This window comes from Cupriavidus sp. SHE (genome assembly GCF_000812445.1).
Classification (GTDB): Bacteria; Pseudomonadota; Gammaproteobacteria; order Burkholderiales; family Burkholderiaceae; genus Cupriavidus; species Cupriavidus metallidurans.
In genome coordinates this window covers 1-87,722 of sequence record NZ_JWMB01000031.1, presented here as the reverse complement: position 1 = coordinate 87,722, position 87,722 = coordinate 1, and the positions used below count along the sequence as shown (strand labels likewise).

General features: G+C 63.3%; 83 protein-coding genes and 1 tRNA gene. 37 read left to right on the top strand and 47 right to left on the bottom strand.

Going from position 1 to position 87,722, the window contains the following annotated elements; all coding sequences use genetic code 11:
* From RN01_RS34325 to tssJ, 9 genes are all read left to right on the top strand, one after another.
* Positions 1-1,026: glycoside hydrolase family 19 protein (locus RN01_RS34325; protein WP_369799866.1), on the top strand; the 1,026-nt coding region annotated here is incomplete at its 5' end.
* Between the two features lie 5 nt (positions 1,027-1,031).
* Complete coding sequence (locus tag RN01_RS33955; RefSeq protein WP_326998553.1) at positions 1,032-1,922, top strand: tetratricopeptide repeat protein; 891 nt, start codon at positions 1,032-1,034, stop codon at positions 1,920-1,922.
* A 524-nt stretch (positions 1,923-2,446) separates the two neighbouring features.
* The gene (locus RN01_RS17085) at positions 2,447-2,704 is read left to right on the top strand and encodes a PAAR domain-containing protein (protein ID WP_008644479.1); all 258 of its coding nucleotides are present in this window, start codon (positions 2,447-2,449) and stop codon (positions 2,702-2,704) included.
* A complete protein-coding gene (locus RN01_RS17080) occupies positions 2,705-3,946 on the top strand; it encodes a hypothetical protein (protein WP_024570743.1) in 1,242 nt (413 codons plus the stop codon).
* On the top strand, positions 3,943-7,413 hold the full coding sequence (locus RN01_RS17075) for an ImcF-related family protein (protein ID WP_024570742.1): 3,471 nt from the start codon (positions 3,943-3,945) through the stop codon (positions 7,411-7,413). Before RN01_RS17080 ends, RN01_RS17075 begins: the two co-directional genes overlap by 4 nt.
* Before the next feature lie 147 nt (positions 7,414-7,560).
* Complete coding sequence (gene tssA, locus RN01_RS17070) at positions 7,561-9,132, top strand: type VI secretion system protein TssA (RefSeq protein ID WP_017514289.1); 1,572 nt, start codon at positions 7,561-7,563, stop codon at positions 9,130-9,132.
* Positions 9,133-9,153: 21 nt separating this feature from the next.
* Positions 9,154-10,974: a type VI secretion system baseplate subunit TssF gene (gene tssF / locus RN01_RS17065; RefSeq protein WP_039016697.1), complete on the top strand. Its 1,821-nt coding sequence runs from the start codon at positions 9,154-9,156 to the stop codon at positions 10,972-10,974.
* A 17-nt stretch (positions 10,975-10,991) separates the two neighbouring features.
* Entirely contained in the window at positions 10,992-12,074 is a 1,083-nt protein-coding gene (gene tssG, locus RN01_RS17060) for a type VI secretion system baseplate subunit TssG (protein ID WP_029700502.1), read from the top strand.
* Positions 12,075-12,110: 36 nt separating this feature from the next.
* The gene (tssJ, locus tag RN01_RS17055; protein ID WP_024570740.1) at positions 12,111-12,680 is read left to right on the top strand and encodes a type VI secretion system lipoprotein TssJ; all 570 of its coding nucleotides are present in this window, start codon (positions 12,111-12,113) and stop codon (positions 12,678-12,680) included.
* A gap of 133 nt (positions 12,681-12,813) precedes the next feature.
* Here tssJ and RN01_RS17050 read toward each other — a convergent pair whose 3' ends face one another.
* The 16 genes from RN01_RS17050 to RN01_RS16975 all read right to left on the bottom strand — a co-directional run bounded on the left by RN01_RS17050 (position 12,814) and on the right by RN01_RS16975 (position 26,746).
* Positions 12,814-13,602, bottom strand: coding sequence for a metallophosphoesterase (locus RN01_RS17050; RefSeq protein WP_039016696.1), 789 nt, complete (start codon positions 13,600-13,602; stop codon positions 12,814-12,816).
* Positions 13,603-13,828: 226 nt separating this feature from the next.
* On the bottom strand, positions 13,829-14,800 hold the full coding sequence (locus RN01_RS17045; RefSeq protein WP_017513817.1) for a type II secretion system F family protein: 972 nt from the start codon (positions 14,798-14,800) through the stop codon (positions 13,829-13,831).
* 51 nt (positions 14,801-14,851) lie between these two features.
* Positions 14,852-15,829: a type II secretion system F family protein gene (locus RN01_RS17040; protein ID WP_017513816.1), complete on the bottom strand. Its 978-nt coding sequence runs from the start codon at positions 15,827-15,829 to the stop codon at positions 14,852-14,854.
* A gap of 42 nt (positions 15,830-15,871) precedes the next feature.
* Positions 15,872-17,242, bottom strand: coding sequence for a CpaF family protein (locus RN01_RS17035; protein ID WP_017513815.1), 1,371 nt, complete (start codon positions 17,240-17,242; stop codon positions 15,872-15,874).
* Between the two features lie 89 nt (positions 17,243-17,331).
* On the bottom strand, positions 17,332-18,525 hold the full coding sequence (locus RN01_RS17030; RefSeq protein ID WP_017513814.1) for an AAA family ATPase: 1,194 nt from the start codon (positions 18,523-18,525) through the stop codon (positions 17,332-17,334).
* Positions 18,526-18,585: 60 nt separating this feature from the next.
* Positions 18,586-19,044: a TadE/TadG family type IV pilus assembly protein gene (locus RN01_RS17025; RefSeq protein ID WP_017513813.1), complete on the bottom strand. Its 459-nt coding sequence runs from the start codon at positions 19,042-19,044 to the stop codon at positions 18,586-18,588.
* Positions 19,041-19,571 carry a TadE/TadG family type IV pilus assembly protein gene (locus RN01_RS17020; protein WP_024570739.1) on the bottom strand — a complete coding sequence of 177 codons (531 nt, stop codon included), beginning with the start codon at positions 19,569-19,571 and terminating at the stop codon, positions 19,041-19,043. The genes RN01_RS17025 and RN01_RS17020 overlap by 4 nt, the downstream gene beginning before the upstream one ends.
* A gap of 9 nt (positions 19,572-19,580) precedes the next feature.
* Complete coding sequence (locus tag RN01_RS17015) at positions 19,581-20,885, bottom strand: pilus assembly protein TadG-related protein (RefSeq protein WP_223277308.1); 1,305 nt, start codon at positions 20,883-20,885, stop codon at positions 19,581-19,583.
* Between the two features lie 22 nt (positions 20,886-20,907).
* The gene (locus RN01_RS17010; protein WP_017511535.1) at positions 20,908-21,255 is read right to left on the bottom strand and encodes a hypothetical protein; all 348 of its coding nucleotides are present in this window, start codon (positions 21,253-21,255) and stop codon (positions 20,908-20,910) included.
* A 35-nt stretch (positions 21,256-21,290) separates the two neighbouring features.
* Positions 21,291-23,114, bottom strand: a complete 1,824-nt coding sequence (locus tag RN01_RS17005) for a type II and III secretion system protein family protein (RefSeq protein ID WP_017511534.1) — start codon at positions 23,112-23,114, stop codon at positions 21,291-21,293.
* Positions 23,115-23,201: 87 nt separating this feature from the next.
* Positions 23,202-24,047, bottom strand: a complete 846-nt coding sequence (gene cpaB, locus RN01_RS17000; RefSeq protein WP_017511533.1) for a Flp pilus assembly protein CpaB — start codon at positions 24,045-24,047, stop codon at positions 23,202-23,204.
* 49 nt (positions 24,048-24,096) lie between these two features.
* Positions 24,097-25,509: an ATP-binding protein gene (locus RN01_RS16995; protein WP_024570738.1), complete on the bottom strand. Its 1,413-nt coding sequence runs from the start codon at positions 25,507-25,509 to the stop codon at positions 24,097-24,099.
* A 43-nt stretch (positions 25,510-25,552) separates the two neighbouring features.
* Positions 25,553-26,056 (bottom strand): prepilin peptidase, encoded by a 504-nt coding sequence (locus tag RN01_RS16990; protein ID WP_017511531.1) that lies wholly within the window; start codon positions 26,054-26,056, stop codon positions 25,553-25,555.
* 37 nt (positions 26,057-26,093) lie between these two features.
* Positions 26,094-26,267, bottom strand: a complete 174-nt coding sequence (locus RN01_RS16985) for a Flp family type IVb pilin (protein ID WP_017511530.1) — start codon at positions 26,265-26,267, stop codon at positions 26,094-26,096.
* Between the two features lie 40 nt (positions 26,268-26,307).
* Positions 26,308-26,481: a Flp family type IVb pilin gene (locus RN01_RS16980; RefSeq protein ID WP_017511529.1), complete on the bottom strand. Its 174-nt coding sequence runs from the start codon at positions 26,479-26,481 to the stop codon at positions 26,308-26,310.
* Positions 26,482-26,572: 91 nt separating this feature from the next.
* Entirely contained in the window at positions 26,573-26,746 is a 174-nt protein-coding gene (locus tag RN01_RS16975; RefSeq protein ID WP_017511528.1) for a Flp family type IVb pilin, read from the bottom strand.
* A 1,107-nt stretch (positions 26,747-27,853) separates the two neighbouring features.
* Here RN01_RS16975 and RN01_RS16970 point away from each other — a divergent pair.
* The 3 genes from RN01_RS16970 to RN01_RS16960 are packed head-to-tail and all read left to right on the top strand — an operon-like array spanning position 27,854 to position 31,408.
* A complete protein-coding gene (locus tag RN01_RS16970; protein WP_017511527.1) occupies positions 27,854-29,110 on the top strand; it encodes a glycosyltransferase family 87 protein in 1,257 nt (418 codons plus the stop codon).
* 1 nt (position 29,111) lies between these two features.
* Positions 29,112-30,350, top strand: coding sequence for a glycosyltransferase family 87 protein (locus RN01_RS16965; protein ID WP_017511526.1), 1,239 nt, complete (start codon positions 29,112-29,114; stop codon positions 30,348-30,350).
* Positions 30,351-30,391: 41 nt separating this feature from the next.
* Positions 30,392-31,408 (top strand): glycosyltransferase family 2 protein, encoded by a 1,017-nt coding sequence (locus RN01_RS16960; RefSeq protein ID WP_024570737.1) that lies wholly within the window; start codon positions 30,392-30,394, stop codon positions 31,406-31,408.
* A 24-nt stretch (positions 31,409-31,432) separates the two neighbouring features.
* On the opposite strand, the gene RN01_RS16955 is transcribed toward RN01_RS16960, so the two are convergent.
* From RN01_RS16955 to RN01_RS16940, 4 genes are all read right to left on the bottom strand, one after another.
* Entirely contained in the window at positions 31,433-32,659 is a 1,227-nt protein-coding gene (locus RN01_RS16955; RefSeq protein ID WP_024570736.1) for a glycosyltransferase family 87 protein, read from the bottom strand.
* Positions 32,660-32,734: 75 nt separating this feature from the next.
* Positions 32,735-33,181 carry a GtrA family protein gene (locus RN01_RS16950; protein WP_017511524.1) on the bottom strand — a complete coding sequence of 149 codons (447 nt, stop codon included), beginning with the start codon at positions 33,179-33,181 and terminating at the stop codon, positions 32,735-32,737.
* Positions 33,182-33,215: 34 nt separating this feature from the next.
* A complete protein-coding gene (locus tag RN01_RS16945) occupies positions 33,216-34,592 on the bottom strand; it encodes a sigma-54 dependent transcriptional regulator (RefSeq protein WP_024570735.1) in 1,377 nt (458 codons plus the stop codon).
* 1,031 nt (positions 34,593-35,623) lie between these two features.
* Complete coding sequence (locus tag RN01_RS16940) at positions 35,624-36,565, bottom strand: LysR substrate-binding domain-containing protein (protein WP_017511523.1); 942 nt, start codon at positions 36,563-36,565, stop codon at positions 35,624-35,626.
* A gap of 77 nt (positions 36,566-36,642) precedes the next feature.
* On the opposite strand from RN01_RS16940, the gene RN01_RS16935 reads away from it, so the two are divergent.
* Both RN01_RS16935 and RN01_RS16930 read left to right on the top strand, forming a co-directional pair.
* Positions 36,643-37,899: a nitrate/nitrite transporter gene (locus tag RN01_RS16935; RefSeq protein ID WP_024570734.1), complete on the top strand. Its 1,257-nt coding sequence runs from the start codon at positions 36,643-36,645 to the stop codon at positions 37,897-37,899.
* A gap of 323 nt (positions 37,900-38,222) precedes the next feature.
* Positions 38,223-39,011, top strand: a complete 789-nt coding sequence (locus RN01_RS16930; RefSeq protein WP_017513535.1) for an MHYT domain-containing protein — start codon at positions 38,223-38,225, stop codon at positions 39,009-39,011.
* Between the two features lie 45 nt (positions 39,012-39,056).
* On the opposite strand, the gene RN01_RS16925 is transcribed toward RN01_RS16930, so the two are convergent.
* From RN01_RS16925 to RN01_RS16915, 3 genes are read right to left on the bottom strand one after another with little or no spacing between them, the layout of a single operon-like run.
* The gene (locus RN01_RS16925) at positions 39,057-39,593 is read right to left on the bottom strand and encodes a TPM domain-containing protein (RefSeq protein WP_017513534.1); all 537 of its coding nucleotides are present in this window, start codon (positions 39,591-39,593) and stop codon (positions 39,057-39,059) included.
* Between the two features lie 13 nt (positions 39,594-39,606).
* A complete protein-coding gene (locus RN01_RS16920; RefSeq protein ID WP_017513533.1) occupies positions 39,607-40,431 on the bottom strand; it encodes a YgcG family protein in 825 nt (274 codons plus the stop codon).
* 13 nt (positions 40,432-40,444) lie between these two features.
* Positions 40,445-41,047: a LemA family protein gene (locus RN01_RS16915; RefSeq protein WP_017513532.1), complete on the bottom strand. Its 603-nt coding sequence runs from the start codon at positions 41,045-41,047 to the stop codon at positions 40,445-40,447.
* Between the two features lie 399 nt (positions 41,048-41,446).
* On the opposite strand from RN01_RS16915, the gene dapA reads away from it, so the two are divergent.
* Complete coding sequence (gene dapA / locus RN01_RS16910) at positions 41,447-42,355, top strand: 4-hydroxy-tetrahydrodipicolinate synthase (RefSeq protein ID WP_017513531.1); 909 nt, start codon at positions 41,447-41,449, stop codon at positions 42,353-42,355.
* Here dapA and hemL read toward each other — a convergent pair.
* Positions 42,342-43,634 carry a glutamate-1-semialdehyde 2,1-aminomutase gene (gene hemL, locus RN01_RS16905; RefSeq protein ID WP_017513530.1) on the bottom strand — a complete coding sequence of 431 codons (1,293 nt, stop codon included), beginning with the start codon at positions 43,632-43,634 and terminating at the stop codon, positions 42,342-42,344. The two genes, dapA and hemL, sit on opposite strands and share 14 nt — an antisense overlap.
* 245 nt (positions 43,635-43,879) lie before the next feature.
* Between hemL and RN01_RS16900 the strand changes: the two genes are divergently transcribed.
* The 6 genes from RN01_RS16900 to RN01_RS16875 all read left to right on the top strand — a co-directional run bounded on the left by RN01_RS16900 (position 43,880) and on the right by RN01_RS16875 (position 54,324).
* Positions 43,880-44,050 (top strand): rubredoxin, encoded by a 171-nt coding sequence (locus RN01_RS16900; RefSeq protein ID WP_008644874.1) that lies wholly within the window; start codon positions 43,880-43,882, stop codon positions 44,048-44,050.
* Positions 44,051-44,427: 377 nt separating this feature from the next.
* Complete coding sequence (locus RN01_RS16895) at positions 44,428-44,937, top strand: response regulator (protein ID WP_017513529.1); 510 nt, start codon at positions 44,428-44,430, stop codon at positions 44,935-44,937.
* Positions 44,938-44,971: 34 nt separating this feature from the next.
* A complete protein-coding gene (locus RN01_RS16890) occupies positions 44,972-45,340 on the top strand; it encodes a PleD family two-component system response regulator (protein ID WP_008644878.1) in 369 nt (122 codons plus the stop codon).
* A 77-nt stretch (positions 45,341-45,417) separates the two neighbouring features.
* A complete protein-coding gene (locus RN01_RS16885; protein WP_024570733.1) occupies positions 45,418-45,960 on the top strand; it encodes a chemotaxis protein CheW in 543 nt (180 codons plus the stop codon).
* 157 nt (positions 45,961-46,117) lie between these two features.
* Complete coding sequence (locus RN01_RS16880; RefSeq protein ID WP_011515528.1) at positions 46,118-48,319, top strand: methyl-accepting chemotaxis protein; 2,202 nt, start codon at positions 46,118-46,120, stop codon at positions 48,317-48,319.
* Positions 48,320-48,351: 32 nt separating this feature from the next.
* Positions 48,352-54,324 (top strand): Hpt domain-containing protein, encoded by a 5,973-nt coding sequence (locus RN01_RS16875; protein WP_017512159.1) that lies wholly within the window; start codon positions 48,352-48,354, stop codon positions 54,322-54,324.
* A 72-nt stretch (positions 54,325-54,396) separates the two neighbouring features.
* On the opposite strand, the gene RN01_RS16870 is transcribed toward RN01_RS16875, so the two are convergent.
* The 4 genes from RN01_RS16870 to RN01_RS16855 form a co-directional block, all read right to left on the bottom strand.
* Entirely contained in the window at positions 54,397-55,710 is a 1,314-nt protein-coding gene (locus tag RN01_RS16870; RefSeq protein ID WP_017512160.1) for an MFS transporter, read from the bottom strand.
* Positions 55,711-55,819: 109 nt separating this feature from the next.
* Positions 55,820-56,581 (bottom strand): SDR family oxidoreductase, encoded by a 762-nt coding sequence (locus tag RN01_RS16865; RefSeq protein ID WP_017512161.1) that lies wholly within the window; start codon positions 56,579-56,581, stop codon positions 55,820-55,822.
* Between the two features lie 70 nt (positions 56,582-56,651).
* Positions 56,652-56,891 carry a hypothetical protein gene (locus RN01_RS16860; RefSeq protein WP_008643588.1) on the bottom strand — a complete coding sequence of 80 codons (240 nt, stop codon included), beginning with the start codon at positions 56,889-56,891 and terminating at the stop codon, positions 56,652-56,654.
* On the bottom strand, positions 56,884-58,320 hold the full coding sequence (locus RN01_RS16855; protein ID WP_017512162.1) for an aldehyde dehydrogenase family protein: 1,437 nt from the start codon (positions 58,318-58,320) through the stop codon (positions 56,884-56,886). The genes RN01_RS16860 and RN01_RS16855 overlap by 8 nt, the downstream gene beginning before the upstream one ends.
* 164 nt (positions 58,321-58,484) lie before the next feature.
* Between RN01_RS16855 and ppa the strand changes: the two genes are divergently transcribed.
* Positions 58,485-59,012, top strand: a complete 528-nt coding sequence (gene ppa, locus RN01_RS16850) for an inorganic diphosphatase (RefSeq protein WP_024570732.1) — start codon at positions 58,485-58,487, stop codon at positions 59,010-59,012.
* A gap of 78 nt (positions 59,013-59,090) precedes the next feature.
* Here the strand turns inward: ppa and RN01_RS16845 are convergent, their stop codons facing one another.
* Positions 59,091-60,287 (bottom strand): GNAT family N-acetyltransferase, encoded by a 1,197-nt coding sequence (locus tag RN01_RS16845; protein WP_017513220.1) that lies wholly within the window; start codon positions 60,285-60,287, stop codon positions 59,091-59,093.
* Positions 60,288-60,442: 155 nt separating this feature from the next.
* On the opposite strand from RN01_RS16845, the gene RN01_RS16840 reads away from it, so the two are divergent.
* Both RN01_RS16840 and glnK read left to right on the top strand, forming a co-directional pair.
* The gene (locus tag RN01_RS16840; RefSeq protein ID WP_017513219.1) at positions 60,443-62,506 is read left to right on the top strand and encodes an NAD(+) synthase; all 2,064 of its coding nucleotides are present in this window, start codon (positions 60,443-60,445) and stop codon (positions 62,504-62,506) included.
* Between the two features lie 113 nt (positions 62,507-62,619).
* Entirely contained in the window at positions 62,620-62,958 is a 339-nt protein-coding gene (gene glnK, locus RN01_RS16835; RefSeq protein WP_008643594.1) for a P-II family nitrogen regulator, read from the top strand.
* Between the two features lie 69 nt (positions 62,959-63,027).
* Here the strand turns inward: glnK and RN01_RS16830 are convergent, their stop codons facing one another.
* The 3 genes from RN01_RS16830 to trxB form a co-directional block, all read right to left on the bottom strand.
* Positions 63,028-63,675: a trimeric intracellular cation channel family protein gene (locus RN01_RS16830; RefSeq protein WP_008643595.1), complete on the bottom strand. Its 648-nt coding sequence runs from the start codon at positions 63,673-63,675 to the stop codon at positions 63,028-63,030.
* Positions 63,676-63,682: 7 nt separating this feature from the next.
* The gene (locus tag RN01_RS16825) at positions 63,683-64,357 is read right to left on the bottom strand and encodes a Smr/MutS family protein (protein ID WP_024570730.1); all 675 of its coding nucleotides are present in this window, start codon (positions 64,355-64,357) and stop codon (positions 63,683-63,685) included.
* 118 nt (positions 64,358-64,475) lie between these two features.
* Positions 64,476-65,429: a thioredoxin-disulfide reductase gene (gene trxB / locus RN01_RS16820; protein WP_008643597.1), complete on the bottom strand. Its 954-nt coding sequence runs from the start codon at positions 65,427-65,429 to the stop codon at positions 64,476-64,478.
* 181 nt (positions 65,430-65,610) lie between these two features.
* Here trxB and RN01_RS16815 point away from each other — a divergent pair, with 181 nt between their 5' ends.
* The 3 genes from RN01_RS16815 to RN01_RS16805 all read left to right on the top strand — a co-directional run bounded on the left by RN01_RS16815 (position 65,611) and on the right by RN01_RS16805 (position 69,306).
* Entirely contained in the window at positions 65,611-67,938 is a 2,328-nt protein-coding gene (locus tag RN01_RS16815; RefSeq protein ID WP_024570729.1) for a DNA translocase FtsK, read from the top strand.
* A 298-nt stretch (positions 67,939-68,236) separates the two neighbouring features.
* On the top strand, positions 68,237-68,881 hold the full coding sequence (gene lolA, locus RN01_RS16810; RefSeq protein ID WP_017515473.1) for an outer membrane lipoprotein chaperone LolA: 645 nt from the start codon (positions 68,237-68,239) through the stop codon (positions 68,879-68,881).
* A gap of 8 nt (positions 68,882-68,889) precedes the next feature.
* Positions 68,890-69,306 (top strand): hypothetical protein, encoded by a 417-nt coding sequence (locus tag RN01_RS16805; RefSeq protein WP_017515474.1) that lies wholly within the window; start codon positions 68,890-68,892, stop codon positions 69,304-69,306.
* A 28-nt stretch (positions 69,307-69,334) separates the two neighbouring features.
* Here RN01_RS16805 and RN01_RS34320 read toward each other — a convergent pair whose 3' ends face one another.
* On the bottom strand, positions 69,335-69,502 hold the full coding sequence (locus tag RN01_RS34320) for a hypothetical protein (protein WP_008643601.1): 168 nt from the start codon (positions 69,500-69,502) through the stop codon (positions 69,335-69,337).
* A gap of 162 nt (positions 69,503-69,664) precedes the next feature.
* The gene (locus tag RN01_RS16800) at positions 69,665-70,327 is read right to left on the bottom strand and encodes a hypothetical protein (RefSeq protein ID WP_223277309.1); all 663 of its coding nucleotides are present in this window, start codon (positions 70,325-70,327) and stop codon (positions 69,665-69,667) included.
* A gap of 287 nt (positions 70,328-70,614) precedes the next feature.
* Between RN01_RS16800 and RN01_RS16795 the strand changes: the two genes are divergently transcribed.
* From RN01_RS16795 to RN01_RS16755, 9 genes are all read left to right on the top strand, one after another.
* On the top strand, positions 70,615-71,463 hold the full coding sequence (locus tag RN01_RS16795; protein ID WP_017515515.1) for an ABC transporter substrate-binding protein: 849 nt from the start codon (positions 70,615-70,617) through the stop codon (positions 71,461-71,463).
* A 105-nt stretch (positions 71,464-71,568) separates the two neighbouring features.
* Positions 71,569-72,264 carry an amino acid ABC transporter permease gene (locus RN01_RS16790; protein ID WP_008643604.1) on the top strand — a complete coding sequence of 232 codons (696 nt, stop codon included), beginning with the start codon at positions 71,569-71,571 and terminating at the stop codon, positions 72,262-72,264.
* A 2-nt stretch (positions 72,265-72,266) separates the two neighbouring features.
* Positions 72,267-72,959: an amino acid ABC transporter permease gene (locus RN01_RS16785; RefSeq protein WP_008643607.1), complete on the top strand. Its 693-nt coding sequence runs from the start codon at positions 72,267-72,269 to the stop codon at positions 72,957-72,959.
* 2 nt (positions 72,960-72,961) lie between these two features.
* Positions 72,962-73,711, top strand: a complete 750-nt coding sequence (locus RN01_RS16780) for an amino acid ABC transporter ATP-binding protein (RefSeq protein WP_011515544.1) — start codon at positions 72,962-72,964, stop codon at positions 73,709-73,711.
* 156 nt (positions 73,712-73,867) lie between these two features.
* Complete coding sequence (locus RN01_RS16775) at positions 73,868-75,163, top strand: replication-associated recombination protein A (RefSeq protein WP_035832998.1); 1,296 nt, start codon at positions 73,868-73,870, stop codon at positions 75,161-75,163.
* 165 nt (positions 75,164-75,328) lie between these two features.
* A complete protein-coding gene (serS, locus tag RN01_RS16770; protein ID WP_024570726.1) occupies positions 75,329-76,636 on the top strand; it encodes a serine--tRNA ligase in 1,308 nt (435 codons plus the stop codon).
* Positions 76,637-76,723: 87 nt separating this feature from the next.
* Positions 76,724-76,813, top strand: a tRNA-Ser gene (locus RN01_RS16765).
* 187 nt (positions 76,814-77,000) lie between these two features.
* Positions 77,001-77,591: a recombinase family protein gene (locus RN01_RS16760; protein WP_039016695.1), complete on the top strand. Its 591-nt coding sequence runs from the start codon at positions 77,001-77,003 to the stop codon at positions 77,589-77,591.
* A 51-nt stretch (positions 77,592-77,642) separates the two neighbouring features.
* Positions 77,643-78,071, top strand: a complete 429-nt coding sequence (locus RN01_RS16755; RefSeq protein WP_039016694.1) for a hypothetical protein — start codon at positions 77,643-77,645, stop codon at positions 78,069-78,071.
* On the opposite strand, the gene RN01_RS16750 is transcribed toward RN01_RS16755, so the two are convergent.
* From RN01_RS16750 to RN01_RS16705, 9 genes are all read right to left on the bottom strand, one after another.
* On the bottom strand, positions 78,068-78,988 hold the full coding sequence (locus tag RN01_RS16750; RefSeq protein ID WP_052261183.1) for a hypothetical protein: 921 nt from the start codon (positions 78,986-78,988) through the stop codon (positions 78,068-78,070). The two genes, RN01_RS16755 and RN01_RS16750, sit on opposite strands and share 4 nt — an antisense overlap.
* Positions 78,989-80,055: 1,067 nt before the next feature.
* Positions 80,056-81,099 (bottom strand): zonular occludens toxin domain-containing protein, encoded by a 1,044-nt coding sequence (locus tag RN01_RS16740; RefSeq protein WP_017512479.1) that lies wholly within the window; start codon positions 81,097-81,099, stop codon positions 80,056-80,058.
* A 9-nt stretch (positions 81,100-81,108) separates the two neighbouring features.
* On the bottom strand, positions 81,109-81,426 hold the full coding sequence (locus tag RN01_RS16735) for a DUF2523 domain-containing protein (protein ID WP_017512480.1): 318 nt from the start codon (positions 81,424-81,426) through the stop codon (positions 81,109-81,111).
* A 2-nt stretch (positions 81,427-81,428) separates the two neighbouring features.
* Positions 81,429-82,208, bottom strand: a complete 780-nt coding sequence (locus RN01_RS33950) for a virulence factor TspB C-terminal domain-related protein (protein WP_128646559.1) — start codon at positions 82,206-82,208, stop codon at positions 81,429-81,431.
* Positions 82,209-82,948: 740 nt separating this feature from the next.
* Entirely contained in the window at positions 82,949-83,221 is a 273-nt protein-coding gene (locus RN01_RS16725) for a hypothetical protein (RefSeq protein ID WP_017512482.1), read from the bottom strand.
* Positions 83,222-83,253: 32 nt separating this feature from the next.
* Positions 83,254-83,553 (bottom strand): hypothetical protein, encoded by a 300-nt coding sequence (locus RN01_RS16720; protein ID WP_017512483.1) that lies wholly within the window; start codon positions 83,551-83,553, stop codon positions 83,254-83,256.
* Position 83,554: 1 nt separating this feature from the next.
* On the bottom strand, positions 83,555-83,788 hold the full coding sequence (locus tag RN01_RS16715) for a hypothetical protein (protein ID WP_017512484.1): 234 nt from the start codon (positions 83,786-83,788) through the stop codon (positions 83,555-83,557).
* Complete coding sequence (locus tag RN01_RS16710) at positions 83,782-83,973, bottom strand: hypothetical protein (RefSeq protein WP_017512485.1); 192 nt, start codon at positions 83,971-83,973, stop codon at positions 83,782-83,784. Before RN01_RS16710 ends, RN01_RS16715 begins: the two co-directional genes overlap by 7 nt.
* 205 nt (positions 83,974-84,178) lie before the next feature.
* Positions 84,179-84,499 (bottom strand): hypothetical protein, encoded by a 321-nt coding sequence (locus RN01_RS16705; RefSeq protein ID WP_017512486.1) that lies wholly within the window; start codon positions 84,497-84,499, stop codon positions 84,179-84,181.
* Positions 84,500-84,677: 178 nt separating this feature from the next.
* On the opposite strand from RN01_RS16705, the gene RN01_RS16700 reads away from it, so the two are divergent.
* Positions 84,678-84,962, top strand: coding sequence for a hypothetical protein (locus tag RN01_RS16700; protein WP_052261181.1), 285 nt, complete (start codon positions 84,678-84,680; stop codon positions 84,960-84,962).
* 348 nt (positions 84,963-85,310) lie between these two features.
* Here RN01_RS16700 and RN01_RS16695 read toward each other — a convergent pair whose 3' ends face one another.
* From RN01_RS16695 to RN01_RS16685, 4 genes are all read right to left on the bottom strand, one after another.
* On the bottom strand, positions 85,311-85,781 hold the full coding sequence (locus tag RN01_RS16695; protein WP_024570725.1) for a prepilin-type N-terminal cleavage/methylation domain-containing protein: 471 nt from the start codon (positions 85,779-85,781) through the stop codon (positions 85,311-85,313).
* A 145-nt stretch (positions 85,782-85,926) separates the two neighbouring features.
* Positions 85,927-86,136 (bottom strand): hypothetical protein, encoded by a 210-nt coding sequence (locus tag RN01_RS33945; RefSeq protein ID WP_128646626.1) that lies wholly within the window; start codon positions 86,134-86,136, stop codon positions 85,927-85,929.
* Positions 86,137-86,230: 94 nt separating this feature from the next.
* Positions 86,231-86,701 carry a prepilin-type N-terminal cleavage/methylation domain-containing protein gene (locus RN01_RS16690; RefSeq protein ID WP_017513863.1) on the bottom strand — a complete coding sequence of 157 codons (471 nt, stop codon included), beginning with the start codon at positions 86,699-86,701 and terminating at the stop codon, positions 86,231-86,233.
* Positions 86,702-87,134: 433 nt separating this feature from the next.
* Positions 87,135-87,722: prepilin-type N-terminal cleavage/methylation domain-containing protein (locus RN01_RS16685; protein WP_369799863.1), on the bottom strand; the 588-nt coding region annotated here is incomplete at its 5' end.

Genomic DNA, 87,722 nt, shown 5'->3' with positions numbered 1-87,722 from the left:
CACGAAAGCGAATGGGCTAACCCGGTCAAGTGGAGGCACCTTATCCAGGAAATTGAGACACGAACCGGGCCGCAAGTCCAGCATGAGGCCGAGCAGAAGCGTATCGAGAAGCTGGTCTGGTGGGATGAGGTGAAGGCCGGTGTGAGTGATCTGCCGGGATCGGATGTGTTTCATATTCATCCGATTGGGATGGTGGGGAATTTTGCAAGGGAAAACTGCAAGGCTCTGGAAATTACCACCGATATGCTGAAACAGGTAGCTCGAGCAACATCGGATGAGCTGCTTGATGAGTACGTTAGCCCTCTAAATCGTGCTTTTGTCGATCACAGATTCGATTCTTGTATATCTCAGGGGCATTTTCTTGCGCAAATTCTTCACGAAAGTGGTGAGTTCAAATTCACCAAAGAACTCGGTGGAGCGAAAACATATGACCCTTGGCGTGGCCGCGGGTTAATGCAGATAACTTTTGAAAAGAACTACAAAGAATATCAGGCCTATTCCGGAGTGGATTGCACATCCAATCAGATGGCCATGGCTGAACTTGAGAAATCAAATCATGCATTGTTGTCTGCAGCCTGGTTTTATATTGTTAAGGCAGGATTGCGTGATCCAAGTAATGCCGACGATTTTATTTGGATTACTAGAGTTATTAATGGTGGATTTAATGGATACGATGACCGCCTTAAATATTTCAACCGGGCAGTACAGTCCCTAAATCTTCAGGGTTGCCTCAAACTCAACAGAGATGGCAAGTATCGATTCGAGGAAAGTCGTGCCTACAACGAGAAGAGGGCATCTTGCGCATGGGGCATATGGAACGACTCTGGGCTTGGCAAAGGCGGAATAGCGAGGAAAAGTAACGATGAGGCGAAGAAGGGGTACAAACGCTATCTGGAACTCGACTTGGCAGCGGGAAGCCCAGTAGATGTAGCCGGCCAGCCAAAAGACAAGAATTGGTATGGAATATCTGGCTCGGTTAAAACATACGTGCAGAACAGACTTGCAGCATTGGAGGCTTCATCGTGAAATCAATGTTGAGCTTCCGTCAGATATATTATCTTTTCCCTTTTTTCTTGTTCCTGCTAGCTGACGGTGGAGGTTATGCATTGGCTCTGGCCAATCCAGCTGACTTCGATCTGGTAGGTGATTTTGAAAACAACGGAATGCCAGGAAGAATAATATATCGCGATAGTGGGGGCGGAATTTATGTTGAATATAAATCACAGTTCCTAAATAAGACGTTCAAATATTCTATTGATAAATTTGATGAGTGTAGTTCCATGTCAATTTACAAAATTCAAAATACTCGTCGAATCGCGATTGACGGTAGTTGTTCAAGTAATGGTGGACAAATATACAGGGATGTATATGAATGGAACTCAAATTACTCGAATTGGTGCCTTGTTAGGCGGGTTACGGGTGAGCGTGCCGATGTTGTTAATGAAAAATATTATTCGTCAGAGAGAGTGGCTAGAGTTTCTGGTTGCGCGACCATTGGGTCAACCGGCTCATATGGATATGAATCAGTCGTAGATGTCCGCAAGAAGATTCAAGCTAATCTAAGTGCCTTTCGGCAGGCAAGTAGAGGCAAGGATACCCTAAGAGCCTATTTGTCCTCGATGGCGCCTTATGACGTATCTGAGCTTGCTGAGTATGTTGATTCAGATAATGTGGCAGATTTCAATAATATTGCGTATTTCTTGATAGAAAATGGAAGATCTGGTGATGCTATAGCTCTCCTGGAGGAAATAGTAAAAGAATTTCCAGATCGAATCGTCGCAAAATTGAATCTGGCGGACGCCTACTGGAATGTCGATATTGGTCGGAAGGCAAGGAAATTATATGGCCAATATTATGACGGTATGATTTCGAAAAATATGGGCGGTAGAATTCCATCTCGAGTTATTGAGAGAATTAAATAGAGGTGATTGCTTTGTGTTGGGGGCTTATTATAGCTATATATAATATATTAATACTCGGAAAAATATGAGTGGAAGTGGTACGCCTTGCATTTTTCGCATCTGCCGTGATGCCGAGCAAAAGGACTCTTCCGGTAAATGATAAATCTCAAATGGAATTCTCCGGTCCTCTTCATGGTCAGGATCAGAAAGTATCTGGGAAAGGCTGGAGGCGGGCGACGTTAATAAAGTCGCGAGGGGAGGTGGTGGAACTCCTGTCCTCCGAGAGAATGACCTCCACGGGAGGTGCCTTCTTTTCTGGTGCAGATTATTCTCGTGTATCGCCCAACGGAAGATATGTCGTCCTGCCAACTATCAAGGCTCGTGGTCGGTGATAGTCCCGCGCGGGTAACAAGTTACGTAGCCAGTCGACAGTGTTGCCCGGTAGTTGATACGAAAACCTATTGCATTTTTGCTAATAATTTTGTGCCGCAAAGATGTCATCCTTGATCGCAAAGGTTGAAAAATAACCAAGTAGGAATGAATACGTGAAAAACCTTGCATGCGAAAACGACGACACGACCCACGGCGGCAAGATCCTGACGGGCTCCGACCGCATTAAGGTGAAGGGGCGGCGGGCCGCCCGTGTTGGCGACATCGTGTCGTGCCCGATTCATGGGGACAATCCGATTACCTCAGGAAGCGCCCGCATGACCGACGCTGGTGTTCCTTTGGCACGGGATGGAGACCAAACCGAATGCGGCAGCGTCCTGATTGCTACCTCGGAAGGCGCGACGGTTCGATAGATGCCTGTCGATTTTGCGAGAGTTCCGCCGCGCGTCGCGGTGCCGGAGTCGCCTCAACCGTCGGTGGTGGTGTGGGCGCTGCTGTTCGTGGTCATCATGGGGGCCGGGGCCGCGCTCACCATTACGTCGTGGCCTGCTGGGAAGCCGCTTGATGCGTTTTTCTGGCTTTGCTGTGTCGCCTATGCGCCGTTTCTGTGGGCATTCCTACTCTGTCTATACCTTGGGCACGGTCATCTGCGATGCCGTCAGACCATTGCCGACAATGCCGCCAGTGACAAGATTGACGTCGAATGTCACGCGGAGGCCAGCGTGCCCCTCGCGGTGCTTGGGCATGGCTGGTGTTTTGCTGGTGACGAGAAAGAGGACGATGTCGATGGCATCGTCAGCGGCGCGACACAATTGGGCTTGAGATCCAGTGGCGCGGAGCCCGGTACTGATGTGCAGGCGCGCTGGCTGGAGATACCCGGTAAACCGCTTCCCCCTGGCAACGCGCAGACCGAGTTCGTTCGCCAACAGGTAATCACTGACTGGCTGCTTGGCAGACTGGTCGAGCGGATCAGCGCAGGTTTGCTGGTGTTGCCGGCGGGTTGCTCCCTTCACGTGCATCTGAGCCTGCAAGCCTTGTGCGAAGTGGAAGAGGTGCGTCTTGGCCTAGCGAAGCTCATTTCGGCTACCACCCCCGCATTGCGAGTGACCACTACTGTGAGCGCAAACGAGATGCCACTGTCTGAGGCAGATGTGTGGCACGACGGATTGGCGGCGCACGATGCGCATTTGCTGTTAGCGGTGCGGCTTCGTCCCGCCATTAGCCAGCGGTTGGAGGACGGAGTGGCGGAGGCTGGTGTGGCCTTGCTGGTGACTCGACCCGAACTCGCTCGCAGTGCGTCGCCTTTGATGGCGCCGCTGTTCTTGCATCGGCCAGCCATCGACTCGCTTGAGAACGCGGGCCAGGCTGCGCATCTTGCCGTGCGCTGGGGAAAAGCTGCGGCCCCACAAGCCCAAGCAATTTGGGCTCATGCGCTGACAGAGGGTGCGGTGCGGCAGATCAAGGGCGTGTCTGCGTTCGATCCGCATGCGCCATGGTTCGATATCGATGCTGCGGTTGGCGACTGCGCTAGCGCCGGAGCCTGGCTTGCCACGGTGCTTGCTATCGAATACGCCTCTCGCACCGAATCCCCGCAGATTGTTGTTTCCCAAAACGATGACCACATCGTCGCCTTAGTGTGCAGAAAGCAGGTATGAGCGATAACAATCCCAAACTATCCGCAGAGTTCTATCTTGGCGTAGCCCTGTTTCTTGTCTATGTCGCATTGGCACTGACGGCGCCGCTTCTGGTGTCTGAACGGCGCTGGACGACTGAGTGGTTGGTGATCACGGAACTGTGCCTGCTGGTACTGTTGCTACTCGGGCTGGTATTCCTGAAGGTGTTGCACGCTGTTCTCTTGTGGATTGCCAGCACGAAAGCTATTCGATATTTGCGGGCGCATTTGCAGCAGAAGCACAGTCTCGGTGCTGCTGCAAATGCCGGACAATTAAGTCTGGACGCTAAGGAGCAGTGCCGAGCATTGCGCGAGGCGCTGCGTGCGCATTGGGGTTGGCGTTGGCGCTTTCGCCAGCCGTGGCTGCTGCTCACATGCAACGATACGGCTATTGCTCGCCTCCTGCCAGGCCTCGTTACCTCCGGATGGTTATTGACCGACGATGGCGTACTGCTGTGGTCCGGGGCCAGCCAGAGCGGTCAGCCGGACGTCGCGTGGCTCAAGCAGCTCTACAAGTTGCGACGCCACCGTCCAGTGGATGCGGTGATCGCTGTAACCGACGGCGAGGCGTATCTTCCGAGCCAGCGCCACGGCACTCATCCCTATGGCATGAGTCTCGCGCGTGTCGTAAAGGCCCTGCGGTGGTCGGCGCCGGTCTACATGCTGGATGTGGCGGCAACGAACGCTGCAGGCAGCAGCAACTCGCCGGTCGTCGCCTGTGAATTGTCGAATCACGCTGATGCGACCGCCATCGAGGTAGCACTGCGGTCACTAGGCGGCCAGTTGGCGCAGCGTGGCATGGCGCAGCTAGCTCACGGGGATCGCAATTCCTACCTTGCCAAACTATCCCAGCAACTCGATACCCGCAGCAAGGCGCTGATTGACTGGAGCGCCGGTCTGACTGCTCGCCAGCGTTGGGCCATTCCCATTCGTGGCATCGCCTTTGCCCCATACCCCTCGGGGACGAGCACTCAGCCCGAGATGCTAGACAGTGCCAATCTGCCGCACTGGCGCTACCTCAGTGAGGCGGCTCGCCGCCAGCCCGGCAAGCGAATCGGCTGGCACCCGATGACGGTGTGTGCTGGATTCGCGCTGGCGGCAGTCGGCTTGTGGTTCGCAGGCATGCTGGCATCAAGCTGGTTCAACAGCCGGGATGTTCATGCTGCGCAGCAAGCCGTCACGGAAATCCGTTCGGCACCGGACGCAGCCGCCCGCCTGCATGCACTGCTGGCCCTGCAGCAGCAGATCGAGCGCTACGAATACCGCACGCAGCAGCACGCGCCGCTGCTGACCCGCTTCGGCCTGAACCGTGACGCCGATGTGCTGGCTGCACTGTGGCAGCCCTACGCGAAGGCCAGCCGTGAGATGCTTGTCACGCCGGTGCAGCAGAATCTGGAGGCGACGCTGGTGGACCTCGGCCAGTTGCAGACTTCGACGCTGGACGACAAGACCAGCCGGTGGGCGCTCGGCGGTCGTGACGACCTCAAAGCCTACCTGATGCTGGCCCATCCGGAGCGCACCGAGCCTGATTTCCTTGCCAGGCGTCTCACGCAGGACTGGTCCACCGAAGCCCGCATCACTCAGGGAGAGAAACAGGATCTGGCCGAGCGTCTGTTCAAGTTCTACGCCGAGCACCTGAAGGCCAATCCGGACTGGAAGATCGAGCCCCGCCCCGAACTGGTGGCCGGTGCGCGCCAGACGCTGCTGGCGGTCATCGGCGCGCGCAGTGCCCAGGAGACGCTGTACCGGGGCATCCTGAACGGCGCCGGCAACAAGTATCCGGACCTGACGCTGCCGTCGCTGACCGCTGGTACGGATACGCGCGGCCTGCTGCGATCCACCGCCGCTGTACCGGGCGTTTATACGCGCCAGGCGTACGAAGGTTATGTGGCGGATGCGATTGACGCCGCCGCCACGCGTCGCGATGTCGCCGCAGACTGGGTACTGACCGGCAGCCAGGTGGCTGCCGTCACGGCTACCAAATCCGCCGACGAACTGCGCGCGGCCCTGACCGAGCAGTACTTCGCCGAGTATGCCGCGCACTGGCAGGACTTCATGAACAGCCTGCAGTGGGAGTCAGCGGCCACCTTGCCCGCCGCCATCGACCAGCTCAAGCTGCTGGCCGATGCGCGCCAATCCCCGGCGATTGCGTTGATGAAGTCGCTTGCCTACCAGGGCGGCGCGGGTGTGCAGAAGACTTCCCTGTCGGACGCGCTGGTGAGCAAGGCCAAGGACATCCTTGGCAAGAAGGACGACGCGCCCGACAGCGCGAAGGCGGCCCCGACCGGCCCGCTGGACGCCGCGTTTGGCCCGGTGCTGCGCCTGGCGGGACACCCCGGCCAAGCAGTGCAAGGTGGCAACAACGACCTCAGTCTGCAGCGGTATCTGGACCGGATCACGGCCTTGCGCCTGCACCTGCAACAAGTCAGTACCGGCGCCGACGCGGATGACCGGGCCCGCCAGATGGCGCAGGCGATGTTCCGGGGCACGAGTTCGGATCTGGCCGATACGCAGGCCTACGCGCAACTGGTCGCGGCGAGCCTCGGCGCGGAATGGGCGGGCATGGGCGAAGCGCTGTTTGTGCGTCCGGTTGCGCAGGCGACGCAGACCATCGTGCTGCCAGCACAGGCCAGTCTGAACGACGTTTGGCAGCGGTTCATTGTCGCGGAGTGGAATCGGATCTTCGCCGGGCGCTATCCATTCGCCAACACGACCAACGACGCCTCACTGCCAGAACTCGCGCAGTTCCTGCGTCCGCAGGGTGGCACGATCCAGACGTTCCTGGCCACCCAGCTCGCAGGGGTGCTGGAGTTGCAAGGCGATCAATGGATGCCTGCAGCCGGCGCGCGTGGCATCACGTTTGACCCGGAATTCCTCAAGACCATCAACATCCTGCAGCGCATCGGCGCCCACATGCTGGTTCAAGGCGACCCGCAGTATCGCTTCGAACTCAAGCCGATCGCGACGCCGGGACTCACCGATACGAAGCTCACCATCGACGGGCAGAAGCTGCATTACTACAACCAGCGTGAAACCTGGATACGGATGACCTGGCCTGCGAGCAACCTCCAAGACCCGGGCACGCTTCTGCAATGGCAAACCGAGAAGGCAGGCACCAACAAGAACTATGAATATGGCGGACGCTTTGCGCTGCTGCGCATGATCGGACACGGCCACATTGTCCCGATCGATAGCGCCACAGTGCAGATCACGTGGCCTGCTGTGCCGGATACACGTGGCCCCTTGGAAGAATCCACCGACGTGCAGTCTGGCAAGGCGCCTTACGAGATTCGCTTCCTGATGCGTAGCGAAGCTGGCCAAGGGGTATTGGAGTTGCTGCCCCTGAGGGGTCTCAAGCTGCCGCAGCGCGTGTTCTTGGTTGGCAAAGGCGGCGCAGCAGTGGATTTGCCTTCGCCCGCAGCACGGAATGCTAAACGCGGAGGCGTGTGATGAACACGAGGATGATCGGGGTCACAGCACTTCGCCCATGTCCGTTCTCCGCAGGGGCGCCTGACGCCGGCGATGGAAGCGTCTGGCTATGCGTCGACCTTTTGGCCGTGCGAGTCAACGCGCACGTAAAGCACGTGAAGGAAGCGCATGTTCAATAATCTGTTCAACGCGCTGTTCGGCGCCCGTGCCCCCGCCGATCTGGCCCGCTCCACGCTGGCCCGGTGGGAGCCATGGCTGCAGCCGGTCCGTCAGGAGGCACCGGTCGGAGACGACCCGGGTTACGAGGATGACTTCCTCGCCATCAAGGAGGAAGTGGCCAAGCGCTCGGATATCAATGATGCCCTGATCGTGGCGTCGGCCGAGCGCCTGCTCAAGACCAGCGCCAAGGATGTCCGCCTGGCGGTCTACTACATCTATGGCCGTATGAGGCGCGACGGTGCGGAAGGGATCGCCGACGGCTTTGAACTACTGGCGGCACTGATCGATCGCTTCGGCCCCAAGTTGTTACCCGCCCGCGCGGAAAGTCAAAAGGCCGCACTCGAATGGCTGGCCGGTGCCACCTTCACCGACCGGCTTGACCGGGTGCAGGGATTGGCCGGTGCCCCACTGGAGCGCACGCTGTCGGCGATGGCGCTGATTCTGGAGGGCATCGGAAAGTGGCCCGAGCCGGCCCGTCCGGCGCTCGATGCGCTGTTTCGCCGGTTCGAGGAGCGGGTCGAAACGCCGTCGTCAGCGGAAGGTAAAGGGAACATCGCTGCTCCGAAAGCCCTTGCCACGGCGTCGCTCTTGGGCGGAGAGGTGGCCTCCACGCGCGACCTGCTGGATCGGGCGCGACAGATGGCACTGTTCCTGCGCCAGCAGCCTGACGGCTATCTCGCCGCCTATCGGCTGATGCGCTGCGTGCGTTGGGACACCCTTACCGAGGCGCCGCCGCATGAAGCCAGCGGCAGGACCCGCCTGGTAGCCCCGCGCGCCGAACTACGCGCGCAAATCAAGCGGCTGATGCTGCAAAAGCAGTGGCCGGAATTGCTCGACCGGATCGAACCGGCCTTCGCCGAGGGCGCCAATCATTTCTGGCTGGACCTGCAGTACTACGCGTTCCTGGCGCAGGACCAGGCAGGTGGCGCCTACGCGCGCGTGCGCGACCTGCTTGCTACCGACTGCGCCTTGATGCTGGAACGCCTACCGGGCCTGGACCACCTTGCCTTCTCGGACGGCACGCCGTTTGCGGACGACGCCACGCTCGAATGGATTGCGCGCTATGCCACCGTGCGGGATATCGAGCGCGGCGAACCCGTGACGCCGGTTGCGGTGGCCTCCGTGAGTGCCGACTTGGCGGAAACGGAAGCGCAGGCGGTCGACCTCGCCGCACAGCAGAGCCTGGAGGCCGCCTTTGCCTGGCTGCAGGGGCTGCCGGCACCGGCTGGCGAGCGCGATCGCTTCGTGCGGCAACTGGTGATGGCGCGTGTGGCCGAGCGCGCCGACCGGGCCGATACCGCCTTGCACTTGTTGTCGGCGCTTGAAACCAGCACCCAGCGCTATCAACTGGCCAACTGGGAGCCATCCCTCGTGTTCGAGGTCAAGCAGCAACTGCTGCGCCTGCTGAGGGTGCGCCTCACCCGCAAGGACGCGGACAAGGCAACCCTGAGCGCGCGCATCGAGGCGCTGGCGGGCGACCTGACCGTCATCGATCCTGCCCGCGCCGTGGCCGTCGCCTGAAGCGTACCCATCCTGTATTGCATGAACCATCCCACCCAAGACAACGAGATCCTGCGCTACTACGAAGCGGAGATGCGCTACCTGCGCGAAGCCGGCAAGGAGTTCGCACAGGCGTTCCCAGACCGTGCCCGTATGCTCAACATCGACCGTATCGGCGAGCGGGACCCTCACGTCGAACGGCTGTTCGAGGGCTTCGCATTCCTGATGGGGCGGCTGCGCCATAAGCTGGACGACGAGTTGCCGGAACTGACCGAAGGCCTGGTCAGCATGCTGTGGCCGCATTACCTGCGCATGATCCCGTCTTTGTCGATCCTGGAACTGACCCCGAACGATGGGGCGCTGCAGCGCCACGAAACGCTGCCGGCAGGACTGGAGGTGGTCTCCGACTCCATCGCGCTCGCCACACAAGGCGGGAGTGAGGGCCATGTCGAATGCACTTATCGGACCACGCAACCGGTCGATCTATACCCGTTGCGCCTCACTGAAGCCAATGCCTATGCGCGCGAGAATGGCCGCTCGGTCATCCGGCTGCGGCTGGCACTACAAACTCAGGGGCGCCGCGAGCAGTTGGCGGTGCCGCGCCTGCGGCTCTACCTGCACGCCGATCGCCCGCTGGCGTTGGCGCTTTACTCGGCGCTCACCGCTGAGCCATTGGCCATGCAAGTGCGGGTACCGGGCTATCCGGTCGACCGGCCCGGCGCACCCCAGCCGATGGCAGGAGTACGGCTGGAGCCAGCCGGATTCGCTGCCGAGGAACGCCTGTGGCCGAAGGCTGACAACGCCTTCGGCGGCTACCAACTGTTGCTGGAGTACTTCACCTTCCCCGAGAAGTTCATGTTCGTGGATCTCGTGGGGCTCGATCTGGACGCCATCCCGGAAGGCGTCGAGCACTTTGATGTGGAGGTGGTACTCAATCGGCCTTTCCCGGATGACATGCGCTTCTCGGCCGATAACGTGCGTCTTTTTTGCACGCCGATCATCAACCTGTTCGAGCTGGAAGCCGACCCGATCACCATCACCCACTTCGAGACCGAGTACCGGGTGCGGGCCATGGAGCAGCACGGACAGCATGTGGAACCCTATTCGGTGGAAACCGTACGGGGATTCGAGACGGGCAGTGGCAAGCGCTTCGAGTACGCGCCGTTCGCTGCGTTCCGCCATCGGGGCGGCATGCTGCGTCATGAGATGCCGGAGCGCTATTTCCACACCCGCGTGCGCCGCGGTCCTTCGGGGAGGTTCGACACCTGGGTTGTGCTGGGAGGGCACGCCTGGGATCATCAACAGTTCCTGCCCGAGGAGACGCTGTCGCTGTCGGTCACCGGCACCAACGGCATGCTGCCGCGCAAGGGCCTGCGCGAGGCAGGCATCACCCGCACGAGCGGGGGATTCACACACATTGGCACCGTGCGCAACCTGACCGCGCCGACGCTGCCGGTGTATCCGCCCTCCGGCGATCGGTTCCATTGGCGCGTGCTGTCGCACCTGGCGCCCAACTACCTGTCGCTGCTCGACGCCGAAGTTCTGCGCGGCAGCCTGGCGCTGTACGACTGGACCGATGGGGAACTGAACCGCCGGCGTATCGAGGCCATCACAGACGTGCGGCACCGCCCGCTCCAGAAGCTCGTCAAAGGTGGCCTGTTGCGCGGCGTAGAGATCGAAGTGCTGCTGGATAGCACGCGCTTTGCCGGCGAAGGCGATGTGGAATTGTTTGGCGAGATGCTTAACCGCTTCCTGTCGCTATACGCAACCGTCAATCTCTACACGCGCTTGGTGATCGTGTCGCAGCCTAGCGGCAAGCGCCAGGTGTGGCCCGACAGCAAAGGGGAGGGGGCTCCGTTTTGAGCGCACCGAGTCAGACCATGTCACCCCAGAAGGAGGGCCCCTTGTTGCGAGCGTTGCTCGCCAACGCACCACGGATGAATTTCTTCCGGCTGTGTGAACTGATCGAGCTATCCGCGCCGCAGCGCCCGCCGCTGGGCACCACGGATTCCCTGGCCGACGAACCGGTGCGCTTCCGTTCCAGTGGGGGGCTTGGGTTCCCGGGGCGGGAGATCGATTCGGTCGACTACGACGATGACTACCCAGACCGGCCACCAGTCATTCGCACAGCCTTCCTTGGCCTGTATGGCGTCGACGCGCGTATGCCGTCCTACTTCGTGGACGAGATTGCTCAGCGTCGTGATGGCGCAGAGCCGCTGGCGGCCTTCCTGGACCTGTTTCACCACCGCGTTGTCACGCAGTTCTACCGGGTCGCGCGCAAGTATCGCTATCCGATGGGTTTTCTGTCGGGCGGACAGGACGAGGTTTCACGCTACCTGCTCAGTCTGCTCGGGCTGGGGCTGCGCGAGCCGGGAGCCGGGCAGCCCGGTGTCGAACACGCCGAACATGTCGAAGGCACCGTCAGCCCGCGCAAGCTGTTGTCGATGCTGGGACTTGCCAGCCAGCGCACACGGACTGCAGAGGGCCTTGCCGGCGTGTTGCAGCATGCCGTGCCAGATGCGCGGATCCTGGTGGAGGAGTTCTACCCCGTGTGGGTGCGCCTCGATGCCACCGAGCGCATGCCACTCGGCGAGAACTGTGTGCTGGGGCGAGGTTTCTACGACTGTGCCAATGCGGTACGCGTGGTGATCACGCCCCAGACGCCCGAATCGGTGCTTGGGTTGATGCCGGGTCGGGCCATATACCGGGAGGTGATGGCGCTGTTGCGCTTCTACCTTGGCCATGCCGCGCACGCGCATCTGGAGATGCGGGTACGGCCAGCGCTGATGCCGGCTCCGGTCCTGAACTCGAATGCGGTGAGCCTTGGGTACAGCACGCAACTCCGGTGCTCCGTGGCCTCCGCCAACGCGCCCCAGGAAGACGCGATCACACGCGTGAGATTGGGAACATGGAATGGATTTAGTGCCGGAGCATCCGCGCCCCTAAGCCATCGCAGTCAATGAGATCAAGCAGCACACTAGAACGAAGGGATGAACACGATGAAGCAAGCGCTGCGAAACGGGGGCATAGCCTTAGTCGCCACCCTTACCGTTGCCGGCTGCGGGGTCGGACAAGCCGTGAAGAACAGCACAGTGGAAGCAGCGAAGTGGGCTTTCACGACGCAGGTCAAGACCATGAACCTCGATCTCATCAGCAGGTCGTCGTTAAATACAAACAGCGCAGGCGAATCGTTGTCGACAGTGGTGCGGATCTATCAGCTGAAAACGCCGCAGGCCTTCGAACAACTGAGCTACGCGCAGTTGCAGACGCATGACCTGGCGTCGCTGAAGGCGGATCTGCTCGCAAGCAAGGATGTGGTGCTACGCCCGGCGGCGAGCGTGAGTCTCGCAGAACCGATGCAGGAAGACTGCGAGTACGTCGGCGTCGCGGCGTTGTTCCGCGACGCGGGCAACAACGCGGTGTGGAAGCTGGTCATTCCGAAGAAGCAGTGGAAGAAGACCGATCCCGTGAAGATCGAGGCGCGTGGGAATGTGCTCGAACGCGTCGGCGCGGCGCCAGAGCCACTCAGGCCGCAGGCGTCACAGCTTGGCGCATCGAGCGATACGTGACGACCATCGGCGCTTGGCGCTTTGCCACGGCCAGATGCCGGGCGGCGACGAGATCGGCCCGCGCTTGTCGGCGTACGGTGCAGGCAGTAAGTCTCTTACGAACACAAATCGAAATTTGTATTCGTAAGCCGTCTCAAAGCGTCACAGCCTTGCTCCAGTCGAACGCCGGGTTCTCCGGCTCGCCACTGCGCCGGGAGATGTAGCCGCGCGGGTTGCACACCACGCGTGAACTGTCGATCCAGTAGTCGAAGCTCGTATGGGTATGGCCATGGATCCAGAGGTCGGCCTGGGCCACCAGATCCGGTCGGCGGGAGATGAAGCCGGCCGAGACGATGTCGTGCGCATAGCGTGCGTCGAGGCTGCCGAGGTCGGGGCCGTGATGGGTGACCACCACGGTCTTGCCGTCGAACGGTTGCGCCAGCGCATCGGCCAGCCAGGCCGTGGCCGCGCGATGGCGAGCCAGTGCATCGGCAGGCGTGAAAGGGCGGTGCTGGCCGTCGGCATCTGCGGTAGCGATCAGGCGATGATCAAGCATCACGCGCGAGCACGCCTGCATGGCTTCTTCGACACGATCGACGCCATAGAGGCAGTAGTCGGTCCACCACGTGGTGCCGATCACGCGCACGCGCTGGCCGTCGGCGTCCTCGAACTCGGCGATGCCCTCGCTAAGAAGCGTGACGTTGCCGGATTCTCCGGCCGCGTCCGTCATCTGCCGGCTCACCGCATCGAAGGTGCTCTCGTAGTACTCGTGATTGCCCGGCACGTAGAGCACGGGCCCGTCGAACACGCGCGCCGCCCAGTCGATGCCGTCGCGGCCGTTGGCGATGTCTCCGGCCAGGATCGTGAGGTCCGCGCCACAGGCGGGGACCTCCTCGGGCATGTTGTGTTCGATGTGCAGATCGCTCAGGATGCGGATCTTCATGCGGCGGCTCCCGGATGTCCGTACGGACAGGGGTGGGGGATGGGTTTGCCCCGTATTTTTCAGAAGACTGGCGCGCGGGTCAAGCCGCCCGCCGGGACACTGACGCGTCGCCGCCGCAGAATGCAGAAAAGCCCGGACACTGTCCGGGCAAGACTGTCCACCTGGTGTTGCACCAGGGCAAGACAGCCGGGGGAACCGCTATGGCAAGGCGCCGCTAGAGCGAACGTCAGTTGGTGCCGGTCATGGTTGGCAGCAACACGCGGTAGATCTGGATGAATGCGGGTCCTAGCAACACCAGCAGGAGCGTGGGGAAGATCGTGAAAATCAGCGGGAACAGCAGCTTCAGCGCGATCTTCGCCGCCTGCTCTTCCGCGCGCATCCGGCGCTTGGTGCGAAGCATGTCGGACAGCACCCGTAAGGATTCGCCAAGGCTGGTGCCGAAGCGGTCCGCCTGGATCAGCATGGATGCGAACTTGTCGACGTCCTCGACGCCGGTGCGCAGCGACAGATTGCTCAACGCTTTCTCCTTCGAGAAGCCGGAGCGGAGCTCCAGCAGCATCAGTTGCAGTTCATCGGCCAGCACCGGGCAGCGCAGCGCAAGTTCGTCGGCCACGCGCATCAGCGCGGCATCGAGGCCGAGGCCGGCTTCCACGCAGACCGTCAGCAGGTCGATGACGTCGGGGAACTCCTCGAACACCGTTCTCTGGCGTGCCGTCACTTTCCGGGACAGCACGATGTTCGGAATGTAGTAACCGATCGCGGCCAGCACCGCCAGCACCGCGAACGTCGTGCTCTGTTCCTGGAATGCCGGGACGCTGCTTGTCGCGATCAGTCCGATCATCGGGAGCGCCACCGCCAGCAGTGTCTTGGCGGCGAAGTACAGCGGGGCGGCGCTCGCATCGCGCCATCCGGCGTTCATGAAGCGCACGCGCAGCTGCGAACTCTCCCAACCCTCCTTGGGCAACGAGAGCCGCGAGACAGGCTGCGCCCATTTCACGAGCTTCTCGACCCAGGCCTGCTGCTGCCCGGCGTTGCCCGGGACAGTGCCAGTCTCGCTGGCGATCTGCTCCATCCTGCCGCGCATGCGGTCTGGCGAGAACACATAGAGCACGCCAAGTACCGTGCCGAACGCCGCAACGAAGACCAGCGCCAGCACAATCAACTGGTCTGCCCGAAACCCCTGCATGATGTCTTGCATGATCGACTCCCCCTCAGGATGCGCGCTCAAGCCTGCCTGTTGTTATCTGACTCATACCCGGATGCGGATGATCTTGCGCATCCACAGCACGCCGAAGATCATCGACGTCATGGCGGCACCTACCATTCGCCAGCCAATCGGGTCTTCCCACAGCACCCGCATGAAGCCCGGATTGACCACCATGATCAGGCCCGCCGTGCCGAATGGCAGCAGGCCGAGAATCCACGCGGAGAGTCGCCCTTCGGCCGAGAGCACGCGGATCTTGTCGAAGAGCTTCAACCGCTCGCGCACCATCGTGGCGATCGTGTCGAGGATCTCCGCGAGGTTGCCGCCACTCTCGCGCTGGATCAGCACGGCGATGACGAAGTAGCGGAGGTCGCCCACAGGCACACGCATGGCGAGGTTCGTCATGGCCTCGTCGAGCGCCACGCCGTAGTTGATCTCTTCGAACGTGGTGCGGAACTCGGGACCCAGCGGCGCCTTGATTTCCTGGCCGACCATGCCGAGCGCCCCGGCGAACGAGTGGCCAGCACGCAGCGCGCGGCTGATCATGTCGACGGCGTCTGGCAGCTGCACTTCCATTTGCTTGAGCCGCTTTGTGCGCAGCCGCATGACATGCAGGAACGGCAGCAACCAGACGAACGCCACGCAGCCCAGTATGATCGGCAGCGGCACCGGCACCAGCGGAATCAGCGCCACCGCGCACAGCACCACCAGGCCGCAGTAGCCGAACAGCTGTGCCACGGACCATGTGCTGCCGGACTGCTCGAGCCAGCGGTCCAGCGCGCCGATACGCGGCACGCTCATGAGCCAGCGCTGCATCCGCGGCGAATCGCTGAGCAGGCGCTTCTTGAGAATGGACAGTCGTTCTGCGCTGACGTGTCCGCCGGCAGAAAGCGCTCTCAGCCGCGCTTCGATGCGTTTGGCCGCGGGGCCGTGGGCATTGTTCCACCACAGATAGATGGCTTCGACACTGAGCACCACGGCGACGAACAGCAGGATGCCGAAGGCATAGAAGATCGTGCTCATGTGTTACCCCCCGGATATGTTGTCGTTGATCAGTGCGTGGGCTCAGACTTCGTAGCGCCGCGCGGGATCGTAGGTCTCGTCCGGCAGCCCGACGCCAAAGACGCGCAGCCGCTCCGCAAACTTCGGATACACGCCCGTGGCCTTGAAGTGGCCGCGGACCGTGCCATCCTCGGCCACACCCGTGCGCTGGAACGTGAAGATCTCCTGCGTGTTGATGATGTCGCCTTCCATGCCAGTGATTTCCTGGATGCTGATGATCTTGCGCCGCCCGTCGGTCAGACGCGCCGCCTGCACGATCACCGTGATCGCCGAGGCGATCTGCTGGCGCATGGCCTTGGCCGGCATGGTCAGGCCTGCCATGCTGACCATGTTCTCGAGCCGCGTCAGCGCATCGCGCGGGGTGTTGGCGTGGATCGTCGTGAGTGAGCCCTCGTGGCCGGTGTTCATGGCGTTGAGCATGTCCAGCGCCTCGCCGCCACGGATTTCGCCGAGGATGATGCGGTCCGGACGCATCCGCAGCGCGTTGCGCACCAGTGCGCGCTGGTTGATTTCTCCCTTGCCCTCGATATTGGGCGGCCGGGTTTCCAGGCGCAGGACATGAGGCTGGCGCAGTTGCAGTTCGGCGGCATCCTCGATGGTCACCACGCGCTCGTCTTCCGGGATGAAACCGGACAGGATGTTAAGCAGCGTGGTCTTCCCGCTGCCCGTGCCGCCCGAGACCAGCACGTTGATCTTGGCATGCGCCAGCGCCTGCAGCATTTGCGCCATCGGCTGCGTGAGGCTCTTCAGCTCGACCAGATCGGACACCTGCAGCGGGTTCACGGAGAAGCGACGAATCGACAGCAGCGGACCATCGATGGCAGACGGCGGGATGATGGCGTTAACGCGGGAGCCGTCCGGCAGGCGCGCATCCACCATCGGGCTGGTTTCGTCGATGCGGCGGCCGACGCGCGACACGATTTTCTCGATGACTTTCATCAGATGGGCGTCGTCATAGAACACCACATTCGTCAGTTCGAGCTTGCCGCGCCGCTCCACGTAGGTTTGTCGTGCCGTGTTGACCAGGATGTCCGAGACCGTGGGGTCCTTCAACAGTGGTTCCAGCGGCCCGAAGCCGAACATCTCGTCATAGATCTCGACGGTGAGTTGTCGCCGCTCGTTGTCATTGAGCAGCACCTTATGTTCCTCGATGATCAGGCTCACCAGCGAGGCGATCTCCTGGCGCACCTGCTCCTGCGGGAAGTGCGCCAGGCGCTCCAGCTCCACGCGGTCCAGCACGGTCTCGTGCACGTCGCGCTTCAGCGCGTGGTACCCGGGCGATGTCGTGTTGGTGGCCATCGAGAAATGGATCGCGGCGTGACCATTTGCCGTGTGGGGTGTCCCGGCGCTGGCGAGCTGTTCGCGGATTGACATGATGGACTCCTTGCTAAGCGTATTCGGTTCGGGTGGCACGGATGGCACTGACGACTCTGATGGTTCTGACGGATCGGTGGCCTGCGGATTCAGGTGCTACGGGCGCGCAGCATCAGCTTGCGCAACGGCGACACGCCCTCCTGCCGGCCGCGGCGCTCGGCTTCATGCGTGGGCGCCAGTTGCATGGCCATCGCCTGCAGCGCCCGGGCGATGCTGCTGCGCTTGCTCAGCTTCGCAACCGGCTCCCCGTGGCTGACGGCTTCGTCCACGGCCGCCGGATCGTCTGGCAGGGTGAAGGCCACCTTCATGCCGAAGATCTCTTCCATGGTGGTTCGGGGCACTTCGTTCTTGCGACCTACGCGGTTCAGCACCACGCGAATCTTGTCGTCGGGGTAGTGCAGCGCGCGCAGGATGTCGAGCAACCGGCGGCTGGGGCGGCCGAATGCGATGCTCGGCTCGGTCACCACGCAAATGCGGTCGCTGTGGTCGAGCATGCTGATCGACAGCGGGTCGATGCTCTGCCCGACGTCGAAAATCACGTAGTCGTAGTTCGGCTGCATGACCGACAGGATCCACTCGAGCTTTTCCTTCTGGATCTGGCTGGCACGCACTGGGTCGGCCGCGCCCGCCAGCATGTCGAATCCGTTGTCCACGTGAACGAGACAGGCTTCCAGGAACGCCGCGTCCATGCGATCGATCTGGCTGCAGATTTCCGACAATGTGCTGGGCGGCGCCTTGTCGGTCACGATGTACGTCAGATCCCCGAAGTACCGGTTCAGGTCGACGACGAGCACACGCTTGCCGAAGTGGCGGGCGAGGGCGTCGCCAAGGTTTGCGGCCACGAAGCTGGTGCCAGCGCCACCCTTGCAGGAGATCATCGATATGACCTGCGCTACCTCCTGCATGCGCGGCACGTGCGTGGCTTCCACGCGCTTCAGCGCCTCGACAAGCTGGCCTTTGTCCAGCGGCCATGGCAGCACATCGCGCACGCCGGCACGCATCGCCTGGATCAGCACGCTGGAATCCTGGGATTGCGTGATCAGGATGCAGGGCAGTTCGGGGTGCTGCTGGCGCAGGGTTTCCACCCCGAACATCTGCGCGGGTCCGATTTCGGACAGATCGAGCACCAGCAGATCGGCCATGCGCAGCCGGCTCGCCTGGAACGGCAGCCGCGCCAGACCTTCCTGCAGCGACGTGGTCTGGAAGTTTCCGGCGATGGTAGCGAGCCGATTGATCTCCGCCAGCCGTGCGGTGTCATCGGATGCAATCAGGATCTTCAGCATGGTGTCCTCGCGATGTTCGGGTCGGATGGGTGGAATGGGTGGAAATGCGTGAATTGGGTGTCAGCTACACACCGACCCGCCGGTCGATGTCTGCATGCTCTCGCGTGTCATGGTGGTCGTGAACGGCGGCATGCCGATGCGCAACCGCATCACGGGGATCATGGTGGCGATGGTCACGTTGGACACGCTCACGGTTACTGTCTGACATGTGGAGCGCGCCGTGGCGGGATCGCTGTCGCAGCCCGTCGGCGAGTAGGCCACGCTGATGTTCGAGTCCTGCAGTATCGGCAACATGTTTTCCATCCTGGTCTTGATGATGCTGGCGCCGGAATCGCAGACCACGGCCGACCGCGCGGCCAGGCGCGTGACTTCAGCGGCGGTGTTCCAGTAGAACAGCACGCGCGAGAACTCCATGATGCCGATCAGCAGCGTGAAGAACATACCGGCGATAAGGGCGAACTCCACGGCGGCCAGGCCGCGCTGGCGTGCGAAGCGGAGCGGATGGGCGCGATGTTTCATAGCACTTGCCTCATGACGGTGGTGATGTCGCCGAACGTCAGGCCGGACACGTTGATGAACGACTGCAGCGGCGTGTAGGTGTAGCCGCTGATCCTGACGGCGATCAGGTTCACGGTGCCGGCCTGCGTGCCGCTGCCGCCACCAGTGCTGTCGTAGGTCGCGACGTTGCTGAACGTTTGGGTGACGCCGGGGCAGCCGGACGAATCGACGCGATCGCAGATGATCACCATGGCGGTGGTCAACCCGGGTGCCAGAGGCTGGCCCGAGCAGCCGGTGTTACCGTAGGCCGCCAGGCACTTGGTGGCCGCCGTCGGATAGGCGACGTCATCGGGCGAATACTGCGACAGGTAACGTGCTGCCGAGCGGGTGGCCTTGGTCAGCGTGTCGTACTGGTAGATCGCGCGGCCGAACTCGGCCACGCCGCACGCCATCAGCAGCATCGGCACGAGCATGATGCCGAACTCGACTGCGGCAACGCCGCGCTGGCGCCTGCGGGATTGCCTGTGTGCGTTGGTCAGTCGTTTCATGATCGACTCCTATTGCACCAGCACCGGGACGAGCGGGCCGACGCCGGTACTCGCGCCCGGCATGCCCTGCGTGGCGCAGGGGCTGCCCGGCAGGCTCGAGTCGCCGCGATATTCGAGATGCACCGTGTCGATGTTGCCGCCCTGCTGCATGGGATCGACCATCAACACGCAGGCCCAGCCCGTGACGTTGGCCTGATGGGTGCCCGGCGTGCTGAACGTCGAGCAGTCGACGATCGGCGCCAGCACCAGGCGCCGGTCAGCGCCAGCCTGATAGGTGGCCTGCGACGCGGCTGTGCCTTTCGTGCTCAGGCCGGTAACGGAGTCACCCTGATAGGGCTGATAAGCCTTGCGGGCAGCCAGGAAGTTCGGCTGGGAGGCCCCCTTGCTGTCGGTCGATGTGCCGTTGTAAGCATTGCTCTGCGCCGTCCACGTTGTGCTCGTGTAGGCGAAACCCGTAAAGTCGGTCACGCCGGTGGTCTTGTTCGTGGCGATGCCGAAGCGGCTGTTCCACGCGTCCGAGAGCGAGGCCTTGTTGCCGGTTGTACCGATCTGGGTGTTCAAGGCGGGCAGATTGCATTGCCCCGCTCCCTGAAGCTGGGTGTCCAGAGCAGGTGTGTTGCCCTTGCCACCGCTCAGGTCGGCCCAGCCGAAGTTCCCACCTCCGTAGACGCCCCCGCCCGAGGTCCCTATCTTGGCTGTCAGCCATTGACCGATCGTGTATCCGCCAGGCACCGCCGGCGTGGCGGTGTCGGGTCTGCAGATATACACAGGAATCGCGCAGGTGGTCTGCGCCGAAGTCGTCGTTGCGACAGCGAAGGCCCCAACCGTGTTCGCTCCGATGTGGATGCCAGGAATTGCATTCAGTACCTGCGCGAACCAGTTCGCGATGTTGCCGCGCGAGACGTCGCATTTGACGTACTTGATCGTGTTCAGCGCATAGGTGACAGAGTTCTTGTCCAGAAAGGGATCCGCCAGCGAATCGCTGTAGGTCACGGATTCGGCCGATGTGATGTTCGGCTGCTTTTCCAGGTTGCCCTGGAAAAGCACCAGGTTGCGGGCCGCCGCGGTCAGGCCGGCGGCTTCGGAAACCGTTAGCGGGGTAGCACCGGTCAGGTCGCGCGCTGCGGCCAGCGCGCACGAATCCGCGCGATTCTGCAACTCGCTCTTGCTCACATACAGTTTGCCGAGATCGAGTGCCAGGCCGATGAAGCCGACCAGCACCACGATCATGATCCCGACAATGATGGCAACGGCGCCGCGCTGCCTCTCGTGAATGCGAGGCAGTGACATGCCGCGAGACCTGGTTGTGGACATGATGGTGCTCCCCGCGGTTTGCTTAGCGTTGGCTGCCGCCGCCCATACCCACGCCGCCATACCCGCCCGCGCCGAAGTCGATGCCGAAACCACCGACGGGGCTGCCCGCTCCGGTCTGGACGCGGATCAGCGAGCGGTCGAAGTTACGCATGGCGGCCACGGCGGTCTTGCCATCGGTGCCGTCCATGGTCGGCAATCCGGTAGGCGCATCCGGGTTGATGATCTGCTGCTGCTTGACCGCGGCGAGGGCCTCGCCGCGATGCTGGTCCCAAGACGGCGTCGAGGTCATGCAGCCCGACAGTCCGATGCAGGCCAGGGTGCCAAACGCCAGCACTGTGGCGCCACGCGAAAGCTTGAGTGTCTTGTTCATGATCGTTCTCCTTGGTGTCCCTTGCGCGCGGCGGATCAGTTGCTGCCAGTGGTGCCGGGGGTGGTCGCGGCACCGGCCTTTGCCTGGGCCAGGCGGAGCGCGGTGGCCTCGATGCGCGCGACACGCGCGCTGTTGTCCTCGGGCGGCCGTGGCCCCACGGTTGCGACTGGCGCTGGCGAAGCCGCAGGGGCCGACGGCGCCGGCTCGTCCAGGAGCTTGCCGATCGGAGTGGGGCTGGTGGGAACCGACGTGGTCGGGCCGGTTTCGCTGCGCGGGGTCGAAGGCACGGGGGCAGGTGCCGTGGCGGGCGCGGCGGGTTGCGAAGGCACCGGTGCCGGCTGCGGAGCAGGCCTGCCCTTGCCTTCCATGTTGCCCATGAAGTAGAGCGACAGCGGGTCAGGCGTGGTGAAGCCGTCGGTCGGCAGCGGGTAGTTCTGCGTCTGCATCGGCTTGACCAGGTGCGGCGTGATGATGAACACCAGCTCGGTCAGGTCTTGCTGGAACTGCGTGCTGCGGAACAGCGTGCCAAGCACCGGAACCTCACCGGCGCCAGGCAGTGCCTTCAGCGAGCCACGTGCGCTGTCCTGCAGCAGGCCACCGATCGCGAAGCTCTCGCCATCGCGCATCTGCACGGTGGTGGAGGCGCGGCGTGTCGTGATGAGCGGCAGGATCGTCTGTCCGGTCAGCGTGCTGCCGCTGACCGTTGCGCCAGTGGGCGACAGTTCCGAGACTTCCGGCGACACCTTCAGGTGGATCCGTCCGTTGGCCAGCACGGTCGGGGTGAACTTCAGCCCCACGCCGAACTCTTCTTCCTGCAGCGTGATGGTGGAGGCGCCACCGAGCGCGTTGCTCTGCGCGACCGGGATGTAGATCTTGCCGCCAGCGAGGAAGCTGGCTTCCTGGCCGCTGATGGTGACCAGATTCGGTTCGGCCAGAACCTTTACCAGGCTGTCGTTCTTCTGCGCATCGATCGCGAGATTGAACGGCTTGTTGTTGGCCTTGCTACCGAAGATGCCGGCCGCCGCACCCGTGAGCAGATTCGAGATCACGCCGCCGGTCCACGATCCGAAGCCGCCCTGGATATTGACTGCCGAACCGAGCTGGTTGAGCAGCGTCTTGGAGACTTCGGCAACCTTCACCTCCAGCATCACCTGCTGCGGGGTGTCGACGGACATCATGTTGAGCACGCCGCCCTTCTTGCCGTTGGCGCCGTCGCCCTGTGCCGCGTTGGCGTACGCCTGGGCGATATCCATGGCCTGCAGTGCCGCCTGTGAACTGGAGACGCTGCCGGTCAGCACCAGATTGTCCGCGGCGGTCATCACGCGGATGCCCGATTCACCCGGCAGCAACTGGGCCAGCGAGGTCTGCAATCCGTTAGCGTCCGCGTTGACCACCACGTTGATGATGCTGCAACCGCCACTGCGGCCCTGCACGATCATGTTGGTGGTGCCCACGGTGCGCCCGAGGACATAGAGCGTCTGCGGCGACACCATCGTGGCCTGCACGATGTTCGGGTTGCCCAGGGTACGGTTGCGCACTGGCTCGGGCAGCGGAATCAGCTGCGACTTGCCGATCGGCACGATCACGCTCGATTCGTTGCGGATCGCGCCGGAGCAGTTCGGGCCACGGGCGTCAGCGGCAATCGAGGGGGCGGCGGGCACGGGCGCCATGCTGATGGTCATCTGCACAGGCCCTCCCGGGACCTTGACCGCTGGCGAGGCCGCCGCCGGCGTGGTCGACCTGGCGACGTTGCCGGCTTCTACCGCGACCTGTGCCGCCGCGGCGAGTGGTGTGCAGAGGATGGCGGCCAGGACGAAGTGGCGTGTGCCGCGTGCTGCTTCAGTTGTCTTCTGGTTCATTTTTGATCTCCCCCCGGAGAGTGAAGCGGATCTGGATGCGCTAAGCGTCTAGGTGTCTCGGTGCTTCGTCTGTTTCACCCTTTGCGGTCAGAAGCACTCCAGGCTGCCCTGGATGCCTGCGAGCACGCCGACACAGTTGCCAGCGCGCGGTGCGGCGGCGACCGTGCGGGTCTTGACCACCGTGCGCGTAACGGGAGCCGGCGCAGCGAGCGGAGCCGGCGCGGGCAGTTCGGCCTTGCCGAGCAGCGTGTGCTTGGTGGCGCCGCCGGTGTTGATGTCGGCCACGTCCATCTGATTGCGCAGCACCAGCGACAGCGTTCCCACGCTGCGCGCCACGTCGAGCTTCTCGGCCTGATCCGGCGAGACTTCCAGCGTCACGGCGTTGACCACCTTCGGCTGCGTGTCATCGCGGCTGACCTGTTGCGCCACGGCCAGCACCAGAATCTTCTCGAGCACGATCTTCGAGATGCTGCCGTTCTGCGCGCTCTTGGTGTCCTCGTTGGTGTTGACGATCACATCGACGTAATTGCCTGGCAGCGCGAAGCCAGCCACGCCCACCACATCGTTGACGCGAACCGTGATGGCGCGCTTGCCGTCGTTGATGACGGCGGAGAGGCCGCCCTTGGTGCCCACCGGCGCCAGCTTCGCGTCGATAATGGGCTCGCCGCGTTGCAGGCTGGTGCGGACCACGCGCCCGTCCAGTGTCTTGGGGTCTTCGAACGCACCGGGCGGCACACTGCCGGCGGGCCAGCTGACGAGCTTGAGCTGGCTGCCGTTGAGCGGCTGGCCGAGATCGAGATCGTTCGCGGCCACTACCACCTGCTTGACCGAGCTGGACGACTGCTGCAGCAGCCAGCGGGATGCGGAAACCACCGCCGCCGCGCCGGCCACCAGCGCAACCAGCAGCATCAGGATTGCTCGCGTGTTCTTCATGATGACTCTCCCCTACGTATGTACTTGCTTCCTTCCTGGTTGGGCTGACTTAGCCCGCTGCACGATGGCCGGCGGGCCAGCGGTGTTCGTTGTCCGGCGGTGGTGCTTCCGGTTTGCCCTGCAATCCGTAGTAGCCCTGCCAGGCGCGGCACAGGCTCTCTTCCGTGACTTGCGGTGCGTGGCCGTGGTAGCGCACGTGCGATGCCACAAGCCGCAACAGGTCGCGCGGGATGCACGCGAGCAGGGGGGTGTCGCTGGAGAAATGCAGGCTCTCCAGCAGGAAATCGAAGGCGGACTCCGGCCACGTCAGACCGAGTTCGGTGGCCGTGCGCAGGCAGACTTCGCGGTAGTCGTCGATCGACAGCGGGCCCACGTAGAGCTTGCTGCCAAGCCGGCGCAGGAAGGCATCGTCGCTGAGGTCCGTGGGCTCAAGGTTGGTCGAGAACACCGGCCATACGTCGAAGGGCACCGAGAACCGCACGCCGCTATGAAGCGTGAACATGTCGATGCCACGGTCCAGCGGTACGATCCAGCGATTCAGTAACTGTTCGACACCGACCATCTGCCGGCCAAGGTCATCCACGATGTAGATGCCGTTGTTGGCCTTCATGTGCGGGGGTGCCTGATAGAAGCCCGAGTTGCTGTCGTAGCGCAGGTCGAGCATCGACAGCGTCAGTTCGCCCCCGGTCAGCACGACGGGACGATGGCAGACGACCCAGCGGCGGTCTATTGACCGGCGGGCGGACGAAGCCTCGCTGTCGTCGATGGGCGTGTGCACGAGCGGGTCCATGATCTGGATGATCTCGCCCGCCACGGTGATCGCATGGGGCACGGGCACCGCGCCGGGCAACAGCGCGCCAAGTCGCTGCGCCAGGTAGGTCTTGCCGCTGCCCGGCGGGCCGTAGATCATCAGCGCGCGGGCGGTGTTCAGCGCCATGCCGATGCTGTCGAGCAGATGGACCGGCGCCACCAGGTTGTGGAATGCCGCGGTGACATCCGCCTTCGTGACCGATGTGTGATGGATCGAGTGATGCTGGATCGCATCGAGGTAAGCCTGAAGCGTGACCGGCGCGGCACCGGAGTAGCTGCAGCGGGCCGAGGTCTCCGCGGCGCGGGCGTAGCCTGCGTCGGTCAGGCGGAATCGCACGTCGATGTCGCTGGCGCCGCGATGGGCCACTTCCAGCAGCCGCTCGCGAACGGCGACGGCCGCGATCTCGTTCACGACCGAAGCGGGCAGCTTGAGCGTGTCCGTCAGAATCGTCAGGGAGACGCTGCGGTGCAGGTAGGCGGCTTTCAGCAACAAGCCCAGCAGCAACGAGATATCCAGACCGGTATCCGCGATGGATCGCGGCGGAACGTGCCAGGCCGGCAGCGCGTCGTGATCGGCCTGGGCATGCCGCACCATCGAGGCGACTGCCTCGGGGAGTCTTGTTGCCTGGCCTGCTTCATGGTGCTCTAACATTGCCGTTCCCCTTGTGTTTGTCCCTTGCGGTCCTGTTGGTCCATCACGTGCTGGCGAACAGCATGGTCAGCGTGCCGGCCGCGATCGCTACCCCATAGGGCAGGGAACCGACTGATGTGCCACCTTGTCCAGTGAGCGCGATCCCGCCGATGTTGCGCACGACCTGGCGGCCCTTGCCGGATGCCAGCACAAGCGTCAGGGCCCACACGCCTCCGATGACGAACGACGCCAGCGCGATCGATGCGGCAAGACTTGCGCCGAGCCACGCACCCACGGCGGCCATCAACTTGACGTCGCCAGCGGCCATGCCGCGCAGCAGGTAAATGGGCAGGAAGATGCCAAGGCCCGTCAGCCAGCCCAGCGCCCAGGCGGACGCGCCGGCGGCCAGGCCGTGGATCGTCATCTGGACGGGCAACGCCACCAGCCACGCGCCAAACGTCAGCCAGTTCGGAATGCGGCGCCGCTGCAGGTCCGTGGCGGCGGCGGTCAGCACCACCGCGATGACGATGGGGCCGATATAGGGTGAGAGCGTCGGGATGGTGGTCATGGCGTGCTCGGCTCGTTCTGGTTGGGTGCGGCCCGTTTCAGGGCACCTCCGCGGCGACCATGTCGTAGAGCGCCTTGAGATTGGTGCCGAGGAGACTCACCGCGCCGATGATGACCATGGCAATCAGCGCCCCCAGCAACGCGTACTCGATGGACGTCACGCCGCGCGCGTCACGTCGGAAGGTGTCGCACATGGTCTTGAGACTGGACATGGTGGTCTCCTCGATGGCGTGTCGTGTCGGGTGGCTTGGCTCAGGACAGTTCCGAGGCGATCATGCTGAAGATGCTGCTCAGGTTCGTGCCGACGATCTGCACCGAGGCGATGATCACGACCGCGATCAAGGCGGCGATCAGGCCGTACTCGATGGCGGTGACGCCGTCGTCGTCGCGGAGGAACGCCTTCAGGCTGACAAAGTGGTTTGACATGTGGCTCTCCTTGGGAGGTGGTCCGTGATGGCCGGTATCAACGGTTCGCGGCGTGGCACATGAACCGGCCACGCTGCGAACCGTCGAGCCGTCAGGCCAGTTCGGCGCCGATGAAGCTGAAGACCTTGCTCAGGTTCTGGCCGACGATTTGTACCGAGGCGATGATCACGACGGCGATGAGCGCGGCGATCAGGCCGTATTCGATGGCGGTGACGCCGTCTTCGTCACGGACGAAACGCTTCAGGTTTTGGGTCAGACGTTGCATGGTGGACTCCTTGGGTTGAAAAGCACGCTTGCGACTACGGACAGAAACTTCGAACAGACATCTGTGATTTCAGAGCGGGAGGAAGCGGCAGGACGGCGGCGCGCAGATCGCGCAGCAATGAAATGGCCAACGGCCAGCGCCGACGCTTGCGCCGTGAGGGCAACGCGCCTGCAGCCGTCGTTCGGCGGAGGCATGGATGCACCGTGCCGCGTGTTGGGCGTGGCTTGCGCGAACCATGCAACGGTAGGGCACGCTGCCGCCGCTGCGAGCGGCGGCGATGCGACCCATGGTCCGATGCATTCTCACGAGCTGACCGATAGCTGGCATGGTGTTGCTCCCCGAATCTTTGTTCTTCTGCCTGCGGCGAACAGCTCGCTGGCAGTTGCGGCTTACCGTGAGTGACGGTGCCGCAGGCTGACATAGGCAATCCGTGGGCCAGCCCTGATGAATTCGTTGTGCCACAAGGCTTTGCGGGGAGGCCCGCCTGGTGGGGGCTGCGGCGATGCGGGCGGAATGCCGCGTTTCGGGCCCGCGTCGTTGCCAGCCGGAAACGCTGGGCGCTGATTTATTTTGGATGAGCCCACCGGCGGGTCAGCCCCGGTATGAATGGATCGCCAACATCACTAGGTCGGGCGGATGTGTCGCTCATCCAAAAGAAGTAGTCAGGTGCACCGCATTACGCAGACGGTTCGCCCTGGAGGATGACAACCGTGGGTACATGGCCGTGCGATGCCTGCACCGGCCCGACTGATGGATGAAGCAGACCCTGCGGAGGGCAACGTTTCCGAATGGAAACGCGCGTGGTTGCCTGCGTTGCGGGACGGCCCGCGCGCTGGCTTTGCGCGTCGCCCGCAATCGCTTGTGCGACGCCATTCTCCACCTCCAATCCGCGCGTGATTCAGGAAGGAAACGTTGCGCGCACGGATCGCGTTTTCCGGGGCGCCGGCCCGTTCTCGACCCCGTGTGGCGCCTTGCGCTAATGCGTTCGCGTGACAAGACTTAGGCAACACCAGGCGTTGCCGACGTTCGGACAAGACCGCGGCATGGCACCTGCAAAAAACATAAGGCAAGAACATAAGGCAAGAACACAAGGGAACGGGGTGAGTCATGAGTCAGGAAGCAGTGCGGGCGGACACGGGGGGGCAAGGCGGGGCGTGGCTGGATCTGGATCGCGCCCGCGTCTACAGCGCGGCCGTGCTGTTCCTGTTCGTGGTGTTGATGGTGACGTGGGCCTGGTACACCGAGGGATTCACCAATAGTCACGTCAGTCGTCCGGGTACGGATTTCGCCGTGTTCTGGAGCGCATCGTATCTGGCGCTGAGCGAGGGAGCAGTGCGGGCCTACGACGTGGCCAGGCACCTGGAGGTGATGGCGACCTACGGGCCGCTCGACATCGGTAACACTGCCGTCCTGCCGTGGCTGTATCCGCCAACGTTCCTGCTGGTGGTCCTGCCGCTGGCCGCATTGCCGTTCGCGTTCAGTTACGTGCTGTTCATCGCCGCAAGTGTCTATGCCTACCTGTGCGCGATTGGCGGGCTGGTGGGAGCCGGCTCCATGTTGCGGCGCGGCCTGTGGCTGCCGGTGCTGGCATCGCCGGCTGTCCTGGTCTCGGTCATCCTCGGACAGAACTCGCTGCTGACGGCGTCGCTGGTCGGTGGCGCGATCTGCCTGCTGGGCAAGCGGCCGGTTCTGGCCGGTGTCCTGATCGGGCTGCTGGCCATCAAGCCGCAGCTGGCATTGCTGATTCCGGTGGCGCTGATTGCGGGTCGCCATTTCCGTACATTGGCGAGCGCCGCCATCACGGCGGCGATCTTCGCGGCGGTCAGCATCGTGATCTGTGGCTGGGAGACGATTCCGGCATTCCTGAACAGTGTCGCGTGGGCCCGCGCAAATCTTGTGGAAGGCACGCCGGAAGGGTGGTACGGCATGCCATCGGTGCTGGCCGCCGCGCAACTGTCAGGGTTGAGCCGCGGTTCGGCCTACGCCGTGCAAGGACTGGCAGCGCTCGCCGCCGCGGCGGCCGTCGTCTATGTATGGTCCCGCACGCGCGAGGCGCCACTGTGCGCCGCGGTGCTCGCCGCCGCCGCGTTGCTGGCCACGCCGTATGTCCGTCACTACGAACTGACGTGGATGGGAATCGCGGTCGCGGGTCTCGTCGGCGATGGCATTCGTCATGGCCTGTCCAACCGCGAGCGCCTGTTGTTCCTGGTGGCGTGGTGGTTGCCGATCTTCGAACAGATGAACCCCAAGTTCGGAATGCCGCAGATCGGCCCCGTTATCTCGGCATTGCTCGTGATCGTGGCCGTTCGTCGGACCATGGCCCGCACTGCGTCCGCGTCGGTACCGGCGCCGGTGGGAACCTGACATGGCCACGCTGCAGGCTGCCGCGCGCCGGGCACGGGACGATGCGTCACGCTCGCATTGGCTCGATGCCAGCCGGTTGCGGCTCTATTCGTGCGTGGCGATTGCCTGCTACGCGCTGTACTTCGGGATCTGGCTGTTCCGCGCCTGCGTGCTGAAGGTACCGGGCGTATTCGCACCGGGTGGCGATTTCGTCGTGTTCTGGAGCACGGCGAAGCTGGCGTTATCCAGTGGAGCGGCCGCGCCCTACGATCAGGGCGCGCTGCGGCATGTGGAACTCTCCGCGGTGCCCGGGCTTGCCATCGGCGATGGTGTGCTGCCCTGGCTGTATCCGCCCATGTCGTTGTGGTTCGTACTGCCGTTCGGGCTGTTGCCCTATGGACTGGCCACTTTTGTGTTTCTGGTGGGTGGCGTTGCCTGGTTTGCGTGGGCGCTATGTCGCACGTTGCCATGGCGCGATGCCCGGCTGGCGGCGGTTGCGTTTCCCGGCATCGTGGTGGTGCTGGCCACCGGACAGAACTCGCTGTGGCTTGCGGGCTGCGCCGGACTGGCACTGACGTGCCTGCGCTCGCGTCCGTTGCTCGCGGGGGTGCTGCTGGGCGTGGTGGCGATGAAGCCACAGCTCGCGCTGATGATCCCGGTGGCGCTGCTTTGCGCGCGCGCGTGGCGTGCGCTGGGCGCCATGGCTTTCACGACGCTGGTGCTGACGGTGGCGTCGCTGCTGGTGTTCGGCTCGGAGCCTTTCGCCGCATTCCTGCGCAACGCCGCCATGGCGCGCGAGTCGGTGGAGCAGGGCTCCGCACTGATGGCGCGGATGCCAACGGTGTTTGCCTCAATGAAGCTGATCAGTGGCGGCTTGCTGTTGCCTTACGCGATACACGGTCTGGTGGCAGCAGCAGCGCTGGCGTCGGTGGTGTATGCGTGGTCCCGGCCCTGCAGCTTCGCGCTACGTGCCGCCGTGCTTGTGGTGGCCGGGTTGCTGGTGCCGGCCTACCTGTATGACTACGACCTCGTGTTCCTCGGGCTGGCAATTGCCTGGCTCGGCGCGCACGGCCATCGCGCCGGCTGGTTGCGGGGCGAGCGGGAGTTGCTGGTGCTGCTGTGGCTGATGCCGCTGTGGAGCCGTGTGACAGGTCCGGAGATCGGATTCCAGCCGTTGCCGCTCGGGCTGATGCTCGCGTTGGCGCTGGGCGTCTGGCGAATCCGGCTGGAAAGGATGGACAAGGCATCGTTCAATGCCTGATGACGGAGCGCGCGGCAACGCGTGCCGGGAGGAAAGAGATCATGGCCGACTATGACAACATCCAGCTCCTGTCGCTGGTGGTGCCGTTCTACAACGAGGGCACCGCGCTGCAGACGTTTTTCGACCGCGTGGTGCCGATCCTCGAATCGGTGCCAGCCACGCGTTTCGAGATCGTCTGCGTCAATGATGGCAGCGCCGACGACACGCTCGCGCGGCTCGTCGACATCTCGCGGCGCGATGGCCGCATCCGTGTGATCGACCTTACGCGCAACTTCGGCAAGGAGGCGGCATTGACCGCAGGCATCGACGAAGCCTTCGGTGACGCGGTAATCCCGATCGACGCCGATTTGCAGGACCCGCCGGAGCTGATTCCCACCCTCGTCGAGAAATGGCGGCAGGGCGCCGAAGTGGTGCTGGCGCAGCGTGCCAGCCGCGCCAGCGATTCGTTCCTGAAGCGTGTGACCGCGACGGCCTACTATCGCGTGCATAACTGGCTGTCGGACCTGAAGATTCCGGAGAACGTCGGGGATTTCCGTCTGATGGATCGCGCCGTGGTCAACGCGCTGAAGCAGTTGCCTGAGCGGCACCGCTTCATGAAAGGGCTGTTTGCCTGGGTTGGCTTCAATACGGTAGTGGTCCAGTACGAGCGCGCGCCGCGCTGCGCCGGGGAATCGAAGTTCTCAGGCTGGCGGCTCTGGAACCTGGCGCTCGAAGGTATCACCAGCTTCAGCACGCTGCCGCTGCGAAGCTGGACGTACGTCGGGTCGTTCATCGCCATGATCGCCTTCTGCTACGGCACGTTCATCGTGGCGCGCACGCTGATCCTCGGGGTCGACGTGCCGGGTTATGCGTCTGTACTGTCGCTGCTGCTGTTCTTCGGTGGCATCCAGCTTATCGGGCTGGGCGTGCTGGGCGAATATATCGGCCGCATCTACGACGAATCGAAGGGCCGCCCGATCTATCTGGTCAAGCGCCGCTACCAGGAGCGCCGTCCGCAAGGCCGCGCCGTGGGTAATGGCCGCGTCATTCCGATCGCGGCCGCCGCCAAGCGGCACTGAGACTTCTCGAAGCCGCCCTTCCGTTCAGGATTGGGCGGCGCTTCTCGCGGCTTGATGACGCAGCACGATCAGGCCAAGGAGGCACACCAGCACGAGGGGCGTGAGTTGCGGGACATGGTCGATGAAGAACGGGCTGAGGCCCTGCATCGGCGCGAACCAGGTGACGATCAGCAGCAGGCGCTCCCATCCACGGCTGCCAAACCGGATCATGTCGACGCAGAGCAAGGCCACGGGAATGGCCAGCCACGCAAGGTCGTAGTAGATCAGGTAGGGCTGCGTGAGCAGGGTACCAACCACTAGCGCGGACGCGCTCAGCGCGAGCCGAGGCTTGGTGCACCATACCCATACGCACGTCGCGATCGTGCAGAGCGCCACGGCGGCATGCACGCCGTTAGCCAGCGGAATGCTGGCACCGGCCACGTACAGCACACCGAAGACCGTCGGCGCGCCGCGCAACGTGTCGATGTTCACGGCCACCGTTTCGCGGAACATCGCCAGGCTGTGCAGGAATGCCGGGTAGATGTCGACGCCGAAGGCCATGACAGTCAGGCCGACGAACAACGCAGAGCATCCCGCTGCCGCAGCCATTGTGGTCCAGCGCCGCTCGCAGAGGAGCATCAGGGGAAACAGCACGCCGAGCTGCGGCTTGACACAAAGCAGCGCGATGCAGGCCCCCGCAGCCACCGGGTGACGGCGCATGAGCCAAAGCGCGCCACCTGCGGCTGCCAGGGTGTACAGCGAGTTCTGACCCGAAATTAGCGTGGTCCAGACTCCCGGGAATGCGAGCGCGGGAACGAACCAGTAACGGTGCAGATGGCCGACCACGGCGCGCAGATAGCCCAGATACAGCGCGATGCCCGTCAGCGCGAACAGGACAAGCGCCATGCTGAAAGGCAGCGCGGCAAGCGGGTAGATCATCAGCAGGAACGTGGGGGGATAGGCGAACGGACCGAATGTGTTCGGCAGTAGCGGTGTCTTCGCCACGCGCAGCAGTTCCCAGTCGTAGGCAGCGACCGCGCCATGCATCTGCGCGAGTCCCGAGGCGCACCAGTAGACGACGAAATCCCAACCCAGACGCGGCACAGTCGGATTGGCAATGACCGAGTGGCCGTACCACCACGCCGCGACCACGACGCATTCGAGCACCAGCAAGGTGGCGGCATAGAGGCAGATGCGTCCCGGCGTGAGCCAGCGGACAGGGGTGGCGCTGTCGAGCGAAGCCGTCTTGGGCGTGTCGGTGGCGGCTGGCATGGGGGCTCCTCGAGGTGAAGTGGATGGCCGGCCGGGCCAGGCACGTCCGCCCGGTGGGATGGTGTGGCTGCGCGGTCAGCGATACGTCCAGGTCCGGTGCAGCACGAACGTGACCGCCGGCACCACCGACAGGATCGCGGCGAGACCGGCCCAATAGCCAAGGCCAAGCGCCTGCGCGGCGGCAGAGATGCCAAGCGTCAGGCCCAGACCCAGCAGCGATACGATCAGAAAGCGCACGTAGCTGTCACGCGTGGGGATAGCGCCGAAGCTCCACAGCGTATTGAGCAGATACGACGCGATATTGGCGACGATGAACGCCACGCCGTTGGCGCCCACCTGCGAGGCATGGAGCAGGTAGATCAACGGGGTGGCCACCGCCACGTGGATGCCGGTGGCGATGACGCCGGATACACCGAATCGGAAGAGCCGGACCAGTGTGTCCCGCGCGGGCAGGCGATGCCAGATGGTATGGCCGGCCGGCTCGCCTGGCACGTCTCGGGAGCGGGACTGGATTTGCAGCATGTTCGAACTCCGCGTCGTGGATCGACACCAGCCTTCAGTTCTGCACGCAGACCAGTCCCACGTTGCCTTTCCGCACCTGCAGCTTGTAGTCGCGCATGAGTCGGAACAACGTGACTCGCGAGATGCCAAGCTCGGCCGCCACGTCGATCAAACGTTCGTGATGGCGTTGCAGGGCTTCGAGGATCGCGGCCTGCTCGGCCGCTTCGCGAATCGCGGCCAGCGTCGGCGGCTTGCTTTCCACGGGTGTGTCGAGTTCGAGGTCTGAGGGCTGGATGACCCCGTTCTCGCACATCGCCGCGGCAAGGCGGATCCGGTTGAGCAGTTCGCGCACATTGCCTGGCCAGGCATGGGTGGTGATGGCACGCAGGGCCATGGGCGAAAAGCCGCGGATATGCTCGGGCGAGTCCTTGCGGACGGAATCCAGGATGTGTTCGGCCAGCAGCAGCACATCGGAGCCGCGTTCGCGCAGGGGGGGCTGCTTGACGCGCAGCACGCACAGGCGGTGAAAGAGGTCGCCACGGAACCGCTCGGTCGCCACGGCGGCTTCGAGGTCGACGTGCGTGGCAGAGATGACCCGGACATCGACGGCGACGGATTCGGTACCACCCAGCCGTTCGATCCGGCCTGTTTCCAGGAAGCGCAGCAGACTGGTCTGACTCTCGAGCGGCATGTCGCCGATTTCATCCAGGAACAGCGTGCCGCCTTGCGCGATCTCGATCCGGCCCGGCTTGCGCTTGGTCGCGCCCGTGAAGGCGCCACGCTCGTAGCCGAACAGTTCGGACATCAGCAGGGTGGGCGGGATGGCCGCACAGTTGACTGCGACGAACGGCTGGTTGGCCCGGCGCGAGGCGCGATGGATGGCCTGCGCGGCGAGTTCCTTGCCGGTGCCGGATTCACCGGAGATCAGTACCGGCGTGTCCCACCGCGACACCTTTTCGATGCTGCGGAACAGCGCCTGCATGGCATTGCATTCGCCGATGATCCCGTGCGGGCGCGTCAGCGGCACGGCCGGTTGCTCGCGGCCCGGCCGCAGGGCTGCCATGCCAACCGCGTGTCCGAGCGTCCGGCTTAGCTCGGCCATGTCGAATGGCGCCGTGTAGTAGTCAATGAAGTACAGGCCGAGCAGCTTGCGCGCGGTGTCTGTCAGCTCGTCGGCGCAGCTGATCGCACCGATCCAGCCGATCTGGCGCGTCGCCAGCCAAGGCTCCATCAGTTCGAGATCGGCATCGCTGAAGCCGCTCTGGAAATCGAGCAGGCCCGCCGAGAATGGTCCATCGAGTGGCAGCGCGGCCAGGTCCTCAAGGCTGTTCGCGAACACCAGCTTCCAGCCGTGCTGCGACAGATAACGGCACAACGACGCGTCGTGATGCCTGGAGACATACAGCAACGGGCGGTTGACATAGTGACTCATTTTTTCCCCCAGCCTTTTTTTGTTTTTCCCGCTGCGCGGCGAGGCGCCATGGACGCCTTTGGCCACGTTGCTCGAGGGAGAAGGGGGGTGCTGGAACGCTGGAGGCACGCCTGCCCGGCGCGGCTGCGCCCGGCCGAACGTCACGCCACCAAAGCGCAACCCATGCCGCTTGGTAGTGATCGTGACTAACCCCCGGATTCCGGCTGTTGGATTCGCCGATTCCCGTTTTCCCGCAAGCTTGTTCCCGGCCGGCCTTCCGGACCAACTGCTTACCCCAATAGGCCGCAAACTACGAAAAGAAACCCCGGGACTATGACGTCGTGGTGGCACCCGGCTGTTGCGCCAGATGCCACCACGCGGATTGGATCCGCGCATCACTGCGTCGGTCCATCGCTTATTTGCGGATCGAATTGCCTGGGAGCACTCCGGCACCGCACGACTGACCCGTCCCTGGAATCAGCCCTTTGACGGGAATATAGTCGTGGATCTCTCAATCTCGCTAAACACCTGATTTTTAAGGATTTTCATTTTTGGGCGTGGAAATTGCGGGATGGAGTCGCAAAAAGTGTTTCGTTGATGAAACCTTGGCGTGATTGATGATCGGCAGGCGCACGGCGTTCGCCCAGGGGCTAGTCCCCATAATTGATTAGCCCATATGCTCGCCATTGCATGTTTTTACCCCCCGACGGGGGTGTTTAATACGATCGTGCCGTTTCCTTAGGAATTATCCGGTATATAGATTTCACGAGACTGATGTCTCTCTTTTGATACTTTACCGAACGGCTTGCCTTGGGATAAGTCCTGGCCTGTAACCTGCATCAGGGAGAATATGGCAGTTGCTGAAACTCATTCTCGATGCCGAACCCATTCCATCGGGAAAATATCGGCCTCAGTCCATCATTTGGTCTATTTTTCTCACTTGCCCTCGCCTTTACGGATGAGTTCGGGGGGGTAAGGGACGCATTTGCCAGTTTCGGAGTCAAATGGTTGCAATTCTGAAACTGGCTATGCAACCAAATGCGCAACCTGTTTCACAATTGAGAGTCATTTTCCGGCGCAATGCCGGCAATCTGGTCCTTGAGCCAGGTATGAAAACGCAGGATCGCCTTTTCGCGCGGATTGCCTTCGCGCCAGGTCACCCAGTAATGCAGGCTCGATGGAATCCGCGTGGTGCCAATCTGCACGAGCTGTCCGCTGGCGATGTAGTCGTGCGCGAGCTGCGCGCGAGCGGTGGCCACGCCCAGGCCGGCCACGGCCGATTGCAGCATCAGGCCAGCATCCTGGAAGATCGGCCCCCGCACGGGTTCGTCGGGCGGCAGGCCGGCCAGCAGCAGCCAGTCGCGCCACGGCCGGAGCGCGAAACGCAGCATCGGCAGCCTGGGCAGGTCCGCCACGGTGAAGCCCGGATACCGCGCCAGCAGCGCAGGGCTGGCCACGGCGATCACGTAGTCCTCGATGAGGTTGTGGCATTCGAAGCCGGGCAAATCCACGCGCTGGTGCCAGATGCCGACGTCCACCGCGTAGGGGTCGGGCGGCGAAATCTCCGCATGCAGCCGCAGATGCAGATCGAGCTCGGGTGCCTGTGCGTGCAGGCTCGGCAGCCGGCGGATCAGCCAGGCGTTGGCAAGGTCTGCCATCACGCTGACCTGCAGTTGCACCACGGGTGGGCCTGACACACTGCCGGCTTCCCGCAGGGCCGATTCAAGCTGGTCAAGCGCGCCGCGCACCTGTTCGGCCAGGCGCGTGCCGGCGCTGGTCGGCGTCATGCTGAGGCCGGTGCGCTGGAACAGCTTGGTGCCAAGGTTGTTTTCGAGCGCGCGGATGTGGTGGCTGATCGCGCTATGCGTCAGGGCCAACTCTTCGGCTGCGCGTGTGAAGCTGCGGTGGCGCGTGGCTGCCTCCAGTGCGCGAAGCGCCTGAAGCGGGGGCAGATGGGGGGAGCGCGAGTGACGCGGGGGGCGCGAATCGGTCATGGTCGTCAAATTCTACTCACAATTGCCGCAGGTATCTTTCGCTGGTCTTGCACCATGCCGGTGACGACAATGCATGCATGACTGCATCCACCACCAATCCGGCCACTGACATGGCCTCCCAGCCCAACCATGCGTCTGGCGCGCGCTGGCGCGTGCTGGCGTTCTTCTCGCTCGGCTTCCTGGTCTCCTATGTGTTCCGGGGTGTCAATCTCGGCTTCGCGCCTTACCTGACGCGTGAGTTGGGACTTACCGCGGGCGATCTCGGCCTGCTCACGAGCTTCTATTTCCTCGGGTTTGCCTGCGCCCAGTTGCCGGCTGGCATCCTGCTCGACCGCTTCGGCCCGCGCCGCACCGAGGCCGTCATGCTGATGCTGGCCGTGGCGGGCTCGCTCGTGTTCGCCTGGGCGCCGGGGATGGTGGGGCTTGCTGCCGGGCGGGCGATGATCGGCGTGGGCGTATCGGTCTGCCTGGGCGCCGCGATCCAGGCGCTGTCGATGTGGTTTCCGCTGTCGCGCATGCCATTGCTGAACGGGCTGGTCATGGCCATCGGCGGACTGGGCGCGGTGGTCGTGGGGGCGCCGCTGTCGTGGCTGCTGTCATGGACCGACTGGCGCACCATCAGCGCTGGCATGGCCGTCATATCGTTCGGCATGGCCGCGCTACTCTGGTTTGGCGTGCCCGACGTGAAGCGCCAGGGCAAGGAGAGCTTTGCCGAACAGTTGCGCGGCACGCGGCAGATCCTGAGCAGCGAGCGCTTCTGGCGCGTGGTGCCGCTGACGCTGCTGAACCAGGGCATTTTCCTGGCGGTGCAGACGCTTTGGGTCACCGCGTTCATGCGCGATGTGCAGGATCTGGGGCCCGGCGAGAGCGCGCGTCTGGTGTCGGTGATCGGGTTTGCGATGATGGCTGGTTGCATCGGCGCGGGCTGGGCCGCGCGTCACCTGGAGCGCCGTGGCATCAGCTTGTATGCGCTGGCCGGCACCGGCATGATCGGCTTCATCGTGATCCAGTTGCTGCTGATGGCCCGGCTGCCGTTCATGCCGCTGGGGCTGCTGTGGGCGCTGTACGGCGTGTTCGGGTCCACCGGCATCCTGACGTACGCGCTGCTGGCGCGACGCTTTCCCGACGCGCTGATTGGCCGGGCCACCACCGCCATGACGCTGACCGTGTTCCTGGCCACGTTCGTGTTCCAGGTGGGCATCGGCTTCGTGCTCGATTTCTTCCCATTGAGTGGCGACCATTACCCGGTGTCGGCGCACCTGATGGTGTGGGCCGGACTGGTGGTGATCCAGGTGCTCGCTGCCATCTGGTACTTGATGGAAAAACGCTCCTGAGCGTTCTCCGGGAGGCGCCGATCTTGACGCCCCGTTGGCGCCTCGAAACTCCCGGGCCGCAGCGGCTTTTCCGGCGTCCGGAATTACTCGAAATGGGTTATTGGCGTGCTCTTGCACGCCCGCCATACTCCCCCGGACGGAGCGTCCGCGCGGGGGCATCCGCAGCAAGAAATCATTAAGAAAGGGCCACTGCAGTCCTCATCCTCGCGCGCATCCGCCGCATCACCTGCTGTCGACGCATTGCATTCCCAAGATGTCATTGCCGTAACAACGACGCCTTCGCCCGAAGGCGGAAAACAGTCGGTGTCCTACGAGGGGTCTACATGTTTAACGGATTTGCAGCCGTCCCCGGCGCAGTCGTGCCGTATTCGTACAACTGGCTCATGGTGGGCTTGTCCTTCCTGATCTCCGCGTGCGGGGCCTACGTGGCGCTGCGATGGTGCCGGGGTATCCGAAAACCGAACGGCCGCCTGGATGTGGATCGCCTGATGTGCGCGAGCGTCGCGCTCGGCGGTGGCGCGGTCTGGGCGATGCACTTTATCGGCATGGTCGCGTATCAGACGCCGACCCATATGGAATTCAGCCTGCTGGTCACGCTGGCTTCGCTGTTGGCCGTGATGGTGTTTGCCGCTGCCGGTCTGGCGAAGGCATCGAGTCCCACGGGTAATCCCCTGACCAATACGATCAAGGGCGGCGTGCTGACGGGCACTGGCGTGGTAGTGATGCACTACACCGGCATGGCAGCGATTCACACCAACAGCGTGTTCGAGTGGGATCTGTTCATCGTGGCGCTGTCCGCCTTGATCGCCATTGTCGTGTCCGCGGTCGGCCTGTGGCTGGCCACCAACGTGAAGACCGTGGCGCAGCAGATCGGCGCCGCGCTGGTGATGGCCGTGGCGGTCTGCGGGATGCACTACACGGGCATGACGGCGGGCACCATGATCTGCACCGGCCGCACCTACTCGCCGACGCTGCTCGCGCTGGAAGGCGACAACATGGGTTATGCGGTCTTCGCGCTGACAGCCGTGGTGCTGATCTTCATTCTGGTGATCGAGGCGACGCGCAGTGGGTCGCAATCGGTTTCGGTGGCGTCGGCCAGCGGCCGCCGTTGATGCGCAACGCGGGCGGGGCATGGCTCCGCCCGGTTGCGTGACAGGTCAGAGCACGATCGGTCGATCGTCGAGTTCGTTGGGGTTGTTGCCGCCACTGGCCGGGAAATGGCGCGTTAGTAGCGTGTGAATCTGCGCGATGGCTTCGAGCACCGGTTCCACCGATACGTTTCGCGCCAGGCCTTGCGCCAGATGGGCGCAGATGTCGTGCCAGGCCTCGGGCTTCACGCGTGCGTCGATGCCGCGATCGGCCAGCAGTTCCACCGCATGGTCGGCCAGGTTGATGTACAGCAGCACGCCGGTATGGTCCTCGGTGTTCCACACTTCGAGTGCGCCGAACAGCGTGCGGGCGCGGGCGCGCGGCGTCACGCCGCGCCAGGCCAGCGAGAGGGGCAGGTTTGCCTCGATGACGACGCGCACCTCGCCGCGATGATGCTGCTCGCCCGTGTGCACGGCCACCTGGAGCTGGTGCCGTGCCTCGTCGGGAAACGCCCTGCGCGCGACGTTGTGGCCCGTGCCGATATGCCGCAGCGCGCGCTTGAGCGACTGACGAAACGGAGGACGTGGATGGCTGGCCTTTTTCATGATGGTCTCTCCGTTACCAGTTGCCGGATGAGCCGCCGCCGTCGAAGCCGCCGCCACCACCGCCACTGAAGCCACCGCCGGAGTCGCCGCCGCCGAAGCCACCGCCACCTCCACCGCCCCAACGGCGGCCGATTTCGTAGCCGGTCATGCCGCCTAGCCCCCCGGCGGTGACGTCGGGCCAGCCGCGCCGGCCGGTGACGACATGCGGGCCGCGGCTGCTGCGCAGGATGGCGGACAGGAAGAAGAACACGATGATCGCCAGCGGGAAGAGCACCGGCAGCCAGTCGGCCACGTTCTCGGTGGGCGTCTGGCGCGCGCGGTTGGGCGCGGCCAATCCTTCCTTGTCGATCAATGCCTGGATGGCGGAAATGCCGGCGGAGAGTCCGCCGTAGAAATCGTTTTGCCGGAAGTGGGGAGCCATCACGTCCTGAAGGACGCGATTCGACATGGCATCGGTCAGCGACCCCTGCACGCCACGGCCTACCTCAATGCGCATCCGCCGCAGTCCGGGCGGATTGTCCTTGGCGATCAGCACGATCACGCCATCGTCGACGCCCTTGCGGCCCGCGCGCCAGGCGTCCGCCACGCGGATGCTGTAGGCGTCGATCGTCTCCGGCGCGGTGGTCGGCACCATCAGCACGAAGATCTGGCTGCCGCGCTGCTGCTCGTATTCGGCCAGCACGTTTTCGAGCGAGCTGCGCTGGTCGGCGCTCAGCGTCCCGGTCAGATCGGTCACGCGCTGCGTGAGCGCGGGGACGGCGACGAAGCCGTCCGCCGCCCATGCCGGCAGCGCCAGCATCAGCGCCAGGAACCAGAGAACGACGGCCTTGCGCATCATGATGGTCGCGGTATCAGAATTTCACGGCGGGAGGCGTGGAGATGGACTTCTCGTTCTCCACGGTGAACGACGGCTTGACCGGGTACTTGAAGACCATCGCCGTGAGGTTGGTCGGGAAGCTGCGTGCCAGCACGTTGTAATCCTGCACGGCTGCGATGTAGCGCTGGCGTGCCACCGTGATACGGTTCTCGGTGCCTTCGAGTTGCGATTGCAGGTCGCGGAACGAGGCGTCGGCCTTCAGTTGCGGGTAGTTCTCGGAAACGGCCAGCAAGCGCGACAGCGCGCTGGTCAGTTGCCCCTGGGCCTGCTGGAACCGCGCGAAAGCCTCGGGATCGTTGAGGGTCTCGGGCGTGACCTTGATGCTGGTGGCATCGGCACGTGCCTTGGTGACGGCCTCGAGCGTCTCGCGTTCGTGTGTGGCGTAGCCCTTGACCGTGGCGACCAGGTTCGGAATCAGGTCGGCGCGGCGCTGGTACTGGTTGATGACCTCGCCCCATGCCGCCTTGACGGCTTCGTCCTTGGCCTGGAAGTCGTTGTAGCCGCAGGCGGAGAGCAGGCTTGCCAGCATGGCGATCGCCAGCCAGCGGAACAGGGCGGTGGAAGTGGCAGCGCGCATCTAGGGCTCCGGCAGATGTCAGGGGTCGATAACGTTGAAGTGTAGCGCAGGGTGGTTGCCGTACATTGTCAAAAGCTGTCAAGGCGCCACCCTACGGCGAGCGGGCTGGGTGCTGGATCGGTATCCGGGCACTTGACCACGCCCGCGGTGCCAGCTAGATTCTCCCCCATGCCGCGCGTATCCAATGCCTCCACGACTCGCATCGCCCTCCAGGGCGCGGGTCAGGCCGCGCGCGCCAAAGCCAAAAAACAGTCGCTCGTCTGACCGGAGCGCACTGTTCCGTCAGATGGGCGACGGAACAGCACCGGTCGAAGGGGCGATCTGCCCGCGTTTGCATTCCCCGTGTCCTGCCGCGTCGCGCTCTGACGGTTTCCGAATCGGTCGATCCGGAGTCCTTTCATGCAGAACACGCAGTCCCATCCTGGTTTTCGCGGCATCTGGCTGCCGCTCGTGACCCCTTTTCACCGTGGCGAAGTCGATTTCGATGCCTTGCAGCGTCTGGTTGGCCACTTCAGCGTCACCGGCATCGCCGGTTTCGTCGTATGTGGCAGCACCGGCGAAGCGGCCGCGCTGGAGGAGCCTGAACAACTGGCCGTGCTCGATACGGTGCTCGAATGCGCCAACGGGCTACCGGTGATCATGGGTCTGGCCGGCAATCATCTGGGTCATGTGCTGGCACGCCTGGGCCGCTGCAACGAACGGCCGCTGGCGGGCGTGCTGGCCCCGGCGCCGTACTACATCCGTCCGTCGCAGGACGGATTGCGCGACTACTTCCGCCGCCTGGCAGATGCCTCGCGGGCCCCGCTGGTGCTCTATGACATTCCGTACCGAACCGGCACGACGCTGACGCTGGAAACGCTGCTAACGCTGGCTGATCACGGCAATATCGGCGCGATCAAGGATTGCGGCGGCAATGCCCTTAACACGCAGGCGCTGATCGCCGATGGCAGGCTGGCGGTGTTGGCGGGAGAGGATCACCAGCTTCTCGGCACGCTGGCGTTGGGCGGGCAGGGCGCGATCATCGCTTGCGCGCACTTCCATCCGGAGCGGTTCGTGGCGATCTGGCGCGCTGTGTCCGAGGGGCGGCTGGACGAGGCGCGCCGCTTGTTCTACGCATTGATGCCGCTGATCCAGACACTGTTCGCGGAGCCGAACCCGGGGCCGATCAAGGCGCTGCTGGCGCGTCAGGGCTGGTTGCGCGACGAACTGCGCGCGCCGATGACCCGCGCATCGCCGGAACTGGCAAACCAGCTCGCGGCGATGTTCGATGCGATGGATATCGTGGGCGGGGCGGTCAGCCAGCCTTGAAGGCCTTGGCGGCGGCAGCCACCGTCGCCTCGATGATCGCATCGTCATGCTTGGCCGAGACGAAGCCGGCCTCGAAGGCCGACGGCGCCAGGTAGACGCCTTCGGCCAGCATTGCATGGAAGAAGCGGTTGAAGCGGCCCACGTCGGCCTTGGTCACCTCGGCGAAGCTGCCGGGCACCTCGTTGGTGAAGTAGATGCCGAACATGCCGCCGATCGCGTCCGCGCAGAACGGCACGCCAGCCTCACGGGCGGCCTTGGTCAGGCCGTCGGCCAGCTTGCGCGTCTGCGTGGCCAGTCGGTCGTAGAAGCCCGGGGCCTGGATCAGGCGCAGCGTGGTCAGGCCGGCGGCCACGGCCAGCGGGTTGCCGGACAGCGTGCCGGCCTGATAGACGCCACCGAGCGGCGCCAGCTTGGCCATGATGTCGCGTCGGCCGCCGAACGCTGCCGCCGGCATTCCGCCGCCGATCACCTTGCCCAGGCAGGTCATGTCCGGCTTGATGCCGTAGTGCGCCTGCGCGCCGCCAAGCGCCACGCGGAAGCCCGTCATCACCTCGTCGAAGATCAGCACACTGCCGTGCTCGCTGCACAGGTTGCGCATGGCGGTCAGGAATGCCTCGCTGGCGCGCACCAGGTTCATGTTGCCGGCCACCGGCTCCACGATCACGGCGGCGATCTCGCCCTTGTGGCAAGCGAACGCTTCCTCGAGCTGGGTGACGTTGTTGTACTCCAGCACCATCGTGTGCCGCGTGACATCAGCCGGCACGCCCGCCGACGACGGCGCGTTCTGCGTGGTGTCGGCAAACGTCAGCAGGCCCGAGCCGGCCTTGACCAGCAGGCTGTCGGCATGGCCGTGGTAGCAGCCCTCGAACTTGATGATCAGGTCGCGGCCGGTGAAGCCGCGTGCCAGGCGCAGCGCGCTCATGGTGGCTTCGGTGCCCGACGACACCAGGCGCACCTGCTCGATCGATGGCACGAGCTTGCAGATTTCCTCGGCCATGTCGATTTCGGCTTCGGTCGGCGCGCCGAACGAGAAGCTCTGGGTGGCGGTCTCCTGCACGGCGCGCACCACGTCCGGATGCGCGTGGCCGACGATCATCGGGCCCCAGGAGCCGATGTAGTCGATATAGCGCTGGCCGTCGGCGTCCCACATATAGGCACCCTCGGCGCGGGTGATAAAGCGCGGCGTGCCGCCCACCGAACGGAAGGCGCGGACGGGCGAGTTGACGCCGCCGGGAATGGTCTGCTGGGCGCGATCGAAAAGCTGCTGGTTACGGGACATGGGAATCTGGCTGAAAAGGATTCAGGAGGAAAAACATGCGTCCGGCCGGGGGCCGCGTCGGCTTCGAAATGCTCAAAATATGAGCAAATCGGGTGAATTGCGTGCCGTTCGGGCGGCATCTGCACGCTAACATGCGCGAACGCAAACGAAACTGGTGTGAACGCGCCGGGGCATGGGTGGCGTCATCGGCGCTGATTCGGTACCATCTGCGCTTGATTTTAATGGAGACTGGCAAGAGCCTGCATATGGAATACAAGACTTGGATGTGCCTGATCTGCGGCTGGATTTACGACGAAGCCGCTGGCGCGCCGGAAGACGGCATCGCCCCGGGTACCAAATGGGAAGACGTGCCCATTAACTGGACCTGTCCGGAATGCGGTGCGCGCAAGGAAGATTTCGAGATGGTGGCGATCTGAAGCCATTCGCCGTAACTGTTTCCCGTCGCGGGAAAGAGACAGTTCGACAGGCCGGGCCGGAAGCCCCGGATTGACGGCCTAACTATGAATTGTCACACTTTGCGGCAAAACTGCACCCCGGTCCGGCCTGCGCACGCAGGCTGAGCGCGGCGGTATGCAGCTACAAGAATAAAAGGAGCCGCCAGGTCAAGGCGGCTTCCAGCAAGGCAGGTGCGAGCAGTCAGAACGCACCGCCGGACCGGCCGGGTAGCCGGGTTTGTTGATTGGGAAAGTTGAAATCGGGGGCCGCCGGCACGCCATGGGTGATGCCGTGCGGGAGTTCTCAAGTGAATGCCGGCGTCCGTGCTTCTCTGCGGGCAGTCGGTCGCGGGAACAACATGCGGGTCACGCAAACAGAAATAGACAGCAAGTCTGTCGACGGGGTCAGAATCGGTGCCGATGCCGATGCCGGCGCCGACGAGGCATCTGCGGTGTCGGGCCGCGGGGTGTCGGGCAAGATCCTTGTCATCGACGACTCCAGCACCATCCGCCGCACGGCGGAAATCTTCCTGACGAACGCTGGCTATCAGGTCATGCTGGCCGAGGACGGATTCGAGGCGCTCGCCAAGGTTGGCGACCTGCGCCCGGACGTCATCTTCTGCGACATCCTGATGCCCCGTCTGGACGGCTACCAGACCTGCTCTCTCATCAAGAAGAGCCCACGCTTCCACGCCATTCCCGTGATCATGCTGTCGTCTCGCGACGGCGTGTTCGACCGTTCGCGCGGCAAGCTCGTCGGCGCGCATAACCATCTCGCCAAGCCCTTTTCCCGCGAAGCCCTGCTGCAGGCCGTCCAGTCCTGCCTGACGGGTTGCGTGGCCGATGAGGGTGCGGCCGTGGCGGCCTGACAACCGGCCGCCCGAAGCATCCAGGAACAAGACAATGACCATCAGCAAAATCCTTATCGTCGACGATTCGCCCACCGAAGCCCTGTTCATGTCCGACCTGCTCGGCAAGAAGGGCTTCAAGGTTTCCGTGGCCGGCAACAGCGACCAGGCCATGGCCCGGCTCGAGGCGGACGCTTTCGACCTGATCCTGATGGACGTGGTGATGCCGGGCCAGAACGGCTACCAAGCCACGCGCGCGATCAAGCGCGACGACCGCTTCAAGGACATCCCCGTGATCATGTGCACCAGCAAGGGCCTGGAAACCGATCGGATCTGGGGCATGCGCCAGGGCGCGTCGGACTATGTCGTCAAGCCGGTGGACAGCGAGGAACTGCTGTCGAAGATCGCCGCGCTGGCGAACTGAGCCAGCCAGCCCATCAGCAAGCGGGCAGCGCGCTCCGGCACCACTGCCCCAAGGTTTCACCTACCGGTATCCCCATCATGAACGCGCCGCGCCAAGACCTTCGTGCCCGCCAGACCCGCCTGCAGGATTACCAGGCCATGCTGGCCCGGCGTCTGCGCGACGCGCGCAACCTGCCGGCCGTCGATAGCTACCTGGGTGTGGTGGTGGGCCAGCGCAACTGGCTGCTGCCGTTGCTGGAAACCGGCGAGGTGATCGAAATGCGCCAGCCCGCCGGCGTGCCGCTGACGCAGCCCTGGTATCGCGGCCTGGTCAACGCGCGCGGCAACCTGCTGGGCGTGATCGATTTCGCCATGTTCTGTGGCGACGGCCCCACGCCGGTACAGCCGGGCAGCAAGATCGTCGTCCTGTCGCGTCACGTCGAACGTGCGTGCGGCATCATCGCCACGCGCGTGCTGGGCCTGCGCCATGCGGCGGATCTGACGCCGGCTCAGGGTGAGGAACCCGAAGGCTGGCAGGGCTTGCGCTTCGCGGACAGGGAGGGGCGTGGCTGGCAGGTGCTCGATATCGGGCAGTTGCTGGCATCGCCTGCGTTTCTGCAGGCCGGCCGTACCGTGGCTTGATCAGCGGAATCTGGAAATGAAGCCGTTTCGGAATGAAGCGCAGCGGTTCTGGCCAGGCGCGGGGCCGCAGACCGTACAAGTGGTATGGCAAGGCCCCGCAACGACGCCGGAATCATTCTGAAGCGGTTTCATAATAACGAACGAACAGAGGGTTGCTATGGGTATCAAGAAGATCGGCCTGGGTCGCCGCACCGCAGCCGCGGGCGCTGCCGCAGAAGTGGCGGCGCCGGGTGGCGCCGCGTTTGCGGCGGCCGGCGCGGCCAGACAGCAGGGCGGCCTTGGCCAGACCCCTGTCGAGATGATGTCGGGCTGGCTGACGCGGATGCCGTTCTCGGCGCAGCAGCGCGCGCTGACCGTGGGCGTGGTGGTGTCGCTGTCGGCGTTGCTCGCCTCCGTGTACCTTGATAACCGGCAGGCCAGCAACGGCGCGGCGCAGATCGAGGTGACCGGCGACATGCTGATGCACTCGCAGCGTCTCGGTAAGGCGGTGCCCGTGGCGCTGCTCGGCAACGCCCAGGCGTTCAAGCAGCTGCGCGAGTCGAAAGAGCAGTTGACCACCGACATGCTGGCGCTGCAGAACGGCAGCGACGAGAAGCATGTGCGGGCCACGAGCGGGCCGGGCGAGCCGCTGCTGGAAAAGGCGATGGGTTCTTGGAAGCGTTCCGAGAAGAGCGCCGCCGACGTGCTCGCCCAGCAGGCCATTCTGACGACGATCGGCCAGACGCTGCAGATCTTCAACGCGTCGAACCCCGAACTGCTCGAAGCCGCTGAACAGGTGGCGGCCATCAAGCTCCAGTCGGGCGCCAACACCCGTGAGGTGGCGGCTTCCGCTCAGCTGGTGATGCTGACGCAGCGTCTGGGCAAGAACCTCAACGAGTTCCTCTCGGGCGAAGGCGTCAACCCTGAAACCGCGTTCCTGCTTGGCAAGGACACCAACACGTTCCGCGAAACACTCGACGGCCTGATCAACGGCTCCGAAGCGCTGCGCCTGACCGCCGCGCACGATGCCGAGACGCGCAGCTACCTGCAGCAACTTTCGCAGCGCTTCGACGCGGTGCAGAAGACCACGCAGACGATTCTGCAGAACCTGCCTGGCCTGATCGCCGCCAAGCGCGCCCAGCAGCAGATCTTCAACGACAACGAAGCCCTGCGCGGCGAGTTGTCGGCGTTGCAGTCGGCCTATGCGCAAGATGCGCGCTTCCGCCCCTGGACACTGGGCGCGATGGTTATCTCCGCGCTGGCCACGCTGCTGTGCCTGGCCGGTCTCGCGGCCCTCTACCTGCGCGATTCGCGCGTCCGGGCGCTCGAAGCCGAGGCGCGCGAGCACGAAGCCGAAGCGCGCCGACTCGATGAAAAGCGCAATAACGATGCCACCCAGAAGGCTATTCTGCAGCTGATGAACGAGCTGCAGGACATCGCTGACGGTGACTTGACGCGCCAGGCCACCGTGACCGAGGACATTACCGGCGCCATTGCCGACTCGGTGAACTACACGGTGGAAGAACTGAAGGAACTGGTGGGCCGCGTGCAGCAGACCGCCGGGGACGTGCAGCACGCCTCGACGCAGGTGCAGGAAACCTCGGTGCAACTGGCCACCACGACCGAGCAGCAGTCGCGCCAGATTCGTCAGACCGGCGAATCCGTGGTGGAGATGGCGGACCGCATCACGCAGGTTTCACGCGGTGCGGCCGAGTCGGCCAACGTGGCACGCGCATCGCTGGCCGCAGCCGAGCAGGGGCAGCACGCCGTGCAGAACGCGATCGCGGGCATGAACGGCATTCGCGAGCAGATCCAGGAAACGTCCAAGCGGATCAAGCGTCTGGGCGAATCGTCGCAGGAGATCGGTGAAATCGTCGAGCTGATCTCGGACATTACCGAACAGACCAACGTGCTGGCACTGAACGCCGCCATCCAGGCGGCTTCCGCAGGCGAAGCCGGCCGCGGCTTCTCGGTGGTGGCGGAAGAAGTGCAGCGTCTGGCCGAGCGTTCTGGCGAGGCAACCAAGCAGATCGGCGCGCTGATCCGCACGATTCAGACCGACACCCAGGACGCCGTGCACGCCATGGAGCAGAGCACGCAGGGCGTGGTCGAGGGCGCGCGCCTGTCCGATAACGCGGGTGCCGCACTGGTCGAGATCGGTCGCGTGTCGCGCCAGCTCGCCGAGCTGATCGAACAGATCTCGCAGACCACATCGCACGAAGCAGGCCTGGCCACCAACGTGGCCCGCCACATCGACGGCATCCTGCAGGTGACCGCGCAGACCACCGCCGGCACGCGCCAGACCGCCGCGTCGGTGCGCCAGCTGACCGCACTGACCGAAGAGCTGCGTAACTCGGTATCGCGGTTCAAGATCGCCTGACGGCCGCCCGCAAGGGCGCAACGGAACTGGTCATGTCTTTCAATACCATCCTGTCGAGCGAAGTGGCCGAGACGGCCGCGGCGCAACTGTCATCCACGCCGGAGCCTGCTCCCATTCCGGCGGCGGAGGCACCCGCCGCGCCGCAGCGCGACCTGTCGGTGCTGGCCTGGCTCGCGCCAAGCCTGCGTACCGCGCTCGACGATGCCGCCATCGAACTCGGCCACTACGTGGACGAGATCCAGCAGACGCCGGAGGCGCTGGGCGCGCGCGATACCACTTCGCTGCGGCTGGCCGGCCAGCAACTGCATCAGGCCGCAGGCGCGGTGCATATCGTCGGGCTGCGCGGCGTGGATGCCTATTGCCAGGCATTGCGCCGCCTGCTCGAGGCCATCGACGCCGGCACGGTGCCCGCCAGCCAGGAAACGCTCGCGGTGTTCCGCACCGGCGTGCAGGCGCTGGCCGAGTACGTCGACGACCTGATGGCTGGCGACGCCGAAGACCCGCTGCGCCTGTACCAGCCCTATGCCACCGCGCTGAACCTGATGAAGGAAGAGCGCGTGCATCCGGCAGACCTGTGGCTCGACGAGCTGCAGATGCTGCCGGGTATCGTGCTGCCTACGCTTTCGGCATCGGCTGTCACCCGGGCGCGCCAGCGCTTCGAGGCTGCCTTGCTGCGCGCGCTGCGCCTGCCCGCGCCGTGCCCGGACACGTCCATGCTGCGCGAGGCCTGGCTGCCGCTGCAACTGGCGCTCGACGATGTGCGCAACCAGGAGCAGGAGGCGCGCCGCGCCACCGACACGCCTGACCGCGGTATCTGGCATACGCTGGCCATGGTGTTCCGCGGCCTCGCTCATGGTCTGCTGCCGTCCGACCTGCTGGCCAAACGTTTCGCCGCGCGCACGCATCTGCTGGTGCGCCAGTACCTGCAAGGACAGGTGCGCGTGCCGCAGGCGCTGTTGAACGATGCGATTTTCTTCCTGGTCAGCACCGGGCTGGCCGCCGATGAGTCCGTCGACATCGCGACGCCCGCCGTGCAAGTTGCCGTGCAGGTGCTGCGCGCCGATATCGCCCGCAGCCTGCAGGCATATCGTGTCGACCCGGCGCATGTGGTGGCGCGTGCCGACTTCCGCCAGCGCTACTACGGCTGGCTCGATGCCATCGACACCCGCAATCTGCAGCAGGCCGCGCGGTCGATCGAGCGTGCGGCAGGCGAGGATCAGGCCGGCTGGGAACTGGCGCTGGCCTCGCTCGCCGAAGCGGCGCTGCCGCTTGCTCAACCGGCTCTGGAGCAATGCCTGACAGCGGTGGCCGCTCATGCAGGCCGCCGTCCGCCGAACGACGCGCTGGGCCGTGCTGGCGTGGCGCTGTTTCTGTCGCAGGCGCTGGCGATGCCGTGGCGTGTGCATGGCAAGTCAGGTCACGCATCGGCACAGGAATTCGCGCAGCGCTGCGACGCGCTGGCTGTCTGCCTGGCCGATCCCGATGCCCAGGCACCCGCCTGGCTCGCCGGGATGGTCGAGGCCGCCAGTGCCCAGGCGCTGCGTGCGGAAGCGGTGGCTCAGTTGCGCGCGCAGCTCGATAGCGGCGAATCATGGCTCGATACGTACGATCGCAACGCGGCGCGTCCTGACGCCAGCGAAGCGCTGGCCGATGCCAGACAGGCATTCGAATCCCTGCTTGCCACGCTCGAACGCGTGTACGTCAGCGCGGCGATGCGGGATGGCATCGACGAAGCGGCGGAGACGGCGCTGGCAGCGGTGCGGACTGTGCTGCGCTGGCTGGAAGTCCTGCCCGGAACCGTCGAGGAAGCGTCGCGCATCGCGATGCTGTCCGATATCGCCGCCGAGCTTGGTGCGGTACATGCCTTTGCCGATCTGCTGGAGTTCGGACGGGCCAAGGCCGAAGTCACTGAAGACGACATCTACGCGGACCTGCAGCATCGCGATCCGGCGCCGCAGGGCGTGCTCGCGGTGGCGCGTGGCGCGGCCATGGACGCGATCCGCGTGGCGGCAGGCTCCGACTCGCCAGAGATCCAGCGCCTGCGCGGCGCGTTGCAGGCGGTCTCCGATCAGGCCGCCATCGACGACGATGCGGCGCTGCGGCGTCAGGCCAGCGAAGCCACCACGCAACTCCATGCATGGCTGGCCGGCAGCGATTCGGCGGCCGAACGTATGATCGTGGCGCTGGCCGATCCGTTGCCGGCGACGGCAGCCGCATCGGCAGCAACCGCGGCACCGGCCGTCGCGCCAATGCCGGTGGATGCCGAAGCGATCGACGCCGAGCTGCTTGAGATTTTCCTCTCCGAGGCCGAAGAGGTGCTCGGGAGTATCGCCGCCGACGTGCAGGGCGGGCTCGATGGACTGCGCGATGCCGATGTGCTGAGCCGCGTGCGTCGCGGCTTCCATACGCTCAAGGGTTCCAGCCGCATGGTTGGCCTGAGCCGCTACGGCGAAGCCGCATGGGCCATCGAACAGGTCATGAATCTGTGGATCGCCGAAGCACGCGAGCCGCAGCCCGAACTGCTCGCGCTGCTGCATCAGGCGCACGATCTGCTGCGCGAATGGGCGCAGGCGTTGCAGCAGGACCCGTCGACGGTACGTGACATCGCCGGACTCGTTGCCGCCGCGCAGCGCGTGCGCGATCCAGACTCGGCGCCGGCCCACGCTCCCGCTGCCGTTGAGGCAACCGCGCTGCTGGACCCGCTCGATGCGCTGCTCGCGCTGTCGGCGGCGCAGCCCGACGCGGCTGCGGAGGAAGCCCCGGCCGAGGACAACGTGCTGCAGTTCCGCCTGTCCGGCGGACTCGCCAGCGACGACGACAACTACAAGGTGATTGGCCCGGTTCGGATCGGACTGCCGCTCTACAACGTCTACCTGCAGGAAGCCGACGATCTGCTGCGCCAGTTCGCGACCGATCTGTCTGAGTGGAAGCACGAGGAACATCCTTGTCCGAGCGAGCTTGCGCTGCGTGTGGCTCACACGCTGCAGGGCAGCGCGTCGACGGTGGGCCTGGAGCCGGTGCGCGAGATTGCCGAGGCGCTGGAGCAGCTTCTGCTGTTGCTGGGCCGGCATCCGGTTGCGATGCATCCGGGCGATTTCCGCTTGCTGGAGCAGGCCGTCGAACGGTTGCGCGGCATGCTGCACCAGTTCGCTGCGGGCATCTGGCCTGATGCCGATGCCGCGGTCGTCCGCGACCTGAACGACTTTGGCGAGCGAGCGCTGATGCGCCCGCGCGCAGCGGTGCCGGAGGCCGATGTGTCGGGACAGGAGGGCTCGGTCGCCCGATTGTTCGGTCAGTCGCAGCCTGCTGAAGATACCGATGATGCCGATCTGCGGGAATTGCCCGAGCCGCACGCGGTGACGAACCTTCCGCCGGTCAAGCTGACGCCGATCACATCGCTCCCGCCGGTCTCGGCGCCAACGCTGACGTCAGTCGGTCCGGCCGACGCCGAGACGCCGGTGCATGATGCGGTGGTGATTTCGTTGCCGACGCCGCGCCATGAGTCGGCAGCCGTCGCGCACGTATCGCTGGACGTTCCTGACGTACTTGACGCACCGCAGGTCGACTTGTCGACCGACGCCTCGTCACTCGATCCCGCGCTGGTGGAAATCTTCCTCGAGGAAGCACAAGGCAGCCTGCCCGACCTCGGCAAGATGTTGCGCACCTGGGAATCCGCACCTGCCGATACCCAGCACGGCGGGCTGATCCTGCGCGGGCTGCACACGCTGAAGGGCAGCGCGCGCATGGCTGGCGCGATGGCACTGGGTCAGGCCGCGCACGAAATGGAAACGCTGCTCGAAGCGAGCGTGCGTGGCCAGCGCATGGCGCCGGAGTTATTCGGCCGCCTCTATGCCTGGTACGACCGCATCCTCGCGCACGTGGACGCGTTGCAGAGCGGCCGCCTGCTGCCGGTGGACGATGCCGATGTAGTCAACGGTCTGATTGCGGCGGAGCCCGAATCCGCCGTGCCGGCTGTGCCCGTTACATCGGTGGTGTCGGTGGACGTGACACAGCAGCCCGCACAAGATCTGCTACCGGCCGCGCCGCAGGCGATGCCGGTGCCGGCGAACCTGCCGACCGATGCCGATCGCCAGCGCGCGCTGGTGCGGGTGCAGGCCCGCGCGCTCGATACGCTGATCAACGATGCGGGTGAAGTGGGTGCAACGCGCGCCCGTCTGGATAGCGAACTGCTGGCGCTGCGCAGCTACCTCGGCGAACTGAACGATAACGTCGCGCGTCTGCGGATGCAGCTTCGCGAGATCGAAATCCAGGCCGAGACGCAGATGGCGTCGCGCATCGCCGACGCGCAGCACAACCAGGAATTCGACCCACTCGAATTCGACCGCTTCACGCGCTTCCAGGAACTGACGCGGATGATGGCCGAGTCGGTGAACGACGTGGCGACCGTGGAGCAGAACTTGCAGCGCGGCTTCGACCGCGCCTCGGGCGACCTGGCCGCGCAGGCGCGACTCACGCGTGGCTTGCAGCGCGGGCTGATGCAGGCTCGCATGGTGCAGTTCGATGCGCTGGCCGAGCGTCTCTACCGCGTGGCGCGGCAGTCCGCGACCGAGACTGGCAAGGAAGTGCGCCTGCTGATCAAGGGCGGCACGGTGGAAATCGACCGCTCGGTGCTGGACCGCATGGCTGGCCCGATCGAACACCTGATCCGCAATGCCGTGGTGCATGGCATCGAGCCGGCCGACGCGCGCCGTGCCGCCGGCAAGTCGGCCACGGGCGCGCTGACGCTGGAAGTGCAGCAGGAAGGCAACGAGGTTGTGCTGACGTTCTTCGACGACGGTGGCGGCCTTGACCTTGCTCGCATTCGTCAACGGGCGGTAGCGCGGCACCTGCTGGCGCATGACGAGGATGCCAACGACGCACGCCTGACCGAGATGATCTTCGCGCCGGGCTTCTCGACGGCCGATGCGGTGTCCGAACTCGCGGGCCGGGGCGTTGGCATGGACGTGGTGCGATCGGAGACGGTGGCGCTGGGTGGCCGTATCACGCTCTCGACGGAAGTCGGACGGGGTACCAGTTTCACGGTGCATCTGCCGCTGACCACGGCTATCACGCAGGTGCTGTTGGTCTCGCTGGGTGGACGTCTGTACGCGATCCCGAGCGGCATGATCGACCAGGTGCACCAGCTGCGCGAAAAGCCGCTGCTGGACGCCTACAACGCCCGTCGCTTTGGTCCTGCGGGCGCGGATGCGCCGTTCTACTACTTCGGTGCGCTGCTGGAGGAAACCGCGCCGATGGCGTCGGGCCGCAAGTACTCGCCGGTGGTAGTGGTACGGTCGGGCGCCGAGCGCGTGGCCGTGCACGTGGACGAAGTGATCGGTAACCGCGAAGTGGTGGTGAAGCACATCGGCCCGCATCTGGCTCGCCTGGAAGGCATTGCCGGTGCAACCACGCTGGGCGATGGCGAGATCGTGCTGATCTACAACCCCGTGGTGCTGGCACAGCGGTGGATGCGCGAGCGTGGCGGCGTGGCGCCGTCCGCGCCGGTACACCTGCGGGCGCCGGAGACGATGGGCGCGGTGGCCGAATTTGCAGGAAATGGCGAAGCGGTGCCGGTGGCGGGTCTGATCACGCAGCCGACCGTCATGGTGGTGGACGACTCGCTGACCGTGCGCAAGGCCAGCCAGCGGCTGCTGACGCGTGCCGGCTACCAGGTGGTGCTGGCCCGCGACGGCGTCGACGCGCTGCGTCAGCTGCAGGAGGTGATGCCCGATGCGATGCTCGTCGACATCGAGATGCCGAACATGGACGGTTTCGACCTGACGCGCAATGTTCGCGCCGACAGCCGCACGAGCCAGATGCCGCTGGTGATGATCACGTCGCGCACTGCGGAGAAGCACCGTCGCTATGCTGCGGAGATTGGCGTGAACGTGTACCTGGGCAAGCCGTTCAACGAGGATGAATTGCTGCGCACGCTGCGGCAGCTGATCGGCGAGAAGGCCGCTGGAGCGGCCGGGTCGGTGGCGCAGATGCTGGGCGAGTCCTAAGCCGTTCGCTTCGGCCGGCGCCGCTCTCCCGTTCTACGGGAGAGCGGCGCTTCAACCCAAACCTTCGATCCCTCAATCCTTCTTCTGATTCACCATCCGCGCCGGCACCGACAGCGTCAGCGCAGCGCCTACCACCATGCAGACCGCCAGCAGGTACATGCCTGAGTCGGTACTTTGCGTCATGTCCTTGAGCCAGCCCACCGCGTAGGGACTCAGGAAGCCAGCCAGATTTCCAAGGGAGTTGATCAGCGCGATGCCCGCGGCGGCGCCGGTTCCGGCCAGGAAGGACGTCGGCAGGCTCCAGAACAGTGGCAGCGTGGTCAGGATGCCGATCGTGGCGATTGTCAGGGCCACCATCGCCATGGTCGTATCGCTGTGCCATTGCACCGACAGCACCAGACCCACCGCGCCGGCCAGCGCCGGAATCGCGATATGCCAGCGCCGCTCGCCGCGACGGTCGGCGCTGCGCGCGAACAGGATCATCCCGATCACCGCGCACCCGTAGGGGATTGCGGTAAGCAGTCCCACGTCGAGCGCGCCCTTCACGCCGGTCTGCTTGATGATCGTCGGCAGCCAGAAGCTCACGCCATACAGGCCCATCACGAAGCTGAAGTAGATCGCGCTCATCAGCCACACGCGCGGGCTCGACAGCACCTGGGCCACGGGCGGGTCTTCCTTGTGCTGGTCCTCGTTGGCGATATTCCGCTGGAGCAGCGCCTTCTCGTCATCGGTCAGCCACTTGGCGTGGGTGATGCGGTCGTCGAGATACGCCAGCACCCACAGGCCCACCAGGATCGACGGGATGCCTTCGACCAGGAACATCCATTGCCATCCCGACCAGCCGTTGTGGCCGTCGAACGATTGCATCAGCCACCCGGACAGCGGGCCACCGATCACGCCGGACAGCGCGATGGCCGTCATGAAGTACGTGGTCGTGCGTCCGCGCCGGCTGGCCGGGTACCAGTAGGTCAGGTACAGGATGATGCCGGGGAAGAAGCCCGCTTCCGCCACGCCAAGCAGAAAGCGCAGCACGTAGAACATCATTGGCGTGGTGACGAACATCATCGCCGCCGAGATCAGGCCCCAGGTGATCATGATCCGCGCGATCCAGATGCGCGCACCCACCTTGTGCAGGATCACATTGCTCGGCACTTCGAAGATGAAGTAGCCGATGAAGAAGATGCCCGCGCCGAGGCCGTAGATCGTCTCGCTGAACTGGAGGTCGTTGAGCATCTGCAGCTTCGCGAAGCCCACGTTGACGCGGTCCAGATAGGCCACCACGTAACAGAGCAACAGGAAGGGCACCAGGCGCCAGCTCACCTTGCGGTAGGTGGCGTCCTCGAAGCCGGCGTCTTGCGCGCCGGAACTGACTGCGGTCGTTGTCATTGCTGTCTCCTCTTTCGGGTTTTGCTTTGGGATACGACGTTACCGCTGGGTTGGAAAAACGAATCTGGGGCGACTCGGATTCACATCGGATGTGAATCGGGGGTGTGGATCAGACGCAGCGTCCTCCATCGACTTCGATGCAGGTGCCGGTGATGAACGCGGCTTCGTCTGATGCCAGGTACAGGCAGGCGTTGGCCACATCCTGCGGTGTGGACATGCGACCCATCGGGATCGTGGCCAGGAACTTCGCGCGGTTCTCGGGGGTGTCAGGCAGGCCCATGAACTGTTCGAGCAGGCCGGTGGCGCCAATGACGGGGTTGACGCAGTTGACGCGGATATTGTCGGGGCCAAGTTCGGCGGCCATGGCCTTGCTGGCGACGATGACGGCGCCCTTGCTGCCGTTGTACCAGACCAGCCCGGGGCGGGGGCGAATGCCGGCGGTGGAGGCCACGTTGACGAAATTGCCGCCGCCGCGCTTGCGGAAATGCGGGATGAAGTGATGCGCGGACCAGTAGATGCTCTTGACGTTGACCGCGTAGACGCGATCGAACTCGGCTTCGGCGACTTCCAGGATCGGCTTGTTGCGATGGGTTGTGCCGGCGTTGTTGACCACGCAGTGGACGTCGCCGAACGCGGCCAGCGTCGCATCGCGCATCGCGGCCACGTCATCGCCCTGCGACACGTCGGCACGCACCGCGCGCGCCTGGCCTCCTGCCTCGCGGATGGCCGCCGCTACACGCTCGGCGGCTTCCAGGTTCAGGTCGGCCACCATCACGCTGGCGCCTTCGCGCGCGAACGTGTGCGCGATGCCCTCGCCAAAGCCCGAACCACCACCCGTGACTACCGCTACCTTTCCAGACAGTCTGGCCATCGTTTGTCTCCTGTGATTGTGGTCCGGACGCGGTGCATGCCGCGCCTGGTAACCGTCCAGCTATGGATGCTCAGTGGAAGGGGCCTTTACCCCGCAATGCATTGCCGACCATCATGATGGCCAGCAGGAAGGGCAGGGCGACGTAAAGGCACCAGTGGATGCGATCCCCCAGCGACTCGCCCCATTTGCGTTTGAAGACTTGCAGGCGCGGCATGCCGGACGGGTTCGTGGCGCGCTTGTTTCTCACGTGCCAGGCCATCCAGAAAAAGAAGATGGCGAACGCGACCGACAGGAAATTGATGTTACCCATGTTGAATGGCAATGGTTTTCAGAGTGGTGAATCCGTACAGGGCCTCGAAGCCCTTCTCGCGGCCGTAGCCTGACTGGCCGGTGCCGCCGAACGGCAGCTCGACGCCGCCGCCGGCGCCATAGTTGTTGATGAATACCTGGCCCGCGCGCAGCTTGCGCGCCAGGCGCAACTGCCGCCCGCCGTCGCGCGTCCAGACCCCGGCCACGAGGCCGTACGCGGTGCCGTTGGCCAGTTGCAGGGCCTCGTCCTCGGTATCGAACGGCATGGCCGCCAGCAGCGGGCCGAAGACTTCCTCCTGCGCCAGCCGGTGCGTGGCCGGCACGTCGCGGAACAGCATCGGCACCTGGTAGTAGCCGGACTCAGGCGCCTCCGCCACGATCTGGCCCTGCGCCATCACGGAGATGCCGGCGTGCTGCGCGTCGGAGACGAAGTCCCAGACACGCTGCTGCTGCTTGCGGCTGATCAGCGGGCCGCATTCGAGATCGAGTTCCGAGGGGCCCACGCGCAGCGATTCGAAGACGCTGGCGACGCGGTCGAGCAACTCTTCGTAGACCGGCCGTTCCACCAGCAGGCGGCTGCCCGCCGAGCAGGTCTGGCCCGCATTCTGCACGATGCCGTTGACCACCACGGGCAGCAGCGCGTCGAGGTCGGCATCGGCAAAGACGATTTGCGGCGACTTGCCGCCGAGTTCCAGCGTCACCGGCACGTGGTTTTCGGCCGCGAGCTGGGATACGAGCTTGCCGGTTTCGGGCGATCCCGTAAACGAAATATGGTTGATGTCGGGGTGGCGGGCCAGTGCCGCGCCCGCCTCGTGGCCGTAACCGGTGACGATGTTCAGGGCGCCTTCGGGCAGGCCGGCCTCGGCGGCCAGTTCGGCCACGCGCAGCAGCGACAGGCAGGCATCCTCGGCCGGCTTGACCACGCACGCGTTGCCGGCGGCCAGCGCCGCGCCTACGCTGCGGCCGAAGATCTGCAGCGGGTAGTTCCACGGGATGATGTGGCCGGTTACGCCATGCGGCTCGCGCACGGTCAGGACGGTATAGCCGGCCTGATAGGGGATCGTCTGACCATGCAGCTTGTCTGCCGCGCCCGCGTAGAACTCGAAGTAGCGTGCCACCGCCCGTGCGTCGGCACGGGCCTGGCGCAGCGGCTTGCCGGTGTCGCGTGCTTCCAGCGCGGCCAGTTCATCCTCATGCTCGATCAAGGTGAGCGCCACGCGGTTCAGCAGACGCACGCGGTCGGCAGGGGACATCGCGCCCCAGGCGCCGTCGAACGCCCGGCGGGCCGCGTGGACGGCCACGTTGACGTCCGTGGCGTTACCGCGGGCAATCTCGGCGAAGGGTTGGCCGCTGGACGGGTCGAACACCTTGATGCGCAGGCCGGAGTCCGGGGCGATCAGGCGGTTGGCGACAAAATGCTGGGCGTGCATGCGGGGTCTCCAGGGGCTCCTTTATGGAGCCATTGCTGAATTCGGGAATGCCGCATTATCGCGCACCGCGCGGGGCGTGCAAGGCACCCGGATGTCAGCCAGAGGTAAGAAGCAAACCGCTATAATGCCGGCCATCCCAACACACAGGCATTCGGAGAACTCTCATGAGCTTCAACCTCGTCTCCCCGGGCAAGGACCTTCCCAACGATTTCAACGTCATCATCGAGATCTCGGCCCAGAGCGATCCCGTGAAGTACGAGGCCGACAAGGAGACCGGCCTGCTGTTCGTGGACCGCTTCATCGGCACCGGCATGCGCTACCCGGCCAACTACGGCTTCATCCCGCAAACGCTGTCGGGCGACGGCGACCCGGTGGATGTGCTGGTCATCACCCCGTTCCCGATCCTGGCCGGCGCCGTTGTGCGCTGCCGTGCACTGGGCATGCTGAAGATGACCGACGAGTCGGGCGTGGACGCCAAGCTCGTGGCCATCCCCATGGACAAGCTGTGCCCGGCTACCGCCCACATGAAGGGCCTGTCGGATGTGCCGCAAAATACGCTCGACCAGATCAAGCACTTCTTCGAGAACTACAAGGCACTCGAAGCCGGCAAGTGGGTCAAGGTGGAAGGCTGGGCTGGCATCGAAGAAGCCCACAAGGAAATCAGCGACGGCGTGGCGAACTTCAAGAAGTAATTCGCTGTCTGCCGCGTTATCGAAAAACCCGCCATCTGGCGGGTTTTTTTGTTGCCGGGGGATGACTCGCTACGCGCGCTACTCGCGCGCGCCCGCGAACGGATTCCGCTCGTTCAACTCGTCCATATAGGCATCGATCCCCTGACGCTCCCGCTCCAGGAAGCGCTCGACTGCGTCGGCGAACGACGGGTGCGCCAGCCAGTGCGCGGAGCGCGTGGCCACTGGCAGGAAGCCGCGCGCCATCTTGTGTTCGCCCTGCGCGCCGCCTTCGAACGTGCCGATGCCTTCGCGGATGCAGAACTCCAGTGGCTGGTAGTAGGCAGTCTCGAAATGCAGGCAGGGATGGTGTTCCAGCGCGCCCCAGTAGCGGCCGTACAGCGTGCTGACCGCCGGATCGGCATCGTAGACCAGCAGTGAACTGGCGATGTCGCGGCCTTCGCGCTCGGCGATCACCAGCAGCAGGTGCTCGGGCATCGCCGCGCCGATGCGGCGGAAGAAATCGAGGTTCAGGTAGGGCGTGGAGTGGTGATCGCGGTAGGTCTGGCGATAGCAGCGGTTGAACAGCTTCCACGCATCGTCGTCGATGTCGGCCCCGCGCAGATGGCGGAACGTGATGCCGGCCTCCGTCACGCGACGGCGCTCGGCGCGGATGTTCTTGCGCTTCTTCTGCGATAGCGTGGCCAGGAACGCGTCAAAGTTCTCGTAGCCCGGATTGGTCCAGTGGAACTGCACGCCGTGGCGCATCATCATCCCGGCCTCGTCCATCAGGTCGGCTTCATGGTCCGACGGAAACAGCACGTGGAGCGACGAGAGCTCGCTCTCCTGGGCCAGCGCCAGCGCGAAGCGCAGCAGCACCCGGCGCGACAGTTCATCCTCGGCCAGCAGCCGCGCGCCACGCACCGGTGTGAACGGAATCGCGGCCAGCCATTTCGGGTAGTAGGGGATGCCGTGCTGGCGGTAGGCATCGGCCCAGGCCCAGTCGAATACGTACTCGCCGTAGGAATGGGATTTGGCGTAGAGCGGCATTGCTGCGGCCAGCCGGTCCCGGCCCGGCTCCTTGCCGTCGGGCACCCACAGCGCCAGGAAGCGCGGCGACCACCCGGTATCGTCCGTGGCGCTGCCGCTGGCATGCAGCGCTTGCAGGAACGCGTGGCGCAGGAACGGCGTGGGCTCGGCCTGCGCGGCGAGCAGCGCATCCCAGTCGTTGGCGTCGATGTCGGCAAGGTCCTGCACGATTTCCGTGCGGTAGTTGGGGCTGAGGCGCGATTCGCTCATGAATACTGGGGAGGGCGGGGGAGGGCAGGTTGTCCACGGCCAGATGCTGGTCGAGTCTACCGGAAACGATGCTGCGGCGCAGGATGCGGGGCAGCACGCGCCGCGTGTGCGTCGTAGAATGCAGGCATCCTCAGCCCCCCAATCCTGGGCCATCCATGACTCACCCGTTCTTCAACCTCTATTCCCACGGCTTCGCGCGCGTGGCCGTGGGCGTGCCCGAGTGCCGCGTGGCCGATCCGGCCTTCAATGCCGAGCAGACGATCCTGCTGGCGCGCCAGGCGGCTGACGGCGGCGCCGTGTTGGTGGCGTTTCCGGAACTGGGCCTGTCGGCTTACACGTGCGATGACCTGTTTCACCAGCGGGCGCTGCTGCGCGAATGCGAACTGGCGCTGCAACGGATCGTGGAGGCGTCGGCCGGGATCAACGCGGCGCTGATCGTCGGCCTGCCGGTACTGGTGGAGCACCAGCTGTTCAACTGCGCGGTGGTTGTGGCGGGCGGCAAGATTCAGGGCGTGGTGCCCAAGACCTATCTGCCCAACTACTGGGAATTCTATGAGGCACGCCAGTTCAGCTCCGCTGACTGCGCGGCCACGCCGCTGGTCTCGCTGCTTGGCACGGAGGTGCCGTTCGGCGCCGATCTGCTGTTCGAGATCGAGAGCATTCCTTTCTTCCGCTTCCATGCGGAGATCTGCGAGGACGTCTGGGTGCCGATTCCCCCGTCGTCGTTTGCCGCGCTGGCCGGCGCCACCGTGCTCGTGAACCTGTCGGCATCGAATATCGTGATTGGCAAGTCGGGGTATCGCCATCAGCTCGTGTCGCAGCAGTCGGCACGCTGCCTGGCCGCGTACCTGTACACGTCCGCCGGCAAGGGCGAATCGACGACCGATCTGGCCTGGGATGGCCAGGCGCTGATCTATGAAAACGGTGAACTGCTGGGCGAATCGGAGCGGTTTGCCGACAGCTCTCACCTGCTGTTCGCCGATGTCGACCTCGAGCGGTTGTCGCGCGAGCGGATGCACCAGACGTCGTTTGGCCAGTCCGTGCGCCGCCACCGCGAAGAAGTGGAACGCTTCGACACTGTGTCGTTCCACATCGACGTGCCGTCCACGCAGGCCATGCCGCTGCAGCGCAAGGTGGCGCGCTTCCCGTATGTGCCGTCGGACCCGCGCCAGCGCGACGAGCGCTGCATGGAGGTCTACAACATCCAGGTGCAGGCGCTGGTGCAGCGGCTGTCGTCGAGCAAGATATCGAAGGTGGTGATCGGCGTCTCGGGCGGGCTCGATTCCACGCATGCCCTGCTGGTGTGCGCCAAGGCGATGGACCGGCTCGGCCTGCCCCGCTCGAACATCCTGGCCTATACGATGCCGGGCTTTGCCACGAGCGACCGCACGCTGCAGCAGGCGCGCGAATTGATGAAACTGGTGGGCTGCACGGCGCGCGAGATCGATATCCGGCCAAGTTGCCTGGCAATGCTCGCGGATCTGGATCATCCGTATTCGCGCGGCGAACCAGTCTACGACGTCACGTTCGAGAACGTGCAGGCCGGTGAACGCACCAACCATCTGTTCCGGCTGGCGAATCACAACCATGCGATCGTGATCGGCACCGGCGATCTCAGCGAGCTGGCGCTGGGCTGGTGTACCTACGGCGTGGGCGACCACATGTCGCACTACAACGTGAACGCCAGTGTGCCCAAGACGCTGATCAGCCACCTGGTGCGCTGGGTGGCCGAGACCGGGCAGGTGGCCGAGGGCGGCCAGGATGTGCTGCTGGCGGTGCTGGCCACCGACATCAGCCCGGAACTGGTGCCCAGCGGGTCAACCGCCGCCGGGCAGGACAAGGCACCCGAGCAGAAGACCGAGCAGATTATCGGGCCGTACGAGTTGCAGGATTTCAACCTGTATTACACGCTGCGCTTCGGGTTCACGCCGTCGAAGGTGGCATTCCTGGCGCTTCATGCCTGGGGTGACGCGGCGCGCGGAACGTGGCCGAACGGGCCTCATGTGGCCCGCAACGTCTATCAACTGCCCGAAATCAAGCGCGTCCTCGGTATCTTTGTCGACCGCTTCTTCCGCACCAGCCAGTTCAAGCGCTCCTGTATTCCGAACGCGCCCAAGGTCGGCTCGGGCGGCTCGCTCTCCCCGCGCGGCGACTGGCGCGCGCCGAGCGATGGCGAGTCGGTGGTGTGGATGCGGGATCTGGCGCGGATCCCGGATTGAATCGGGAGAAATCGGGTGCGATCGCGGGCAATGTGGGTCTGATCGCAATCGTCATGTGGTGTTTCGGGCTAGAATCCTTCATCTTCCGACATATTTAGAGACAGAGGCCAGCCATGAAGCAGATTACCGCCATCATCAAACCGTTCAAGCTCGACGAAGTGCGTGAGGCAATGGCCGACGTCGGCGTGACGGGGTTGACGGTGACCGAAGTCAAGGGTTTTGGCCGTCAGAAGGGCCACACCGAGCTCTATCGCGGAGCCGAGTACGTGGTCGACTTCCTCCCGAAGATCAAGATCGAAGTGGTCGTGGCTGAGAACCAGCTCGACACGGTGCTCGACGCCATCGTCAAGGCCGCCCACACCGGCAAGATCGGTGACGGCAAGATCTTCGTGACCGAGATCGAACGCGTGATCCGCATTCGTACCGGCGAGCAGGACGAAGCGGCAGTCTGATCGAGATTGAGATGGCAAAAAGGCCGGCAGATGCCGGCCTTTTGTTTTGGGTCGCGCTACGAGCTTGCGCTAGCTTGGCAGCTTCCAGCCAAACTGCACCGACACCAGCCGCATTCCCATCGTGACCAGCGCCCCGGCCAGCAGCGCCACCTCCTGGTCGGCACGCAGCCAGGTCAGCCCCACGTAGATCCAGCAGCCGACGAACGAACAGGTGGCATACGGCGAGCGGTCGCGCAGGATCATCGGCACCTCGTTGCAGAGCACGTCACGCACCACGCCGCCGAACACCGCCGAGATGATGCCCATCATCACCGCTACGGTCGGCGTCATCTGCGCTACCAGCGCCAGCGAGGTGCCAGTGACCGAGAACAATCCGAGCCCGATCGCGTCGGCCACCAGCATGGTGCGGTCCGACGCCACCCGGCTAGCCACGCGCAGGACGAACGACGCGCCCAACGACATCACGAAGATCAGCAGGACGTAGTACTCGTGGTCCACCCAGTAGAAGGGCCGGCGGTCGAGCAACACGTCGCGCAAGGTGCCGCCGCCAAATGCCGTGGCGAACGCGACGACGAAGGTGCCGACCACATCGAGCCGCTGCTTGCGGGCATCGACCACGCCGGAGACGGCGAACGCCAGCACGCCGATCACTTCCATCACGTGCAGGATCAGGGGCAGTCGCCCCATCAGCAAATCGAACGGCAGGTGATATTGCATCCGGTTCTCAGGTCTTGGGCTGGCGTAGCAGGACCATCAGCGCGCCGGCGCCGCCCTGCGATTCACGTGCCTGGACGAAGGCGATCACTTCTTCCTTCTGGACCAGCCAGCTACGTACCTTGCCCTTGAGCACCGGCAGCTTGTCCGGCGACCCAATGCCTTTGCCGTGAATCACGCGCACGCATCGCACGCCGTTGCGCACCGATCGGCGCAGGAAGTTGGCCAGCGCCTCCCGGGCCTCGTCGGAGCGCAGGCCGTGCAGGTCGACCTTGTCCTGGGGCACCCATTCGCCGCGGCGCAGCTTCTTGATGACGTCCTCGCCGATGCCGGGGCGCCGGAACGACATCGTCTCGTCGATATCGAGCAGGTTCTCGACATCGAATTCATCGGACAGCGATGCCTCGAGCACGGCCTTGTCGTTGAGACGGGTTTGCACCGGCTCCGGGTTCGGCTTCTTCACGGGATGCTCGACGCGGTTGCGGTCGCGCAGGTTGCTGACCTGCCCGACGCTGGTGCGGAACACGTTGGCTTCTTCCTCGGCGCGCCTGGCGGCGGCCTCGGCGGCTTGCCGTTCGGCTTCGCGGCGCTCGGCGTCGGCCTTGAGGCCGTCGCGGACCGTGGCCAGATCGTGCAGGCCCATGCGTTGGGGGGGCTTGGATGTGGGTTTGGCGCCGTGCGACATGGAGCGATTCTCTAAGGGGGCAGGGGGCTCGGCGTCGATTATAAGGAATCCAATAAGGAATCGGGCCGGTAAAAACCGGCCCGACTCGGTGACGCTAGTGCCTGGTACCCGGGAGCGATTACTTCAGCGCTTCCACGTAGCGTTGCGCGTCGAGCGCGGCCATGCAGCCCGTGCCGGCGCTGGTAATGGCCTGGCGGTAGACGTGGTCCTGCACGTCGCCGGCGGCGAACACGCCCGGGATATTGGTGGCCGTGGCGTCGCCCGACAGGCCGCTCTTGGTCACGATGTAGCCGTTCTTCATCTCGAGCTGGCCTTCGAACAGGTCGGTGTTCGGCTTGTGGCCGATGGCCACGAACACGCCGGCGAGCTTCAGATCCTCGGTCTTGGCGGCGTCCTTGGTGTCGCGGATGCGCAGGCCGGTCACGCCCGACTCATCGCCCAGCACTTCGTCCAGCGTGCTGTCGTAGCGCAGGGCGATCCGGCCTTCTTCCACGCGCTGCATCAGGCGGTCCACCAGGATCGGCTCGGCGCGGAACTTGTCGCGGCGGTGGATCAGCGTGACCTTGCTGGCGATATGGGACAGATAGAGCGCTTCTTCCACGGCGGTGTTGCCGCCACCGATCACGGCAACTTCCTGGTTCTTGTAGAAGAAACCGTCGCAGGTGGCGCAGGCCGAGACGCCGCGGCCCATGAAGGCTTCTTCCGACGGCAGGCCCAGGTACTGGGCGGACGCGCCGGTGGCGATGATCAGGGCGTCGCAGGTGTACTCGCCCGAATCGCCGATCAGGCGGATCGGCTTTTCCGTCAGCTTGGCCGTATGGATGTGATCGAAGATGATTTCCGTGTTGAAGCGTTCGGCGTGCGCCAGGAAGCGCTGCATCAAGTCCGGGCCCTGCACGCCGTTAGGATCGGCGGGCCAGTTTTCCACGTCGGTCGTGGTCATGAGCTGGCCGCCCTGGGCCAGGCCGGTGATCAGCACCGGGTTCAGGTTGGCGCGGGCAGCGTAGACGGCGGCGGTGTAGCCGGCCGGACCAGACCCGAGAATCAGCACTTTTGCGTGTTTTGCGGACATGATGCGTTCCTGTAGGCAGCGCGTGCACCGGCACGGTGGTTGCGCCGGTGTCACTCGAAACCGCCATTATAAGTGGCATGGCGTTTTGCCGACTGTTGCAAATTCCAATGAGGGCGATAGCCCGGCCAAGGTTAAAATGGCCGCCATCGTTCACTTCGTACTCTCGAACCGACCCTGACGCATGGCGCGCGCTACCACGACTACCCGGACCGACCCGTCGGCACTTCCATCGCGTATCGGCAAGCTGCTGGGCGAGGTGCGCTGGTTCCTGCTGCTGGCCGTCACGCTTGGCTTTCTCTGCGTGCTGGCCAGCTACAGCAAGGCCGATCCCGGCTGGTCTCATGCGAGCCAGGTGGCCGACATCCATAACCTTGGCGGCCGTGTGGGCGCCTGGGTGGCCGACGTCCTGTTCTTCATCTTCGGATTCTCGGCCTACTGGTGGAGCGTGTTGCTGATCCGCCGCTGCTGGCGTGGCTGGCGCGAGCTGACCGCCGAACTACCCGAGCGCGTGCAGGAGCCGCAGCACAGCACGGTCATCAGCTGGATTGGCTTCGGGCTGACGCTGGTGTCCAGCATGGGCCTGGAGGCCATCCGCATGTATCCGCTGCGCTCGGCCCTGCCGCGCGCGCCCGGTGGCGTGCTCGGTGACCTGCTGGGCGGCTGGCTGCAGCTTGCGCTCGGCTTCTCAGGCGCCACGCTGCTGCTGCTGCTGCTGTTCGCGATCGGCCTGTCCCTGTTCTTCCATTTCTCGTGGCTTTCGGTGGCCGAGCACGTCGGCGCCTTCGTCGAAACCCTGTTCATGGGCATCAAGGCTCGCCGCGAGAACAAGCAGGACCGCATTATCGGCGCTGCTGCCAAGGTGGAGCGTACCGAGACCGTGGAAGTGCAGCGCGTCCGGCAGGAAGAGGCGCCGCCGATCCAGATCGTGCGCCCGCAGGCGGTGCCCAAGCACGAGCGTGTCGAGCGCGAGAAGCAACAACCGCTGTTCGCCGATATCCAGGATTCGGACCTGCCGCCGCTGTCGCTGCTCGACCCGATGCCTGTGCATCAGGAAACGGTCAGCGCCGAAACGCTCGAATACACCTCGCGCCTGATTGAAAAGAAGCTCAAGGACTTCGGCGTGGAGGTCAAGGTCGTGGCCGCCTATCCGGGCCCGGTCATCACGCGCTACGAAATCGAGCCGGCCACCGGCGTCAAGGGCAGCCAGGTGGTCAATCTGGCCCGCGATCTGGCGCGTAGCCTGTCGCTGGTGTCGATCCGGGTGGTCGAGACGATTCCGGGCAAGAACTACATGGGTCTGGAGCTTCCGAACCCGAAGCGCCAGACCGTGCGCCTGTCGGAGATCCTGGGCTCACAGGTCTACAACGAGAGCGTGTCGCACCTGACCATGGCGCTTGGCAAGGACATCGCCGGCAAGCCGATGGTGGCCGATCTGGCCAGGATGCCGCACTGCATGGTGGCGGGTACCACGGGCTCGGGCAAGTCGGTGGGTATCAACGCGATGATCCTGTCGCTGCTCTACAAGGCCAAGGCGGATCAGGTCCGCCTGATCCTGATCGACCCGAAGATGCTCGAAATGAGTGTCTACGAAGGCATTCCGCATCTGCTCTGCCCGGTGGTCACCGATATGCGCCAGGCCGGCAACGCGCTGAACTGGGCCGTCGGCGAGATGGAGCGCCGCTACAAGCTCATGAGCAAGCTCGGCGTGCGCAATCTGGCCGGCTACAACAAGAAGATCGACGAAGCCGCCGCCAGGGAAGAGAAGATTCCGAACCCGTTCAGCCTGACGCCGGACGCGCCGGAGCCGCTCGACAGGCTGCCGACGATCGTGATCGTGATCGACGAACTGGCCGACCTGATGATGGTGGTCGGCAAGAAGGTCGAGGAACTGATCGCCCGGATCGCCCAGAAGGCGCGCGCGGCTGGCCTGCACCTGGTGCTGGCCACGCAGCGGCCGTCAGTGGACGTGATTACCGGCCTGATCAAGGCCAACGTGCCGACGCGCATCGCATTCCAGGTGAGCAGCAAGATCGACTCGCGCACGATCCTGGATCAGCAGGGCGCCGAAGCACTGCTCGGCATGGGCGACATGCTTTACCTCGCGCCGGGCACCGGCTTGCCGGTGCGTGTCCACGGGGCGTTCGTATCCGATGAGGAAGTGCATCGCGTGGTCGAAAAGCTCAAGGAAAGCGGCGAAGCCAACTACATCGAGGGCATTCTCGAAGGCGGTCTGGTTGACGGCGATGGCGCGGGCGATAGCCTGGGCGGCGGTGCCGGGATTGGCGGTGGTGGCGCTGAGGCCGATCCGCTCTACGATCAGGCCGTGGAGGTGGTGATCAAGAATCGCCGCGCATCGATCTCGCTGGTGCAGCGCCATCTGCGCATCGGCTACAACCGCGCGGCGCGCTTGCTCGAGGACATGGAAAAGGCCGGACTGGTCTCGGCCATGTCGGGCAACGGCAACCGCGACATCCTCGTGCCGGCCGGCGCGGGCGCGCACGACGAGTAAGAGGCGCTATCAAGATGAAGCGAAGCGGTTCTGGCTAGACGCGCGGCCGCAGACAGTACAAGTGGTACGGCAAGGCCGCGCAACGACGCCAGAATCATTTTGACAGCGCGTCTAAGGCGTGAGGAGGATGAAACGCGCCATAGCGCGTTTCACACGGCTTCGGGCCCCTCGCAAGTGACGGTTAATATACCGTTACGCCGCTCACAAGCCGCTGCGGAATTCAGGGCGCCGACTCCGGCTCTAACCCGACATCCCGGCCAGCGCCGGGCATCAGCCACTCAAGAAAGGAATCGGATACATGCGATATCGCATTCTTGCTCCCCTGGTTTCCCTAGGCGCCGCTCTGGCACTGCTGGCGGCTGCGCCAGTCGCGCAGGCGGCGGCAACCGACCAGTTGCAGACCTTCGTGACCAGCGTGAAGACGGCTCGCGGCGAATTCACGCAGCAGCAGATGAAGGGGAAGGGCGCCGATCTCAAGGTAGCCAGCACGTCGAGCGGGACGTTCGTGTTCTCGCGCCCCGGCAAGTTCGCGTGGCGCTATACCAAGCCATACGAGCAACTGCTGCAGGCCGACGGCCAGGTCCTCTACATCTACGACAAGGACCTGAACCAGGTGACCGAGCGCAAGCTCGATGGCGCGCTCGGGTCGAGCCCGGCGGCCATCCTGTTCGGCAGCAATGACCTGTCGAAGAACTTCGACGTGAAGAATGGGGCCACGCGCGATGGCGTGGAATGGCTGGAACTGACGCCGAAGGAAAAGGACACGCAGTTCGAGCGGATCGGCATCGGTTTCAAGGGCGGCAATCTCGAGGCGATGGAGTTGCGTGACGCCTTCGGCAACACGACCATCCTGACTTTCTCGGCGATCCAGAAGAATCCGTCGCTGCCCGCAGATGCATTCCGCTTCACGGTGCCCAAGGGCGCCGATGTGATGAAGCAGTGAGGAGCGCCATGACACACGCCCAAGCATTCCTTTCGTTGCGTCGCCTGGTCGTGCCGGGCGCCACGCTGGCCGCGGTGCTGGTGCTGTCCGCCTGCGCAAGCTCGCAGGCAAGCCGTTTCGACGTCGATGCGTTCCTGCGCGGCTCCGATACGGCGCTGCCCGAAGTGCTCGGTAATCCGGACTTCCTCAAGGCCACGCGTATTCCGCAGACCGATTGCGCGACGATGCTGCAATCGCCTCACAACGGCACCCTGGAAGACCTGCCGGCCAGCAATACGGCGCGGGGTCCAGCATGGCTGCTGCATCCCGCCGACACGCCGGACAAGGTCTGGCTCGTGGTGGGAGAGGCCGGCGGCGAGCGTAGCTGCCACGGTCCGCTGCCTGCCGATGCCATGAAAAAGCTGACCGAGCGCGCCAAGGGCTGACCCGGCGACGCCCCGCCAGCCTTTGACGCTAGGCCTGTGCCTCACGCGCGTAGCGCAGACGTGGCTTGGGCATGGCCTGCAGTTGTTCGCGGCGGATGCGGATCGCCTCCGCGTCGCCGCGCTTGATCGCCGCGCGCAACTTCAACACGGCTTTGCGGTACTGCTTTTTCTTGCGGATGCGGGTCGTGATGGCCATGGCTACGGTTTCCTCCTGAGGCCGGCACCAGCGCCGGGTGTCCGTCATGGTAGGCCGCACTGGCCGTCCCGATCCCGTCTATCGAAAGAATTCAGATCAGATTGCCATCGCACATAATGCGGCGACGCAGCATCGGCTGCGCCGCCGCGAGCCAGGCGAAGTTCAGAGCAGAAAGCGCCGGTTGTCGTTTTCCGCGTATCGCGGCTCTACCTTGCGGAACTTCAGCTTCGTGCTGCTGCGCAACTTGCGCGCCGCCATCTTGCGCTGCAATTGCCGATGGGCGGAGTGGATCTGGCCAATCGAGCCTTGTGCGTAGGGCTTGCCATCGTTGGCGCCTGCCAGTGCGCCACCCGCCGCCAGCGCGGCATTGTGCGCCGCAGCCGACTTCTTGATCAGTGCGTCAAGCACATGCCGCGCACGGACGGCGGCATGGAGCGGGCCGTCAGCAGGATTGTCGCGCGCCCGCACCGCATCCTGCGGCAGCCGGACATTGCCAGCCACCCGCCGCAGCGCTGCCCGCAGTTCGGCGCTATCGAGCTGGCCTTCCTGCGCGATCCAGACAGCATCGTGGCGCAGCCAGCCCTCCACGTCGGCCAGCCTGCGCAAGAGTGCCTGCATCAGCGTCTGGCCGCCAAAGCGGTGCGAACGACGGATCGCGGCCAGGCCAATACGACGTACCTGCGGATTCTCGTGATCGACCAGATCCGCGATGATGCGGTCCACCTCTTCCTGTGACGTGATCATCTCGGCGAACTGGCCCGCCAGTGAGATCTCTTCCGCGCCCGTGAGCCTGTTCTTGCCCACCAGCCGATTCAACTTGAACATCAGCATTCGGTAACGCAACATACAAATCCCCGATTTTCGCTAGGCCGACCAAGGGTCGGCCGATATCCGCCTGGCCGGCGGCCGCATCGGCGCGATGCGGGCCGCATCCGTCGAAACGCAGGCCATTAGGAAATATCGGCAGATTCGGAGCGAGCTGTAGGGAAGCGGCGCAGTGTCCGCTGCTGCGCGGCAAAGATAGGGTTCGCCCCGAGATCGAATCGGAAGCGTCACAAATAGACTATGTTTCTGCTGCACCCCACAAGACCTTCTTCAACCGAGGAGAGAATATGCAAGCAGACTTCAGGCGGAAACTCCGCCAGATCGCCGGCGTGGCAACGCTGTCCGCGCTTGCACTGAGCGCAGCACCGGCCAGTGCCGACCAAATCGCGGATATCAAGGCCAAGGGCCAACTGGTGTGCGGGGTACTTGGCACGGACGAGCCGTTCAGCTTCGTCGATCCGGCCACCCGCGAGATCGTGGGATACGACGTCGACATGTGCAATGCGGTGGCCAAGAGCCTGGGCGTGAAGCCGGTGCTCAAGCAGATCTCCGTGGCGGCCCGTCTGCCGGAGCTTCAGCAGGGTCACGTGGATCTGCTGGCGGCGTCGCTGACGCACAACAAGGAGCGCGAGTCGCAGATCGATTTCTCGCTGTCGACCTTCATCACCGGACAGAAGGCGATGGTGCGCAAGGAGAGCGGCATCACGACGCTGGGCCAGCTCGACGGCAAGAAGATCCTGACCGTCAAGGGTTCCACCATGGAATCCAACATCGCCGCCAAGATCAAGAATGCCACCGTGGTGTCGTTCGACAACAGCCCGCAGGCGCTGCTGGCGCTGGAGCAGGGCAAGGGTGTGGCGTACGTGAATGACGAGACGTCGCTGGTGAGCAACCTCGTGAAGCTCGGCCCCGCGGCCAAGGACTACACGCTGGTGCCGCAGTACCTGTCGAGCGAGCACCTCGCGCTGGGCATCAGGAAGGGCGAGACCGGGTTCCGCAACCAGGTCAACCAGGTGCTGAGCAAGATGGAAGCCGATGGCGACGCGCAAAAGCTCTACGACAAGTGGTTCGGGCCCAACACCAAGATGAAGTTCCCGCCGCGCGCGTTCAAGATATCAACCGACAAGATCGACTGAGGCGCCAACCCCAGGCCCGGGCCAGGCCGGATGAGTCCGGCTTGATCAACCCGGTCCGATAAACCTCCCCCGGCTGTCCGGCATCGCGCCGGACAGCCACATTCCATGCCCACCTTCAACCTGTCGATGTTGCTGTCGGGGCAGTATCACGAATGGCTGGTCAGCGGGTTCGTGATGTCCCTCAAGCTGTCGGTCATCGCGTTTGCCATATCGTTGCCGCTGGCGATCGTGATCGCCCTGCTGCGGCTTGCGCCGCTGGCGCCCCTGCGGGGATTGGGCCAGACCTATGTCGAGGCGATTCGCAACGTTCCGCTGCTGGCCCATATGCTGTTCTGGTATTTCGGCGCGCCGCAGCTGCTGCCGTTCGCGATCAAGAGCTGGCTGTACGAGCACAACTACGAGGCCGTCAGCGCGCTGATCGCGCTGGTCCTGTACACCACGGCCTATATGGCGGAGGACATCCGCAGCGGCATTCGCTCCATCCCGAAGGAACAACTGGAAGCCAGCCGCGCGCTTGGTTTCAGCTTTCTGGCGTCGATGCGGCTGGTGGTGTTGCCGCAATCGCTGCGCATCACGGTGCCGCCGCTGGTGAACCAGATCCTGAATCTCTGGAAGAACTCGAGCATCGCGATGGTGATCGGCGTGGCCGAGTTGATGTACCAGGCGCAGCAGGTGGAGAGCGCCACCTTCCGGGGCTTCGAGTCCTTCGCGTTCGCGACGCTGGCGTACCTGACCATATCGATGACAATCACGCTGTTCTCGCTCTGGTATCAACACCGGTTTCCGGTACGGAGCATGTAGCCATGCTCGACGTTCTGCAGAACTACGGACTTTATTTCCTGATCGGCCAGTATCCGAATGGCCCGCTGGGCGGGCTGGCGTTGACCGTGCTGCTGGCGGCATCCGGGCTGGTGCTGGCGTTGCCGGTCGGCATCGTGCTGGGGCTGTGCCGCGTGAGCCCGTTCCGCACGCTGCGCTGGCCCGCCACCGTCCTGATCTACGTCGTGCGCGGCACGCCGCTGCTGATGGTGGTGTTCTGGGCGTACTTCCTGCTGCCTTCGGTGACCGGGCATCGCACGCCGCAGTTCGCGACGATGCTGGTTGCGCTGGTGGTTTTCGACGGGGCCTATCTGGCGGAGATCGTGCGCGCCGGCATCCAGGGGCTGCCGCGCGGGCAGATGGAAAGCGCGCGGTCGCTCGGCTTGTCGTATGCGCAGGCGATGGCGCTGGTCATCCTGCCGCAGGCACTGCGCAACATGCTGCCGTCGCTCGTGAACCAGCTTGTGTCGACGATCAAGGAGACATCGCTCGGCTACATCATCAGCTTGCCGGAGGTCTCGTTCATCGCCGGGCAGATCAGCACGCAGATGCTGACCCAGGCCGCGCAGGTCTACCTGCTGCTGGCATTGAGCTATTTTGTCATGTGCTTCGGATTGACCCGTTGCGCCTATCTGCTCGAGCGCCGGCTCGCGGCACGCAACGCTGTGAAGGTGTAACCATGATCAGCATCGAACATGTCAGCAAGTGGTACGGCGATTATCAGGCGCTGGTCGATATCAACGAATCGGTGGCGAAGGCGGAGGTGGTCGTCGTGTGCGGGCCGTCGGGCTCGGGCAAGTCGACGCTGATCCGCACGCTGAACCGGCTCGAGGCCATCCAGAAGGGGCGGATCGTCGTGAACGGGCAGGACGTGCACGCGCGCAACGTGGACGTCAACGCACTGCGTAGCGGCATCGGCTTTGTCTTCCAGCAGTTCAACCTGTTTCCACACCTGACCGTGCTGGAAAACTGCACGCTGGCGCCAGTGCGGCTCAAGCGGATGTCGACACAGGAAGCGAAAGATTTCGCGATGAGCCTGCTGGAACGGGTGGGGTTGCCGCACAAGGCGTCGGCCTATCCGGGGCAGTTGTCCGGCGGCCAGCAGCAGCGCGTGGCGATTGCCCGCGCGCTGGCAATGAAGCCACCGGTCATGCTGTTCGACGAACCGACGTCGGCGCTTGACCCCGAAATGGTCAACGAGGTGCTCCAGGTGATGAAGGGGCTCGCGCGCGACGGCATGACGATGGTCTGCGTCACCCACGAAATGGGCTTCGCGCGCGAGGTGGCGGACCGCGTGATCTTCATGGATCAGGGCGAGGTGCTTGAGCGCGCCACGCCGGAGCGCTTCTTCCAGAAGCCCGAGCATCCACGCGCGCAACGCTTCCTGGCCGATATCCGATCGCCTTGGGAGTCGGTCATCGCACCCTGATACCGGCACCCCGGATGGCGTGGGGCGGGCCGCGGCAGGCGGCGCCGATGGTCTACACTGTGGCGTTCGCAAGCCGCTTCCGGCGGCCGCACCAGATTGAGAGGCCCAAGTACCGTGGCGGATTCGCTGTTCTCCGACCCCCCCGACCGTTCCCGAATGCCGCTGGCCGAGCGCCTGCGCCCGCGCAATATCGATGAAGTCATCGGCCAGCAGCACCTGCTCGGCCCAGGCAAGCCGCTGCGCGTGGCGTTCGAGTCGGGTGAGCCGCATTCGATGATCCTCTGGGGCCCGCCCGGCGTGGGCAAGACCACGCTGGCCCGGCTGATGGCCAATGCGTTCGATGCCGAGTTCATCGCGCTGTCGGCCGTGCTGTCGGGAGTCAAGGATATTCGCGAGGCGGTGGAACGGGCCGAGCAGTTCCGCGCGCATGGCCGGCGCACGCTGGTGTTCGTCGACGAGGTGCATCGCTTCAACAAGAGCCAGCAGGACGCGTTCCTGCCGCACGTGGAAAGCGGGCTGTTCACGTTTATCGGCGCCACCACTGAGAATCCGTCGTTCGAGGTCAATGGCGCCTTGCTGTCTCGGGCGGCCGTCTACGTGCTCAAGAGCCTGAACGAAGACGAACTCAAGCAGCTGGTGCTGCGTGCCAGCGAGGAACTCGGTGGCATTCGCTGGGACGACGAGGCAATGGGCCTGATCGTCGCCTCGGCCGACGGCGATGGCCGCAAGCTGCTCAACAATATCGAGATCGTGGCGCGCGCGGCTCGTAATGCCGGTGTGGATGCGGTGGATACGGCGCTGTTGGGCAGCGCGCTATCGGAAAACCTGCGTCGTTTCGACAAGGGTGGCGACGCGTTCTACGACCAGATCAGCGCCTTGCACAAGTCCGTGCGCGGTTCCGACCCGGATGGCGCGCTGTACTGGTTCTGCCGGATGCTCGATGGTGGCGCCGACCCGCGTTACCTGGCGCGCCGGATCGTGCGGATGGCGTGGGAGGACATCGGCCTGGCCGATCCGCGCGCGGCACGGATCACGCTCGATGCCGCGGAGACCTACGAGCGGCTGGGGTCGCCGGAAGGCGAGCTGGCATTGGCGCAGGCGCTGCTGTACCTGGCCGTGGCGCCAAAGTCGAACGCGGGCTACAACGCGTACAACGCGGCGCGTGCCTTTGTCGCCAAGGACAAGTCGCGGGCCGTGCCCGTGCATCTGCGCAACGCGCCGACAAAACTGATGAAGGAGCTTGGCTACGGCCATGCGTATCGCTATGCGCATGACGAGCCGGAAGCCTACGCGGCGGGCGAGCACTACCTGCCCGACGATCTGCGCAGCCAGGACTGGTACCAGCCCACGCCGCGCGGGCTGGAAGGCAAGATCGGCGACAAGCTGCGGCATCTGCGCGATCTGGACGACGCCTGGCATCGCGAGCAGCGCGGCAAGTCCGGCAAGGACTGAGCAGGGGGCGAGGGGAGAGCGGGGCGGCGAGCAGGGACCCGGATAACTCCCAAAGTGCCGAGCAGAAGGCAAAAACCAGCCGGATTTGCTCCCGACGGGTCGTGCCAGTGCAGTAAAATGTTCCGTTCGCCGGCATGTTGCCGGCACTGCACATGACCAAGCAACATGCTCGACATCCAGCTGCTCCGCAAAGACATCGACGCCGTGGCCCAGCGCCTCGCCACGCGCGGTTTTCAACTCGATGTGGCCCTGTTCCAGGCCCTTGAGGCCGAACGCAAGCAACTGCAGACCCAGACCGAGGATCTGCAGGCGCGCCGCAACAGCCTCTCCAAGCAGATCGGGATGCTCAAGGGCAAGGGCGAAGACGCCTCGGGCCCGATGGCCGAAGTGGCCGGTATCGGCGACACGCTGAAGGCATCCGCCCAGCGCCTGGCCGAGATCCAGGACCAGATCAGCGACGCGATGCTCTCGATCCCAAACCTGCCGCACGAAAGCGTGCCGACGGGCAAGGACGAAACCGAGAACGTCGAAGTCCGCCGCGTGGGCACGCCGCGCACGTTTGATTTCGAGATCAAGGATCACGTGGATGTCGGCGCCCGTCTCGGCCTGGATTTTGAGACGGCCACGAAGGTCACTGGCTCGCGCTTCGCCTTCCTACGGGGTGGCGTGGCACGCATGCATCGCGCGCTGGTCCAGCTCATGGTGGACACGCACACGCTTGAACATGGCTACACCGAGATGTACGTGCCGTACATCGTCAATGCCGCGTCGATGCGCGGTACCGGCCAGCTGCCGAAGTTCGAGGACGACCTGTTCAAGGTGCCGCGCAAGGTCGGCGGTGAGGATGGCCAGGACGCTATCGAGAACTTCTACCTGATCCCGACCGCCGAAGTGCCGCTGACCAACATGGTCCGCGACGCGATCGTTGCCGCGGAAAAACTGCCGCTGCGCTTCGTGGCCCACACGCCATGCTTCCGTTCGGAAGCGGGCTCGTACGGCAAGGACACGCGCGGCATGATCCGCCAGCATCAGTTCGACAAGGTCGAGATGGTGCAGGTGGTGCCGTCCGAGCAGTCGATGGACGCGCTCGAGCAGATGACTGGTCACGCCGAGACGATTCTGAAGAAGCTCGAGTTGCCGTTCCGCACCGTCGTGCTGTGCACGGGCGACATGGGCTTTGGCAGCACGAAGACCTACGACATCGAAGTGTGGATTCCGGCGCAGAACACGTACCGCGAAATCAGCTCGTGTTCGAGCATGGGCGACTTCCAGGCGCGCCGCATGCAGGCACGTATGCGCGCCGGACAGGGCAAGCCGGAACTGGTGCACACGCTGAACGGCTCCGGCCTGGCTGTGGGCCGCACGCTGGTGGCGATCCTGGAGAACTACCAGAACGCGGACGGTTCGGTGACGGTGCCGAAGGCGCTGCAACCGTACATGGGCGGCATCACGCGCCTGGAACCGGAAGCGTAAAAATAGTTACAGAAGGGGCTTGCGCTCCGGATATGGATATCCCTATAATCTTGGTTTCGCCGCTAACGCAGCGACGACCAAGTTACCGGAGAGGTGGCAGAGTGGTCGAATGTACCTGACTCGAAATCAGGCGTACCGGCGACGGTACCGTGGGTTCGAATCCCACCCTCTCCGCCATAACAAAAAGCTGCCGACGGATTCGACCACCGGCAGACAACAAGAGCGTAGTTAAGCTAAGAACCGACGTTTGCGAAAGCACACGTCGGTTTTGTTTTTCCGCCACCCCCATCCTCAGCGGGGTACGTGAACTGCTCACGGATGCCCGAAAAAGATTGTTTCATACAACTACATATGAAGCAGTCACATGTTAGTCGGATACGCACGGGTTAGCACACAGGAACAAGAAACACACGCACAAACCGACGCACTGCAAGAAGCGGGCGTCGGTTTTATTTTTTCCGAGAAACGATCTGGCGGGAGCATGAGCAAGCGCCCAGTTCTCGAGGAAATGCTCACGAAGATCGGTCCAGGCGATACCGTTGTGGTCTACAAGCTAGACCGCATCGCGCGATCCCTGAAAGACCTGCTAATCATCATTGAGCGCATCGAAGCAGCAGGAGCGGAGTTCCGAAGCCTGACGGAGATGATCGATACACGTTCACCAGCAGGACGGATGATCTTCCAGATCGTCGGCGCATTCGCAGAATTCGAACGAGCACTGATTCGAGAGCGCACCCGGGTAGGCATGGCCGCAGCAGCAAAACGGGGGGTCCGGATGGGGAGGCCAACCGCCATGACCGACGCTGAGGAAGCCGAAGCCATGCGCCTATGGTTCACAGGCAAACACACGAAATCCGCATTGGCCCGCAGATATGGCACTCACATATCGAGTATCAAGCGAGCCATCAAACGACACCACCAGCGCACGCAACCAAGCTTATTGGACGCAGCATAGGCCCTTCTAAGCACTGTGGTAGCCTCTCCCAAAAACACGGAAGGGGCTCAAATGCACAAGATCGTCTTTGTTGCCGTACTCATCATCGTTGCATCCACCGCCAACGCCGCCAAATGCCGAGGCGGAAAAAGCATCCTCTACACACAGGACCAATACTGCCCGGCCGGATACACAGACATCACAACTGATCGCGGAGGAACGGTATCCAGCGTGGGAAAAAGTGATCTCACCATCCAGCAGGAGCAAAGATTCCTGCAACAACGCGCGACAGAAAACGGCCAATACCAAGCGCAAATTACCCAAGCGCAGCAGCAGTTTTCACAGCAGCAAGCCAGCAACGCCAGCCTATGCGCATCTCTATCTAGCCAAGCAAGATCGGTTGAATCGTCTATGCGCCAACCAAACGGTGCACAATACCTCGACTACCTCAAACAGCAACACCGCAACATCCGCGATCAGATGTACCGCAACAAGTGCTAGCCATCTATTGGCCTCTCGTACCACTGATCAGCTGTAGCCAGCCAGAAGCACCCGCGGCCGTGAGACACATAGCTCGAAATGCCTTGCAGGTTGGCATTATCGCAAATCCAACCGAACGCGAAGCGCAAGGCATCATCGAGCGATGCGAACTGGCCCGACACGGGCAGCGCGATATCGATCCCACGCGAAGCCCAATAGCGTTTCGCATTCAGCTCTGAATCCTCAGCATCCTTGCCGATGTACTTCGAGATATAGGCCGCGAGCTTGTGACGAGGCCACTCTTTCACCTTGCCAGCGTGGTTGCCCTTGGGGTTCTGAACATCGATATTACCCATCCCCACGCCTACGACCTGATGCCACAGCGCACGCACAACGTCATACACCTGCCGACCATGCACAGCTAGGTGAATGTGCCATGCGCCGCGTTCCTGACGCTCTAGCACGGCCACATAGCGCCACTTGTCTTTGCCGGTGCGCTTCACCAATCGGTTCATGAGCCGCGAAAACTCTTTGAAATCGCTCTCGACGCGCTCTCGATCCTGAACATTCTCCCGATACGTCAGAGTCAGCAACCGATCAGCCATGATCTGCTTACACAGCAGCCGCACACGCTTACGAGCCCGCTGCACAGCCCGCTCCCGATTCTTATCCTCGTTCAGGGATTCGCCACGCTTAGCTTTCGGCATGGGCATCACGTTGATATCACGGAAGACCTTCACCGGATACCCGACCACCTCGACCTGGCCACCCGGTAGCGTCACGCATTTCACCACCACCTCTTCACGGACATTAGGTGTCGTCAGTCGCTGCGCAACGGCATCAACATAAGAGTCAGAAGCACCCGAATCCTCGTCATACCACGCAAGATCATCGTGGTTGATTTCCTGATAGGCATCAGCTATCGTAAAGCCATCCATGGCGAACGCTCCTAACGTTTCTCGCTGTGGTCACGTCCCCGGAGGATTGCAGTCCTCGCGGGGATTTTTCTTTTCTGTCGGCAGCGTTTGCCGAGTCCCGTTTGCTTAAGTGTCAGTGATACAAGTCTAGGGGCGCGCTTCGCGCGCCCGCGCTCATGCCGCCTTACGGCTGGCCTTGAGCGCGTGGGCCAGCATTCACGAACACATCATCCTGAGCCTGTGGGGCAGGGTGTAGGGCCAGCAGGAGAGCTATGGCAAGGGCCAGCAGCCATGCCGCTACTCCTACCTGCATTGCCTCGATCAACACACCTACGCTCTTTCTGATCGTTTCCAGCAGCCGTTTTCTTGTCTTCATAACCCCTAACCCCTTGGGCGATTCCTTCGGACCGGGCTTTCGCGCAAGCGTCGAGCCTGGGTCTCGCTCCATTCGGACATCAATCCCTATCGCTTTCGCTCTCCGAGCGACCAGACACCTTTACGGTTTCTGGACTTCCCGAGAAAAACCTAATCAGTGTGCTTCGCACATGTGGCGCTCGCCGCGCGGCGTCCCCGGTCAGCCAGCCGAGCGTCATCAGCCCGCCGAGCCCGCCGTCCCTTTTTCGAACATAGTCCACTCCCTTCGGACTTTCGCGGCATAAACGGCCCGCTCCCCATTTCCGATGAAACCGGAAACGGGTCCCCTCCATTTATTCCACGTTCCGAAGGGAGCGGCCTTGCATGTTCGCGGGACGACGAACTCAGCGGACTGATGCCGAAGCAGCTTCGGCAAGCTTCCCGGAGACAAAGACGCCGGGACTCAGAATCTAGCGGCCCGATGACCTTAAAGGCGGAAACCATGAACCAACTGACCCTCTCACTCATTGGCGGCTTGTGCAACGCACCTCTGTGGTTCGCGCTCCCGCGCAAGCGTCGATCGACGCGCGCCAAGATCACTTTCTCGCCATGGTCGCAACTCACGCTCAAGCTACCTATCCGCAAGCTCATCCGCAGTGGCAACCACTTCGTATGGACACGCAGCGACGGCAAGCAATTCGTTTGCCGCACGATCCGCCAACTCGTGGCCCGCATCATGGATTGGGACGGAAAACTGTTGCAGGGTCTGCTGAAGTCTGCGACATCGCAAGCGAACGCGAGCCGAAGGCACCATCGCTAGGCGACCGCGTATCGAACTCACGGAAGTAACCCTTCGCCGCGATAGAGGCGCACATAGTCTTTTCGACATCGAGCACTGTCCCCTGATCGGTGTAACAAGTGCAGTGACCCTTGCCAACCACACACCCCGCGACCACTGGCGCACGCATCGGTTGCGTGATCGCGTCATACACCGGAGCCGTGTGCGGCAACCCCAAAATCCGCGGCTGACGTTCCGCGATGTACTCATCCCGCGTTTTCTTGCGCTCCGGCGCAGCAGTCCCCGGCATCAGCCCACCAGCACCCTTGTCCTGGGCGGACTTCGCCCCTTTCTCCGCAGTCGGTTCAAAACCCATCGCGGCGAAATGCCGATACCCGAAGAAACCAATCACAGCGAGCACGACGAGCAGGGCAGGGATCGTGAATAGCTTCAGCGGAATCGAACGCTTCACCGTGTGCATCGTGGCCGAACGATACTTGCCGTAAAAATCCTTCGGCGGCACGAACGGTTTGCGCACAGCATTCTTGCGAGCGAAGTAATCCTTCGGGTTCTCCGCTACACCATCCTGCCACTCGAAACACACCGCCTTCGTCATACCGAACGGGCGATGCATGTGCCAGTGCGTTTGCACCAAGCGACGAATCTTGGCCTCGAACTGCAACGGGGCTTGCGTGACCAAGTACAGATCAAAACCACGATGCCGATGGACCGCAACCTCGGCATAGTGCTTCGGCAATTCCTTGCCCAACGGCAGCGACGGAAACGTGTTCTGGCACTCGTCCAAAACGATGATTGCCCCATCGGGGCAATTGATCCAGTCCGAGCCTTTCTCCAGCTCTGTCCACCCCTCCAGCTTCACATCAGGGATGCCATGGTAGAAGACCGGACGACCCTCCTCTTTGCGACGTTTTTCAACCGTAACCAGCGTGAAAAACGACTTGTAATTCCCCGGAAGACCAGTAGTGAGATAGACAGGCATGTCAGCCCCTTATTGCGAATCGCCGCCTTTCCAAATCATCTTGACCAACGAGCCGTTGAACACACCGCCCAACGCCGCCTTGATCGTGATACAGGAAAGAATCAGGTTGAAGGCTGTCCCAATGCCAAGCAGGGAAAGCATTTGAAGGATCTGTGGAGGCAGCATGACGATCTGTTGATCGATGATCGTGACGAGCTTGTCAAACAAGAACTGAATGCCCTTGTACTGAACATACCCAACGCCCAAGGCAATCAAAATCTTCCCCACCATGCTCCCGATGATCGAAAGCAACACACCCCACAACAGTTGAATCGCAGCCGCCCACATGGTCACCCCTTCGAGTTATAGCCAAACAGAATCCGAGCACAGAACAGCGCCGTACACAGCAGCACCACCGCTCGAATCCAAGGCGCGTAATCGCACACCGGCTGAAAGGAAATCTCTACGAGCGTATCCAGCGGACGAAACACCAGCGGAGCAGGGCACGCACCACTCCCGAACCGATCCGTGACATTGTTCAGCTTGTCTCCCACGTCCACCGTTTGCATGCCGCCCGTGGCCGCTATCACACCGGCACGGCCCTGATCCTTGGCAGCCTCAGTCGTGAACAGATCACGCGCAGGATCGGCCGCCTCCGCTTCGCAATTGCGCTTGTATTGCTCTTTGGCCATCGCGCACTGGATCGCATCGCCATTGCAGGAAAAACCGGAGCCACACCCGCCGGAGAACATGGAGTCACCATTTTTTCCGCCGCCCTTACCACCACCGCCGCCACCGCAAAACGAAACCGTTGGATTGTCTTTGCAGAAGCCATCCAACGACCCCGTTGTCTGTGTCTTTGTCCCATCCGCATGAGTGACCGTAGCAACAACCACAGACACACCGTTGATATTGCCGATGTTGTAATTCCACGTTTCGGTTTGAGGCGCAGCCTGGACACCACTGGCATCCGTGTTCTGCGTGGTCTTAGTGTCTGTGATGTTCACCTTGGAACCGGGAATGGAACCCGGCCCCGCGCAAACACCAACCCCGTTGACCGTACCGTAGACCTTGCCTTGATCGGCACAGGAAAGCGGGGAAGGGGGGACGTCCTTCGTTTCGTCGTACATCACCGTATCGATGACATCGTAATTGGCAGTCGTGCACGCCTGCCCTGTAGCAGCCCCCAAGCGACCACTGTACGTATAGCCCCCACCAGCCTTAGGAAACGTCACCATCAACGAGCCGCCAGCATACCCACAGCCTTGCACACAGATCAGGCCCGGCGCTTGATCAGTCAGAGACGGACCCGTAACACCCGCACCACGATATTTGTTCAGCAACGTACCCGCGCAATCAGGCGGAGGCGCAGTACTACAGAACCTATCCCGAGTAGCTGCCGTATAAGTCGATGTAATCGTCGTCCCATCGGCACACCGAAGCCGCACAGACGTACCACTCGCATTTTGACCACTCGCATTCTTGTACTGACACGACCGCGTAGGACCTGCCGCGTCATAGACCACGCCGGTATAACCCGTACCAGCCGCCGCAGCAGCAGCACTACAGGCAGCGTCCTCCGTCGAGTAATACACGCCCAACGAACCCGCAGTGAAATCCTTAGGCGGGTAACCAGTAGCTGCCCGCCCGTCAGAAGCCACGATTAGGCCAAAGGCAGTGACTACGGCCAGTAGCACACGAACCCGGAGGCGATTTGTCGAGAGCAGAGCAAGCAGTGAGCAGAACACAGCAGACCCCGATTAGCGCATTGCGATAGCGAGACATACGACCAGAAGAATGACTTCGTATGTATTGAAGATGGACGCGGTATCCATAGTGAGAGAAGGGCGCCGAAGCGCCCTTTTTCAGATCAGCCGAAGAAGGCCGCTTTCGCCCACTTCCAGGCGACGGCGATGCCGGAAACCGTCAGCATCACGCCGCCAATCACGGCCAGTGCACCACTGATGTCGGTCTTCGCCTGATTGGCCGCCGCGCTGGCATCGACACCGCCAGACGTTTGCGCGAAAACCGCCGTCGCGCTCATGGCACCGGCAATCACAGCAGCCTTTGCCCACTGTTTGGCCTGCTTGGACTTCACAGCGTGGCGCACGCCAGCCTCGATCTGTTGCAGATTGAACTTCATAGATAGCTCCCGAAGGGTTGAGGAAAAAAGCGCTACGACCTCTCCGAAGTCACAGCGATTTTTTCCCGGTCGATCAAACGCTGTACGCGCTTGAGAAAACGGTGTTGCCAAATCATTGCTTTGCGGGCATTGCGCTGACGCGATTCCAGCACCGCGAGCCGATACTTCGCCGACCAACGCTTACGGCGAAAACGCTCTTGGATTTCCTCGCCAGCCATGCGCACCAGATGCCAGCACAGGTATCCAAGGAACGCGGAAAAGAAGCTGCACAGCACCACCGCAACAGCAAACTGCCTCGACATTTCAACGATCTGTTCAGTAGTGAGATTCATATCAGCCTCGACGATTAAGGAAGAAGTCATTCATCAGACGGATGCCCCAAGCCATCATCATCACGGTCACGATGACAAGCATCCAGTCCGCTTTTTCTGCGTTAGTCAGCCTGGGAACCATCGAGTGCTGCGCCAACGCTGCATCGAGATCGATCGGTTGTGTTTGACACGCCTGAAAATCGGCCGCGTTGATCGGCGTAGCAGAGTCACAGACAAGGACGTAGCGCATCACCATGCCCGCCCTGCACGATGACTCAGCACACTGAGCAAAAAGGCCGTCACAGCGGCACCGATACATGCACGAATGAACATGGCCGGGTCCATACCAAACGACCAGACCAGCGCGTACAGGTGAAACCAATCCACCGATAGTCCAAGCAGCATGAGAAGCACTGCATCAAGTGCAAAAATCAGTGCCATCGTTCCATCCCCTTTACAACCCTGAACACCTTGGGCGATTCCTTCGGACCGGGCTTTCGCGCAAGCGTCGAGCCTAGGTCTCGCTCCATTCGGACATCAATCCCTATCGCTTTCACTCTCCGAGCGACCAGACACCACCATCGGTTTCTGGACTTCCCGGTAAACAAAAAAGAGGCCGGCGAACCGGCCTCAAAAGAGCAAAAACTTAGGCTGCCTTTTTCTCGGGCACCGGAGCCGTCCCAGTCATCCGCACCGGCAGCAGATCCACGATCCGCACCGTCACCTTGCCCTCGAAATTGGTGAACGAGAAAACCGGTTCGTAAGCACCCGGCGCAAGACCACGCAGATGATCCGGAAGGTTGAGAAGGCCAGCAGTCGTATCCTTTTTGACCTCACCATCACGGTCCGGGTACTCCGCCATAGCGATGCAAGCGCCTTCCTCAATGTGATACCGATTACCGGTCTTACGAGCGACGCCTTCACGAACCGTCACGGCATGGATGTGGACCAGATGCTTTTGATTCATTTTTCTTCTCCGTCAGTGCCGGGGCACACATCCCGGCAGGATTTCGTTACAGGGGGGCCGGTTTACCCGGCGTTGTTTACCGCCTACACTCCGTCATGTAACCGCATTCGTAGTTACTGCGATCGAAGTAATGAGAAGGTTACTGCGTTCGAAGTAACAATAGAAATAGGAGTTTTAAATGAGCTACCAAGAATTGATAGCTAAGGCGCTAAAGGGACGGAGCGTGAATCGCGCAGCCAAGGACTGGGGAATCCCTCAGCCGACGCTCGATCGCTATACGAAGGACCGTCTGCCTGACTTCTATACGGCGTGGAAAATTGCGCAGGAAGCGGGCATGGACCCGGGCGAAGCGTTCGCCCTACTGGCAGAAGAAGAAGCTAAACGGAAGGGTTCGGAATGGACCCTCTCCGCCAAACAAAAAGCTGCTGACGGATTCGACCACCAGCAGACAAAAACAGCGTAGTAAAACTAAGAACCGACGTTTGCGAAAGCAGCGTCGGTTTTGTTTTTTCGGCATGCCCGTTCTCAGCGGGGCAGCGAACTTGTCACCGGTGCTCGAAAAGGCAGTACGCAGGGACAGAATGCGCGTCCATCCCGAAGCACAGCAAGCAGCAGGCGTCGGTTCATTCGTTCCGGTGGCAGCATGAATGGGTGTCCCATCCTGGATTCAACCGTCCGCCTAACAAATCCATCAGCTCATAATCGAGCGAGTCGGCAAGTTCCGAGATCTTTGGCTACGACACTTTTTTACCCGCAAATGGACAAGGCGCTCGTAGGCGCCTCCCCCGCCAACGCATACTGCACTAAGCCATCAGGGGCAACCGCTTTGATTGGGCTTCAAGCCGCGATTGATATCGCAAATTGTGCCCGACGTTGTCCACCTCATGTTTGCCGCGCCAGCAACCGCAGCGGCCGGAGTGTCAACAAGCAGTAGATTGTTGCCGCTGACGTCGGTAGCGCCGGTGGTCACCGAAATAACGCCATTGGTGATGGAAGTTACTGCCGTAATGTTCTTCGTAACAGCCGGTGTAGGAACATAGCCGTTGGCCGCGCCCGCGTTGCAGCCGGTGAGCGTGCCTGTCTCTTGAAGACACAAAGCGATGCCGCTCTTGACAGAGGCCAGTTCCGCCACTGCGCCAGCCGCCTTGGCGCGGGATGTGTAGTCGCTGTACTGCGGAATCGCTATGGCGGCCAGGATACTGATGATCGCGACCACGATCATCAGTTCGATCAGCGTGAAGCCCTCTTGAGCGCTACAGCGCAATTTTTGTACCCGTTGCATAAATCGACCCTTCGAAGAGATTTTAATGGCGACATAAATGCCGCAGACGATCTGTGAGCAAACAATACGCCAGGGTATGCGTGATTTATAGATATCTATTCATGATGAAAATGGTCAGCCAGCTCATCAGAAATGACGGAAAGTGTCAGCTTCGAACCTGAAGTGACAAAAAATTATCATCATCGAGATTGGTAATGACAAAATTTGTCACCTTGCAACATCGCGAGCCCCCTAAGCGACGGATGGCGATGTTCCAGAAAAGAATTATCGCTTGCCGCCGGATTGAAGCGGCTGGATCTGCTCCGTAAGGAAATTCCATCGTCGCACGCACGGCATCCACGATCACGCTTTGCATGTCGGTTGAGTCCGGACGAAATATGGATTCAAATAAAAAAGCGCCCGAAGGCGCTTTTTCTACATTAAACGATGCCTAAATGCTTCTGAGGTAATCAGGGGCAATCGCCTTGACCTGGCTTCAGGCCGCGATTGACGTTGCAGACCGTTCCCGTGGTCGTCCACGTCATGTTCGCCGCACCGGCTACCGGCGCAGTCGGCGTGTCAACAAGCAGCAGGTTAGTACCGCTGGTGTCGGTAGCGCCAGTGGTCACCGTAATAACACCATTCTTAATAGAAGTTACTACCGTGACGTTTTTGGTGACGGCGGGCGTTGGAACATAGCCGTTTGCCGCGCCAGCGTCGCAGCCATTGAGTGTGCCCGTCTCCTGAACACACATGGCGATACCAGTCTTGACGGAGGCCAGTTCCGCCACTGCGCCGGCTGCCTTCGTACGCGAGGTGTAGTCGCTGTACTGCGGAATGGCGATTGCTGCCAAGATACCAATGATCGCGACCACGATCATCAGTTCGATCAGCGTAAAGCCCTCTTGGGCGCGACGGCCCAGATTTTGTACCCGTTGCATAAATCACCCTTCAAATAGATTTTATAAGGCAGCGTAAGTGCTGCAGGCGATCTCAAGCAAACAACGTGCCATATTAAAAAGTGATCTATAAATATCTATTGTCGATCAACTTTTTCGTATTTTCTTCGAGAATGGCAAAAATTGTCATTTTCGAGGCTGAAGTGACAAAGAATGTCACTGTGCTCTTTTTTGGGTGACAAAGTTTGTCACCTAGCAACCCTGCGAGCCTCTTAAGCGACTGATTACGGCGTTCCAAAAAAAGAAGTGCCGCACGCCTCCCAGGCTCATTCGCTCTAATTTAGTCCGCCGCACAGGCTTCCATCGTCGCATGCATGACACCCGCAATCACGCCGTGCATGTCCGGATTCAAACGGAAAAAGCGCCCGAAGGCGCTTTTTCCGCATTAGGCGATGCCTGCTTGCTTCTGACGCAATCAGGGGCAATCGCCTTGACCTGGCTTCAGGCCGCGATTGACGTTGCAGACCGTTCCCGTGGTCGTCCACGTCATGTTCGCCGCACCGGCCGCCGGCGCAGTCGGCGTATCAACAAGCAGCAGGTTAGTACCGCTGGTGTCGGTAGCGCCAGTGGTCACCGTAATAATGCCATTGGTAATGGAAGTTACTGCCGTGATGTTTTTGGTGACGGCGGGCGTCGGAACATAGCCGTTTGCCGCGCCCGCGTCGCAGCCTGTGAGCGTACCAGTCTCTTGAACGCACATAGCGATGCCGGTCTTGACAGAGGCCAACTCCGCCACTGCGCCGGCTGCCTTCGTACGCGAGGTGTAGTCGCTGTACTGCGGAATGGCGATTGCTGCCAAGATACCAATGATCGCGACCACGATCATCAGTTCGATCAGCGTAAAGCCCTTTTGTACCCGTCGGATTCCCATCCGTGCTTTTTTCATGAGTGACCCCAATATAATTTGGGGTATTCGGAATAGCCGGTTGATGAAGGGAACTTCTAACCGGCTTCCGAAGGCGGTGTAGTGATGTTGATGGGAGGCTCCAAGAAGCGCTCCAAG

Excerpts from the sequence above, each read along its gene's own strand:
- RN01_RS33955 (WP_326998553.1), top strand. The coding sequence starts at position 1,032 with ATGTTGAGCTTCCGTCAGATATATTATCTTTTCCCTTTTTTCTTGTTC.
- RN01_RS17080 (WP_024570743.1), top strand. The coding sequence starts at position 2,705 with ATGCCTGTCGATTTTGCGAGAGTTCCGCCGCGCGTCGCGGTGCCGGAG.
- RN01_RS17075 (WP_024570742.1), top strand. The coding sequence starts at position 3,943 with ATGAGCGATAACAATCCCAAACTATCCGCAGAGTTCTATCTTGGCGTA.
- tssA (WP_017514289.1), top strand. The coding sequence starts at position 7,561 with ATGTTCAATAATCTGTTCAACGCGCTGTTCGGCGCCCGTGCCCCCGCC.
- tssF (WP_039016697.1), top strand. The coding sequence starts at position 9,154 with ATGAACCATCCCACCCAAGACAACGAGATCCTGCGCTACTACGAAGCG.
- tssG (WP_029700502.1), top strand. The coding sequence starts at position 10,992 with ATGTCACCCCAGAAGGAGGGCCCCTTGTTGCGAGCGTTGCTCGCCAAC.
- tssJ (WP_024570740.1), top strand. The coding sequence starts at position 12,111 with ATGAAGCAAGCGCTGCGAAACGGGGGCATAGCCTTAGTCGCCACCCTT.
- RN01_RS17050 (WP_039016696.1), bottom strand. The coding sequence starts at position 13,602 with ATGAAGATCCGCATCCTGAGCGATCTGCACATCGAACACAACATGCCC.
- RN01_RS17045 (WP_017513817.1), bottom strand. The coding sequence starts at position 14,800 with ATGCAAGACATCATGCAGGGGTTTCGGGCAGACCAGTTGATTGTGCTG.
- RN01_RS17040 (WP_017513816.1), bottom strand. The coding sequence starts at position 15,829 with ATGAGCACGATCTTCTATGCCTTCGGCATCCTGCTGTTCGTCGCCGTG.
- RN01_RS17035 (WP_017513815.1), bottom strand. The coding sequence starts at position 17,242 with ATGTCAATCCGCGAACAGCTCGCCAGCGCCGGGACACCCCACACGGCA.
- RN01_RS17030 (WP_017513814.1), bottom strand. The coding sequence starts at position 18,525 with ATGCTGAAGATCCTGATTGCATCCGATGACACCGCACGGCTGGCGGAG.
- RN01_RS17025 (WP_017513813.1), bottom strand. The coding sequence starts at position 19,044 with ATGAAACATCGCGCCCATCCGCTCCGCTTCGCACGCCAGCGCGGCCTG.
- RN01_RS17020 (WP_024570739.1), bottom strand. The coding sequence starts at position 19,571 with ATGAAACGACTGACCAACGCACACAGGCAATCCCGCAGGCGCCAGCGC.
- RN01_RS17015 (WP_223277308.1), bottom strand. The coding sequence starts at position 20,885 with ATGTCCACAACCAGGTCTCGCGGCATGTCACTGCCTCGCATTCACGAG.
- RN01_RS17010 (WP_017511535.1), bottom strand. The coding sequence starts at position 21,255 with ATGAACAAGACACTCAAGCTTTCGCGTGGCGCCACAGTGCTGGCGTTT.
- RN01_RS17005 (WP_017511534.1), bottom strand. The coding sequence starts at position 23,114 with ATGAACCAGAAGACAACTGAAGCAGCACGCGGCACACGCCACTTCGTC.
- cpaB (WP_017511533.1), bottom strand. The coding sequence starts at position 24,047 with ATGAAGAACACGCGAGCAATCCTGATGCTGCTGGTTGCGCTGGTGGCC.
- RN01_RS16995 (WP_024570738.1), bottom strand. The coding sequence starts at position 25,509 with ATGTTAGAGCACCATGAAGCAGGCCAGGCAACAAGACTCCCCGAGGCA.
- RN01_RS16990 (WP_017511531.1), bottom strand. The coding sequence starts at position 26,056 with ATGACCACCATCCCGACGCTCTCACCCTATATCGGCCCCATCGTCATC.
- RN01_RS16985 (WP_017511530.1), bottom strand. The coding sequence starts at position 26,267 with ATGTCCAGTCTCAAGACCATGTGCGACACCTTCCGACGTGACGCGCGC.
- RN01_RS16980 (WP_017511529.1), bottom strand. The coding sequence starts at position 26,481 with ATGTCAAACCACTTTGTCAGCCTGAAGGCGTTCCTCCGCGACGACGAC.
- RN01_RS16975 (WP_017511528.1), bottom strand. The coding sequence starts at position 26,746 with ATGCAACGTCTGACCCAAAACCTGAAGCGTTTCGTCCGTGACGAAGAC.
- RN01_RS16970 (WP_017511527.1), top strand. The coding sequence starts at position 27,854 with ATGAGTCAGGAAGCAGTGCGGGCGGACACGGGGGGGCAAGGCGGGGCG.
- RN01_RS16965 (WP_017511526.1), top strand. The coding sequence starts at position 29,112 with ATGGCCACGCTGCAGGCTGCCGCGCGCCGGGCACGGGACGATGCGTCA.
- RN01_RS16960 (WP_024570737.1), top strand. The coding sequence starts at position 30,392 with ATGGCCGACTATGACAACATCCAGCTCCTGTCGCTGGTGGTGCCGTTC.
- RN01_RS16955 (WP_024570736.1), bottom strand. The coding sequence starts at position 32,659 with ATGCCAGCCGCCACCGACACGCCCAAGACGGCTTCGCTCGACAGCGCC.
- RN01_RS16950 (WP_017511524.1), bottom strand. The coding sequence starts at position 33,181 with ATGCTGCAAATCCAGTCCCGCTCCCGAGACGTGCCAGGCGAGCCGGCC.
- RN01_RS16945 (WP_024570735.1), bottom strand. The coding sequence starts at position 34,592 with ATGAGTCACTATGTCAACCGCCCGTTGCTGTATGTCTCCAGGCATCAC.
- RN01_RS16940 (WP_017511523.1), bottom strand. The coding sequence starts at position 36,565 with ATGACCGATTCGCGCCCCCCGCGTCACTCGCGCTCCCCCCATCTGCCC.
- RN01_RS16935 (WP_024570734.1), top strand. The coding sequence starts at position 36,643 with ATGACTGCATCCACCACCAATCCGGCCACTGACATGGCCTCCCAGCCC.
- RN01_RS16930 (WP_017513535.1), top strand. The coding sequence starts at position 38,223 with ATGTTTAACGGATTTGCAGCCGTCCCCGGCGCAGTCGTGCCGTATTCG.
- RN01_RS16925 (WP_017513534.1), bottom strand. The coding sequence starts at position 39,593 with ATGAAAAAGGCCAGCCATCCACGTCCTCCGTTTCGTCAGTCGCTCAAG.
- RN01_RS16920 (WP_017513533.1), bottom strand. The coding sequence starts at position 40,431 with ATGATGCGCAAGGCCGTCGTTCTCTGGTTCCTGGCGCTGATGCTGGCG.
- RN01_RS16915 (WP_017513532.1), bottom strand. The coding sequence starts at position 41,047 with ATGCGCGCTGCCACTTCCACCGCCCTGTTCCGCTGGCTGGCGATCGCC.
- dapA (WP_017513531.1), top strand. The coding sequence starts at position 41,447 with ATGCAGAACACGCAGTCCCATCCTGGTTTTCGCGGCATCTGGCTGCCG.
- hemL (WP_017513530.1), bottom strand. The coding sequence starts at position 43,634 with ATGTCCCGTAACCAGCAGCTTTTCGATCGCGCCCAGCAGACCATTCCC.
- RN01_RS16900 (WP_008644874.1), top strand. The coding sequence starts at position 43,880 with ATGGAATACAAGACTTGGATGTGCCTGATCTGCGGCTGGATTTACGAC.
- RN01_RS16895 (WP_017513529.1), top strand. The coding sequence starts at position 44,428 with ATGCGGGTCACGCAAACAGAAATAGACAGCAAGTCTGTCGACGGGGTC.
- RN01_RS16890 (WP_008644878.1), top strand. The coding sequence starts at position 44,972 with ATGACCATCAGCAAAATCCTTATCGTCGACGATTCGCCCACCGAAGCC.
- RN01_RS16885 (WP_024570733.1), top strand. The coding sequence starts at position 45,418 with ATGAACGCGCCGCGCCAAGACCTTCGTGCCCGCCAGACCCGCCTGCAG.
- RN01_RS16880 (WP_011515528.1), top strand. The coding sequence starts at position 46,118 with ATGGGTATCAAGAAGATCGGCCTGGGTCGCCGCACCGCAGCCGCGGGC.
- RN01_RS16875 (WP_017512159.1), top strand. The coding sequence starts at position 48,352 with ATGTCTTTCAATACCATCCTGTCGAGCGAAGTGGCCGAGACGGCCGCG.
- RN01_RS16870 (WP_017512160.1), bottom strand. The coding sequence starts at position 55,710 with ATGACAACGACCGCAGTCAGTTCCGGCGCGCAAGACGCCGGCTTCGAG.
- RN01_RS16865 (WP_017512161.1), bottom strand. The coding sequence starts at position 56,581 with ATGGCCAGACTGTCTGGAAAGGTAGCGGTAGTCACGGGTGGTGGTTCG.
- RN01_RS16860 (WP_008643588.1), bottom strand. The coding sequence starts at position 56,891 with ATGGGTAACATCAATTTCCTGTCGGTCGCGTTCGCCATCTTCTTTTTC.
- RN01_RS16855 (WP_017512162.1), bottom strand. The coding sequence starts at position 58,320 with ATGCACGCCCAGCATTTTGTCGCCAACCGCCTGATCGCCCCGGACTCC.
- ppa (WP_024570732.1), top strand. The coding sequence starts at position 58,485 with ATGAGCTTCAACCTCGTCTCCCCGGGCAAGGACCTTCCCAACGATTTC.
- RN01_RS16845 (WP_017513220.1), bottom strand. The coding sequence starts at position 60,287 with ATGAGCGAATCGCGCCTCAGCCCCAACTACCGCACGGAAATCGTGCAG.
- RN01_RS16840 (WP_017513219.1), top strand. The coding sequence starts at position 60,443 with ATGACTCACCCGTTCTTCAACCTCTATTCCCACGGCTTCGCGCGCGTG.
- glnK (WP_008643594.1), top strand. The coding sequence starts at position 62,620 with ATGAAGCAGATTACCGCCATCATCAAACCGTTCAAGCTCGACGAAGTG.
- RN01_RS16830 (WP_008643595.1), bottom strand. The coding sequence starts at position 63,675 with ATGCAATATCACCTGCCGTTCGATTTGCTGATGGGGCGACTGCCCCTG.
- RN01_RS16825 (WP_024570730.1), bottom strand. The coding sequence starts at position 64,357 with ATGTCGCACGGCGCCAAACCCACATCCAAGCCCCCCCAACGCATGGGC.
- trxB (WP_008643597.1), bottom strand. The coding sequence starts at position 65,429 with ATGTCCGCAAAACACGCAAAAGTGCTGATTCTCGGGTCTGGTCCGGCC.
- RN01_RS16815 (WP_024570729.1), top strand. The coding sequence starts at position 65,611 with ATGGCGCGCGCTACCACGACTACCCGGACCGACCCGTCGGCACTTCCA.
- lolA (WP_017515473.1), top strand. The coding sequence starts at position 68,237 with ATGCGATATCGCATTCTTGCTCCCCTGGTTTCCCTAGGCGCCGCTCTG.
- RN01_RS16805 (WP_017515474.1), top strand. The coding sequence starts at position 68,890 with ATGACACACGCCCAAGCATTCCTTTCGTTGCGTCGCCTGGTCGTGCCG.
- RN01_RS34320 (WP_008643601.1), bottom strand. The coding sequence starts at position 69,502 with ATGGCCATCACGACCCGCATCCGCAAGAAAAAGCAGTACCGCAAAGCC.
- RN01_RS16800 (WP_223277309.1), bottom strand. The coding sequence starts at position 70,327 with ATGTTCAAGTTGAATCGGCTGGTGGGCAAGAACAGGCTCACGGGCGCG.
- RN01_RS16795 (WP_017515515.1), top strand. The coding sequence starts at position 70,615 with ATGCAAGCAGACTTCAGGCGGAAACTCCGCCAGATCGCCGGCGTGGCA.
- RN01_RS16790 (WP_008643604.1), top strand. The coding sequence starts at position 71,569 with ATGCCCACCTTCAACCTGTCGATGTTGCTGTCGGGGCAGTATCACGAA.
- RN01_RS16785 (WP_008643607.1), top strand. The coding sequence starts at position 72,267 with ATGCTCGACGTTCTGCAGAACTACGGACTTTATTTCCTGATCGGCCAG.
- RN01_RS16780 (WP_011515544.1), top strand. The coding sequence starts at position 72,962 with ATGATCAGCATCGAACATGTCAGCAAGTGGTACGGCGATTATCAGGCG.
- RN01_RS16775 (WP_035832998.1), top strand. The coding sequence starts at position 73,868 with ATGCCGCTGGCCGAGCGCCTGCGCCCGCGCAATATCGATGAAGTCATC.
- serS (WP_024570726.1), top strand. The coding sequence starts at position 75,329 with ATGCTCGACATCCAGCTGCTCCGCAAAGACATCGACGCCGTGGCCCAG.
- RN01_RS16760 (WP_039016695.1), top strand. The coding sequence starts at position 77,001 with ATGTTAGTCGGATACGCACGGGTTAGCACACAGGAACAAGAAACACAC.
- RN01_RS16755 (WP_039016694.1), top strand. The coding sequence starts at position 77,643 with ATGCACAAGATCGTCTTTGTTGCCGTACTCATCATCGTTGCATCCACC.
- RN01_RS16750 (WP_052261183.1), bottom strand. The coding sequence starts at position 78,988 with ATGGATGGCTTTACGATAGCTGATGCCTATCAGGAAATCAACCACGAT.
- RN01_RS16740 (WP_017512479.1), bottom strand. The coding sequence starts at position 81,099 with ATGCCTGTCTATCTCACTACTGGTCTTCCGGGGAATTACAAGTCGTTT.
- RN01_RS16735 (WP_017512480.1), bottom strand. The coding sequence starts at position 81,426 with ATGTGGGCGGCTGCGATTCAACTGTTGTGGGGTGTGTTGCTTTCGATC.
- RN01_RS33950 (WP_128646559.1), bottom strand. The coding sequence starts at position 82,208 with ATGTACGACGAAACGAAGGACGTCCCCCCTTCCCCGCTTTCCTGTGCC.
- RN01_RS16725 (WP_017512482.1), bottom strand. The coding sequence starts at position 83,221 with ATGAAGTTCAATCTGCAACAGATCGAGGCTGGCGTGCGCCACGCTGTG.
- RN01_RS16720 (WP_017512483.1), bottom strand. The coding sequence starts at position 83,553 with ATGAATCTCACTACTGAACAGATCGTTGAAATGTCGAGGCAGTTTGCT.
- RN01_RS16715 (WP_017512484.1), bottom strand. The coding sequence starts at position 83,788 with ATGGTGATGCGCTACGTCCTTGTCTGTGACTCTGCTACGCCGATCAAC.
- RN01_RS16710 (WP_017512485.1), bottom strand. The coding sequence starts at position 83,973 with ATGGCACTGATTTTTGCACTTGATGCAGTGCTTCTCATGCTGCTTGGA.
- RN01_RS16705 (WP_017512486.1), bottom strand. The coding sequence starts at position 84,499 with ATGAATCAAAAGCATCTGGTCCACATCCATGCCGTGACGGTTCGTGAA.
- RN01_RS16700 (WP_052261181.1), top strand. The coding sequence starts at position 84,678 with ATGAGCTACCAAGAATTGATAGCTAAGGCGCTAAAGGGACGGAGCGTG.
- RN01_RS16695 (WP_024570725.1), bottom strand. The coding sequence starts at position 85,781 with ATGCAACGGGTACAAAAATTGCGCTGTAGCGCTCAAGAGGGCTTCACG.
- RN01_RS33945 (WP_128646626.1), bottom strand. The coding sequence starts at position 86,136 with ATGCAAAGCGTGATCGTGGATGCCGTGCGTGCGACGATGGAATTTCCT.
- RN01_RS16690 (WP_017513863.1), bottom strand. The coding sequence starts at position 86,701 with ATGCAACGGGTACAAAATCTGGGCCGTCGCGCCCAAGAGGGCTTTACG.